Annotated in this window: 112 protein-coding genes, 4 pseudogenes and 1 riboswitch (1 of these 117 running past the window's edge); of the genes and pseudogenes, 63 read left to right on the top strand and 53 right to left on the bottom strand. The window is 53.7% G+C overall.

Annotated elements, in window-relative coordinates; translation table 11 throughout:
* On the top strand, window positions 1–389 hold the end of the coding sequence (locus AC6I8B_RS21445; RefSeq protein WP_198346859.1) for a LysR family transcriptional regulator. It extends 502 nt beyond the left edge of the window; 389 of the gene's 891 nt are visible here — the last part of the coding sequence; the start codon falls outside the window, past its left edge; its stop codon occupies window positions 387–389.
* Between the two features lie 196 nt (window positions 390–585).
* Here the strand turns inward: AC6I8B_RS21445 and AC6I8B_RS21440 are convergent, their stop codons facing one another.
* The 4 genes from AC6I8B_RS21440 to AC6I8B_RS21425 form a co-directional block, all read right to left on the bottom strand.
* Window positions 586–2103 carry a hypothetical protein gene (locus AC6I8B_RS21440; protein ID WP_332837905.1) on the bottom strand — a complete coding sequence of 506 codons (1518 nt, stop codon included), beginning with the start codon at window positions 2101–2103 and terminating at the stop codon, window positions 586–588.
* Between the two features lie 245 nt (window positions 2104–2348).
* Window positions 2349–3317, bottom strand: coding sequence for a YiiG family protein (locus AC6I8B_RS21435; protein WP_157353330.1), 969 nt, complete (start codon window positions 3315–3317; stop codon window positions 2349–2351).
* 135 nt (window positions 3318–3452) lie between these two features.
* Complete coding sequence (locus AC6I8B_RS21430; RefSeq protein ID WP_497817756.1) at window positions 3453–5330, bottom strand: M48 family metallopeptidase; 1878 nt, start codon at window positions 5328–5330, stop codon at window positions 3453–3455.
* A 358-nt stretch (window positions 5331–5688) separates the two neighbouring features.
* Window positions 5689–6126 carry a DUF2628 domain-containing protein gene (locus tag AC6I8B_RS21425; protein ID WP_497817755.1) on the bottom strand — a complete coding sequence of 146 codons (438 nt, stop codon included), beginning with the start codon at window positions 6124–6126 and terminating at the stop codon, window positions 5689–5691.
* 400 nt (window positions 6127–6526) lie between these two features.
* Here AC6I8B_RS21425 and AC6I8B_RS21420 point away from each other — a divergent pair, with 400 nt between their 5' ends.
* The gene (locus AC6I8B_RS21420; protein WP_010670649.1) at window positions 6527–6868 is read left to right on the top strand and encodes a hypothetical protein; all 342 of its coding nucleotides are present in this window, start codon (window positions 6527–6529) and stop codon (window positions 6866–6868) included.
* Window positions 6869–6898: 30 nt separating this feature from the next.
* Window positions 6899–7498 (top strand): hypothetical protein, encoded by a 600-nt coding sequence (locus AC6I8B_RS21415; RefSeq protein ID WP_157353332.1) that lies wholly within the window; start codon window positions 6899–6901, stop codon window positions 7496–7498.
* A gap of 244 nt (window positions 7499–7742) precedes the next feature.
* Here the strand turns inward: AC6I8B_RS21415 and AC6I8B_RS21410 are convergent, their stop codons facing one another.
* Window positions 7743–8861, bottom strand: coding sequence for an ABC transporter ATP-binding protein (locus AC6I8B_RS21410; RefSeq protein WP_033773728.1), 1119 nt, complete (start codon window positions 8859–8861; stop codon window positions 7743–7745).
* Window positions 8862–9186: 325 nt separating this feature from the next.
* On the opposite strand from AC6I8B_RS21410, the gene AC6I8B_RS21405 reads away from it, so the two are divergent.
* From AC6I8B_RS21405 to AC6I8B_RS21380, 6 genes are all read left to right on the top strand, one after another.
* Window positions 9187–10407 carry an extracellular solute-binding protein gene (locus tag AC6I8B_RS21405; RefSeq protein ID WP_033761001.1) on the top strand — a complete coding sequence of 407 codons (1221 nt, stop codon included), beginning with the start codon at window positions 9187–9189 and terminating at the stop codon, window positions 10405–10407.
* 41 nt (window positions 10408–10448) lie between these two features.
* Window positions 10449–11756 (top strand): carbohydrate ABC transporter permease, encoded by a 1308-nt coding sequence (locus tag AC6I8B_RS21400; RefSeq protein WP_031292502.1) that lies wholly within the window; start codon window positions 10449–10451, stop codon window positions 11754–11756.
* 10 nt (window positions 11757–11766) lie between these two features.
* Window positions 11767–12618 carry a sugar ABC transporter permease gene (locus AC6I8B_RS21395; RefSeq protein WP_010259151.1) on the top strand — a complete coding sequence of 284 codons (852 nt, stop codon included), beginning with the start codon at window positions 11767–11769 and terminating at the stop codon, window positions 12616–12618.
* 3 nt (window positions 12619–12621) lie between these two features.
* Window positions 12622–13815: a glycoside hydrolase family 53 protein gene (locus tag AC6I8B_RS21390; protein WP_497816550.1), complete on the top strand. Its 1194-nt coding sequence runs from the start codon at window positions 12622–12624 to the stop codon at window positions 13813–13815.
* Between the two features lie 41 nt (window positions 13816–13856).
* A complete protein-coding gene (locus AC6I8B_RS21385) occupies window positions 13857–15932 on the top strand; it encodes a beta-galactosidase (protein ID WP_157353335.1) in 2076 nt (691 codons plus the stop codon).
* Window positions 15933–16274: 342 nt separating this feature from the next.
* Window positions 16275–16598 (top strand): PTS sugar transporter subunit IIB, encoded by a 324-nt coding sequence (locus AC6I8B_RS21380; protein ID WP_010259145.1) that lies wholly within the window; start codon window positions 16275–16277, stop codon window positions 16596–16598.
* A gap of 82 nt (window positions 16599–16680) precedes the next feature.
* Here AC6I8B_RS21380 and AC6I8B_RS21375 read toward each other — a convergent pair whose 3' ends face one another.
* Window positions 16681–17943, bottom strand: coding sequence for a maltoporin (locus tag AC6I8B_RS21375; RefSeq protein ID WP_157353336.1), 1263 nt, complete (start codon window positions 17941–17943; stop codon window positions 16681–16683).
* A 265-nt stretch (window positions 17944–18208) separates the two neighbouring features.
* Between AC6I8B_RS21375 and AC6I8B_RS21370 the strand changes: the two genes are divergently transcribed.
* The gene (locus AC6I8B_RS21370) at window positions 18209–19279 is read left to right on the top strand and encodes a LacI family DNA-binding transcriptional regulator (RefSeq protein ID WP_010259142.1); all 1071 of its coding nucleotides are present in this window, start codon (window positions 18209–18211) and stop codon (window positions 19277–19279) included.
* Window positions 19280–19464: 185 nt separating this feature from the next.
* On the top strand, window positions 19465–19791 hold the full coding sequence (locus tag AC6I8B_RS21365; protein ID WP_157353337.1) for a hypothetical protein: 327 nt from the start codon (window positions 19465–19467) through the stop codon (window positions 19789–19791).
* Window positions 19792–19892: 101 nt separating this feature from the next.
* Here AC6I8B_RS21365 and AC6I8B_RS21360 read toward each other — a convergent pair whose 3' ends face one another.
* Window positions 19893–20666 (bottom strand): COG4705 family protein, encoded by a 774-nt coding sequence (locus AC6I8B_RS21360; protein WP_033773733.1) that lies wholly within the window; start codon window positions 20664–20666, stop codon window positions 19893–19895.
* Between the two features lie 357 nt (window positions 20667–21023).
* Window positions 21024–21173, bottom strand: coding sequence for a hypothetical protein (locus tag AC6I8B_RS21355; RefSeq protein ID WP_157353338.1), 150 nt, complete (start codon window positions 21171–21173; stop codon window positions 21024–21026).
* Window positions 21174–21479: 306 nt separating this feature from the next.
* Between AC6I8B_RS21355 and AC6I8B_RS21350 the strand changes: the two genes are divergently transcribed.
* Window positions 21480–22727 carry a sensor domain-containing diguanylate cyclase gene (locus tag AC6I8B_RS21350; RefSeq protein WP_157353339.1) on the top strand — a complete coding sequence of 416 codons (1248 nt, stop codon included), beginning with the start codon at window positions 21480–21482 and terminating at the stop codon, window positions 22725–22727.
* A gap of 358 nt (window positions 22728–23085) precedes the next feature.
* Here the strand turns inward: AC6I8B_RS21350 and AC6I8B_RS21345 are convergent, their stop codons facing one another.
* Entirely contained in the window at window positions 23086–23469 is a 384-nt protein-coding gene (locus AC6I8B_RS21345) for a winged helix-turn-helix transcriptional regulator (RefSeq protein WP_157353340.1), read from the bottom strand.
* A gap of 98 nt (window positions 23470–23567) precedes the next feature.
* Here AC6I8B_RS21345 and AC6I8B_RS21340 point away from each other — a divergent pair, with 98 nt between their 5' ends.
* A complete protein-coding gene (locus tag AC6I8B_RS21340) occupies window positions 23568–24296 on the top strand; it encodes an SDR family NAD(P)-dependent oxidoreductase (RefSeq protein WP_157353341.1) in 729 nt (242 codons plus the stop codon).
* A 252-nt stretch (window positions 24297–24548) separates the two neighbouring features.
* On the opposite strand, the gene AC6I8B_RS21335 is transcribed toward AC6I8B_RS21340, so the two are convergent.
* A complete protein-coding gene (locus AC6I8B_RS21335) occupies window positions 24549–24935 on the bottom strand; it encodes a hypothetical protein (RefSeq protein WP_157353342.1) in 387 nt (128 codons plus the stop codon).
* A 342-nt stretch (window positions 24936–25277) separates the two neighbouring features.
* Window positions 25278–25478: pseudogene (locus tag AC6I8B_RS21330) on the bottom strand (amidase); the annotation flags it as partial.
* A gap of 173 nt (window positions 25479–25651) precedes the next feature.
* Between AC6I8B_RS21330 and AC6I8B_RS21325 the strand changes: the two are divergent.
* Complete coding sequence (locus AC6I8B_RS21325; protein ID WP_033773736.1) at window positions 25652–26362, top strand: YnfC family lipoprotein; 711 nt, start codon at window positions 25652–25654, stop codon at window positions 26360–26362.
* Window positions 26363–26520: 158 nt separating this feature from the next.
* Here the strand turns inward: AC6I8B_RS21325 and AC6I8B_RS21320 are convergent, their stop codons facing one another.
* Both AC6I8B_RS21320 and AC6I8B_RS21315 read right to left on the bottom strand, forming a co-directional pair.
* Complete coding sequence (locus AC6I8B_RS21320) at window positions 26521–27252, bottom strand: aspartate/glutamate racemase family protein (RefSeq protein WP_157353343.1); 732 nt, start codon at window positions 27250–27252, stop codon at window positions 26521–26523.
* Between the two features lie 341 nt (window positions 27253–27593).
* The gene (locus tag AC6I8B_RS21315; RefSeq protein WP_157353344.1) at window positions 27594–28274 is read right to left on the bottom strand and encodes a DUF3313 domain-containing protein; all 681 of its coding nucleotides are present in this window, start codon (window positions 28272–28274) and stop codon (window positions 27594–27596) included.
* Window positions 28275–28395: 121 nt separating this feature from the next.
* On the opposite strand from AC6I8B_RS21315, the gene AC6I8B_RS21310 reads away from it, so the two are divergent.
* From AC6I8B_RS21310 to AC6I8B_RS21300, 3 genes are all read left to right on the top strand, one after another.
* On the top strand, window positions 28396–28881 hold the full coding sequence (locus AC6I8B_RS21310) for a hypothetical protein (protein WP_232526466.1): 486 nt from the start codon (window positions 28396–28398) through the stop codon (window positions 28879–28881).
* A gap of 82 nt (window positions 28882–28963) precedes the next feature.
* Complete coding sequence (locus tag AC6I8B_RS21305) at window positions 28964–29254, top strand: hypothetical protein (protein ID WP_033773740.1); 291 nt, start codon at window positions 28964–28966, stop codon at window positions 29252–29254.
* A 69-nt stretch (window positions 29255–29323) separates the two neighbouring features.
* Window positions 29324–29632 carry a hypothetical protein gene (locus AC6I8B_RS21300; RefSeq protein WP_232526467.1) on the top strand — a complete coding sequence of 103 codons (309 nt, stop codon included), beginning with the start codon at window positions 29324–29326 and terminating at the stop codon, window positions 29630–29632.
* Window positions 29633–29952: 320 nt separating this feature from the next.
* Here the strand turns inward: AC6I8B_RS21300 and AC6I8B_RS21295 are convergent, their stop codons facing one another.
* Window positions 29953–30570, bottom strand: coding sequence for a TetR/AcrR family transcriptional regulator (locus AC6I8B_RS21295; protein ID WP_157353345.1), 618 nt, complete (start codon window positions 30568–30570; stop codon window positions 29953–29955).
* 180 nt (window positions 30571–30750) lie between these two features.
* On the opposite strand from AC6I8B_RS21295, the pseudogene AC6I8B_RS21290 reads away from it, so the two are divergent.
* The 3 genes and pseudogenes from AC6I8B_RS21290 to hemH form a co-directional block, all read left to right on the top strand.
* Window positions 30751–30885: pseudogene (locus tag AC6I8B_RS21290) on the top strand (molecular chaperone DnaJ); the annotation flags it as partial.
* 200 nt (window positions 30886–31085) lie between these two features.
* A complete protein-coding gene (locus AC6I8B_RS21285; protein ID WP_010259114.1) occupies window positions 31086–31376 on the top strand; it encodes a Bor family protein in 291 nt (96 codons plus the stop codon).
* Between the two features lie 630 nt (window positions 31377–32006).
* Entirely contained in the window at window positions 32007–32978 is a 972-nt protein-coding gene (hemH, locus tag AC6I8B_RS21280; RefSeq protein WP_157353346.1) for a ferrochelatase, read from the top strand.
* A 257-nt stretch (window positions 32979–33235) separates the two neighbouring features.
* Here hemH and AC6I8B_RS21275 read toward each other — a convergent pair whose 3' ends face one another.
* Together AC6I8B_RS21275 and AC6I8B_RS21270 are read right to left on the bottom strand one after the other, a co-directional pair.
* Window positions 33236–33760, bottom strand: a complete 525-nt coding sequence (locus tag AC6I8B_RS21275; protein WP_010670676.1) for a VOC family protein — start codon at window positions 33758–33760, stop codon at window positions 33236–33238.
* Window positions 33761–33803: 43 nt separating this feature from the next.
* On the bottom strand, window positions 33804–34370 hold the full coding sequence (locus tag AC6I8B_RS21270; protein WP_033773748.1) for an NADPH-dependent FMN reductase: 567 nt from the start codon (window positions 34368–34370) through the stop codon (window positions 33804–33806).
* A gap of 127 nt (window positions 34371–34497) precedes the next feature.
* Between AC6I8B_RS21270 and AC6I8B_RS21265 the strand changes: the two genes are divergently transcribed.
* Window positions 34498–35427: a LysR family transcriptional regulator gene (locus AC6I8B_RS21265; RefSeq protein WP_157353347.1), complete on the top strand. Its 930-nt coding sequence runs from the start codon at window positions 34498–34500 to the stop codon at window positions 35425–35427.
* Window positions 35428–35599: 172 nt separating this feature from the next.
* A complete protein-coding gene (locus AC6I8B_RS21260) occupies window positions 35600–36787 on the top strand; it encodes an MFS transporter (RefSeq protein WP_157353348.1) in 1188 nt (395 codons plus the stop codon).
* 116 nt (window positions 36788–36903) lie between these two features.
* Here AC6I8B_RS21260 and AC6I8B_RS21255 read toward each other — a convergent pair whose 3' ends face one another.
* The 4 genes from AC6I8B_RS21255 to AC6I8B_RS21240 all read right to left on the bottom strand — a co-directional run bounded on the left by AC6I8B_RS21255 (window position 36904) and on the right by AC6I8B_RS21240 (window position 40712).
* Complete coding sequence (locus AC6I8B_RS21255) at window positions 36904–37380, bottom strand: glutathione peroxidase (protein ID WP_157353349.1); 477 nt, start codon at window positions 37378–37380, stop codon at window positions 36904–36906.
* 161 nt (window positions 37381–37541) lie between these two features.
* Window positions 37542–38564 carry an NADP-dependent oxidoreductase gene (locus tag AC6I8B_RS21250; protein ID WP_157353350.1) on the bottom strand — a complete coding sequence of 341 codons (1023 nt, stop codon included), beginning with the start codon at window positions 38562–38564 and terminating at the stop codon, window positions 37542–37544.
* A gap of 201 nt (window positions 38565–38765) precedes the next feature.
* Window positions 38766–39548: an SDR family NAD(P)-dependent oxidoreductase gene (locus AC6I8B_RS21245; protein ID WP_157353351.1), complete on the bottom strand. Its 783-nt coding sequence runs from the start codon at window positions 39546–39548 to the stop codon at window positions 38766–38768.
* A gap of 75 nt (window positions 39549–39623) precedes the next feature.
* On the bottom strand, window positions 39624–40712 hold the full coding sequence (locus tag AC6I8B_RS21240) for an alkene reductase (protein WP_157353352.1): 1089 nt from the start codon (window positions 40710–40712) through the stop codon (window positions 39624–39626).
* Between the two features lie 127 nt (window positions 40713–40839).
* Between AC6I8B_RS21240 and AC6I8B_RS21235 the strand changes: the two genes are divergently transcribed.
* Window positions 40840–41388 (top strand): TetR/AcrR family transcriptional regulator, encoded by a 549-nt coding sequence (locus tag AC6I8B_RS21235; RefSeq protein WP_157353353.1) that lies wholly within the window; start codon window positions 40840–40842, stop codon window positions 41386–41388.
* A gap of 180 nt (window positions 41389–41568) precedes the next feature.
* Here AC6I8B_RS21235 and AC6I8B_RS21230 read toward each other — a convergent pair whose 3' ends face one another.
* Together AC6I8B_RS21230 and AC6I8B_RS21225 are read right to left on the bottom strand one after the other, a co-directional pair.
* Complete coding sequence (locus tag AC6I8B_RS21230; protein ID WP_157353354.1) at window positions 41569–42369, bottom strand: SDR family oxidoreductase; 801 nt, start codon at window positions 42367–42369, stop codon at window positions 41569–41571.
* A 433-nt stretch (window positions 42370–42802) separates the two neighbouring features.
* Window positions 42803–43429, bottom strand: coding sequence for a LysE family translocator (locus AC6I8B_RS21225; RefSeq protein ID WP_157353355.1), 627 nt, complete (start codon window positions 43427–43429; stop codon window positions 42803–42805).
* Window positions 43430–43901: 472 nt separating this feature from the next.
* Between AC6I8B_RS21225 and AC6I8B_RS21220 the strand changes: the two genes are divergently transcribed.
* On the top strand, window positions 43902–44375 hold the full coding sequence (locus AC6I8B_RS21220; protein ID WP_157353356.1) for an Lrp/AsnC family transcriptional regulator: 474 nt from the start codon (window positions 43902–43904) through the stop codon (window positions 44373–44375).
* 491 nt (window positions 44376–44866) lie between these two features.
* On the opposite strand, the pseudogene AC6I8B_RS21215 reads toward AC6I8B_RS21220, so the two are convergent.
* Window positions 44867–45841, bottom strand: a pseudogene (locus tag AC6I8B_RS21215) (nitrilase family protein).
* A gap of 100 nt (window positions 45842–45941) precedes the next feature.
* Here AC6I8B_RS21215 and AC6I8B_RS21210 point away from each other — a divergent pair.
* Window positions 45942–46817, top strand: a complete 876-nt coding sequence (locus AC6I8B_RS21210) for a LysR family transcriptional regulator (RefSeq protein ID WP_497817754.1) — start codon at window positions 45942–45944, stop codon at window positions 46815–46817.
* A 153-nt stretch (window positions 46818–46970) separates the two neighbouring features.
* On the opposite strand, the pseudogene AC6I8B_RS21205 reads toward AC6I8B_RS21210, so the two are convergent.
* Window positions 46971–47437 (bottom strand): annotated as a pseudogene (locus tag AC6I8B_RS21205) (DUF1203 domain-containing protein).
* Window positions 47438–47914: 477 nt separating this feature from the next.
* Here AC6I8B_RS21205 and AC6I8B_RS21200 point away from each other — a divergent pair.
* Window positions 47915–49255, top strand: a complete 1341-nt coding sequence (locus tag AC6I8B_RS21200; RefSeq protein WP_033768614.1) for an MFS transporter — start codon at window positions 47915–47917, stop codon at window positions 49253–49255.
* Window positions 49256–49386: 131 nt separating this feature from the next.
* Here AC6I8B_RS21200 and AC6I8B_RS21195 read toward each other — a convergent pair whose 3' ends face one another.
* Window positions 49387–50337 (bottom strand): LysR family transcriptional regulator, encoded by a 951-nt coding sequence (locus tag AC6I8B_RS21195; RefSeq protein WP_157353408.1) that lies wholly within the window; start codon window positions 50335–50337, stop codon window positions 49387–49389.
* A gap of 89 nt (window positions 50338–50426) precedes the next feature.
* On the opposite strand from AC6I8B_RS21195, the gene AC6I8B_RS21190 reads away from it, so the two are divergent.
* Together AC6I8B_RS21190 and AC6I8B_RS21185 are read left to right on the top strand one after the other, a co-directional pair.
* Window positions 50427–51443 (top strand): NADP-dependent oxidoreductase, encoded by a 1017-nt coding sequence (locus AC6I8B_RS21190; RefSeq protein WP_157353359.1) that lies wholly within the window; start codon window positions 50427–50429, stop codon window positions 51441–51443.
* Window positions 51444–51506: 63 nt separating this feature from the next.
* On the top strand, window positions 51507–51809 hold the full coding sequence (locus AC6I8B_RS21185; protein WP_497817753.1) for a putative quinol monooxygenase: 303 nt from the start codon (window positions 51507–51509) through the stop codon (window positions 51807–51809).
* 197 nt (window positions 51810–52006) lie between these two features.
* Here the strand turns inward: AC6I8B_RS21185 and AC6I8B_RS21180 are convergent, their stop codons facing one another.
* The gene (locus AC6I8B_RS21180) at window positions 52007–52912 is read right to left on the bottom strand and encodes a LysR family transcriptional regulator (RefSeq protein ID WP_497817752.1); all 906 of its coding nucleotides are present in this window, start codon (window positions 52910–52912) and stop codon (window positions 52007–52009) included.
* 98 nt (window positions 52913–53010) lie between these two features.
* Between AC6I8B_RS21180 and AC6I8B_RS21175 the strand changes: the two genes are divergently transcribed.
* Both AC6I8B_RS21175 and AC6I8B_RS21170 read left to right on the top strand, forming a co-directional pair.
* A complete protein-coding gene (locus AC6I8B_RS21175) occupies window positions 53011–53538 on the top strand; it encodes a GNAT family N-acetyltransferase (protein ID WP_157353361.1) in 528 nt (175 codons plus the stop codon).
* Window positions 53535–54728 carry an MFS transporter gene (locus tag AC6I8B_RS21170; protein ID WP_157353362.1) on the top strand — a complete coding sequence of 398 codons (1194 nt, stop codon included), beginning with the start codon at window positions 53535–53537 and terminating at the stop codon, window positions 54726–54728. The genes AC6I8B_RS21175 and AC6I8B_RS21170 overlap by 4 nt, the downstream gene beginning before the upstream one ends.
* A gap of 253 nt (window positions 54729–54981) precedes the next feature.
* Here the strand turns inward: AC6I8B_RS21170 and AC6I8B_RS21165 are convergent, their stop codons facing one another.
* The 3 genes from AC6I8B_RS21165 to AC6I8B_RS21155 all read right to left on the bottom strand — a co-directional run bounded on the left by AC6I8B_RS21165 (window position 54982) and on the right by AC6I8B_RS21155 (window position 57399).
* Window positions 54982–55380 carry a TonB family protein gene (locus tag AC6I8B_RS21165; RefSeq protein ID WP_232526468.1) on the bottom strand — a complete coding sequence of 133 codons (399 nt, stop codon included), beginning with the start codon at window positions 55378–55380 and terminating at the stop codon, window positions 54982–54984.
* Between the two features lie 376 nt (window positions 55381–55756).
* Entirely contained in the window at window positions 55757–56707 is a 951-nt protein-coding gene (locus AC6I8B_RS21160; RefSeq protein ID WP_157353363.1) for a hydroxyacid dehydrogenase, read from the bottom strand.
* Window positions 56707–57399: an RraA family protein gene (locus AC6I8B_RS21155; protein WP_010247523.1), complete on the bottom strand. Its 693-nt coding sequence runs from the start codon at window positions 57397–57399 to the stop codon at window positions 56707–56709. The genes AC6I8B_RS21160 and AC6I8B_RS21155 overlap by 1 nt, the downstream gene beginning before the upstream one ends.
* Window positions 57400–57571: 172 nt before the next feature.
* Between AC6I8B_RS21155 and AC6I8B_RS21150 the strand changes: the two genes are divergently transcribed.
* From AC6I8B_RS21150 to AC6I8B_RS21140, 3 genes are all read left to right on the top strand, one after another.
* Window positions 57572–58282: an IclR family transcriptional regulator gene (locus tag AC6I8B_RS21150; protein WP_010247520.1), complete on the top strand. Its 711-nt coding sequence runs from the start codon at window positions 57572–57574 to the stop codon at window positions 58280–58282.
* 463 nt (window positions 58283–58745) lie between these two features.
* Window positions 58746–59726 (top strand): DUF1852 domain-containing protein, encoded by a 981-nt coding sequence (locus AC6I8B_RS21145; RefSeq protein ID WP_157353364.1) that lies wholly within the window; start codon window positions 58746–58748, stop codon window positions 59724–59726.
* A 27-nt stretch (window positions 59727–59753) separates the two neighbouring features.
* Window positions 59754–60785 carry a methionine synthase gene (locus AC6I8B_RS21140; protein ID WP_010670701.1) on the top strand — a complete coding sequence of 344 codons (1032 nt, stop codon included), beginning with the start codon at window positions 59754–59756 and terminating at the stop codon, window positions 60783–60785.
* Window positions 60786–60912: 127 nt separating this feature from the next.
* Here AC6I8B_RS21140 and AC6I8B_RS21135 read toward each other — a convergent pair whose 3' ends face one another.
* On the bottom strand, window positions 60913–61491 hold the full coding sequence (locus AC6I8B_RS21135; RefSeq protein WP_157353365.1) for an XRE family transcriptional regulator: 579 nt from the start codon (window positions 61489–61491) through the stop codon (window positions 60913–60915).
* A 63-nt stretch (window positions 61492–61554) separates the two neighbouring features.
* Between AC6I8B_RS21135 and AC6I8B_RS21130 the strand changes: the two genes are divergently transcribed.
* From AC6I8B_RS21130 to AC6I8B_RS21120, 3 genes are all read left to right on the top strand, one after another.
* Window positions 61555–62067 (top strand): GNAT family N-acetyltransferase, encoded by a 513-nt coding sequence (locus tag AC6I8B_RS21130; RefSeq protein WP_157353366.1) that lies wholly within the window; start codon window positions 61555–61557, stop codon window positions 62065–62067.
* A gap of 196 nt (window positions 62068–62263) precedes the next feature.
* Window positions 62264–62893, top strand: coding sequence for a LysE family translocator (locus AC6I8B_RS21125; protein ID WP_157353367.1), 630 nt, complete (start codon window positions 62264–62266; stop codon window positions 62891–62893).
* A 185-nt stretch (window positions 62894–63078) separates the two neighbouring features.
* A complete protein-coding gene (locus AC6I8B_RS21120) occupies window positions 63079–63507 on the top strand; it encodes a GFA family protein (RefSeq protein WP_157353368.1) in 429 nt (142 codons plus the stop codon).
* Window positions 63508–63598: 91 nt separating this feature from the next.
* Here AC6I8B_RS21120 and AC6I8B_RS21115 read toward each other — a convergent pair whose 3' ends face one another.
* A complete protein-coding gene (locus tag AC6I8B_RS21115; protein WP_332837921.1) occupies window positions 63599–64153 on the bottom strand; it encodes a P-loop NTPase family protein in 555 nt (184 codons plus the stop codon).
* Window positions 64154–64427: 274 nt separating this feature from the next.
* On the opposite strand from AC6I8B_RS21115, the gene AC6I8B_RS21110 reads away from it, so the two are divergent.
* The 8 genes from AC6I8B_RS21110 to AC6I8B_RS21075 all read left to right on the top strand — a co-directional run bounded on the left by AC6I8B_RS21110 (window position 64428) and on the right by AC6I8B_RS21075 (window position 71006).
* Window positions 64428–65315, top strand: a complete 888-nt coding sequence (locus tag AC6I8B_RS21110) for a hypothetical protein (protein ID WP_232526469.1) — start codon at window positions 64428–64430, stop codon at window positions 65313–65315.
* Window positions 65316–65583: 268 nt separating this feature from the next.
* Entirely contained in the window at window positions 65584–66702 is a 1119-nt protein-coding gene (locus AC6I8B_RS21105) for an alkene reductase (protein WP_033760155.1), read from the top strand.
* A gap of 16 nt (window positions 66703–66718) precedes the next feature.
* Complete coding sequence (locus tag AC6I8B_RS21100; RefSeq protein ID WP_033786852.1) at window positions 66719–67033, top strand: ArsR/SmtB family transcription factor; 315 nt, start codon at window positions 66719–66721, stop codon at window positions 67031–67033.
* Window positions 67034–67281: 248 nt separating this feature from the next.
* Window positions 67282–67827: a cysteine hydrolase family protein gene (locus AC6I8B_RS21095; protein ID WP_157353369.1), complete on the top strand. Its 546-nt coding sequence runs from the start codon at window positions 67282–67284 to the stop codon at window positions 67825–67827.
* Between the two features lie 63 nt (window positions 67828–67890).
* A riboswitch (TPP riboswitch) is annotated at window positions 67891–68010 on the top strand.
* 131 nt (window positions 68011–68141) lie between these two features.
* The gene (locus AC6I8B_RS21090; RefSeq protein ID WP_157353370.1) at window positions 68142–69080 is read left to right on the top strand and encodes an FAD-dependent oxidoreductase; all 939 of its coding nucleotides are present in this window, start codon (window positions 68142–68144) and stop codon (window positions 69078–69080) included.
* On the top strand, window positions 69070–69267 hold the full coding sequence (gene thiS, locus AC6I8B_RS21085) for a sulfur carrier protein ThiS (protein WP_033760164.1): 198 nt from the start codon (window positions 69070–69072) through the stop codon (window positions 69265–69267). The genes AC6I8B_RS21090 and thiS overlap by 11 nt, the downstream gene beginning before the upstream one ends.
* Window positions 69268–69269: 2 nt before the next feature.
* Window positions 69270–70028 carry a thiazole synthase gene (locus tag AC6I8B_RS21080; protein WP_010247482.1) on the top strand — a complete coding sequence of 253 codons (759 nt, stop codon included), beginning with the start codon at window positions 69270–69272 and terminating at the stop codon, window positions 70026–70028.
* 9 nt (window positions 70029–70037) lie between these two features.
* Window positions 70038–71006 carry a HesA/MoeB/ThiF family protein gene (locus AC6I8B_RS21075; RefSeq protein ID WP_061902250.1) on the top strand — a complete coding sequence of 323 codons (969 nt, stop codon included), beginning with the start codon at window positions 70038–70040 and terminating at the stop codon, window positions 71004–71006.
* A 9-nt stretch (window positions 71007–71015) separates the two neighbouring features.
* Here AC6I8B_RS21075 and AC6I8B_RS21070 read toward each other — a convergent pair whose 3' ends face one another.
* Window positions 71016–71429, bottom strand: a complete 414-nt coding sequence (locus AC6I8B_RS21070) for an ASCH domain-containing protein (protein ID WP_033768582.1) — start codon at window positions 71427–71429, stop codon at window positions 71016–71018.
* A 252-nt stretch (window positions 71430–71681) separates the two neighbouring features.
* The gene (locus tag AC6I8B_RS21065; RefSeq protein WP_033768581.1) at window positions 71682–72224 is read right to left on the bottom strand and encodes a DsbA family protein; all 543 of its coding nucleotides are present in this window, start codon (window positions 72222–72224) and stop codon (window positions 71682–71684) included.
* A gap of 317 nt (window positions 72225–72541) precedes the next feature.
* Between AC6I8B_RS21065 and AC6I8B_RS21060 the strand changes: the two genes are divergently transcribed.
* Together AC6I8B_RS21060 and AC6I8B_RS21055 are read left to right on the top strand one after the other, a co-directional pair.
* The gene (locus tag AC6I8B_RS21060) at window positions 72542–72811 is read left to right on the top strand and encodes a hypothetical protein (RefSeq protein ID WP_010247470.1); all 270 of its coding nucleotides are present in this window, start codon (window positions 72542–72544) and stop codon (window positions 72809–72811) included.
* 148 nt (window positions 72812–72959) lie between these two features.
* Window positions 72960–73487, top strand: coding sequence for a sterol desaturase family protein (locus tag AC6I8B_RS21055; RefSeq protein WP_010247467.1), 528 nt, complete (start codon window positions 72960–72962; stop codon window positions 73485–73487).
* On the opposite strand, the gene crtB is transcribed toward AC6I8B_RS21055, so the two are convergent.
* From crtB to AC6I8B_RS21025, 6 genes are all read right to left on the bottom strand, one after another.
* Window positions 73426–74355, bottom strand: coding sequence for a 15-cis-phytoene synthase CrtB (gene crtB, locus AC6I8B_RS21050; protein ID WP_157353371.1), 930 nt, complete (start codon window positions 74353–74355; stop codon window positions 73426–73428). The two genes, AC6I8B_RS21055 and crtB, sit on opposite strands and share 62 nt — an antisense overlap.
* Window positions 74352–75830, bottom strand: a complete 1479-nt coding sequence (locus tag AC6I8B_RS21045; protein WP_010670728.1) for a phytoene desaturase — start codon at window positions 75828–75830, stop codon at window positions 74352–74354. The genes crtB and AC6I8B_RS21045 overlap by 4 nt, the downstream gene beginning before the upstream one ends.
* Window positions 75827–76987 carry a lycopene beta-cyclase CrtY gene (crtY, locus tag AC6I8B_RS21040; protein ID WP_010670729.1) on the bottom strand — a complete coding sequence of 387 codons (1161 nt, stop codon included), beginning with the start codon at window positions 76985–76987 and terminating at the stop codon, window positions 75827–75829. Before crtY ends, AC6I8B_RS21045 begins: the two co-directional genes overlap by 4 nt.
* The gene (locus tag AC6I8B_RS21035) at window positions 76974–78269 is read right to left on the bottom strand and encodes a glycosyltransferase (protein ID WP_157352971.1); all 1296 of its coding nucleotides are present in this window, start codon (window positions 78267–78269) and stop codon (window positions 76974–76976) included. The genes crtY and AC6I8B_RS21035 overlap by 14 nt, the downstream gene beginning before the upstream one ends.
* 9 nt (window positions 78270–78278) lie before the next feature.
* A complete protein-coding gene (locus AC6I8B_RS21030) occupies window positions 78279–79187 on the bottom strand; it encodes a polyprenyl synthetase family protein (RefSeq protein ID WP_010670731.1) in 909 nt (302 codons plus the stop codon).
* Between the two features lie 218 nt (window positions 79188–79405).
* Window positions 79406–79936, bottom strand: coding sequence for a YtfJ family protein (locus AC6I8B_RS21025; RefSeq protein WP_010247442.1), 531 nt, complete (start codon window positions 79934–79936; stop codon window positions 79406–79408).
* Window positions 79937–80108: 172 nt separating this feature from the next.
* Between AC6I8B_RS21025 and AC6I8B_RS21020 the strand changes: the two genes are divergently transcribed.
* Entirely contained in the window at window positions 80109–80336 is a 228-nt protein-coding gene (locus AC6I8B_RS21020; RefSeq protein ID WP_010247439.1) for a hypothetical protein, read from the top strand.
* 45 nt (window positions 80337–80381) lie between these two features.
* Here AC6I8B_RS21020 and AC6I8B_RS21015 read toward each other — a convergent pair whose 3' ends face one another.
* The 3 genes from AC6I8B_RS21015 to AC6I8B_RS21005 all read right to left on the bottom strand — a co-directional run bounded on the left by AC6I8B_RS21015 (window position 80382) and on the right by AC6I8B_RS21005 (window position 83381).
* Window positions 80382–81059: a pirin family protein gene (locus AC6I8B_RS21015; protein WP_157352973.1), complete on the bottom strand. Its 678-nt coding sequence runs from the start codon at window positions 81057–81059 to the stop codon at window positions 80382–80384.
* Window positions 81060–81185: 126 nt separating this feature from the next.
* A complete protein-coding gene (locus AC6I8B_RS21010) occupies window positions 81186–82916 on the bottom strand; it encodes a DUF2534 family protein (RefSeq protein ID WP_157352975.1) in 1731 nt (576 codons plus the stop codon).
* Between the two features lie 45 nt (window positions 82917–82961).
* Window positions 82962–83381 (bottom strand): DUF2946 domain-containing protein, encoded by a 420-nt coding sequence (locus AC6I8B_RS21005; RefSeq protein ID WP_157352977.1) that lies wholly within the window; start codon window positions 83379–83381, stop codon window positions 82962–82964.
* Window positions 83382–83602: 221 nt separating this feature from the next.
* Here AC6I8B_RS21005 and AC6I8B_RS21000 point away from each other — a divergent pair, with 221 nt between their 5' ends.
* Together AC6I8B_RS21000 and AC6I8B_RS20995 are read left to right on the top strand one after the other, a co-directional pair.
* The gene (locus AC6I8B_RS21000; protein WP_157352979.1) at window positions 83603–84541 is read left to right on the top strand and encodes a D-2-hydroxyacid dehydrogenase; all 939 of its coding nucleotides are present in this window, start codon (window positions 83603–83605) and stop codon (window positions 84539–84541) included.
* Window positions 84542–84755: 214 nt separating this feature from the next.
* The gene (locus AC6I8B_RS20995; protein WP_332837860.1) at window positions 84756–85685 is read left to right on the top strand and encodes an Rpn family recombination-promoting nuclease/putative transposase; all 930 of its coding nucleotides are present in this window, start codon (window positions 84756–84758) and stop codon (window positions 85683–85685) included.
* Window positions 85686–85823: 138 nt separating this feature from the next.
* On the opposite strand, the gene glsB is transcribed toward AC6I8B_RS20995, so the two are convergent.
* The 5 genes from glsB to fucO form a co-directional block, all read right to left on the bottom strand.
* Window positions 85824–86750 carry a glutaminase B gene (gene glsB / locus AC6I8B_RS20990; protein WP_010247422.1) on the bottom strand — a complete coding sequence of 309 codons (927 nt, stop codon included), beginning with the start codon at window positions 86748–86750 and terminating at the stop codon, window positions 85824–85826.
* An 82-nt stretch (window positions 86751–86832) separates the two neighbouring features.
* Window positions 86833–88032 (bottom strand): CynX/NimT family MFS transporter, encoded by a 1200-nt coding sequence (locus tag AC6I8B_RS20985; RefSeq protein ID WP_157352982.1) that lies wholly within the window; start codon window positions 88030–88032, stop codon window positions 86833–86835.
* A gap of 175 nt (window positions 88033–88207) precedes the next feature.
* Complete coding sequence (locus AC6I8B_RS20980) at window positions 88208–88378, bottom strand: YdgH/BhsA/McbA family protein (RefSeq protein ID WP_010247418.1); 171 nt, start codon at window positions 88376–88378, stop codon at window positions 88208–88210.
* A gap of 104 nt (window positions 88379–88482) precedes the next feature.
* Complete coding sequence (locus AC6I8B_RS20975) at window positions 88483–88656, bottom strand: GhoT/OrtT family toxin (RefSeq protein WP_010247416.1); 174 nt, start codon at window positions 88654–88656, stop codon at window positions 88483–88485.
* A gap of 320 nt (window positions 88657–88976) precedes the next feature.
* On the bottom strand, window positions 88977–90125 hold the full coding sequence (gene fucO / locus AC6I8B_RS20970; protein ID WP_010247415.1) for a lactaldehyde reductase: 1149 nt from the start codon (window positions 90123–90125) through the stop codon (window positions 88977–88979).
* Between the two features lie 258 nt (window positions 90126–90383).
* Here fucO and AC6I8B_RS20965 point away from each other — a divergent pair, with 258 nt between their 5' ends.
* Window positions 90384–92021, top strand: a complete 1638-nt coding sequence (locus AC6I8B_RS20965) for a dihydroxyacetone kinase subunit DhaK (protein ID WP_052271618.1) — start codon at window positions 90384–90386, stop codon at window positions 92019–92021.
* Between the two features lie 5 nt (window positions 92022–92026).
* On the opposite strand, the gene AC6I8B_RS20960 is transcribed toward AC6I8B_RS20965, so the two are convergent.
* Window positions 92027–92905, bottom strand: a complete 879-nt coding sequence (locus AC6I8B_RS20960) for a LysR family transcriptional regulator (protein ID WP_157352987.1) — start codon at window positions 92903–92905, stop codon at window positions 92027–92029.
* A gap of 257 nt (window positions 92906–93162) precedes the next feature.
* Here AC6I8B_RS20960 and AC6I8B_RS20955 point away from each other — a divergent pair, with 257 nt between their 5' ends.
* Window positions 93163–93711 carry a YbhB/YbcL family Raf kinase inhibitor-like protein gene (locus AC6I8B_RS20955; RefSeq protein ID WP_010247409.1) on the top strand — a complete coding sequence of 183 codons (549 nt, stop codon included), beginning with the start codon at window positions 93163–93165 and terminating at the stop codon, window positions 93709–93711.
* Between the two features lie 52 nt (window positions 93712–93763).
* On the opposite strand, the gene AC6I8B_RS20950 is transcribed toward AC6I8B_RS20955, so the two are convergent.
* A complete protein-coding gene (locus AC6I8B_RS20950) occupies window positions 93764–94630 on the bottom strand; it encodes an alpha/beta fold hydrolase (RefSeq protein WP_157352989.1) in 867 nt (288 codons plus the stop codon).
* Window positions 94631–94806: 176 nt separating this feature from the next.
* On the opposite strand from AC6I8B_RS20950, the gene AC6I8B_RS20945 reads away from it, so the two are divergent.
* Window positions 94807–95394: a CGNR zinc finger domain-containing protein gene (locus tag AC6I8B_RS20945; RefSeq protein WP_157352991.1), complete on the top strand. Its 588-nt coding sequence runs from the start codon at window positions 94807–94809 to the stop codon at window positions 95392–95394.
* 53 nt (window positions 95395–95447) lie between these two features.
* On the opposite strand, the gene proP is transcribed toward AC6I8B_RS20945, so the two are convergent.
* Window positions 95448–96914 (bottom strand): glycine betaine/L-proline transporter ProP, encoded by a 1467-nt coding sequence (proP, locus tag AC6I8B_RS20940; protein ID WP_010670739.1) that lies wholly within the window; start codon window positions 96912–96914, stop codon window positions 95448–95450.
* A 309-nt stretch (window positions 96915–97223) separates the two neighbouring features.
* Window positions 97224–98402 (bottom strand): aminotransferase class I/II-fold pyridoxal phosphate-dependent enzyme, encoded by a 1179-nt coding sequence (locus AC6I8B_RS20935; protein WP_157352993.1) that lies wholly within the window; start codon window positions 98400–98402, stop codon window positions 97224–97226.
* A 219-nt stretch (window positions 98403–98621) separates the two neighbouring features.
* On the opposite strand from AC6I8B_RS20935, the gene AC6I8B_RS20930 reads away from it, so the two are divergent.
* From AC6I8B_RS20930 to AC6I8B_RS20880, 11 genes are all read left to right on the top strand, one after another.
* Window positions 98622–99434 carry a MetQ/NlpA family ABC transporter substrate-binding protein gene (locus tag AC6I8B_RS20930; protein WP_157352995.1) on the top strand — a complete coding sequence of 271 codons (813 nt, stop codon included), beginning with the start codon at window positions 98622–98624 and terminating at the stop codon, window positions 99432–99434.
* Window positions 99431–100465 (top strand): methionine ABC transporter ATP-binding protein, encoded by a 1035-nt coding sequence (locus tag AC6I8B_RS20925; RefSeq protein WP_157352997.1) that lies wholly within the window; start codon window positions 99431–99433, stop codon window positions 100463–100465. The genes AC6I8B_RS20930 and AC6I8B_RS20925 overlap by 4 nt, the downstream gene beginning before the upstream one ends.
* Window positions 100449–101117 carry a methionine ABC transporter permease gene (locus AC6I8B_RS20920; protein ID WP_010670743.1) on the top strand — a complete coding sequence of 223 codons (669 nt, stop codon included), beginning with the start codon at window positions 100449–100451 and terminating at the stop codon, window positions 101115–101117. Before AC6I8B_RS20925 ends, AC6I8B_RS20920 begins: the two co-directional genes overlap by 17 nt.
* Window positions 101118–101120: 3 nt before the next feature.
* Window positions 101121–103436: a molybdopterin-dependent oxidoreductase gene (locus tag AC6I8B_RS20915; protein WP_497817751.1), complete on the top strand. Its 2316-nt coding sequence runs from the start codon at window positions 101121–101123 to the stop codon at window positions 103434–103436.
* A 131-nt stretch (window positions 103437–103567) separates the two neighbouring features.
* Window positions 103568–104587, top strand: coding sequence for an isopenicillin N synthase family dioxygenase (locus AC6I8B_RS20910; RefSeq protein WP_157353002.1), 1020 nt, complete (start codon window positions 103568–103570; stop codon window positions 104585–104587).
* Between the two features lie 22 nt (window positions 104588–104609).
* On the top strand, window positions 104610–105413 hold the full coding sequence (locus AC6I8B_RS20905) for a MetQ/NlpA family ABC transporter substrate-binding protein (protein ID WP_010247386.1): 804 nt from the start codon (window positions 104610–104612) through the stop codon (window positions 105411–105413).
* Window positions 105406–106194 (top strand): methionine ABC transporter ATP-binding protein, encoded by a 789-nt coding sequence (locus AC6I8B_RS20900; protein ID WP_497817750.1) that lies wholly within the window; start codon window positions 105406–105408, stop codon window positions 106192–106194. Before AC6I8B_RS20905 ends, AC6I8B_RS20900 begins: the two co-directional genes overlap by 8 nt.
* Window positions 106182–106850 (top strand): methionine ABC transporter permease, encoded by a 669-nt coding sequence (locus tag AC6I8B_RS20895; RefSeq protein ID WP_022624728.1) that lies wholly within the window; start codon window positions 106182–106184, stop codon window positions 106848–106850. The genes AC6I8B_RS20900 and AC6I8B_RS20895 overlap by 13 nt, the downstream gene beginning before the upstream one ends.
* Before the next feature lie 9 nt (window positions 106851–106859).
* Complete coding sequence (locus tag AC6I8B_RS20890) at window positions 106860–107930, top strand: iron-containing alcohol dehydrogenase family protein (RefSeq protein ID WP_157353007.1); 1071 nt, start codon at window positions 106860–106862, stop codon at window positions 107928–107930.
* Between the two features lie 97 nt (window positions 107931–108027).
* Window positions 108028–108630, top strand: coding sequence for an NAD(P)H-dependent oxidoreductase (locus AC6I8B_RS20885; RefSeq protein ID WP_033780165.1), 603 nt, complete (start codon window positions 108028–108030; stop codon window positions 108628–108630).
* Window positions 108620–109228, top strand: a complete 609-nt coding sequence (locus AC6I8B_RS20880) for a TetR/AcrR family transcriptional regulator (protein WP_157353009.1) — start codon at window positions 108620–108622, stop codon at window positions 109226–109228. Before AC6I8B_RS20885 ends, AC6I8B_RS20880 begins: the two co-directional genes overlap by 11 nt.
* A gap of 86 nt (window positions 109229–109314) precedes the next feature.
* Here AC6I8B_RS20880 and malG read toward each other — a convergent pair whose 3' ends face one another.
* Both malG and malF read right to left on the bottom strand, forming a co-directional pair.
* Window positions 109315–110205, bottom strand: coding sequence for a maltose ABC transporter permease MalG (gene malG / locus AC6I8B_RS20875; protein ID WP_010247369.1), 891 nt, complete (start codon window positions 110203–110205; stop codon window positions 109315–109317).
* 150 nt (window positions 110206–110355) lie between these two features.
* Window positions 110356–111879: a maltose ABC transporter permease MalF gene (gene malF, locus AC6I8B_RS20870; protein ID WP_157353010.1), complete on the bottom strand. Its 1524-nt coding sequence runs from the start codon at window positions 111877–111879 to the stop codon at window positions 110356–110358.
* Window positions 111880–111896 lie beyond the last annotated feature (17 nt).

Raw genomic sequence — 111896 nt, 5'->3', positions numbered from 1 at the left:
TGCCAGCCAGCGCTCCGCACATCGGTCAGTCAGGCGCGAACGATATAACCCTGCAGGAACTGGCAGACCAGCCCTTTGTGCTTGCAACAGGCGGATGCGTCGTTAATGGCAAAAGCCTGATGGAACAGTCAGGATTCCACCTCTCTGACGTGCGCGTAAAAGTCCGCGACTGGATCAGCGCCTGCATGCTGGTACGTGAAGGCATGGGTGTCGCGCTGGTGCCGGAATCAGCCCTGCCAGCGGAACGGCGCGGCCTGTCAGTGATGCCGGTCATCCCGCCTCTGCACCGTGAATTCGGGCTGGTCTGTTCGCCTTCCGGAACAGCTTCTGGCGCGACGCAGGCACTCCTGAACGGACTGCGTAAAGGGCAGGGTAATATCTCCGGATAATCCCACTGCACAGCTGACTTTATCCGCCGTTACCCGATCATAAACAGCAGAATGGCTGGCCGGGAAAGAGAGATCGGCAGACTCTCCCGACCGCGATCCTTTCTCAACTCGCGTCTTAACGCTTTGCCGCATAGGGTGATCGGGGCGAATAACGGTTTTATGGCGTGGCGGAACACGCCTGAATCATCGGGATGGCTCAGAATTCGCGTAACTGGTCGAACAGCTGATACAACCGCGGCTGATCCACAAGCGTGGCGCCTTGCTCGCCCAGTTTCTGCTCCAGCGGGTTCAGAACATCGCACAGCACACTGTAGATCTCCTCACGCTCGACCGTCTCAATCGCCTTTGAACGCCGGTCGATGAGATTAAAGGCTTCGGTGTAGGCGGTTACGGCGGCGGTTAACAGGCTCGCCACATCCATGCTGCTATCGATGTTGATCGTGGCAGCCCGCAGGTTTTTGTAAGCCAGCGACGCTTTTTTGGCATAAGTGGCCGAAATATGTTCGCGTCCATCCCAGTCCCGGAACGGATTGTGCAGATTCTCAGCCAGCCATTCCGGCTTGCGTGCTTTACTCAGCGAGAGATCCAACCCCTGAGTTGTCGCCTTTTTATAAGCGGCTCTGACAGAGCTGACCACGTCAAGCGGGACGCTGGTCATCCACAGGCATGAGAGATTGGGCAACGCTTCTGGTGAGGGAAAGTCAGCCGCGCTGAAGCCAAACAGGTCGAAGAAGGTGAGCATCTGCAACTGTGGCAGTGCGGCAATACGATGCATATTGCTGGCTACGCCGGGATTTCCCCAGATGCGCAGCTCAGTTAAGCAGGTAAAGCGCTCAACGACTGGCGCCAGGTCAATCTCTTTAACGCCTGTCAGTGACAATGCCCTGAGCCGGTCAATACCCTGCAGCACAGGCAAAGTCTGCGAACATTGCAGGCACAGATTGCGTCCCTCCTGATCAGCCTCTACCTGAAAGCCTGAAGAAGGCGTTGCGGTGAGTGACAGCAGGGAGAGATCAGGATTCAGACGCACGCAGCTGACGCCTTCAGGGTTCAGAATTAAACGCGACAGACGGGTCGCCCCGACATCGATTTCGCTGACGACAGCGGATTGCCAGTGCAGCTCATTAATGAAGTCATGCTGCTGTATATAGGCCATCAGTTCCGGGGTGCCATGGCGGGTTTCGATGGTCATCAGGCAGGGCAGGCGATCCAGTTCAGAGAGATCGGTCAGGGTTTGCAGGAGGTGGTCATTGATACGGGTGGTGTCCTGGCGAAGTGTCTGGCCGCCGATAACCACGTTGGGCGCGCCTGAAGCAGCCTTGAACCGCGCACGGCTGGCCGGGTCGATCTTCTCCCAGTTTCGCTGACGAACAAGACTGTCTCCCACGTCCCAGCCGAACTTGTAGGCGTTTACTTCCTGATCTGCCAGCGGCGGCAGGTTGGTAATTAATACATGTCCCGGTGGGACATTGGCGGAGACATAACCGTGATCGAAGCTGTCTTTGACAAAATAGTAGCTACAGCGCAAAGGCTGCATACGGCTGGCTTCCGCCCTGTCAGGCAAATGATCACCTGCCCAGTCGAGCTGGAGTATGGCTGCAAGGACTTTACCTCTGGCATTAGCAGGCTGCTGGAGGTGTGTCACCTGACAGGCGACGTACTGCTGCAACTGCGGGGAAAACACGCTGTAGATATCGCCGACCTTTGCTTGCACTCTCGCTCCTCTCAGTCAAAAATTTTACAGTCAGAAAATCTGATATAGCGCGCATCCTGCTCAGGGGTGCGCTTTGCCACGGATCTCAGATCCATCCAGCACACTAGCCTGGCATAACGTTTTAACGAAATGCTGGCGCGTGAACATTTTTATTTTTTTCGCGGCAGGTGACAGCGTCAGTCGGGTTGCACGCAGCAGCCCGACTGACGAAGCCTGCCCGGAGGCATGCGGGGCAGGTATTCAGCTTACAGGCGGTTACCGGCCTCAACCAGTTCGTTATAGGATTTTAAAACACGCATCGGTGAACCCGATACCATCCAGCCTGAATTGCCGCTTCCTTTCAGCAGACTCTGCTCACCCGTGCTGTAAGGTGTTTTATCGCGAATCCGACGCATGCGATCCTTGCAGTCTTTCAGGAAGGTTCCGGCATTATCCTGGAAGATGGACCAGGTTAATGGCTTGCCCGCTTCGCTGGCCGTTGCCTTTTCTGCCTCACTCAGCAGCGTACTGTAAGCATCAATCGCTTTTGCCATCTCTGTCACGTCGGGAGCGGAAGAGGTAAACAGGGTCGCCAGCGGTTTGGCCTGTGTGACTAATGCCAGGCGGTAGTAGCGACTATGACGGCCCTCAGACTTTTCAATCTCAACGAGTTGCGCAGCAACAACCTCATTGTTCTCTTTTTCAACTTCGGCACCGAACTGGTCGCTGGATTTCATAAAGCTGTTAAACGCCTTCATGAGCGGCGGATGCATTTGTTTGGCTTTCGCGAAGCCATCATCCTTATAATCTTCCTGACTGTAGTAAAGATGAGCCTGCGAAACCAGCGGCTGCAATGTCGTTAAATCCGCCAGATACTGTGTTGCTGCAGCATCCAGCGCCGGTAACGTCGGTTTAGCCTTCGATGCCTGGTTGATGGCTTTAGTGCAGCTCTCCAGTTCATAAGGCGTGACCTCGCCCAGTACGTTGACGCTGCGCTCTTTGCCGGTTGGCCCCTTTTCAGCATTCGCCATCCAGCTCACATAGCGCAGGGCACTATCGCGAACCGATCCATCCGTAGTGTTAAAGCAACCCACATAGGCGTTTAATTTTGTGGTGAGTTGCGCAGCGCTATCCTCCGCAACAGCCTGGGGTTGACTCTGCGGGGCGGGTTTTGCATCCGCTTTGTCACTGTTGTCACATGCTGCCAGCGGCAGCACAAGGGCAGTCACCAGCATCCCGGGTATCATGGCCCTGCTTGCTCTTTTAAACACAATCGTTCCTTTATTTATGTGGTCAAAAATAGAGAATGAAAATAAATGTTCGCATTGGCTCCCTTTTCAGCTGCGAGGAGGGAGCCGATGACAAACGGGTTATGCGCTTTGCGTCGCTGCCGCCGTTTCTTCTTTCAGCAACGCCCTGACTGTCTGATGACGATGCCAGTAATAGCCGAGGGTGTTTTTAAAGGCTTCAATCTCCTTTTTCAGGCCCGGCAGAGGGATCTCACTGCGTTTTTTTCCCTGCGAGTTTGGCTGCACATGTTGCACGTAGAGCTTATCCCGGCCGAAGCTACGAATGACGTTGATGTTTTTAACGTTATCCCACTCCAGCACTTCGCCGGTTTTCGGCGACACAATGCCCTGCCAGGTGATGACGATCTGCGAGCCATCTTTCAGGGTATAAGGAACATTGGGGAAATGCTTCAGCACCAGCGCGGTTTCCATTTCACCGTCAGGCTGATAGCGCCAGGCCAGGCTCTCGTCATGCACAGAAGAGAAGTCGCGCTCATATTTCTGCCACAACTGCTGTTCAATCTCGTTGGCAACCGGCATCAGATCGACCCAGCTCTGGGCCGGGAAATCGGCGGCGATCGCTGCATAGTCAGCTTCGTTAATCTCATACCCTACGTTGCGCATCCTTTCCGCCAGCGGCGGGTGTGAATCAAACGGGTGCGGCACATTCTGCTCACGGATGACGCTGATAAAGTCCGGAGAGGCGACATGTTCAGGCAGACCGGCAGCAATAGCTTTACTGATCCCCAGTTCATTTTCGTGCAGCGTCTGATTATTAAAGAAGTTTCGTTCAACTTCATTCCGGTAGCTGGCATACGCAGATACTTTGATCAGTGATTCGATAATCGCGGCAGGGGAGACCAGCGTTGATGCATTGCGATCCGCGACAAACTCACGTTCACGGCTGTTACGCTGCCACGCCAGTTCAAACAGCATGCGATAAAGATAGAGCGGATAGAAGACGATCAGCGTGGCCACATTCTGACCCATCAGCTGCATATAGAGATCAAACCGATGCAGTTTCGGTCCCAGTAATGCGCCGGAGGCGGTGTCGCCTTCATGCAGGTGGGTCAGCTCATGGACCATCACGCCATCAGCCTGCGCAACGGTGAGCTGACGCAGGAGCGGAATACTGACATAGAGCTTACGGCCGGTGAGCGGATTCCCATTCACGTTCAGCGGAGCTTCGGTCACGTAGAAGTTGGTGTCGATACCCGCAACAATATGATCGGGTGGCGTGGTGCCCACTCTTGCGGCGAGCATATCAATCTGTGACCAGAGTGCCGGTGCCGCTTCGCGGGTCACGACTTCGCCTTCAATACTCTCTTCCGGTGGGAGTTTTTTGAAGATGCCTTTAATCATGTAATACATGCCGGCCAGCACCAGCAGTCCTACTGCCATCACCAGTTTTGGATAGTAGGTTTGTGTGAAGAAGGCGGTGCCCCAGAATGAGAGCCATACCAGCATGCCGCCCTGTACCATGACTTCCAGCGAACAGGCCAGCATCAGGAACTTGCGGGCCAGCGCCAGACTGATAACCTGTCCCTGGCGGCTTTTAAAGGCCAGCGCACTGAACAACAGCACCATCAGCAGGACAGCGCCGCTGCCGATCAGTGTCCAGAATGCCACTTTATCCATCATGTAGAACTGCCACAGTTCGGATTGCGGTTCGCAGACGGCGTTTTTGTAATCCTGCAGATTTTCATCTACCGGGCCGCAGACACTGGAAGGCGGGTTCTGCTGCAGAAACGCCTGTAGTTTGTCCGTATCCTGATGTTGTTCCCGCGCATCGTCCATGAAGAACTGCGTGTATTGCTGATCAAGTTGTTTGTTGCCATATTCAGCAAAAAACAGGGTAATGACAGGGACGAGAAACAGTGTGAACAGCAGCCAGAAAAATACCTTTAGATAACCCTTTTTCAATTCCGTTAATGTATTCAAAATAATAACTTCCTGCATGTCTATGAAAGGGAGAAGCTGCTGCTATCAGGAAATTCCGAAAAGAATATCCTGGCCCCGGTTAAACGGTGCGGAAATATTTATGCGAGCTTCACGATATTATAATTATTGCAGAGCGATTATAAGCCAGCCTGAACCCGTTTTGAAAAGGTATAGACGGATATTTTCGGCGATTTTTTCCTTTTCCGTCAGGTTATTTTTCTGGCGGCTTCCGGTGGTTCTGCCACGACAGCACTAATTTGAGTTAGTACTCATCACTTATTCTGTCCGATCTCCTGACCGAGGGCTAATCCCCGCCATCTGTCTGCATCCGATACACCATAATCCTATATTTTACCATCAGAGCGGTGCGAAAAAATTACCAGCGTATCCCTTTGAAGGGATTCCAGCCGTTATCGGCTTTTTTCTCTTTCAGGTAATAACTGTAATTGGTGCTCATGCCGTACAGGGCATTAAAACCATAGCCCAGGCCAACCTGAAGATACCGTGGAAATTCCATGCCCGCTATCGCTAAGGCGATGATCAAAATAGTATAAACAACTACCATAATTAAAATCAGCATGATGTTCTTCTCCCACAGGCCGAGTACGAACAGATAAATCGGGCCGAAAAGGAAGGCAATTAAATTCATGTTCACTTTTAATTTTTGCCTGAAAGGCAGTTGTTTCAATGCCTGTCTGAAGCCTGGTGTACTGGGAGCACCATGAAGGTCGAAAAAATCAAATCGGGTCTGCCATTTCGCACTGTACTCTTTAGTTGCATTTACTTTATTATGATTTTCAATAGGTTGATTCATGATTACCTCAATATCCTGCGCAGAAAACTACAGAGACCGACACTGTTTCAGACGGATGACAGCCGCATGAATGGTGCTTATCGACCGCCAGAACAGCGCATACGAATTTTAAAAACAGTGAAGCCGCGTTAATTCGCACCAAAATAATATCGGTACGGTACAAATAGCCATGCTACACCCTGGGTGCGCTATTATCTGCACGGGTGACGAATTCAGGTTAAACAACAATTTTTGAAAATAAATCCATCAGAATCAGTAATGTGAAACTTGCACAGGCCGGACATCTCCTGTGGTGGATGTAATTGATATTAGCACCAAAGAAAATATCGCCACAATGATAAAAATATGTTAATTTTCAAAAAAATATTCCTCGTTCCTCACACCTTAGAAGGATATAAAGATGATCGCATGGAGCGGAGTGGGTTTTTTCGTCGCAGTATTAATTTCTGCCGCCTACCTCCTGTGTAAATGGCTGTTAGATATTTATTACTACGACGGTTTCTTTGTCTCCCATCTATGGGCGACAGGGGCTACGCTGATCGTTTCTGCCCTTTTTTGTGCGGCCTTTGTCTGGGTGCTTCGGCAGGAAAAATGGCTGGACTCCCTTGCACAAGCAACGAAAAGCCAGCCAATGATGGCCCCTGAAAAAACCCACAACTTCTTTTTTATTCCCGTTCTCTACTGGCCGATTATTCTGTTTCTGCTCGGCTCAGGGATCTGTATTTACGACCTGACCCGATAACACCTCACATCACTGATACAGGCCATACTGATGCTGTATCAGCGAAATGGAAATATCATCAATACGAAGGAGTTCATGGTGAAATTAAGAAAATCATTAAACATTATGGGTGCGATCTGCCTGGCAACTGCCATCGGCGGTACTTCTCTGATGGCATCAGCAGCTGATACAGCACCAGCTGCAAACACGCAGACTCAGACGATCTCTTTGCTGGATGGCAAACAGACGTTCAAACTGCAGGGCTATGAAAAGCAGCCTGTGCCGGGCGGCGGACCAGGCACCATGTATGTGAACAAGCAGGAAAAACGCGTATTGATCATTGGCGAAGAAGAGATCCCATTGATTGCGCGCGGTGGCAGTGACGCTGATTTTCTTGAAGGCGGGAAGTCTATCAAAGACAAGCAGAAGCAGGCTTCACCTTCTTATACGGTGATCAGTGAGAAAACTGAAAATACCAACGGTTTGCCGGTCTATCATATTGAAGCCACCGACAAAATGGGTGGCAACGATGTGCAACAGGCGACGCTGCTGGCGGTCGCCAACAAGAAATTCACCGTTATTCAGGTGGTTTCAAACCACAAAGACAAGGCTGGCCACCTGAAAGCAGTAAACAATATCCTCGGTAAGTAAGGCCTCAGTCGCTAAGCCCGGTTAGCTGATCGACCCGGATAAGGGGTTGCCGGTGGGGTTCATGAGTTTACTCAGAACACACCTGCAATGCCTTGTCTGAACAATGCTCAGGCTGACGCGTCTGCGCGTCATCACGGCTTGCCCGCGAACCCCTTTCCTGACCTCTTTCTTCAGGCGTTATGCCAGGCCTGAAAACAGAAAAGGCCGTCTCCGGCCTCACGTTAACGCTCTGCAAACATCTACTTCAGGCTGCGCGAACCTGCGGCATCGCTATATCCGCGCTGATACGAGCACCTTCAGCATCAAACACCATGCAATGGTGCGGATGGAAGGTGGGGCGCAGCGTCTGATAAGGACGGAAATGCACATCGCCGGGCAGCAGCATCTTGAAGCCGTCGTGGCCGTGGCTCTGACCAAACAGATAGGTGTTGTTGCCAAGTCGCTCAACCACTTCGCAGTGGAAGTTGATATTCAGTGGCGCATCGCCGTTGATCTGCAACTGCTCCGGCCGGATACCTAGCGTGATCTCATCACCAGGCTGCAACTGGCGGATGGGCGAGGGGAGCTGCAGCCGATGTTCGCCGTCATTGATCAGGGCGACCAGGCCAGCAGGGCCGCACTGCTCCACGCGCGCAGGCAGGAAGTTCATCTTAGGTGAGCCGATAAAACCGGCGACAAAGCGGTTAATCGGGTTGTAATAGAGCTCCATCGGTGAACCCACCTGTTCAACCTTGCCGTAGTTCATGACCACAATCTTATCGGCCAGCGTCATTGCTTCCGTCTGATCGTGCGTCACATAGACCATGGTGGTTTTCAGCTCCTGGTGCAGCTTCGCAATGTGCAGCCGCATATCGACACGCAGCTCCGCATCCAGGTTCGATAAGGGCTCATCAAACATAAACACCCGGGGATTACGCACGATTGCGCGACCAATGGCGACACGCTGACGCTGACCGCCGGAAAGCTGCTTTGGTTTACGATCCAGCAGATGCGCAAGCTGTAGCGTCTTCGCCACCATCTCTACCTGATGCTGAATCTGCGCTTTCGGCACGCCGTTCACCTTCAGTCCGTAACCGATATTTTCCGCCACCGTCATATGCGGGTAAAGCGCATAAGACTGAAACACCATTGCCACTCCGCGGTGCGAGGGTGCGACATCATTCATGACCTCATCACCAATCAAAATCTCACCGTCACTGATCTCTTCCAGCCCGGCGATCAGCCGCAGCAGTGTGGATTTACCGCAGCCTGACGGACCGACGAAGACCGCAAACTCACCGGCCTCAATATCAAGCGCGATATTTTTCAGCGTTTCTGTTTTACCAAAGCGTTTGGTGACGTTTCTCAATCTGATGCTGGACATGCTGATCCTCATGGCAAGGGATTTGGCGGCTGAAATGTATGACGTATAACAGTTTGTCTTTTTACACGTCAGCCCTGATGGTGCCTGCGCTGACTATATCGCTCCGCCAGAGTGCGCCCTACCGCTGATTTTGATTTCTGTAATAGCGATCACACATTGATGCGAACGGGCTGGAGCACGGTACGCATTCCGCGTAGCGTATGGCTCAAATGCGATACGTTATTCACACTTCATATGCTCAATAATTCCTTGTTCAGCATGTGCCTGAAAAAAGAACATCAGCAAATGACAGCTTAAAATGTCATACCTTCACATGAGGCCAGTAATGAAAATCAAAATCAGCGTTACGCTACTTCTTTCCGCATTGATGCTTAATCAATCCGCCTGGGCCGCTCAGCAACTTACCGTCTGGGAAGACATTAAAAAATCAGACGGCATCAAAACGGCGATCGCCGATTTTCAGAAACAGTTCGGTGTTGAAGTGAAAGTTCAGGAGATGCCGTTTGCACAGCAGATTGAGAAGCTGCGTCTGGATGGCCCGGCGGGTATTGGCCCGGATGTCCTGGTGATCCCTAATGACCAGCTCGGCAGCGCGGTCGTACAGGGATTACTGGCACCGCTGAAAATAGATGCAGCAGAGCAGAGCGCTTACACCCCCTCAGCAATGGCGGCTTTCACACAGAACAGTGTGGTCTACGGCGTACCCAAAGCGGTGGAAACGCTGGTGCTGATCTACAACAAAGATCTGCTGCCGTCGCCACTGAAAACGCTGGAGGAATATCGTGCTTTCTCACAGAAGCAGCGCGAGACGAAGCAGTATGGCCTGCTCGCTAAGTTTGACCAGATTTATTACAGCTGGGGTGTGATGGCTCCGATGGGCTCTTACATCTTTGGCAAAGACGCCAAAGGCGCAATTAACACTCAGGATATCGGTCTGAACACCCCGGGCAGCGTGGAAGCGGTGACTTATCTCAAACGTTTCTTCAGTGAAGGATTGCTGCCAGGCGGCATCATGGGCGACAACGGCCTCAACGCCATCGACTCGCTGTTTACCGAGAAAAAAGCGGCGGCGGTGATCAATGGGCCGTGGGCATTCCAGCCTTATCAGGCTGCCGGAATCAACTATGGCGTGGCACCGCTGCCGCTGCTGCCTAACGGCAAGCCGATGAGCTCCTTCCTGGGCGTCAAAGGCTATGTGGTCTCTACCTGGAGTAAAGATCAGGCGCTGGCGCAGAAGTTCCTCACCTTCATCAACCAGCCGCAGTACGTGAAAGAGCGTTATCAGAAAACCCAGGAGATCCCACCGGTCACCGCGCTGATGAACGATCCGATTATCAAAGATGATGAGAAGGCCAACGCGGTCGCGGTGCAGGCGGCGCGTGCGTCAGCGATGCCTGGCGTGCCGGAAATGCAGGAAGTATGGGGACCAGCCAATGCTGCCCTGGAGCTGAGCGTATCCGGCAAGCAGGAGCCAAAAGCGGCACTGGATAATGCAGTGAAGCAGATCACCATGCAGATTGAAGCGATGCAGGCCAGTAACCAGTAATGCAGGTTCACGGGATAACCGTACAGGATAAGGATCAGGGTGTGGCTATATCTTCCGATGAAAATCTGGTGACGGCTAAGCGTCCGCGTCGTCATGCGACCACCGGTGCGCTGTTGGCACTGCTGCCTGGCTTCGGCCAGTTTTACCACCGCCAGTGGGCTAAAGGGCTCTGTTTTCTGATTTTGCTCAGCAGTTTTACCGGCGTCTTCCACGATTTTCTGCGTGAGGGATTCTGGGGGCTCTATACGCTGGGCGAATCGGTGCCGCGTGATAACTCCATTTTTCTGCTGGCAGAGGGCATTATCAGCGTACTGATTGCCGCCTTCGGCGTGGCGGTCTGGGGAGTGTCAATGCGCGACGCCTGGGTCAATGGCGTCAGGCGCGACAAGGGTCAGCAGCTGAACAGCGTGCGCCAGCAGTATCAGTTACTGCTGCGCGATGGCTTCCCCTATCTGATGATTTCGCCAGGCTTTATTCTGCTGGTGTTTGTAGTGGTGTTTCCGATTCTGTTCGGTTTCGCCATCGCCTTCACCAACTACAACCTCTATCACACGCCACCTGCGAAGCTGGTGGACTGGGTGGGGTTCAAAAACTTCATCAACATTTTTACCCTGTCGATCTGGCGCTCCACCTTCTTTGACGTGCTGCAATGGACGGTGGTCTGGACACTGCTCGCTACCACGCTGCAGTGCACCGTGGGCGTCATGCTGGCGATTCTGGTCAATCAGAAAGACCTGCGCTTTAAGCCGCTGATCCGCACCATCTTTATCCTGCCGTGGGCGGTGCCGGGCTTCGTCACCATTCTGGTCTTCGCCGGAATGTTCAACGACAGCTTTGGGGTGATCAACAACGCTATTCTCGACTTCTTTGGCATTGCACCTAAAGCGTGGATGACCGATCCATTCTGGACCAAAACCGCGCTGATTATGATGCAGACCTGGCTCGGTTTCCCGTTTGTGTTTGCGATGACTACCGGCGTCCTGCAGGCGATCCCTGACGATCTCTATGAGGCGGCGATCATGGACGGTGCCAGCGCCTGGACGCGGCTGAAAACCATCACGCTGCCGCTGGTGCTCTACGCCATTGCGCCGATCATCATCACGCAATACACCTTCAACTTTAATAATTTCAACATCATCTATCTGTTTAACAATGGCGGTCCGGCGGTGGCGGGGTCGAATGCCGGAGGAACCGATATCCTGGTGTCGTGGATCTACAAGCTCACCATGTCGTCGTCGCAATATGCTATCGCCGCCACTATCACCATTTTGCTGTCGATTTTCGTGGTAGGTCTGGCGCTGTGGCAGTTCCGCGCGACCCGGTCGTTTAAACAAGATGAGATGGCGTAAGGAAGCAGTTATGGCGAAGTCCGGCAGTATTAAACGCGAAAGGTGGATACGCCTGTCGCTGACCTGGCTGGTGGTGCTGGCCGTCTCGGCCATCATTATCTATCCGCTGGTCTGGACAGTAGGAGCATCCCTGAATGCAGGTAACAGCCTGCTCAGCAGTTCGATCATTCCTGAGAATGCGTCGCTGCAGCACTACCGCGACCTGTTCAATGGCACGGTGCCTTACCTGACGTGGTACTGGAATTCGATGAAAATCAGTTTCCTGACCATGGTGCTGACGTTGATCAGCGTCAGCTGTACCGCCTACGCTTTTTCCCGTTTTCGGTTCAAGGGGCGGCAGAACGGACTAATGCTGTTTCTGTTGTTACAGATGATCCCGCAGTTTTCGGCGCTGATCGCGATTTTCGTGCTGTCGCAGCTGCTGGGGTTGATCAACAGCCATCTGGCACTGGTGCTGATCTACGTTGGTGGGATGATCCCGATGAACACCTGGCTGATGAAGGGTTATCTCGACTCGATTCCCAAAGATCTGGATGAGTCGGCGCGCATGGACGGTGCGGGTAACTTCCGCATCTTTGTTGAGATCATCATGCCGCTGTCGAAGCCGATTCTGGCGGTAGTGGCGCTGTTCTCATTCACCGGGCCGCTGGGTGATTTCATCCTCTCCAGCACCATTCTGCGAACGCCAGAGCAGTTCACGCTGCCGATTGGCCTCTATAACCTGGTGTCGCAAAAAATGGGTGCCAGCTACACCACCTATGCCGCCGGTGCCGTGCTGATCGCCGTGCCGGTGGCGGTGTTCTATCTGGCCCTGCAGAAATACTTCGTTTCTGGCCTGGCCTCAGGCAGTACTAAAGGATAAATCATGACGCCAAAAACATTGATTCTCGCCCTGGCGCTGGCCTGGGCGACACCGCTGCTCGCCGCCGATCATCCTGTCATCGGCTCTGCCGGGCCGTGGCCAGCCGATTTTATCAAAGGTGCGGATATCTCATCGCTGGCTGAACTGGAGAAGCAGGGGGCGAAATTCTATAACGCAGATAACCAGCAGCAGGATGTTATCGCCATCCTGAAAGCCAGCGGCATCAACACCATCCGGCTGCGGCTATGGGTGGATCCCCGCGACGACAGCGGTCAGACCTACGGTGGTGGTGGCAACGATCTGGCGACCACGCTGGCGCTGGCGAAGCGCGTTAAAGCGGCGGGCCTGAAGCTGCTGCTGGATATCCACTACAGCGACTTCTGGACAGACCCAGGCAAGCAGTTCAAGCCCAAAGCCTGGCAGTCGCTGCCTTTTCCGCAGCTGGAAACCCAGGTTCATGACTACACCCGTGACACCATCGCTCGTTTCAAAGCGGACGGTGTGATGCCGGATATCGTGCAGATTGGCAATGAACTTAACGGTGGCATGCTCTGGCCGGAAGGCAAAAGCTGGGGCCAGAACGGCGGTGAGTTTGATCGGCTGGCCGGTCTGCTGAAAGCCGGGATCAGCGGGGTGCGTGAGAATCTCAGCGACCCGCATCAGGTGAAGATCATGCTGCACCTGGCTGAGGGCACAAAGAACGACATGTTCCGCTGGTGGTTCGACGAGATCGTTAAGCGTGATGTGCCATTCGATGTGATTGGCCTGTCGATGTACACCTACTGGAACGGCCCCATCAGCGCCCTGAAAGCCAACATGGATGATATCTCCCGGCGCTATGACAAAGACGTGATGGTGGTGGAAGCAGCCTACGGCTACACGCTGGAAAACTGCGATAGCGCGGAGAACAGTTTCCAGGCCAAAGAGGAGCAGGCGGGCGGCTATCCCGGCAGTGTAGCGGGCCAGGCGGCTTATCTGCATGACCTGATTAAAGCGGTGCTGGCGGTGCCGGACCATCGCGGCAAGGGTGTCGTCTACTGGGAACCGGCGTGGATCCCTGCGCCCGGCAATACCTGGGCGACACCCGCCGGCATGAAATATATCCACGACGAATGGAAACAGGGTAACGCCCGCGAAAACCAGGCGCTGTTTGACTGTCACGGCAAGGCGCTGCCTTCGCTGCAGGTTTTTCATTAACCATTAGCGCAAACGCTGATGTCTACCTCTGAGGAACAGGTATGAATAAATTTCCCCCGCTCAGCGCCCGGGTTAACCGGCTGCTGCATGGTGCTGACTACAATCCGGAACAGTGGGCGCACCAGCCGGGCATTATTGATGACGACGTCATGATGATGAAGCAGGCGAACTGTAACGTTATGTCGGTGGGTATTTTCAGCTGGGCGAAGCTGGAGCCGGAAGAGGGGCGCTATGAATTTGGCTGGCTGGATGAGGTGATTGATACGCTCTGGCTGCAGGGGATTTCTGTGTTTCTTGCTACACCAAGCGGGGCCAGGCCAGCCTGGATGTCGCAGGCGTATCCGGAGGTGCTGCGTGTGGGGCGCGATCGCGTGCCGGCTCTGCATGGTGGTCGTCATAACCACTGCATGACCTCGCCGGTGTATCGCCAGAAAGTGCAGGCGATGAACAGCCGGCTGGCGGCGCATTATGCGCATCATCCGGCGGTGCTCGGCTGGCATATTTCCAATGAGTATGGCGGAGAATGTCATTGTGATCGCTGTCAGCAGGCGTTTCGCAGCTGGTTGCAGCGCCGATATGAGACGCTGGAGAACCTGAATCTCGCCTGGTGGAGTGATTTCTGGAGTCATACCTACAGCGACTGGTCACAGATTGTGTCGCCAGCGCCACAGGGTGAGATGTCGATTCACGGTCTGAATCTGGACTGGCGGCGGTTTATGACCGATCAGGTTACTGACTTCTGTCGTGAGGAGATTAAACCGCTGAAGCAGGCCAATCCCGATCTGCCTGCGACCACCAATTTTATGGAATATTTCTACGACTACGATTACTGGAAGCTGGCACCGGTGCTCGATTTTATCTCCTGGGATAGCTACCCGATGTGGCATAACGAGAAGGATGAGACCACGCTCGCCTGTTATACCGCGATGTACCACGATTTGATGCGCACTCTGAAGCAGGGCAAGCCTTTCGTGTTGATGGAGTCGACGCCGAGCGCCACCAACTGGCAGCCGACCAGCAAGCTGAAGAAGCCTGGGATGCATATTCTGTCGTCACTGCAGGCGGTGGCCCATGGTGCGGACGCGGTGCAATATTTTCAGTGGCGCAAGAGCCGGGGTTCGGTCGAGAAGTTTCATGGCGCAGTAGTCGATCATGTGGGTCATCTTGATACGCGCACCGGTCGTGAAGTGAGTGAGCTGGGCCGGATGCTGGCCGCGATGACGCCGGTGATGGGCAGTCGGGTTGAGGCGCGGGTGGCGATTATTTTCGACTGGGAGAGTCGCTGGGCGATGGATAATGCGCAGGGGCCGCGCAATCTCGGCCTGCATTATGAGCGCACAGTGAACGAGCACTATCGTGCTTTCTGGGAGCAGGGCGTGGCGGTGGATGTGATTAACGGCGACTGCGATCTCAGTGGTTACGATCTGGTGATTGCGCCGATGCTGTATATGGTGCGGGATGGTTTTGCGGCGCGGGTGGAGCAGCATCTTGAGCGGGGCGGGCATTTCGTTGCCAGCTACTGGAGCGGCATCGTGAATGAGAGCGATCTGTGTTATCCCGGTGGCTTCCCGGGGCCGTTGCGGCCGTTGCTTGGCATCTGGTCAGAAGAGATCGATAGTCTGACTGATGAGGAATTCAATGGCGTACGCGGGGTGCGCGGCAATGAGCTGGGTCTGAGTGGGCCTTATCAGGCGCGAGAGCTTTGCGAGCATATTCATCTGGAAGGGGCAACGGCGCTGGCCAGTTATGAGAGCGATTTTTATGCCGGTACCCCGGCGGTGACGGTGAATCGCGTGGGTCAGGGCAAAGCCTGGTATATCGCGTCGCGTAATGATCTGTCGTTCCAGCGGGATTTTTATGGTGCGTTGATTAAGCAGCTGGCGTTGCCGCGCGCGCTGGCGATTGATCTGCCTCCGGGCGTGGTCGTTCAGCGGCGCACTGATGGCGAACAGGCGTTTCTTTTTGTGCAGAATTTTACCGGTCAGGTGCAGCAGCTGTCGTTGCCTGCTGGGCTCAGCGATTTGATCGATGGCTCGGTTGTGGGGGAATCGCTGGTGCTGGCGCCATGGGGATGTCGCGTTCTGAGTGTGCCGCTAACTGAAGGCGCAAGCCTTTGACGTTAGTTTAATGCCGTTTGCTGGCAGGTTTAGCATCGGCTCAGGGGGCCAGTACCTTCCGCAAAGACGCAAAAGATGGCATCCCTGCCAGCTCAACACGGGCCATCCATGGCCCGTGATGCTTTGCTACAGGTACTGGCCCCCATCGCTTTGCGCATGGGAGTTGTCTGTTGGAAGTTTTGGACCGGCTTTAATTGCGGACTTTGTGGCGGAGGAATAGGGTTTGAGGGCAGGAAGAGTGTATTTTCTGTGAGTGCCCTGAAGCTATTCCCCCTCGTTTTCGTTTATCAGTCGTGAGTGGCGGGCAGCAGCCCGCCTTTTTATTATCTGGAGGAGAACAACATGGTGAGTCTGAAATCGTTTAAGCAATATTTCAGTCGGCAGCCGCTGACGGCGGAAGAGGTTGAGATTGACAGTGCGCTGCTGGAGCGTCTTGTAGAGTGCTTCGGCGGGCGTGAAAATATTCAGCAGGTGGACGCCTGTTTAACCCGGCTGCGGGTGAAAGTGACATCGCTGAGGGCGGTGGATACGGCAGGATTACAGAAGGCGGGGGCGATTGGCGTGGTGATTCTGGGGCAGGAAGTTCATGCCATCTTTGGCACGCAATCCGATCAGCTGCGTCAGTTGCTGGAAGCCCGATTCTTTAAGCCGCTTCAGCCGGAGTAAAAAAATGGATAACCGTCGCCGGTTATCCAAATAAGCCCCTGCATAAGAGCTTAACAATGATCACAATGAGGAGACTGCTCGGTTACCACCAGGCTTCGACCTGTACGCCGAAGTTCCAGGTGTTGTTACTGGTGTTGTCCTGGAAACTGTGTCCGTCTTCTGAGTCATTCAGATAAGAGGCAAACAGACGCAGTTCCGGGCGTGACATAAATTCGGGACCGGCTGCGAGACCCAGCGCCAGCGTATATTTCTGACCCGCCTGTTTATAGTCACTGCCCACTTTGTTCTCATCTTTCTGCCAGAAACTACCCACTTCGCCGATGCCGCGGACATACTGCGTGAACTGATACTGACCACGACCCACCAGCGACAGCAGGGTGCTTTTGCTGGTCTGCGCGGTGACATCATCCGCTGAACCCCAGGTAAAGACCTGATTCAGGGAGAACTTGTCGGTGATTGGCAGCAGGCCGGTATTGATTACGCGGTAGCCGGTGGCATTGCGGGTATCGTTCCACATGTCATACCAGCCGCCGCCCTGTGAAATCATATTTTGTGCCAGGCCTTTATTGGCGTACTGAAATACCAGTTTCTGATAGCCGCCCCACATATCCTGACTGATTTCACTGGTGAGCATAACGCCGTTTTCCGCATCATACAGGCCACCATACTCTTCCTGCTTTTTGGTGGTGTTCGGCATGGCGTAATCAATACCAAACTCGGTCCAGGCACCGCTCCACGGTTTCCAGCCAGCATACCGAAGATCCAGGTAGTTAATGTTGACGTCGTTATCGCCATCGACCCGGTAATCGACGTCATTGGCATCGCCACGGATCCAGGCAAAGGAGATCGCGCCCGGGCCCAGAGTGTAATTTTCGATACCTGCACCGGAGCCGGAGATATTCCAGTATTTGGTATCAATGATGTGCAAATCGTGACGCTGGTAGTAACGTTTACCGCCCCAGATCACCGCATTCTTGTCACCCGGCACCAGCCCTTTAATCTGCAGATTAAGCTGACGCAAACCAAACTGCGCATCGTCACCGAAGGTGGTTTCGTTATCGTTAGAACCGTCGGAGAACATGCTGACCATGGTGTCGACGTAAAAACTGACGTCATCCTTTTTGTAGACTTCGCTGCCCAGCTCAACCTCGCCGTAGGTGTCGGCTTCATTGCCGAGACGGCCAATCTTGTTCTTTTGATACTCTTCAATACCGCCATCCTGCGATACGCCAACGCCACCACGCAGATAGCCATGGAAATCAATGTTGTCGATAGCAGCATAGAGCGTCGGGGAGGTCAGGGCCGCAGCGAGCGCCACAGCAGCAGTACGTAACCTTGTTTCCATGTTATCCTCAATTTTATTTGTAATACGTTCACATGACAGCGGCAGTTAACGCTTTTTGTCAGATGAGTGACAAACAAAATCGCGATAATGTGTGATGCAGTGCAAATAAAGTGGCGGTATTTGTAACGATTAGTGAATCAGATCACCAAACCTCGTGATGTGAAGGTATGACTTTTACTTTTTATTTGCGCAATGTGACTGCGGTAACCTGGCTTATTCGGCTGCTGTGATACCATTCCGCCATCGGTAATCAGGGATGCGAATTATGAAATCAAAAAATGCCACCTTAGAGGATGTCGCCCGCCATGCTGGCGTCTCTTATCAGACGGTTTCGCGGGTTTTGAATAAGTCGGCAAACGTCTCAGAATCAACGCGGCGCAAGGTGGAGCACTCTATTGAGACCCTGCGCTACGTGCCAAACAGACTGGCGCAACAGCTGGTGGGTAAGCAGAGCACAACGCTGGGTCTGGTGACCACATCGCTGGCGTTGCATGCTCCTTCGCAGGTGGCCGCTGCGGTTAAACGATATGCCAATGCCGCTGACTATCAGGTGCTGATCGCCATGATTGATGAGAACGTCAATCAAAGTCTGCAGAACTGTATCAATGAGCTGAAGTCGCAGCGCGTGGATAAGGTGATTATCAACGTTCCGCTGGAGAGCAGTGATGCGGAGCAGATCGTGCAGGAGAACGACGATATCCTGTGCCTGTTTCTTGATGTTGATCCCTACAGTGCGGTGTTTAACGTTTCGTTTAACCCGGCTGACGGCACCCGTGCCAGTGTCAAATATCTCTACGAGCAGGGGCATCGGGAATTTGCTCTGCTGGCCGGGCCAGAGGAGTCCGTTTCTGCCAATCTGCGGTTAAAGAGCTGGCTGGATACGCTGGAGAGCTATCGTCTGAAGCCGGTCAGCGTCAGCCACGGTAACTGGGATGCGCAAAGTGGTTACAACGGCGTGCTGCAACTGCTGCGTGAAGCGCCGGAGTTCAGCGCGCTGCTGGTGGGAAATGATCAGATGGCACTGGGTGTGCTGAGCGCGCTGCATCAGCGTGGTGTAGCGGTGCCGGGGCAGATTTCGGTGATTGGCTACGATGACACCTATGAAAGTGCCTTCTTCCATCCGGCGCTGACCACGGTGTCGCTCGATCTTGATTTACAGGGCAAAGAGGCGGTCGCGCGTCTGTTGTTAGCCAGTGAGCAGGATGAGCAGCGTTCCTCTTCAATCCTTCCGGCAAAACTGGTGGTACGCAGCTCGACGGGTATCGCCGGTCAGCAGCAGCGGGATTTGAAGCAGATTGCTGAGCAGCTGCGGCTGCTCGCCAGTCGCCTTGAGTAGCAGAACCCCGTAAGCAGATAAATAAAGCATAAGAACGCGCCGCTGCTATGCTCAGATCAGGATAACGATTCTGCACGTCGGAAAAATTATCCGATCACTAAATCGGTCAGTGAACGGGCATTCTGCTTCGCGGTAATGCAGCCGACACGTTCAGCCCGGTTTCTCTACCTTCAGGGAGTGACATTATGCTGTGGCTTGAACAGGGGCTTTACCTCAGGATTGAAGAGTTAGCGCATGGCCCCAGGCCACTGCCGCTTTCCAGCGGTTTTACCCCGCAGACGGCTTATCGCGCGCTGGGCTGTTTTAACCCCTCTGAAACATCAGATGCTTACTACATTCTTTCAAATGACCGCGATGAAATATGGTTCATCTGTAACCGTCATCTGAGAACCGTTTTCCTTGATGCCAACAACACGGCGTTTCGGGTGAAAATGCAGGAGCCAGCAGAGAGTCTGCCGGTACTCGCTGCTGCACCCGATGGTCAAATCGTCTCCTTTGAGCGCTCTGTCTGATGTAGCCTGTTACGCATCAGATAATAAAAAAGCCGCCATCGCTGGCGGCCCTGATTACGTTTAAGTCGATGCGTTATCTGTAAATCTGCCAGTAACGTTTTTTAACTCGCCGTGGCGGTCTTGATTGCCGGGCGCTGGGGCAGTATCACCAGAAGAGCGATGATGATTAGCGCCAGTGTCAGCGAGGCACCGTAGCGGCTTAGAGCGAGTCCGCCTGAGGCAAGGGGTTTGTCCAGAAAGTCGCCGACCACGGCACCCAGTGGTCGGGTCAGGATAAAGGCCGCCCAGAAGAGCCCCGTACGCGAAAGTGATGTAAAGCGACTGGCCGCCCAGATGATTGCCAGCGCGCCAACAAATAGCAGTATCCCGCCATCGTAGCCCAGCCCTTCAGTGTCTGCCGTCCAGTCACCTAAGGCCGTGCCCAGGGTTTGTGAAAACATAATAGTGACCCAGTAAAAACTCTCTGTGACGCCGTTGTTCACCGAACTGACCGCGACTGTACCGCAGGTGATTTTCCACAGGAAAAGCGAGAGGATAAGCAGGGTGCTCAGCAGCAAGGTGCCCCCTAAATATCCTATGCCCAGTGAGCGATCGGCAAAGTCTGCCATCGTCGTGCCGACGGTGGTTGTGGCCACCACGGTGAACCAGTAAATCCATTTGTTGAAACTGTGGCGATTTATCTGCACCACCACCGCGATCAGAAAGATGATGGCGAAAATCAATGTCCCGGTCAGGTAACCGAGATTCATCGACATGGTCACCGCATCGCCGCCGGTTTCACCCAGGGTAGTCGCAGCGATTTTGGTTAACCAGAAAGCCGCGGTAACGGCCGGAACTTTACTGAGAGCGTGAGAAGCTGTGTTGTTATTTTGCATAGGGTGATACTCCGGAACAGCCCAACATGGGCTAATACAGAGACGATGTTATAAGATTAATCTTAAGAAAAGGTTAAGCTAAAGAAAACTATGACAGGCATTTTGATCACAGCTTGTCACTCACTAAACCGGCATTTACCCTTTGATTTAATGTAATATTTGCTCTGTCGGAGTGCAGTGTTTGGGCTGTTTTCCCTGTTAACCTATAAGAATTAATTCTGAGTCACTCTGTTTTCTTCTTAATTTTCAGGCGATGCAAAGAGTGATAGCCCGGCGGCTTAATCAGGCGAAAATTGAAGGAAAATAGCATCAGGGCGTGCGAGCCATGCCGGGGCAGTATTGCCCTGATAATCAGCATCAGGACAGAGTGGATGGCGTGGCAACCCCGACAATCTGGCGTACCAGCTTATCGAGGCCGTTCTGATCCACTACTGCCGCTACAATATTCAAGCCATGGCGCGCAAGTTCCAGCGCGGTGGCCGCGCCAATCAACTGCGACAGAATCATACCCCAGCGCTTTTGGCAGAGGTGGCATCATTAAAGATTCTGGCCCGATCGGCCGATAAACACTGGCTCATACTTCTGACACTGAATCCCGGGTTCGCTCACTTTTGTGCGGGCAGGGCGGCACCTCAGCAGCTGCAGACGGACAAGCGCAGCGTCAGCCGCCGTCAATGGCGGGTATTCTCGCAATGGTGAACCTGTCTCCGGATCCTCCTTCAGCTACAGGCGGACATTAACGGTTATAATCAGGTCTGTAGCGACGAGTATTGAGCCTGTTTAATATCGTCAGCTACGTCGGAGTCGGCCGCCATGAACACAATGATCAAACCCTCTTTTACCGCTGTCTGGTCTACAGATGCCCAGGGTATCTGCGTCGCCAGTCAGGAAAGCCCTGCTGGTCTGATGCCTGAACTGAGGGGTGTGACGCTGAGTTCATGGCTGAGACTGGCACAGGCCGACGACGATGCAAAGATCGCGCTGCAACTGACCGCAGCGCTTGATTTCCTGACGCCTTTTCATATTGAAGTGCCGATCCATTGTCTGGATGGCAAGACGCGTCGGGTTATTGTATCTGGCCTGCCGGATCGCCAGCCTGGCACGTCCCGTCTGCAGTATAACGGCTTCATTCTTGATGTGACCGGACAGCGTAAAGCGCTGGAAGATGCGCTGCGCACGGCGGCAGAGTATCGTCTGTTAATTGAAAACAGCACCGATCTGATTGCCCATTGCGACGCGGATGGCCGGTACGTTTCAATCTCGCCCTCTTATAGCGAAATGATTGGCTGGACAGCCGAAGAAGTTGTCGGTCAGCTGGTGGTGGATTTCCTGCATCCCGATGACCGCGGCCCCGCCTCTGAAGCTCTGGCCTGCATCTTCAACGGGGGAGTGCTGCCGGATGTCGTTGAGGTGCGCAAGCTGCATCGTGACGGCCACTACATCATTCTGGGCACCAAAGCCTGTGGCGTCATCAATCCCTCTACCGGCAAAAATATCGGTGCAGTTCTGGTGTCGCGCGACATTACGCGAGACAAAGAGAGGATGCGCAATCTGGAGAAGCTGGCAACGCTGGATACGCTGACCGGGCTGCATAATCGTACCTGGATCAACGACCAGGTTGGGCGCATGCTGGCGAAGGTGGATGATGAGGCCTACACGACGGTGATGTTTATCGATCTTAATGGCTTTAAGGCGGTGAACGATTTGATGGGCCACGCGACAGGGGATGCCTTGCTGCAGCAGGTCAGTGAACGGTTGCAACGCTGTATGCGTCCGGGCGACTCACTGGCGCGATTGGGCGGAGATGAATTTGTTGTGGCGGCAAAGTGCAGAAATCGCGACACAGCCGCTGCCATTGCCCTGCGTATTATTGAAAGTCTGCACGCGCCATTCGCCATTGATAATATGGACGTACGCATTGGCGCGGCTATCGGTATCAGCCTTGCCCGCTTTGGGACGGCATCGGCCAAAATATTATTCGAAAACGCGGATAAAGCGATGTACCAGGCCAAAGCCCGACGTGATGGGTCGTATCAGTTTTTTGAGTCAGAAGAGCCTTAGTCGATGCATATGATTGCTGGTATGACCTTCCGGATTTAATGGTAATGGATCTTACGTTTAACGCTTTGCCGCCTGTTCCCGCAAGGATACATTTCCTGAACGCCTGATTAAACCGCCTAATATTCTGAAACCGCGCGCCACAGCAGAAAGATTTTCTGTTTCAAGCACAAAAAGAAGTCTGTTGCTGATGACCAAAATCTATGTGCGAGACAGGCACCTGAATTCACTAAAACGTCTGTGATGAACTGGCCTGAGTGACTTCGCGGAACTCCGCGTACGGCAATTCATTGTTCCTGCTGAACTCATCTTCTCATTAACCTGACGCTATCGACAGGCAGGAACGCCACCCTGGTGGAGTTCATACAGACTCATCGATATCCCGTCCATTATCATAAACCGTCTGCGCCTGTTCCATCGATCCCCCATGTTGCTTTGCCCAGCTCACCAGCGCGATAAAAGGATCCTGCAACGTTCGGCCCAGCGGCGTAATCGCATATTCCACCGCCACAGGGGAGGAAGCAATCACGTGGCGGCTCACTAATCCGTTGCGTTCCAGCCGTCGTAATGCCTCCGTCAGAGACTTATGTGTGATGGGGTCGAGCCTGCGCTTGATGGCGTTAAAACGTGAGGGCTGGGAGCACAACACGGTCAGGATCAGTACTGACCACTTGTTTGCCACCTGTTCCAGGATAGGGCGCGTGCTGTTTATCTCTGCCAGCACTACGGTGATATCAGTGGTCATTTGGTTTCCTTGAGGATATCTGGTGTACATCAGGTGCGTAATTGACACTAAATATAATAAATATACCATCAGGTGTCTAACCCCTATCCGGAGTGGTAATGATGAAACTAAGTGGAAAGATCGCCCTGGTCACCGGTGGTAGTAGCGGTATTGGCCTCGCTGTTGCTCGCCGTTTTGTTCAGGAAGGCGCACGGGTTTTTATAACGGGCCGACGTGAAGCACAGCTGGCTGAGGCTGTAGCGCTGATTGGCGGTGAGGTCGAGGCGATTGCGGGTGACATCACCCACACAAGCGACCTTGAGCGTCTGTTTGAAACCCTCAATGCCAGGGCTGGCAGACTTGATATCCTCGTCAACTCGTCTGGCGTGTCAGAACCTGCGAGCCTGGAAGAGACCACGGAGGAGCACCTTGATCGCATCTTTGATCTGAATGTGCGTGCCATGGTGTTGACGGTGCAGCACGCGGTACGGCTCATGGGGGAGGGCAGCAGCATCGTGCTGGTGGGGTCGATCGCGGGAAGCATTGCTAATCCTGGCTATGCTGCCTATTCCGCCAGCAAAGCAGCGGTGCGATCCTATGCCCGCACCTGGAACAGCGAGCTGGCACCGCGTGGCATCAGAGTTAATACACTCAGCCCTGGCCCAACTGATACGCCGATGTTTAGCCAGGCCAGCGATGAAGTAAGGCAGACACTCAGCGAACGGATCCCGGCAAAGCGGCTGGGTAATCCTGATGAAGTCGCGGCTGCGGCCCTGTTTCTGGCCTCCGATGAAAGCAGTTACGTCAGCGGCACCGAACTGGTGATTGATGGCGGGATGACTGCATAGGGGATTAGCGGCGGACGTTGCGGGGTTGCTCGATGGCATGGCGGGGAGGGTTTTGACTCATTGAGAAGCTCTCCCCATGCTATTCCAGCTAAGAACATTTCTAAGACTGGTATTTCATTCCTGGATTTGTTCTGGTCCCCCTTTATTGTTCAGATTCAGAAATAACTTCGCAGCGTAAAATCATATTGCGTCAGTTTATTATTTCTGTTGGATTTTCACTTTCGGGAGACCAAAATTTAGTACTCATTGTATTCATTGTGAGGCAGAACGCCGGTCCATGATTTCTTTCACGTAATGCTCTATAACAATGTGATGTTCATGGCTTATCTGAGAAATGAATGTTTGCAGGAAATCGGGTGTGGAGTGAAGGGTGTTCGTGACCAGTTTATCGAAGTCTTTCTGGGTGAAGTGGTCATAGCCTGTTAGCGTCGAACGCTGGAGCAAGGTATGCGCAGTAATTTCGAGCACGGCACGTCTGTAATCATCGGAAAGCAGAATATCCAGATCGTGCCGGCTAATCTCAAAGGCAAATTCATAGCTGATAAAAGCAGAATCGACAGGCAATGAGTAGGTCAGTTTACCTTCCTCCTGTGTCACATGAGGTTCGTATCCGTCACCCATGAGGCGAACTGATTGCATATTAATCTCCTGATCTTTCAGACCTGAGTTGTTACTTCAACAGTCTAAACCACCGATATCGATATTATTCCGCTTCTGACGACGAGCGCAAATACTCACAATATCAGATCGTTCGATAGCGGAAGTTCCCGGTTGTTCACCTGTTCGCCAACGGCAAAACTGACAAAGTGGTATGCCTGTTACGGAGAGTCATGTCAACCGTGAGCAGTGAGCTAAAGTTTTCCAGGTGACTTTATGAGCCGGTCGCCTCTCCCCGCTATTGTCGAGACAAAAATAGCAGAGAGGAAGTCGTCGCTTACACGTTCTGGAAAAAACCATCAGGCGATGCTTCTGAAAGGGTCTTTAGCGACCAGCCCACACCGCTGGTTTTCTTGTCTGCCACGGATAAGCGCTTTCAAGCTGACCCGCCAGTGCCAGCAATAAATTCTCCTGATTAAATCCTGCACAGAACTGCATGCCAATCGGCAGATTATGGGAGGAAAGGAAGCCCAGAGGAACAGACATCGCGGGGGGTCCGCACACGTTCGCCAGCGCAGTAAACGGTGACTGATTGAAAACGTGATGTTAGCGCATCGACTGGCTGCTTTGAGCGAAAAGCGGTCGCTTAAATTGTGACATGGAAGCATCTCGATTATTCGTGTCTTTACGCATAGAATTTGATAACTTGAGTTGCCCCACCACCTTAGAGTGCGATCCTACTAATAAAGGAATAAATAATGAAAGCAAGGTTGCTTTTAAGTCTATTACTTTTGGCAATGTCATTTAATGTCGCTGCATTTACTCAATTCAAACCAGCAGTCTTAAATGCTGCTCTTTTGTTCGAGCATGATGCAACTACCGGGAACGTAAAACATAGCCTCCAGTGGATCCGAGATATTTACGGTAAACTTCAGGCGATGACAGAAGTTAGATACGATCGTAACGGGTGCTTTACTAATATCAACATGGTTGATAAGGCAAATGGCCATGAATTCCATTTGGTAAACAAAGATGGTGTACTGACATCTTTTAAAGGTCAGAGTATTACCGGAAAAATCAATGAACGCTGCGAAATCACTGAGCTTGAGAATGAAAAAGGCAATTATGTACTCAGCTATAATGTGCGCGGATTGCTTGAAACAATCGCGGACAAAGACACGGGCGAAGTTGTAAAGCGATATGAATATCACAATAGCCAATTTCCTGTGCGTATAAGAAACTATAAAGATCGGAAGGACACGCGTATCTTTTATCCATCCGGAAGTGCGCAATTTGTTGACTCAGAGAGCGTATCAAAAACAGGGGACTTAATTGTCCGACTGAAGCAAAGCTGTGCTTACACCGCTGATGGTAATGCAGATAAATGCTCGCTGATCGCCTCCACTAAAGACGACTATCGTAGCTCAATCTTGATATGGATCTCTAATCACGAAACGGAATATTTCTGAATCTATTAAAAATATCAAAGCCAACGCAACCTCTCCCGAGAGATTGTCCTGCTTCCTAATTTTTAATGCCATTGAAATATTATCAATGTCCGCTCCTAGCACGAAGCGGACAAGCTAACTGAGCTAGAGGCCGCTATGAGCGAGGAGCGGACATCAGGTTAGCCGGTATTATGGGTGCCGCCTGTAATTTTCCCGGACATACGTCTGTAGTTTTTAATGGTCGCACTGGAAAGGCTTGCTGCCGTATCTACGATGACAAAGCTGAAAGTGTTTTCAGTTATCAGGGGACTAAGATCTGTACAGGCAATAAGAAGAGCCTCCACATTAAGATTTGCCACTACAGACATTAAATTCATCCACTCTGCCTGTACACCGGAGTCATGAAAACCTTTCGTTTTAATCCGTCTAATTAGCGATGTGGTCATCTCACGAAGCAGAGGTGGATCAATAATCTCTTTGCCAGAAGCTTCTATCCGCGCCTGATAAAAACCCGCTTCCAGTGTAGGTTCCGTAGCCAGTACAGCAATCCTGGTTGCCTCTGCAGGCAGTGACTCAAGTGCAATGTCTGCGATATGCAGAAGTGGGATACCGGAGCTCACCGCCTTCATTTCGGCAAAGTAGCAGTGCGCAAGATTACAGGGAACAGCTATCAGACTCACTTTGGCCCTGACGAGTTCGGTAATACCCTGCTGCAGGGTTGCGATCATCGCATTATCATCAACTTTCTTGCCAGGCCAGAAAGGTGTCGGCAACGAGATAATATGCATTTTAGGAAAATCCATATCATATTTCGCTCCGTACCCGATGTAACAGTCTGTTACCAGCATATCAACGAAGGGGGCTGTGGAGCGGGGTCCCATTCCTGCAAGCACACCTATAGAAAAAGTCATTGTCAGTGCCTCCTTTTAAGATCTTCTTTCCGCTTAACAAATTATCGCTAAGTTGCCTGCAAAATTACAGACGAACGGAATGAACATGCCGGAGGTCACTCAGAAAGGTGCAGGTGAACTGCCGCAATTGATCAACACATCATGATGCGGAGAGAGCAGGCTTCAGGCACAAAGCGGACCTACGCTCCGGGAGGTCCGCTATGAGCGAAAAGCGGGCATTCATAACACAGCCTTTTTTGACGCGAGAATAGCTTTTATGAACGATGCCTGAAACCATCTCCTCTTAGTGCAGAGATAGCTACACTGACAAAGCCATATGCCCATAAGCCGTCACGTTCTGTTTATTGCTTGTCCTGGCGCAGTTTTTCCAGTAACTGCTCTGCGCCTTTGTCCACTCCTGTTTCTGCCGCACTCATTGAGCCAAACGTTGCACCCACGTTCATAGCATTGGGGTACTGTTCCGCCACGTAGGCCAGCAGGAGTTCACCGGTTGCGGCATCTTTCACTTCTACGGCATAGTTGACGTAACCGCTCATCAGTCCGCGCCCGCCTCGAACAGACTGAACGATATTATAAGGGCCGCCTGCCAGGTCGAATTTCGTAAAGGTTCCCACAACCTGTGGCGTGGTGTCCGCGCCGGTCAGCGTCAGCTTAAGCCGGAGAGAAGGGGTGTTCCCGGCGCTGTTGATGACAGTAAACTTCTCCCGCAGCACGTCGGCAAACTTCTTCTGCATGTAATCTGCCAGATTGCGTCGGTCTTCCTGAGACAGGTCATTAAACTGTGCGTCGCTGCCGCCATAGATTTCAACGGGATCGATAGTGATGCTGCGGTATTTGCTCCAGTCAACCGGGGCGGTGTAGCGAAAGGGGATCCGGTCGCTGTCATCAGCTGTGTTGGGCGTCATCCGGGACGTGGCCTGAATGCCGGAATATTTTACCGGTGACGTGGACGAACATCCCGCGGCGGCAATGACGGCGATCAGGATAAGCGAGCGGGACAGCTGTTTAGTGAGGCGAATCATAAATATTCTCCGGTTACTTTTTGATATAATGAACTGTACGGTATAGTTAATATGGTTTATCCTGACACTGTCAAGAAAATGTTTCATCGCGTGTCGGTAACTTTCACATGAGGAGTGCGGAATGCTTTATTTAAACCCGGAAGTTTCGTCGTCAGGCATCACGTGCAGGCTCCGTTCTCGGCTGACCATCGCGCCGGTACTGAGGGAGGGCAGGCCGGAGGCGATGCGGGAAGTGGGTGCTGAGCGCTACTGTATTATCCTGAGCCTGCCGCTCCGCTATTCCGGTCTGCCAGTGCGGCGCAGGCTGATAAGAATGATGCTGACGCTGCAAAAATATGGCGAAGCCAGGATCAGCCCTGACAGCCCGGGACGAGACGCCTTTACACCGGCAGCGGACTATGCGCGGAGCGTTATTGATACGGCAATGCTGCGTGGAGAGTTGCGCTGCCGGCCCTCTGGCGAAATGGCTCATGCCTACCTGAAGCAGACGGAGGAGTTACGGAGCCTGATGGCTGGCCTTCAGCAGGATAAGCCGCTGCTCCGTAAAGAAGTGAGGCGCAGAACAACTGATTTTCTGCTGCTGTATGCGGCAGGTGCAGGAGCATGAAGGTGCTGCTTATCAGGACCGTTCTGGCGCTTGTGTTTATTGCCGGCGGCATTCTCACTGCATTTGACGCCCAGGTCAGCTGATGAATGGCTGGCTGATGGCCGGTGCGCTGGAAAACACGTCGGCGCGGCAATGGTTCGTATACGGGGTCATGTTACTGATCGTGGCAGGTACCCTCCTCAGAACCGCCGGTAATCTCTCTGAACTGGGCCGTCTACGCCGGTTCGGGCAGCGCCGGGCCGGATACTATGCCGTCAGGGTGTGGGGGGCCTCATCAGGGCCGGTGCAAATATTTCTGGTGGCTGAATGCCTCATTGTGAATGCGCTTTCTGTGCTGCTGCTACTGATGCTCAGCGATGTCACCCTCTGGTGAAAATCCTGCAGCATCTGTCCCGGCTCAAAGGGATTCGTGTTTTCAGAATCCCACAATGGAAGACTTTACATGAAAGAGAATACAATGATGAAGAAACTGTCAGTGATTAACGGCGGGGGTTCCTGGATGGACTGGAGCATCCTGATTTTATTTGGTGCTCTCGCGGTGACCGTCATAATTATGTGGTGGCACGTCATCATTAACGTAAAAGAAATCGTTCATATCCGGCGCCTGAAAGCCCGCCGCGGAAGAAAATATACAGAGGGGGCCTGGGGAGTCCACCAGAACTCGTTAATGACGCTGCTTGTTGCAGAAATTATGGTGGCTATGGCCATAAGCACCCTGATTGTGGTCATGCTGTCGGAGGTATCATTTTAGCCGTGCACAGGCGGTATCAGAAAATTGCCCGCCTGAAGGCGGGCTGGTAAAGTTCAGATGTGGCTGCCGATGGAAAGACACCCGGTGAGCATCAGTACGGTCATGCCGGTAATGAGGCTGTAAAAAAGACGCATATTAGCTCCTCAGAATAAAGAAACGCAGCCGCTCAGCAGAAGCGAACACACGGTCAGACCTGCCACCAAAATGAAACGATTAAGCATTGATATAACCTCTCTATAATTAAACTGTACCTATCAGTTTATATATACCCAGAGAGTAGTCAACTGCTTATGGTGAGTAATCCGTCTCTGCTCGTCAGGTCAGCGTGGTGATGCACCCGATATAAATATCTCTACAGCACTTTTCACCATCGCGATGATATCTTCACGCGTATAAACCGGCATCTTGTACCGGAGAAAGAGCTCATCAGCCTCGGCCTTTACCAGCGCAGAAAACTGTTTAGCCCTAAGGTCGGGGCGGGCGGGAACAAGGTCACCAGCCTCGATATGCTGTTTCATCAGCGCTGCCAGAGCGTTCATGCTTTCGCGGACACCGGACTCATAAAAAATATCGCCGATGCCGGAATGTCCGGCCTCTCCGATAACCATGCGATACAGCTGGAGCCCCTTCCAGTCCGATGTCATTGCACCCAGCATGCCCTCACCAAAGCGCTGCAGCCTTTCAGCCAGGGGCAGATGACGACTGTCCTGACTGTAAATATCGTCCGCCGCGCGCGTAAGAAAATTGGTTCCGTAGGCCCTGACGACGGCGTCAAGAAGGCTTTCCTTGGAGGAGAAATAGTTATAGAGCGTGGCTTTGGAGCACTCTGCTGCTCTGGCCACAGCATCCATGGATGCGCGTTCGTAACCCTGACCGAGAAAGACGGTCGTGGCGGCGTTAAGGATGTCAGTTCGTTTTTTTTCAGTCAGTGTTCGCATGTGGTTTCTCCCTGTAAACAGGCTCATGTTAACAGAACCACATGGTTCATTAAAGGCGTGCATTTTTAGTTTCAGTATCCAGATTGCTGACTCTGAACTGCTCCTCATAATTAATGGAATGCAGACTCAGCAACGTCCGCTTATGGCACAAAGCGGACTGACGGCAGCCCAGGGTCCACTATGAGCGACAAGCATAAGTCGCTGCTGCGTAAGCCTGAATAGAGCTTTGGTGGTGCGGCGGGCGAGAAGAACAGTCCGCATTCAAAAAGCTTTCTCGATGGCGTCAAAAAGTTCTTCGACGATTTGACTCGCTAAGCGGAAACGCTGCGGTAAACATAAAAAGCTCCTGCTGTGCAGGGGCTTTTTTTTATTGCTGTACTATTCAGCAAAACGTATCCGTTAGGGGGTACTTAAAAATTTTTCTCATGTTTCCGCTTTCGTTGTCGATAACCTGATTGCTGGTTGAGTGATGATTTCACTCAGCATTTTTTTCATTTCAGGCGATAAGGATATTTATGAACAAGCTTTGTGTTGCGGCGTTGTTGGCTCTGAGTTTAACCGGCTGTGCGCAGCAGACTTTCGTAATGAAACAGAATCAAGTTGGCGCGGCGACGAAAACCACCAGCCAGCCGTTCTTTGTTTCAGGTATCGGTCAGCGTAAGAGCATTGATGCGGCGCAGGTGTGCGGCGGCCAGGAAAAAGTTAACCGGGTTGAAGTGCAGCAGACGTTTGTTAATGGCTTACTGAGCGTGGTGACATTTGGTATCTACACGCCACGTGAAGCGCGCGTTTATTGCGCCATCTGATAATGCCTCAGGCCGGTTCGCCGGCCTAATCCTGCGCCTGTTATTAAATCGCATTAGTATATTGTAACTATTAAATTCTGCTCTCGCACCGCTGCGCGGCTCGCCTGCTGACGACATTACCCGAAACGAGTTCAGGCAATGTCGTCCAGCCTGGTAAAAGCAGTGGTAAGCTGTTGATGCGTGTCAGTCGGCTTTGAGCGAATAACGGACATTGCTAAAAGCGTTTTGTAAGGATTAACAGGGAGCAGGTCAGTCGCCTTCATCACTTATACGCATAAAAAGATCAAGCCTAAGGCATGCATCTGCGCGGGCATCCAGATGCGGTTTTTCGCACCTCCTCCAGCTAACTCCTCCACATGCCGACTTCAATGATGACGTCGCGTAGCCCCGCACCGGTTAAATCTGACGATAGAGAAAGTAATGTTTTCACTGATGATTTGTCCTAAAATCATGATCATTGAGTAAAAACGATGGCTGCAATCAGATTCATAGCATCATAAGCCGTGAAACAGTCAATCTGCATTTCAATTATTTCTACAAAATGAGGTCAAATTGAGGCCTTTAAGACAAGCTGCTACGGAGTGACTGGCATGAGTGAGTTAGTGACAATGGCTTTGAGGGTCCCACCTGATGACGAATAAACAGGGTGTTTTGATTGTTAACCTTGGAACACCAAAAGAACCAACGCCTGTTGCGGTAAAGAAATTTTTATCTAAATTTCTGCATGACTACAGAGTGGTCGACTTACCTAGAATCATTTGGTGTCCCATTCTACATGGCGTGATTATCCCATTACGTGCAAGGCGAGTGGCGAGATTATATTCTTCGATTTGGATGGAGGAAGGTTCCCCTCTCATGGTTTACAGCGTCAGGCAAGCCCGTGCGCTTGAAGAAGTGACAGGTATGCCCGTCGAGCTGGGGATGAGTTATGGCGAGCCGAGTATAGGTGGTGCAATTGACAGGCTACTGGAAAAAGGCGTCGATAAAATTATCGTCATTCCTTTGTATCCCCAGTTTTCATCTTCGACCGTTTCTTCTGTTTGGGATAGCGTGAGCCGTCACCTGCAGATAATGAAGAACCGGTATACACCCTCCATAAATTTCATCAATGACTATGCCGATCACCCTGCCTACATTGAAGCGTTAAGAGCATCCGTTCAGGCATCTTTCGAAGCTAACGGCGTTCCAGATGCATTGTTAATTTCATATCATGGTATACCGGTAAGGTTTGTCAAAGAGGGGGACCGATACCAGGAAAGATGTGAGTTAACGACAAAATTACTCATTGAAGCAATCAATATGCCGTCACTGAAAATATTGATGACGTTCCAGTCAAGATTCGGCAGAGAGCCATGGTTAACGCCTTTTACTGATGAGACAATTAAAAATCTACCGAATGAAGGAATAAAAAGCCTGCAGGTAATCAGCCCGGGGTTCGCATCAGACTGTTTAGAAACGCTTGAGGAGCTTGATGAGCAGAACAGGGAGATTTTTATGCATGCGGGTGGTACATCGTTTACTTACATACCGGCGCTTAATGATAAACCGATTCATATCGAGATGCTGCGACAACTTGTGAACCTTAATCGGTTTCAGGGATGATTTTCACACTCTTGGGAGCAGGATGTTGCAGGTGTCAACATTCATAGTGAAACCAGAAGTGGGCCCTCCCGGACATGTATGTGATACGTGCCGGGGCGGCGTTATAGGGGCCGCCTGGAAAACCAGCCACTCCAGCTGCAAGCAACTGCCTTGTACGTGGGTATGAGTCGGAGATTATTCGTGGGCAAGTCAGCTATGAGCGAGGAGCGGACGTTTAGTATTTACGGGTACGCCTGCGCTGGCGCACCCGGTTACACTCAGGGCTTCCAGCGGCGCAGAGAGGTATGGTCTTCATACGGCAGCTTTGAAGGTAAAGAAATTAGTTCAATGACGCTACCCCACGGCGTGCGGCCGTAACAGAAAAAGTTATTCTCTCCCACCTCAGTTGGAAACATCAGGGGCTGAGGAGAAGTAAACATTTTCCCGCCAGCCTGCTCGAACAGGCTGATAGCCTCGTTGATGTCATCAACGTAAACAGCAAAATGCTGCAGGCCATAATCGCTGGGTCGCACGGGCTGACTTTGCTCTGGCCCCTTCATTTCAAAAAGTTCCAGTCCCGGGCCGTGCTTCAGCTTCATCATTCTGACCGTGGTAATTTTCGTTCCCGGGAACAGGTTCAGAATATTTTCCGTTTCTTCGCCTTTTACGTCATCGTCTGAAGGCGAGACGGAGTCATAAATAACTTCTGCACCAAAGGCGTCAGAAAAGAAGCGGGTAGCCTCATCAATATCAGAAACGGTAATGCCGACATGGTCCATACCGCGAATAACGTTGGTAGACATAGTTTTCTCCCTGTGGTTGTTCAGATGTGAGTGATGTTATTAATCAGCCCTGGCGGGCCGCCATTGTCGCGAGCGCACTAAGCTGAGCCGAAATATGGTCACGGGTGTCCGCATCCGTTATGTGGCCGGATTTTGGATCAAGCCGGGATGAGGCCTGTCCAATCATGACCTCTGGCTTGTTAAGCACTCTGCCGTCGAGAAACACCAGAATCTGGCGCAGGTGATACTGCGCCCTTGCGCCACCTATGGCACCGGGTGACGCAGTGATTATGGCGACAGGCTTACCGGCGACAGGGGTATCCGGAAGACGTGAAAGCCAGTCCAGCGCATTTTTCAGGGCACCCGGCACAGAATAGTTATATTCAGGTGTGACAATAATCAGGCCGTCTGCTGCCGCTATCGCTTGTCCCATTTCCACAACCGATTCAGGAAACCCCTGAGCCTGCAGGTCAGCGTCGTAATGCGGTATTTCTCCGACAGAGCTGAGCGCGCTGACATCCACGCCTGCCGGCGCCAGCAGGCTAAGATTGCGGGCTACGACGGCGTTAAAAGATTCCGCGCGAAGACTGCCCAGCAGTGAGACAAATTTCAAAGGTCTTGTCTGTGACATGACTGCTCCCCGTGTTTTTAAGATGGATACGCCGACAGGTGCCGGCACTTTGTTTTCGGACTGACTTAAGCCTGGTATAGAATTACACATCGATAAACACGCTATGTGTCGCCAGAGAGTCAACTTTATGTCTACCGGTTTTACAGCGGAATCCTTGCGAGGAATCACGACTTTTGTCACAACGGCCAGGTCCAGCAGCTTTACTGAAGCTGCGGAGCAGTTGGGCATTACAAAATCTGCCGTCGGAAAAAGCGTGGCGCGGCTTGAGGAGAGGCTGGGAACGCGGCTGTTTCACCGCTCAACCCGTAAGCTAAGCCTGACCAGTGACGGAGAGGCCTATCTCACCAGTTGCCTCTCTGCGCTGGAAATTCTGGACTCGGCTGAAAATACGCTCAGCCGGCGGCAGGACAATCCTGCCGGAACGGTGCGTATAGACATGCCGGCATCATTAGGACGCAACCTGATGATGCCGGTGCTGCTTGAAGTGATGAATCTTTATCCAGCCCTGCGTCTGGTGTTGACCTTTAACGACCGTCTGATTGATCCGGTTGAGGAGGGCGTTGACCTGGTACTGCGCCTGGGCGAACTGCAGAGTACCGATGAGCTGATTGCGCGTCGTCTGAGCCGGCAGCGCCTCATGCTTTGCGCATCTCCCGCTTATGTTGAGCGGCATGGTCAGCCCTTTGATGTCGAAGCGCTAAAAAAACACTGCTGCATTATGGGGTACCGGCGGGGGGCGCCGCTTGCCTGGCGGCTGCGGCCAGCCGGGGAGCGGGAATTAAAGTTTATCTCGGCCTCGGCACACCAGATAAGCGACGGAGACGCCATGCTTCAGGCCTGCCTCGCAGGAGCAGGTATTGCCCAGTTTCCGGAATCGATGGTGAACAGCCATATTGATGAGGGCAGGCTTGTTGCTGTTATGCCCGATCATATGCCCGTACCCGTCGGGCTGAACGTTGTCTGGCCCCGGACAAGGCATCTGATCCCCAAGGTCAGGCTTATTGTCGATGAACTGCTGAGTAAAGCCGAAAATGGATACTTTGGCACTCTTAAGTAGAATTTTTGTCACCACTCAGGCGATTTCAGGGCTGTTTATCAACTCTAAGCAAGCTTATATCCTGTTTGTCCTGCTGCCATCACCGTGTCATGTGCCGGTTCTCTAAACGAAAGCCGGCACGTGTTATGCGCAGCTCAGACAAAAAAATAGGTTAACTGACAGGATATTTGTTATGCCACTTGCTCTCTGGGCGCTGGCGATTGGTGCATTCGGTATCGGTACGACTGAATTCATCATTGCCGGCCTGCTTCCCGTTATTGCCGCTGATTTCAACGTTACTATTCCCGTGGCCGGAAATCTGGCAACGGCTTATGCGCTGGGTGTTTTTGTCGGCGCGCCGGCCCTGATTATTCTGGGCTCAAAAGTGCCCCGAAAAGCCATGCTGGTTTTTCTGATGCTGCTGTTTGTGGCGGGTAACCTCGTTACGGCCTTTGCGCCCACGCTGGGCATTGCCATTCTGGGCAGGATCATCACGTCTCTGACTCACGGCGCCTTCTTTGGTATTGGTTCGATCATTGCTGCCGATATGGTTGCGCCGTCTAAGCGGGTAAGGGCGATTGCATTCATGTTCATGGGACTGACCGTAGCAAATCTTATTGGTGTTCCCGTCGGTACCTGGATCGGGCAGCATCTTTCCTGGCGGGATGCTTTTATGGTTATTGCCGCAATTGGAGTTGTTACGGTTATCAGCGTCGGTATGCTTATCCCGCATCAGCCCCGTCCGGAGAACCATAATTTCGCACACGAGTTTAATGCCTTCCGCAACGTCAATGTTCTGCTGGCGATGGGCATAACGGTCTTTGGGCCGGGTGCATTTTTTACCTCCATTACCTATATCGCACCCATGATGATCGAGCTGACCGGATACAGCGAAAGCAGCCTGGCATGGCTGATGCTGCTGTTCGGTCTGGGGCTATTTGTCGGTAATCAGTTGGGCGGCAGATATGCCGATCGCGCGCTGATGCCGATGCTTTACGTCACCCTGGCCGCTCAGGCCGTAGTCCTGCTGGTATTTAACTTTACTGCCCACAACCAGGTCATGTCAGCGGTCTGTATTTTTCTGATGGCTGCGTTTGGGTTTGCGACCGTGTCCCCCATCCAGAAACTGGTGATGGACAAAGCGCGAGCGGCAGGGGCTCCGACGCTGGCTGCAGCCGTTAACATAGGTCTCTTCAATCTCGGTAATGCCCTGGGTGCATGGCTAGGAGGGGCAGTTATAGCGGCGGGCTTTGGTCTTCAGTCGCCTGACTGGGCAGGCGCGATACTCTCGGTTATAGCGCTGATTCTGGCGGTTATATCCGGACTGACTGACAAAACCGGGCATAGCGCTGCTATGCGTTCTGCTTCTCACAGTGAGTAACGTCCGCTTCTGGCGCTGAACAGACGTCGATGAGTTACAGGCGCTGCCAGATGGAGCGGAAAGAAACAGTTTACTGGTAATCCCGTCATTGACAGTGAGATGGTAAAACACCTCACTTAAAGAGCAGCAAGAATGGCGGATTCCATTTTCTCCGGGGTGGTGGTCGGGGCAAAGCGTTTGATCGGTTTGCCGTCGCGTCCGATCAGGAACTTAGTGAAGTTCCACTTAATACGACCACCCAGCACGCCGGGTAATTCATCTTTCAGGTAACGGAAAATCGGGTGCGTTGAGGTGCCATTGACCTCAACTTTCCCGAACATCGGAAAACTCACACCATAGTTGATGTGGCATGTCTGCGCGATTTCTTCGGCACCGCCGGGTTCCTGCTTTCCGAACTGGTTGCAGGGAAAACCCAGCACCACCAGCCCCTGCGCGGCGTACTTTTTATAGAGCGATTCAAGACCTGCGTATTGTGGCGTGAATCCACAATAGCTGGCGGTATTAACCACCAGAACCACCTTGTCAGCGTAGTCGGCCATCGGGATAAGCTGGCCATTCAGACTGGTGGCAGTGAGTTGATAAAAGGGAGACATGTCGCAATCCTCAGAGCAAAAACCGTATGGCGTTAACATTACCACAGAGTGCATAACGACAGCGGGGTCTGGGAAGCAGATGCTTAGTTAGCAGGTCAGGCATCCTGGCTTCAGACGCTACCACAAGGCTTAATGATTATTTCTCACTTCAGATCTGGTTGTTATTCCTGATGAATTTCAACCACGACTTTACCCTTTGCATGTCCCTGTTCAAGGTAAGCCAGGGCATCTTTTGTGTCTGCAAATGGGAACACCCTGTCGATTACCGGTTTGATGTGTTCTGCTTCTATAAGTTTGCCGATTTGGGTGAGTTGATCGCCATCAGGACGCACAAAGAGAAATGAATAATCCAGACCGCGCTTTTTTGAAAGGCGCATAATTTTGCGACTCATCAGGGCAAAAATCATCCGCAGCAAGATATTCAGCTGCCGGGCTCGCGCGAAATTAACGTCTAATGGACCGACCAGCGAAACAATCTTTCCACCAGGTTTAAGAATCTGCATGGATTTTTCAATGGAATCCCCCCGCAGCGTGCCGAGTACAAGATCGTAGCCGCTCAGCACGGTTTCAAATTCCTGCTTTTTATAGTCAACCACTTCATCTGCGCCCAGCCGACTCACCCACTCTACGTTGGCTGAACTGGTCGTCGTCGCTACCCGGGCGCCAAGATGCTTTGCCAGCTGAATCGCAATAGTGCCAATCCCTCCCGAACCTGCCGGAATAAACACTTTTTGGCCTGGCCGCAGATGTGCTCTCTCTGTAAACGCCTGCCAGGCGGTGAGGCTAACCATCGGCAGTGAAGCAGCCTCAATGAAATCCATATTTTCAGGCTTAAAAGCCGCGAGACTTTCAGGAACGCATGCAAAATCGGCGAGTGAACCTGTTCCCGTGTCGAAAATGCTGGCGAAGACTTCATCGCCCGGCTTGAAACGTGTCACCCGACTTCCTGTTGCAATCACCACGCCTGACAAATCACTGCCCAGCGTCGCCGGAAGTTTAAAATGCAGAATCGGTTTGAAAATTCCGCCGGGGATCATGTTATCAATGGGATTCAGACCAACGGCATAGACTTTTACCAGGATTTCATCGGCAGCGGGGGAAGGGTAATCTACATTTTCAAATCCCAGCTCAGGTGATTTCCCGTAGCGCTTAAACGTAAAGGCTCGCATCGTCCTGGTTTTCATTTGGTGTTTATCCTCTGATGTTTAGCACTGACGTGCTTTCAGGTGCCTCTGTTGCTGAGCAAAAAAACGGCTCCGCGAGCAACGTAATAAATAATGGAATAAGGTTTTGCCGGTTAATATGCTCATGCCACCATTAAGAGATTCATGGTCGATTTACCGTTCAGCAGAACCCTGTAAAAGGTTCTGCTGAGCAGGGCTTAGCTAAAGGGTTTTGTATCGCTCTGCGGCCTCTTCCTGTCGGATGTCCGAGAGCAGACCCTGACGGGAGGCATCAAGAACATCCCAGCGATCAGCTTTATGTAATGGCGGAATCGTCACGTGCTCGCGGCGGTCAAAACCCGCCAGAGCGGCGTCAACCAGTTCGCCCACTTCCATCATTTTTGAGGCGTTACTGATGTCGATACCGGCACGATCCCAGATTTCGGTGTACGTACCTGCAGGGAGCACCGCCTGGATATAAATGCCTTTTGAAGAGAGCTCAACGTTCATTCCCTGAGAGAGGAAAAGAACAAAGGCTTTTGTTGCGCCGTAAACCGTCATTGCAAATTCCGGGGCGAGTCCGACTACGGAACTGATATTGACGATCGAACCTTCTCTGGCTTCTGCGAACCGGCGTGCTGCAGCAGTGGCCAGTCTCGTCAGGGCAGTGACGTTAAGCGCGATAAGGCGTTCAATGGAATCAGGCGTCTGCTCGGTAAACGTGCCGGACTGAGCGATACCTGCGTTATTGATAAGAGTGCCTATCCGCGTGTCTTCCCCGAGGCGTGCTTCAACAGCAGCTAAATCACTCGCCAGCGTGAGGTCGGCAGGCAGCACATCGACGGAAATATGATTTTCCTGTCGCAGCCGTTCAGCAAGCGCCTCTAATTTCAATTTGTCGCGAGCAACCAGAACCAGGTCATGTCCACGACGTGCAAAGCGCTCAGCGTAAACAGCACCAATACCCGTTGATGCGCCTGTAATGAGGACTGAAGTACGAGTCATAGTTTTATCTTCTTCATTTGTTTGATAAAAATCGCCGTTAGCGATATAGGGTTAACCGTGATACCTGAAGAGTAATTAACTGTTACCGCTAAGCGATGGATAGTCGGTGTAGCCCTCCGCACCTCCGCCATACAGTGTTTCAGGATTGAGCGGAGCCAGAGGTGCTCCCGACTTAAGTCTTTCGACGAAATCGGGGTTAGAAATGAAGGGGCGACCGAACGCGAACAAATCGGCTTTGTCCTGTGCAAGATGGTCAGACGCCAGCGCCAGGTCATAGCCATTGTTACCGATGTAAGTGTTTTTAAAGCGGCGACGCAGCGAAGTGTAATCGAACGGTGAGACATCACGGGGACCTCCCGTCGCGCCTTCAACAACATGCAGATAAACGATACCTGAAGCATCAAGTTGCTCTGCCAGGTAGTCATATTGTGGCTGCGGATCGCTGCATGAAATCGCATTAGCAGGTGAGACCGGTGAGATGCGAACGCCCGTCCGCGCTGCGCCGATCTCATCTTTCACGGCCTCCACGACCTCTAATAGCAGACGCGCACGATTCTCAACTGAACCGCCATATTCATCGGTGCGCTGATTGGCACCATCTTTCAGGAACTGCTCAAGCAGATAGCCATTTGCTCCGTGTATCTCTACGCCATCAAAACCTGCGGTAATCGCATTGGCCGAGGCCTTTCTGAAATCGGCAACAATGCCTTGTATTTCCTTCACCTCAAGCGATCTGGGTTCTGAAACATCAACAAAATGGTTGTTCACGAAGGTTTTGGTTTCAGCACGGATAGCTGACGGCGCGCCTGGTGCGGCACCTTCTGGCTGTAAATCGACATGTGAAATTCGACCTGTGTGCCACAACTGCACAAATATCCGTCCGCCTTTGTCATGTACCGCGTCTGTGACTTTACGCCAGCCCTCAATCTGGGCCTGCGTGTAGATCCCCGGCGTATCCTGATAGCCCTGCGCCTCTGCTGAAATCTGCGTAGCCTCGGTAATCAGTAACCCTGCTGTGGCACGCTGAGCGTAGTAAGTCGCTGCCAGTTCACCTGGCACCAGGCCTGCGCCTGCCCGGTTACGTGTCAGCGGAGCCATCACGATGCGATTCGCAAGCGTGACAGATCCCAGTTCATAGGGCTGAAATAAGGATTGATTCGTCATGGTTATTCCTTTGCGGATTAGCGGGTCAGTAAACTGATTTAATGATGATGATCGTAATCATTAAAGTCAACTGGTTTGATTATGATCATCATCAATGTATACTTAAGCTCAGTTTCAGGAGGAAAAGATGAAAGTGTCAAAAGAGCAGGTTCGCGAAAACAGGAACCGAATCGTTGAAACGGCGTCAGAACTTTTTCGTGAGCGGGGTTACGATGGGGTAGGCGTCGCTGAACTGATGTCAGCCGCAGGTTTAACGCATGGCGGGTTCTATAAGCACTTTGGGTCGAAAGCCGATTTGTTAGCCGAAGCGATGAGCTGCGGCTTCGCGCAATCGGCGGATAAAACTCAGGGTGTGAGTCGGGAAAAGTTCGTTGAATATTACCTTTCCCGGCAGCATCGCGATGATATGGCAAAGGGGTGTGTCATGTCGGCTTTGGGCACCGATGCAGCGCGCCAGTCTGAATCCATCCGCGAGACCTTTGCGGCCGGAATTGAACGACAGCTTGCCGTTTTAGAAACGGAACAGGTCACGCGTGCGGATCTGATCAATACGCTCGCGCATCTTGTGGGTGCCCTGATGCTTTCGCGTGCCTGCCCGGATAATTCCGGGCTTGCTGATGAAATTCTGGAGGTCTGCCGTACGCGTCTGATCAGCCCGGATGCCTGTAAAGATTGAATCGATGCTCTTGCCGTTCAACCTTACTGAAGCCGTTGCGGCATGGACTGAACGCACCAGCCCGCTGGCGTTTTATTATGAACGGCGGGAAAGCGTAATCCGGACTTCCCGTTCCGGATACCATTCCCATCAACGAGCTATCGATCAGTCGGCCATCCACCTGGCACAGTGACGCATCACTCAGCCGTTGTCGCGGAATCCGGGATAAAGGCTCATTCCACCATCGATAAAAAGCGTGGTGCCATGAACGTAATCAGAAAGATCACTGGCAAGCCAGACGACGGCGTTCGCCACATCTTCAGCCGCACCGATACGCCCGTAAGGGATGAGCTTTAACAGCGCTTTGCCAGCTTCACCCTGGGTGCTTTCCTCGTTGATGGCGGTAGCGATAGCGCCGGGTGCCACTGCATTGACACGAATACGTTCTTCACCCACTTCCTGAGCCAGACTTTTCATCAGCATGTCAACGCCGCCTTTTGATGCGGCATAGTTGACGTGTCCGGCCCAGGGAATGAGCTGATGAACCGAGCTCATATGAATAATCTTACCAACAGCTTTGCTGATGTCCTTGCGATGCTCCTGACGCTTGAACTGACGCAGCGCAGCACGCGCGCAGAGGAACTGGCCAGTCAGGTTCACGTCCAGAACGGTATTCCAGTCCTCTAGCGTCATCTCAATGGACGGGGCATCTTTCTGCAGTCCTGAGTTCGCCACCAGGATATCCAGCCTGCCAAATTCCTTGATCGTCTGGTCAAAAAGATTCTCTACATCCGCCTCTTTCGACACGTCACCTTTGACAGCAATTGCACGGCCTCCATCGGCGCGGATTTTCTCAGCCAGCTCCTCGGCCGGTTCCGCCTGGCTATGGTAGTTAATCACTACACAGGCACCTTCTTTAGCGAGTGCTTCTGCGCAGGCATAGCCGAGACCCGAGCTGGCACCGGTAACCAGCGCAACCTGATTTTTGAGAGAAAAGATCATGAGGCATCCTTATTTCTGTAAATGATGAGCGTCTTAAACCCGGCCGGCATCATCAGGGGAGTGAATATCGATGTATCGCTGACACTACGATGTCCAGCCACCCCCAAACTGATTAATCGGCTAGCCGGATCGGGCGCATGGGCCTGAGTCACTGAATTATAGATGTGAAGTACAGGGTTAGCCGCTAATGCGGTCCTGGTGGATAGTCAGGAAACGTTGAAGCAGGAACATAAGCAGTAAAAAATGGGATATCTGAAAGGCAAAAAAGCAGCTATCAGAAGATAGCTGCTTTTGACGCTCAGGCTTTTCTGGCTGGAATCACTTTTACTATTTATTGCTTATTGCCTGATAAACAGGCCAGAGCTTGATCATTTTCTATCAAGACCACGAGACCGGCCCCCTTTTCCTGAGGCAGAGGAGGTGGTAATGAACGCTAAAGAGTCTTTACCACCATTCCAGCCGCGGCCAGCATCATGATGGTACCGGCTGAACGGAAAAGGAGTCGTTGCGCTTTAGCGCTGGTCAGGAGATGGCGTATTCTGAGGGCTGCAAAAATAAAAACGGCTCCCACACTCAAAAGGACTAACACGGTAAGCGGAACCAGCAGTCCTCCCCACAACTGAAAAGATACATTATCGAGAGAGATAACCAGAGGCAGTATAGCCAGATAGAAAGCGATGGTTTTAGGGTTTCCCAGCGTTATGGTCAGCCCTGAAAACCAGACTGATGCCAGTTCTCGTTTTGTCGCTTTTTGATCGATATTTATTGCCTGAGGCTGGTGGCACCAGAACTGCCATGCCAGCAGGCATAAAAAGAGTGAGGCAGCCCAGTTAATCAGCGTAAAGAGAGAGGTATAGGTATGAGCGATCACCGCCAGACCAAATACCGCCACAGATAAATAAATCAAATCTCCGAGAATGAGACCGGCCAGCATCGTAAAGCCTGTTATTGCGCCCCCACTCACGCTGCGAGCGACTAATGCAGTCATCCCCGGACCCGGAATTGCAGCAGCTAAACCGAGTGCAGCAATATAAGATAGTATTTCAGTAGCTCCTGACATAGTTATTCCTGTTGAAATGCACTTCGGTAAAAGGCAACAGCGTTAGTTGTTTAAAAATGCCTGGTTATGAACGATGGTTGTCATATAAAAAGCTTAATTAAGGGTGAAAGATATGCATCCTTTTTATCAGTTGGTTTAACGTTGAAAGTGGATGTTCAATTATTGCATGGCGGATATTACTGCATTAATTTAACTACGCAGATGACAAGTTTAATTTTCATGTGCGCGCAGTGTTCTATCTGATCCTCTCTTCAAGAGATGATCGGCTCCCGGCATTCTTTAAATTAAATTGAATCATATGCATTAAATCAGGGTTCAGTTTTTCCTTATATTGTTTGTAATAACAGGCTGGAAAAGTAAAGATATTATGCAGCAGGAAAGCGGAAAATTGTTACCTATATTATTTACTTAACGCCTGTTTTTAGGTAAAAGTAACCCTAAACCGCCTCCATAAAGAAAGGAATTTCCCCTTATGACGCTCAGTTCGACAGATATTAAAATTCTCGAAATTTTACAGGACGATGCCCGGGTAACTAACCAGGTGCTGGCGGAGAAGATAAACATTTCAGCATCTCCCTGCTGGCGCAAAGTTCGTAAGCTCGAGGAAGATAAAGTTATTCAGGGCTATCGTGCTGTTCTTGACCGCAAGAAAATTGGGCTGGGAGTAATGGTTTTCATTCGGGTCGTCATTGACAGCCATAGCGAAGCGGAGGCCAGAAAATTTGAAGAGGAAGTGACTGCCCTGGAGGATGTGGTTGCCTGTTATAGCATCGGTGGGGATGCTGACTTTCTGCTACAGGTTGTGGCTTCAGATCTGGACTCCTATGCTGATTTTGCAATGTCAGTGGTACGCAGATTGCCAGGAATTAAAGAAATGCAGAGTATGTTTGTGCTTAAAGAGATCAAACCACTCGTTAGTTATCCTATTAAGAAAATCTCTGAGTAGTCTATTGCTGACGGGATGCCCAGTGACTGATTATCAATTCCGCATAGAGCGGATTTAATGATCAGGCACGCTACCTGCGTTATTCAGCGCACAAAACTGATATCCGGCATGATCTTACACAAGTTAATAGTGGCATAGCGTTAGCGAGCGTGCTGACTCTCCTCATTTTTCTGCTTTAACAACACGAGTATTTGTGATGACTTGATTGTTGATAACGGCCAATAGTGCCTTTCAAAACGGAGCAGCCAGCAGCTTAAACTTTAATTCATAGCCTCTCTTCAGCCAAAGTCAGCTTAAAAAGAGACGCTTATTTACATGAAATTATGCCATCAATCTTCCCCCAGCCATAAAGTCCATGCTTTACCGTGACGATAACCGTTGTACCGGGATTTGCCGGCGTAGTTTAAGCTTTAATGTCAGGGCGGGGTTTTCACGATGCCGCGCCCTGACAATCTTTCTTGCGACTGGATGATTTCAGTCGCCGAGCCTATTTAAGGCGTCTCATCAGAAAATCGGGCGCTAATCGCATCACGTTCGTAGCCCTGCGGTTGTGTCAGAATATGGTATAAATCAGGACGGCGACCATGGATCCAGCGACGTCCGGTACTCATTGCAAGCAGACTCAAATCAAGGTTAGCGCTCACCATAAAATCTTCCGCTGCCCAGGTTTCATTAATGATTCTTCCATAAGGATCCAGGATCATTGCATTACCTGTGCGCACCTCATCATCATCTGCACCTACGCCGTTACTGAAGAGAATAAATAAACCGTTGTCATGCGCACGAGCGGGCAGCCACCTCATCAGCCATTCCCGACCATTTGCCCCTTTGAATGCAGCAGTAATTTCTTCCCTTCGCGTTTCCCGTTCCGCCCAGAGCGTCAGCGGAATGGGTTTCATCGCATAAGGACTGCGGGAATCGGTACCGCCTGTCTGATGTGGCGCGAGAAGAATATCTGCACCCAGCAATGCCGTTGCACGCACATTTTCTACCAGATTATTGTCCCAGCAAATGAGGATACCTACTTTTACTCCCTAGGGCGTTTCAAAAACGGTAAAGCGGTCACCGCTGCTGATTGACGGATGTTCAAAAGCGTGGAGTTTGCGATGAGTATGCATTGAGCCGTCCGGCATACAGGCAACATACGCATTATAGAGGCGGCCATCATCGGCTCTTTCGATAAGCCCGGCGCCAATCAGCATTTGATGTTTCATCGCCAGGGAACGAATCAACGTAAGGGAAGGACTCCCCTCGATCGGCTCGGCGAGAGCAGTTACCTCAGCCGAGGTGAGTTTGGGTACATGCCAGTAGCCGGTAATACACATTTCCGGGAATGTGAGGATTTTCACCTGCTCAATCGCTGCCTGTTCAATAAATTTCTCCATTATCAGCAGATTATAATTTTTGTTATTTGCCAGATGCTGAAATTGCACGGTGGCAGCTTTTAAGGATGTATGGTTGCTCATGGTACTTCTCCGGTAATAATCGAAACTGAATTACATAACCATTGCTGATAACTGTATAATCAAAACATTTCCGGTTTCGATAACCTTTTGGAATGTAAAAATGAACATCCGCTTGCTTAAGGCCTTTTTGATGCTGGCTGAAAAAAGAAATTATGCCGACTCGGCACGGGCGTTGTTTATTTCGCAACCTGCATTGACCAAGCAGATTAATCTCCTTGAGTCCCTGGTGGAAACGTCACTGTTTACGCGGGGGCGACATGGAGCCACACTCACGGGCGGTGGCAGGCGTCTGCTGCCAGAGGCTGAAAAAGTGGTCAGGCAATCCCGATTATTTATGCATCATGCAGAGCGCGTTTCAAAAGGGATTGAAGGGCATTTAGCCGTGGGGTTCGGTCTCTCAAGTTTTTACCTTGCACCACGCTGTATGGCAGAATTTCGTCGGGAGTGTCCGGGGATAGAGATGTCATTGACGGATCTTCCTTCCTTCCAGCAGTACGAACTTTTGCAAAATGATGAGCTCCAGATCGGTTTTGTCAGAGTTCCGCCTCCTGTAGCGCTGGATTACCTGCCATTGTTTACCGATCGATTGGTTTTGATTGCGCCTGCAAGTTCACCGTCATTGCCTGTTGATGACTGGCTGAAGAAACGCCCTCTATTGCGACTTCATGCCGGGCGAGGACGGGGTTTAAATGCGCAAATTGATCGCTTTCTTCATGACAACGCGCTTTTCATATCATCCACTCAATTGAGTGATGATATACAAACTATTGTCGCGCTGGTCATCGCGGGCACGGGTGTTGCCCTTGTGCCATACAGTGTTATGCATATTGCACCGCCGGAGCTGGTTATTATTCCGTTAACAGGTGAGTCAATAAGCTGGAAAGTTGGCATTGCCTGGAACGCGAACCACGAGGATATAATCCGTGATAATTTTATTGCCAGTATTAAAAAGGGCATCGCGCTTCATGACGTCTGACCCTCCAGAAACAGGTACTCCTTTTGCCATATTGGATAGGGCAGGATTACTGACATAATTCTTAGTACCCTCTTCAGAAGAGGGTCATGATACGGAAGCGACCCTGGAGACGAATAATTTCCTGTTGCGGATAGGGCTTCTCAATACAAACCGTCATTCAAAACGTTCTGCACAGCAGGAATAGCATCCCCGTTTCGCATTATGTATCTGGATATAACTAATCTTCGGGCAAAAAAATGGCCGATGAGATCTTTAGCAACTTTACCCTCAGCTATATCCGCCTCTTTTAAAAAATGCTTTCCGTCATAGGCCCTTAATGACAGCGTTCTGCTTAGCAGGACTTCAGGTAATTCATTGATGTAAATGCCTTGCCGTGTGCATCCCTCCCATATATAGATTGCATGAGTACCAAAATAGGGCGTGTCGGCAGGCTGATAGATGTGATTAATCAGGAAGGCGCTTTCTCCAGCGGGGATATCGCACAATGAGATTCTGTCGGGATAACCCGGATAGCACTCTACCGTTTGTCGTACTGCATGGTGTTTTTTCAGATATTCATCGCTCTGTCCAAAAAGATGAGCAAATTGCCCGGCGTTCAGGCCAGAAATTTTATATTTTATAGCATCCCTCTCTTTTCATCATAACACCGCGAATAATGACGTTATCGAATACTGTGAGGAGAAACTCGCCGTTATCGGTCAGGGAATTTTATGATGTGGCCGTTCGACAGTGGCAGGCGAGTGCTTCATCAGCTGCGAACTTCTCAGACGCTGGCTGATACCTTCACACAAGCGCTAAGACCTCATAACCCGACCGCTGCACTCAAATTACTCTGTTCCCTCTCAATCCTTCCGGTTCTTCTGTCGTCACTTCATTAAAAAGATCGCTGAACTCCGCCCGGTAACGACATACTCGTCACATAAACTAAGGTTGACGAATACTTTTTTGTGACAAATAACACAACCTCATTACATCTTCCGGCGGGAAAGAATTTTTATCGTGATAATGGTTTTACTCAGTACATTGCAGTTTTACAGAGTAAAACAAAACGCTTTGCGGATTGCACGTAAAGCGATGACAAAATTGTGAGGATCATCATGTCTGAAAAACAGCACATCACGACTTTCTCTGCCGATATTGAGCAGCAGACCGTTAAGAAGGTGGTCTGGCGCATTTTGCCCTTCCTGATTGTTTGTTATCTGATTGCCATTATCGATCGCGGCAACATTGGGATGGCTTCGTTGCAGATGAACGAAGATTTAGGGTTGTCGAAAGCGGTATTTGGTTTTGCGAGTAGTCTGTTTTTTGTCGGTTACTTCCTGTTTGAAGTACCCAGCAATCTGGCCATGCAGAAAATTGGCGCAAAGATTTGGATCTCTCGCATCATGGTGTCGTGGGGTATCATCTCTGTCTGTACCGCCTTTGTTGAAAGTGCCAATACACTCTATATATTGCGCTTTTTACTGGGTGCCGCTGAGGCTGGATTTTTCCCTGGCGTCATTCTTTATCTGACTTACTGGATCCCCGGAAAGTACCGTGCACGCGTGATTGCTACCTTTATGGTGGCCATTCCTGCGGCGAACTTTATTGGATCGCCCATTTCTGGTCTGATTTTGTCACTGGATGGCTGGTACGGTATGCGTGGCTGGCACTGGTTATTTATCCTGGAGGGTATTCCGGCGGTCATTCTGGGAATTGCAGCCTTCTTTTTACTGAGCAATCGTCCCACTAATGCCAGCTGGTTAAATCAGGAACAAAAAGCGTGGCTGAACAGCACACTCGAAGCCGAAAATGCGAAGAAGAAGGCGATAGGTCATATCTCTTTGTGGCAGTTGCTGCGTCACAAACATATCTGGGTGATGGCGCTGATTTATGCAGGCGCGTCTGCGGCGGGCTCAACGCTGAGCGTCTGGTCTCCGCAACTGCTTAAATCGTTTGGACTGGATAACTTCACCACCGGTTTAGTCAATGCGATTCCCTACGGCCTGGCCTCCATTCTGATGATTATCTGGGGCAGAAGTTCTGACCGCAGCGGAGAGCGTCGCTGGCACACTGCGTTAACGCTGTTCTTAATTGCAGGTGGCCTGCTGTCAGCCTTTATCACCAATAGTCTGACCGGCAGTGTAGTAATCCTGTCGCTGGTATTAATCGGAGCCTACTCAATGAAAGGACCTTTCTGGGCGCTGGCATCGGGATGGATGTCATCGACTACCGCTGCAGCGGGTCTGGCGGCTATCGGTGCGATGGCGAACCTGATCGGCGGTGGGGTGATGGTCAATGTTTATGGCATTATCAATCAGGCGACCGGCAGTCATACGCTGGCCATGGTGCCACTGGCTATCCTCTGTGGCATCGGGGGCATTGCCGTGCTGGTCATGGGCCGCAAAAAAGAGTTAACCATCGACGTTGAAAATAGCGCTTCGTCAGTCAGTAAATAAAGTAATCTCGCCTGCAGACGCTTAGCAGCGCCTCTGCAGGCGGGTTCTTCCGGCTTTATCTCTGCCATATAAACATTCCACATCCTGTCATTACCTGAATCAGTCTGCTGGTTGTTGATGTCTGTTATGTGTCAGATGCGGAAAGAACTTACCTTTGGGGATTTACTGACAATACCCAGTTCAGAACTGTTAAGCATGAGATCAATAAAGGCGCGTACAGCAGGATTTGAACGCCTGCTCGCATGCCATACCGCAGAAATATTATGCCGCTCTACTGAAAAATCAGTGAGAAGGGGCACTAACTCCCCGCGCTTAACCCAGGAAGCAGCCATAAAACTCGACACCATGCCTATTCCGGCACCGGCAGCCACAGCCGCGATAACGGCCTCGCTTGCATCGACGATGACAGCATATGATGGCACAATTTCAATCTCCCGCTCGCCAACCCGGAACGGCCAGCGAAAAATCTGCCCCGTATTTTGATATCGCAAATTAACCGTTTTATGCCCGATAAGATCATTGGGGTGTTCGGGTTCCGGGCATCGGGTCAAATAATCTGGCGAAGCATAACAACCTATTTGATATGGCGACAGGCGACGCGACAGAAGATTTGAATCTGCGAGGTCGCCGATCCGGATGGCTATATCAATACTCTCGTCAACAATGCTAATTACGCGATCACTCAGCTTTAAGTCGATTGTCACTTTAGGATGAAGTGCACAGTATTGCGGAAGGAGAGGCGCGATCACATGAACACCAATCGGAAACGATGCCGCAATGCGTAATGTTCCCGCTGGCTCCTCTCGCGATCGCATGGCGACCTGCTCAAGCTCCTCAGCATCGCGTAATAACTGCAGCGTGCGCTCGTGCAGTTCACGACCCTCAGCAGTCAGCACCAGCGAACGGGTGGTTCGGGTGAACAATGTGATGCCAAGACGCTGCTCCAGTCTCTGAATACTTTTACTTATCGCGGAAGGGGAAACTGCCAGCGAGCGAGCGGCAGCGGTAAAGCTGCCGAGCGATCCCGCACGAGCGAATGCAATCAGACCTGTTAGTCTTTCAAAGATTATTTGTTCCTTCATGGCAATATTAAAGCGAAATCCAGCCCCATTATCAATCATCACAATTGGTCATATTCTGGCACCTGAATCTGTGTTGGAGTGAAATTGCCATGACTGAAATGATGAAAGCAGTACAGCTACATGCGTTTGGTGGCCCGGAGAATCTCAGGTATGAAGATGCACCCCGCCCAACTATCGGGGCTGACGAAGTCCTTGTGCGCGTGCATGCCGCAAGTCTGAACCCACCAGACTTGTATCTGCGTGATGGTTATCGGGCGCTTCCGCCTGAGTGGCGGCCCGAACCCCACTTTCCCTTAATCCTGGGAACGGATGTTTCAGGTGTTATAGAAGCCGTGGGCGAAAATGTTTCCGCATTCAGCACCGGAGATGAAGTCTATTCAATGGTGCGTTTTCCTGATGGGGTAATGGCCGGTAGTGGAGCTTATGCCGACTATGTAAGCGTTCCTGCATCAGAGGTGGCGTTAAAACCTCAGGGAATAGACCATATCCAGGCCGCGGGTGCCCCGATGTCACTGCTCACCGCGTGGCAATTTCTTGTCGACGTCGGCCATGATGCGCCCAATCCGTTTCAATCTTTCAACCATAAACCGGTTCTGCTTGAAGGCCAGACGGTGATGGTTAACGGTGCAGGAGGTGGCGTAGGGCACATTGCTGTTCAGATCGCGAAGTGGAAGGGTGCGAGAGTCATTGCCGTCGCTTCTTCCCGTCATGAAGTGCTTATGCGCGAACTGGGCGCAGATGATTTTATCGACTACACCAAAGTAGCCGCTGAGAATGTAGTGAAAGACGTCGATCTGGTTATTGATGCTGTTGGCGGAAAGCATATAGAGCGCTTTTTAAGCTGCATCAGACAGGGCGGAGCACTATTTCTGGTGAATCCTTTGAGTTTTACCGGGCAGACTGAGGCCGCTCAAAAAGGGATTACTGTGTCAACAACGCAAGTGCGTTCAAGTGGTCTGCAGCTATCTGAAGCGGGGCTTTTACTGGAAAAAGGCATTATCAACGTCGTGATTGACAGCACCTATCCGTTAGCCATGGCATCAGCCGCACATCAGCGCGCTTCGTCAGGAAGTATCCAGGGCAAAATTGTGCTGACTAACTTCTGATAACCCCATACCTGATCAGTCATTTTCTGAGGGCGAATAGTAGTCAGTTAAAGGAAAAATAAGATGCTTATCATTTCCGGTTATATGTACATTGATCCTTCTGTCCTGGAACAATTTATGGGAGAACTTAAGTTATTGGCGAATGCCGTTCGACAACGTGATGTAAACCTTTTGTATAACGCTGCCGTGGAGGACTATCAGACCGGAAGATTGCTTATATCAGAACGATGGGTGGATCAGGACGCGCTCAATGCCCATCTTATAAAAACCGACACGGTAGAGTTTATAAACCGATGGCAGGGAAAAATGAAGGGGGAACTCTTCAAATATGACGCCTGTAACGAGAGAGGGCTTATGGATGGGTAAATAAAAATCTTATTTAAATCGAGAGTACTTTATTATCAAGCCTCGGATCTGTGAGTAATCGCTCTTCGCTCATAGCAGGCATAAGCCTGGACGATGGTCTGCTTTGTGCCAGAAGCGGACATCAGAGGCTTAAGCAGCAAGGATATTTTTCGGAGCTGAGCAGGCCGGATCTGTCAGATAAATATATTGAGTGATATTTATCTGCTTTCATCTTTTGCAAAACTGGCGTTTAGTCTTTTCAGCACTTCACTTATGCCCCTGCTGACAATCCGATCCTCCCGCATTACTGTCCCCAGAGTCCGGTGAAGCGAGGGCGTCACAGAGTAAAGGCTGAGACCCTGACTTTCTTCCATACCAGCAACGGACATAAGGGGAACGATGCTGTAGCCCAGACCGGAACGTACCATTCTTTTGATTGCTTCAATACTGCCAAGTTCCATCACAGGGCTGGCAGTATGCCCGGCATACCGGAACCATTCGTCGATTAGGGCGCGTGTCCCGCTTCCGGGTTCAAAGATAATCAGCGGCAGTGACAAAAGGGCGTCGGGAGACAGCGGGTTGGCACTCTGCTCTGATGCATCCTTTTCCATGATAACAACAAACTCATCAGTACCCAGCGGGCTTACGCTCAGGCATTTGCCGGTTACTGGAAGCCTTACAAGTCCAATGTCTATACGATTCTCCCCTACGCTCCGAACAATATCGGAAGTATTGCCCGTGCGTACGTCTACTTTCAGCAGGGGATGTGCCTGTCGCAGCTGTTGCAGTAAGGGAGGCAGAAGATGAATACAGGCTGTTGCACCAGTGCCAACAGTAACGGTGCCGGTGATGTCGTCTGAATGCAGAGACACCGATTCAATGGCCGTATTTACCACTGAATCAATTTTCATACAGTGCTCAGAAAAAGTCAGTCCGGCAGGAGTGGGCCTTATCCCCCGGCTGGTTCTCTCAATAAGCCGGACATGGAGCGCCTGCTCCAGCTGTCTTATCTGCAGGCTGACAGCAGGCTGTGATAGTCCGAGAGCTTCTGCCGCTCCGGAGAAACTGCCCCGGCTGATGACCATCCTGAAAGTAGCAAGGTGATCAAGGTTCAGGTTTGCCATGCCAAAGTTTTCCTTATACCGCTGATAAGTCCCGCGGCCTGTCTGAAATTATTTACCCGGGTTAATCTTTGTTTCTGACCGGATAAAGAGCAATACCGATGGAAATAACCGAAGCAGATGAAAGACATATTACTGCTATCCAGCAGATTTATGCTTATCACGTATTACATGGCACCGCCACTTTTGAAACCGAACCGCCAGATGTACCTGAAATGGCAGCCCGCCTGCAAAAGGTGCGTTCAGCAGGACTGCCCTGGTTTGTGGCGGTTGATGATGGGCAAGTCCGGGGATACTGCTACCTGTCATTTTACAGGGAACGGCGCGCCTACCGGTTTACCCTGGAAGACTCAGTCTATATTGACGCCACTTGTCAGGGGCGGGGCTACGGCAAAATGCTGTTATCCCGTGCGATAGCCTGGGCAGAAGCCCGTGGCTTTCGCCAGCTCGTGGCCGTGGTAGGTAATAGCGAAAATACTGCCTCCCTTGCCCTGCACCGCGCCGCAGGCTTCAGCATCACTGGCACACTCAGTTCGGTAGGATTCAAGCACGGGCGCTGGCTCGATACGGTCATTCTGCAGCGCACGCTTGGACAGGGCGACTCCACGCTTGCGGAGAGCATAGTTTGACAGCCGGACATCTGACAGGCCGCAGCATTTTCTGTATCGGTATGACACAGCTTATTAACTGGGGTATTACGTTCTACATGCCGGGCGTTTTCGGAGCCGCCATCATGGCGGAGACGGGCTGGTCTCCCGTGGTGACATTCTCTGGTCTGACCGTTGCCATGCTGGTTATGGGGCTGGTTTCACCGCTGACCGGTTCCGTCATGGCCCGGACCGGAGGACGCATGATGATGATGGCGGGAACCTTCGCCATAACCATTGGGTGTTTTCTGATGGCGATTACCCATTCCACGGTGGCATGGATTGCGGTTTGGGTCCTGACGGGTGTCGGCATGCGCCTTGCCTTGTATGACGCTGCGTTTGCCCTGCTTGGGGAAACCGCAGGTGCCGGGGCCCGAAGAGCAGTCTCTCTGGTTACACTGCTGGGCGGCCTCGCGTCAGCTGTGTTCTGGACTGCTGGCGCGGCCCTGCTGCAAATTACCGACTGGCGGCATGCCTTACTCGTTTACGGGTGTGCGGGTCTGGTGGGCCTGCTTTTTCTGACCGCCGTTCCGGCAGGCCGTCGGGTAAAACCTCCTGCTGCTGGTCGCTCTGAGCTTCCGGCGGCAGGGACCGCAGAGAAACGAAAAGGATTTATCAGCGGCCTGTGGTATGCCGCCCTGATAGCGCTGCTCAGCTTTGTCTCCACCGGCGTGTCTACGCATTTCCCCCAGATACTGGCCGCTTATAGCATGCCTGCCCTGGCCGGCATGCTTTGGGGCGTGGGACAGGTGAGTGCCCGCCTGCTGGACGTGGCCTCCGGCGCACGAATCTCCGCACTACGCCTGAACCTTATTACCGGTATCCTGCTGCCACTCTGTTTTATGACCGGCCTTGCGGGGTACGTTACGCCTGTGGCAACAGCCCTCTTCGTCCTGGGTTATGGAGCCGTGAACGGACTGTGCACGGTCGTGAAGGCCTTACTTCCTCTCGTGCTGTTTGATCCGCAACATTACGCCCGCAAAACAGGCATGCTGTTATCACCAGGATTTTTTCTCGCGGCACTTGCCCCTTCTGCTTATGCCATGCTGCTGGAACGGGACGGCGTAGGCGGTACGCTGCTTATTTCAGCTTTCCTGACACTGTTCATTACGGCGATTTCCGTAGTGCTCTGGCGACGTCATTCCGGCTCAGGAGTACAGAGCCGTGATTAGAAAATACTACATCTGCCCGGGAAAAACGTTTGATACGGTTCGCGATACTATCAGGATTTGATCTGGATTAATCCGTATCTTGTGTTTTCGCTTTTCGCACATATCGGACTTTATCTGATGCAGATGTCCGCTTTGTGCCAGAAGCGGACATCGGATAATAATTTATATTAATATTTAGAAGAAGAACATTCAGCCATAATAACCTCCTGAATTACAGTCATTAATTTTCATTTATGCAGCCTTAAAATTAAATCTATTTTTGCACTTTTAATTTTACAGTCATGGGAAGATTCCTGGCAGGTTTGCCCTTTTCAAAACGCCATTTTGATACGGCTGTTATTACAGCATTATCGAACAAGTGGTCTGGTGTAGACTCGATAATTCTCATCTGACTTACCCTGCCTTCTGCATCAACGTCAAAGTTAAACTTAACCATACCTTCTATCCGGTTCTTAGCCGCATAGTATGGGTAAACGGGTCGATCTTGTCGAAGGGGCTTGGGTTGTTCAACTTTAACAGGTGAATAAGTGGTACATGCATTAAGTACAAGAACAGCCAGAATCATCATAAACCCATACATAACAATATCCTTTTGTTGATAAACATTATCATTATACTTAAACATCAACGGAAGGACATTTGCTGAACTCATCGAATATCGCGTTATAATCCAAAAAAACAGTGGATATAACCCCAATAAATCCTGCTCCCGTCTTGCTGCAAACTAGTCATCCGCTCCTTGCTCATAGCGGACATATCCTTCATAACACATGCCCTTCAATTGACACTTCAAAGAAACCGCTACAGGCAGCCACCTCATTCAATAGGCGGAATAGTCGTTAACGATTGAAGGGTAATAAACCCATTTATGTGGGCGAAGGCAAGTAAGCCAGGACGGCATAGAACAGAATAAGATTCGTGTTGTAAAACCTGACAGCTAAGCATTACGCTCTATTGCAGCAGATTAAACCTATTAATCAGCCGACCAGAAAGCGCTGTTACCTGTCTGGTCGGCTGGAGAGGGCGGTTCAGACTACCGGACTTTCGTTTTTCAGCGATTCTGCCAGCACGTTTAATATGTTACTGGCCGCGACGGTGCCCATCTTCACGTAGGAGTTATCGCTGACGCCGCCGATGTGTGGCGACAGAATCACATTTCCAACACTCTGCCAGATATGCGGCGCAGTCAGGGGTTCTGTGGCAAAACTGTCCAGTGCGGCCCAGTCGACAGTGCCATTATCCAGCGCCGCTAACAGCGCTTCTTCATCAATGAGACCACCGCGTGCCGTGTTCACCAGGATGGCGCCTTTTTTAAACAGAGCCAGTTTCTCAGCGTTAATCATCTGTTGCGTCTGTTCGGTTAACGGGCAGTGCAGCGAAATGACATCTGCCTGTTGCAGCAGGTCGTCAAGTGAGGACGATTCACACTCATCGGGAAAGGTTCGGGCAAAAGGATCATAAGCGAGCACCTTCATGCCAAAAGCACGGCCAATGCGGGCAACACGACCGCCTATGGCACCAAGCCCTACCAGACCCAGCGTTCTGCCCTCCAGCTCCACCGACTTATGGGTCGATTTGTCCCAGTGTCCCTGGCGCATGCGCTGATCAAGCGGTATCACCGATTTTGCACAGGCTAAAATTAACGCCCAGGTATGCTCGGCCACGGCCGCTGCGTTGGCCCCCGGGGCTGACTGAACACTGATATGACGTTCAGCCGCCGCCTTTTGGTCGATAACGTCAATGCCGCTGCCGTGTTTGGAAATAACCCGCAGGTCAGGCGCGGCATCCATAATGCGGGCGTTGATTTTTCCGTATCGGACGATAATCGCCACAGGATTATGCTGCTGGCAGAGCTGGAACAGGCTATCTTCGCTGGGCTGTTTGCCGGCATAAACAATGCTGAAGTCACTAAGCAGGTTTACTGCCTGCGGTGCCAGGTCATTACCCGTCACCAGGATCACGGGAGAAGAGGTTGTCATCAGAGCGTCTCCCCATCGTCCAGCATGCCAGCGGTTTGCAGGGCTTTCTCTAACCACGGCGCGCGAAGGTCGCCATCACGAATGGCTGCAATACGGCTGGTTTCGAAATCGAGTTTTTTCTGGGCCAGTTCGAGCAACGCAGGAACGTCTTCACGCGGCAGAACCACCACGCCATCAATATCCCCGATGACGAGATCGCCTGGCTGAATGGCTGCGCCCGCCACAGAAACAGGGTAGTTGACCCGTCCCGCAATGGACTTGGTCGGGCCGCAGGGATTCAGGCCCGCAGAGAAAACCGGGAAGCCGTTCGCGCTCAGTGCATCGGCGTCACGCACCGCACCATCAATAATAATTCCGGCGATGCCGGAGGCTTCTGCCTGGGTGGACATTATCTCACCGATTAATGCACAGCTGATATCGCCTTTGCCATCGACCACAATGACATCGCCCGGCTGGGCAATCGCCAGCGCGGCGTGGATCGCCAGGTTGTCGCCCGGTCTCACCTCGACAGTGATAGCCGGTCCGGCGACTTTCATTGTGGGGGACACAGGTTTTACGCGACCGTGCAGCGTTCCGCGTCGTCCGGCAACATCAGCAAGGATTGCCGCCTGAAACTGAGCAGCCTGTTTTACGCGCTCTGGTGCGATACGGATAATGTCGCGATTGATGAAGGTATTCTCTGCATGGGGCATAAATTAATCCTCTTTGTTTTACCAGGCACAACTAAGTTGTACAGTATAAAACTACTATATCGATGTTAATTGAGTTCGCACCAGTGTTAAGCATTCATTTGTGATGTAAATACGATGTGAATCACAAATTGCGCGGTAAACTGCCTGCCGTCGCAAACAGGAGGACGTACCGATGGGGAATGAAGGCGTAATTGCCGTAGAAAAAGCGCTGGCGCTGCTGGATTGTTTCAGGCCTGGTGAGGAATCACTGACGCTGACCGCGCTGGCGCAGCTTTCGGGGTACCATAAAACGACAGTTTATCGTCTGATGAACTCACTTGAGCGCATGAACTATGTCATTCGTCGCGACAATGGCGTTTATACCCTGGGGCCAAGACTGCTTTATCTGGGCAAGCTCTATGAACAATCCTTTCATCTGGCCAGTATCGTTCAGCCTGAACTTCACGCACTGGCGACTGCGACAGGCGAAAGCGCCACATGGTATGTGATTGAAAACGGTCAACGACTCTGTCTTTTCAGAGCGGAGCCCTCTGAAGGACTGCGTGAAACACGTCTGCCCGGCACTTATCTGCCGCTGGATAATTCGGCCATCGGGCAGGTGCTTCGTTACTGGGGGCTGAATGAACCTCTGTTTGACTCTGTACCTGAACTCCCGCTCTTCACGTCAGGTATCCGCGATCCGCATATCGCGGCATTCTCCGTACCGGTGTTTGGTGAAGGTAACAAACTGCTCGCGGCGCTGGCATTAACCGGTCCGGCTTCACGCCTGACGCAATCGATGCGCGACAGTGAGATGGGAAAACTGATGAAAGAGGCGGCCTGCAGGCTTTCGGTAAAATCAGGTGCACATAAAGTGATGTGTGATAACGTTTATAAAATTTAGTCGTCTTGCTTTGCTGCGACCGGAAGGTATTAGTTGCCCCAACTATGCTGCGTTTTAACGCTCTGCGGGTGGGAACCGATTGATTTCCGCTAAATGACCAACAGCACGCTGGCGTGCCTGATTATGGGATCATGAAAGCCTCCGCGCCATAAGTGGAGGCGAAAGATCACGCCACCTCTGACATCTCTTGCTAAGCCCTCTTTGTGCGAGGCTTTTTACACCCGGATTTTACATCAGGTGTTAAAAGACTCGCAGCCTCATGAAAATTTCCCCGCTTTACTGCCCCAACATGAATTTCCTTCATGTTCGTTGAAATTTAATCACTTTTTTTCAACCGGGTGTTGAGGCATAAAGTAAGAATTGTTAATAACTTTGAGTCATATGAATAGTTGTAAAGGGATAGCCACGCTGGATAACCCTTAAAAGCAACAACGCATATCAGCGACCAGGATACCCGATAGCGATGAACAACTTAGCCTTTACCCTCAAGCGCATTCGTTTCGACGAAAACTATAATCCTTCGAAAAATACGCGGGCGACGACTAACTTCGCTAATTTAGCGCGCGGCGAAAAACGTCAGGAAAACCTGCACAACGCCCTGGTGATGATCGACAATCGTTTCAACTCTCTGGCGCACTGGGACAATCCAAAGGGCGACCGCTACTCAGTTGAACTTGAGATTATTTCTGCTGAGCTGAATCTTCGTCCCGGAAGCAGCGACGAAACGTTCCCGGCGATTGAGATTTTAAAAACGCATATCGTGGATCATAAAACCGGTCAGCGCACCGAGGGGATTGTCGGCAATAACTTCTCTTCCTATGTGCGTGATTATGATTTCAGCGTTGTTCTGTCAGAACATAACAAAGGTCAGACTGAATTCAGCCTGCCGGATGATTTTGGTCAGCTGCATGGCAATATTTTCAAAAGTTTCGTGAACTCAGCGGTCTATAAAGAGAACTTCAGTAAATCGCCGGTTATCTGCCTGAGTGTATCGAGCAAAAACACCTACGTGCGCACCGGTAATCAGCATCCGGTATTGGGCATTGAATATCAGCAGGATGAACCTTCCCTGACTGACTTCTATTTCGGAAAAATGGGTCTGAAAGTGCGTTTCTTCATGCCGCAGGGCAGTGTTGCGCCGCTGGCTTTCTATTTCCACGGTGACCTGCTCAGCGATTACACCAATCTCGAGCTGATCAGCACCATCAGCACCATGGAAACTTTCCAGAAGATCTATCGCCCTGAAATTTACAACGCGAATTCTGCTGCGGGACAGTGCTATCAACCCACGCTGCAGCATCAGGATTATTCGTTAACCCGGATTGTTTACGATCGCGAAGAACGCAGCCGCCTTGCTGTCGAACAGGGTAAGTTTACTGAGACGCATTTTATTAAGCCGAATCAGACACTTCTCGCGCAATGGTCTGCTGAATCCGTTCTTTGATTAATTAAATATAGAAGGTCACCTGCTATGAAAACCTTATTACCGACATCAACTGCTGGCAGCTTGCCTAAACCCTCCTGGATTGCGCAGCCAGAGGTGCTCTGGTCACCCTGGAAACTGCAGGATGAAGAGTTAGTTGACGGCAAAAGAGATGCGTTGCGTCTGTGTCTGGACGATCAGGTTCGGGCCGGTATTGATATCGTCAGTGATGGCGAGCAGACCCGTCAGCACTTCGTGACGACGTTTATTGAACACCTCAGCGGTGTGGATTTTGAAAAGCGTGAAGTGGTTCGAATCCGTAATCGCTATGATGCGAGCGTCCCGACCGTGGTGGGTGAAGTCTCACGTCAGAAACCCGTATTTGTTGAAGATGCGAAAATCCTGCGTAAGTTGACCGATCGTCCTATTAAGTGGGCGTTGCCGGGTCCGATGACGATGATCGATACCCTTTATGACAATCACTATAAAAGTCGCGAAAAACTGGCCTGGGAATTCGCAAAGATTCTGAATCAGGAAGCCAAAGAATTAGAAGCCGCTGGCGTGGATATTATTCAGTTTGATGAGCCTGCGTTTAACGTCTTTTTCGATGAAGTGAACGACTGGGGCATCGCCGCGTTAGAGCGCGCTATCGAAGGTCTGAAGTGTGAAACCGCGGTTCATATCTGCTACGGCTACGGCATTAAAGCGAATACAGACTGGAAGAAAACTCTGGGCACGGAGTGGCGTCAGTACGAAGAGGTCTTCCCAAAATTACAGCGTTCGGCTATCGATATTGTCTCCCTGGAGTGTCAGAACTCGCGGGTTCCAATGGATCTGATCGAGCTGATTCGCGGTAAAAAAGTCATGGTCGGTGCCATCGACGTGGCAACCCATACCATTGAGACACCTGAAGAAGTGGCGAATACGCTGCGCAAAGCGCTGCAGTTTGTGGATGCTGAAAATCTCTATCCTTCAACCAACTGCGGCATGATTCCACTGCCGCGTCAGGTTGCCAATGGCAAGCTGCATGCGTTAAGTGCGGGCGCTGAGATTGTCCGCAGAGAGATTCTGGGGAAATAATCTTTCCCTGAGCAGATTCAGTCCGGCTGTCGATTTGATTTCTAAAAGGCGATCAATAGCCGGACTGAGTGACAATCATCCCTCTGCCAATGGTCGATTTACTCAGGGATTTATGCCGTCTGCCTGCTCAGGCAGGCCGGAGTGCGATAACGGCATATCGACAGCCCTGAGCCGTTTTATTTCTGAACACGCAATCAGCCGGATCGCCCAGTTCCAGACAGTCGCCAGCAGCCATCTCATAGGTGCTGGAACCTGCTTCAAAAGTCAGTGTCCCTTCAATTACCCATATCAGCTGGCGTCTTGAAACATAGGAGATTGCCGGCATCGGCACAGCGGTATTTGCCGGCAGTTCGACACTGACCAGATCGACCGGCATCTCGCCCGGTGAAACGTGGCGACGCAGATAGCCGGTTTCCGGATCCTGCCACACCGGCTGATTTTCATGCCTGACCAGCGTCCCGGTTTGCACTTCAGTCTGAGCAAGCAGCTGTGAGATAGTCATATCAAACGAGCCTGAGAGGCGCGCTAACAAAACCGCCGTCGGGCTGCTCTCCCCACGCTCAATCTTATGGATCATTGCCCGTGAAACGCCTGAGTTATCAGCCAGCTCGGTAAGTGACCAGCCGCGTTTTTCCCTTTCCTCTTTTACCTTCTGACCGATGCGGATGTTCAGGCTGTCTTCTTTGCTGGACTTTTTATCTAACATAATGGATAAGTATCATAGTGAACAATTCATCTACTTTAGTGAGTGAGCAAAGGGGTGTCCACCATGATTATCCGTGCGGCTGTAGAAAGCGATGCTGAAATCATCGCAGAGATTTATAACGATGCGGTGCTTAACACCACAGCCATCTGGAATGAAAATCGTATTGATGTGGCTAACCGCATCGCGTGGATAAACAGCCGCCAGCAGGCCGGTTTTCCTGTGATTGTGGCGACAGACGACAATGATGATACCGTGCTGGGATATGCCTCTTATGGTGACTGGCGTCCATGGGACGGATATCGTCATACGGTTGAGCATTCGGTTTATGTTCATAAAGATGCACGAGGTAAAGGCGCGGGTGCCGCCCTGATGCAGGGGCTTATCCAGCTTGCTCGCGAAGCCGGGAAGCACGTTATGGTGGCGGCGATTGAATCGGAAAATGCAGCATCCATAGCCCTGCATAAAAAACTGGGATTTATTGAGTCTGGCAGAATGACGGAGGTTGGAACTAAGTTTGGACGCTGGCTGGATTTGACATTTTTGCAGCTGCGTCTGGATGACCGTAAACGACCCTGAGTTTTCCCTTAAAGCGAATCCTTTGATGATACTTCCGGCAGGATGCCGATCCCCGCAGAAGAAAGCTATCTCTGGAAAACGTTTGATTGCTGCAGACCGTTTAAAGCGAGAAACGAAGCCGCAACGAACCAGGGGATAGCAAATTTGCACGTCAGCCGATATAACAGATTAATAACAATCCATCGCAGAGGACATCATGGCGCTTTCGCACGAATTAATCCTGATCTTCACCACCTACTTTGTCGCTACAGCCAGTCCCGGGCCAAGTAATATGGCGATAATGGGAACGGCAATGAAAAAGGGCAGGGGTGCCGCACTGGCGTTGGCTGCGGGTGTCGTGAGTGGTTCGATGCTCTGGGCGCTGCTGGCCGCCTGCGGTGTGCTGACCGTGCTGGCAACCTTCGCACAGTTGCTGATCGTGTTAAAAATTGGCGGAGGGTTATATCTGTTATGGCTGGCGTTTAAAGCCGGCAAATCTGCGTTACGCCGCACTGAGGCCAGCGATTTTAAAGCCAGCGATGAGCGTGTCGCGTATGGCAGACTGTTCCGTCAGGGGATACTGATGCATATCGGCAACCCCAAAGCGATTCTTACCTGGGTGGCCATTATGTCGTTTGCACTGAAGCCGGATGTGGTCGCCGCCACGCTGCCGATAATCATCTGCGGCTGTGCGGTGATTTGCGTGGTTGTGTTCGGCGGCTATGCTCTGCTGTTCTCAACCGCCGTGATGGGCGCATTTTACCGTCGCATTCGTCGTGGACTTGATGTGCTATTAGCCTGCTGCTTTACGCTGGCAGGGCTGAAACTGGTATTCAGCCGCAGTTAATACTGATGAAGGTGTACGAGGGGTTATCCGCTTCTGGCTCAAATCCGCAAAAGATCATGCAATGAGCCGGAGCGGCATTAAATTAACAAGGTTGCGGTAGCGCTACTGCAGCCCCTTACTTAAACACCACTATGATCAGGCAAGTAGTCAGACAAACCAGGAATCTGAGTGAACAGGATGATGAAATGAAAGGCGCATGTCTGTGTGAAACCGTTGTTTTCGAAATATCAGTAACCCCCACGCGCTATTACCGTTGTCACTGTTCTTTGTGCAGAAAACAGAGCGGAACCGGCTATAACCTGGCAACGATCGTAAAAGAGAGTGATTTTAGCTGGATTTCCGGTGAGAGCCAGATCGCGTCATGGCGCAAACCCACAGGTTATCGCAACGATTTTTGCGCCAGCTGTGGCTCCACAGTGCCTAACCGGTTGCTTGGCAGGCCTTATATCTGGCTTCCGGTTGGTTTACTCAATGAGCCTGCCGATATGCAGTGCACTGGTGATTATTGTACTGATGACGCCATGCCCTGGGACACAATCCGTTCCGAGACAAATCATGCCGGGCCGGTAGAATCGCTGGACTCTCTTCTGACAAGCTTAATGCTTTTTGATTGAGGGCAGTGGTGCTTCTTTGTTATTCAAAAAGGGTTACTGAGTCAGAGCGACCCTATTAACGGAAAACAGACGTTATTCCGGCAGCCTGTATTCATAGATCATTATTCGTTAGCTGTAATTCCCAGTAGTCAGAACAGGCTTTAACATCGCGGGGAGAAGGAAGCAGAAGTTTTGGCAGTCTGACCTGGTCGTAAAGCTTTTTATGGCGCTTTCGATTCTGCGGGGCAGTACGGAGAATATATTTCAACATCTCCAGGCTCATCGGCTCTCTGCCCATCCCCAGACCGCCAATACGCGGCGTGGATGAATAACATCTGCGAATGTACCGCAGCAGTGCCACTGTCACTTTTACATCCAGCAGAATTAAGCCTGTGGCACGCGCGAATCGTACTTCAATGCATTTGGTGTAATTACCCTCCATCACCCATCTTTCCTGGCTCACCGCTTCAGCATGCAAACGGAGAAATTCTGCCGGTGCTCTGGGCATCCATTGACTGTCCGGAATATGGTGAAGCTGATCCAGATGAACTGCTGGTAGATCTGTTTTGCGAGCAATGGCCTCAGCTAAGGACGATTTTCCGCTGTTCGAGGGACCCATAATACAAATGCGTGGCCCAAGCGCGTCCAATGGAAGTGCACTATTCACAACGTCTCCTCTGAATTAACCCTGTCTGAAATGGATAAATGCGTACTGCTCTGAAACTTTCCTGTGCACCCCGCAAAGTCTTAAACGCTGCCGGGAGCCGTTGGCTGGTCAGCCTGGGGATTCTGAACCTTTTCTGGATCAAAGTCAGGCCGCAGCGGCGATGATAGCCAGACTTGCCCTGAGACGTCTTAACCCAGGCAGCAATAAGATTTCGGTAAAGATTGGTTACATTTTGCCGATAAATTGTTCAACCAATCAAACCGTAGAGGGCATTATGGGGTTAATCAATGGCGTGACAACAGAGGTGGCAAGAGGATATTTAGCCACGCTCACCGTAACAAACAGATCTGAGAACACGACTAAAGAAACTATTACCGGAAAAGAATTACCTGCCAGTGTGGTGGTGATCTCGCCCGAGGCAAGAGCGCGCCTGGTGCAGGCTATCGCTGAGCCCATTACGGCAGAGCAGCAGGCCAAAAATTCAGAGGAACTGGCAAAGACAAAGTCATCCGGTCAGGGACCGTCCGTTAACCTCGGATATGCGTTATTCAACGATCCCTACACCAGCTGGGACGCCAGAACATTTACTCCGCTTCTGAGTATGACGGCTGCCAATACGCAGACCGCTATGGATGAGTTTGCCGCTGCACTCCATGAGGTGCTGGCTGAGGGCCAGGTGGGCCGTAATCAGTACGATAATTCGGATACCTCGGAAGCCATGGCGCTGACCCTGACGCAGTCTAAGCTCCATAAACTGATAGAAAAATATGTCTCCGGCGATAACCAGAAGCAGGCGAATGAGATTGCTGATGAGATGATAAGCGTCAAAGTTGCCATTCGTGAACGTCAGACGTTGCTGGGAGCACAGGATACGCTGGCGTTAGCCATACGTCATGGAACACGCGACATGCAGGAGAGCGCACGTGACTATCTAAGCCAGGTTAAGAGCGCAACCGCACGGCCACAGGCGGAGCTGGCCGGGATGATGGAAGCCATGAAGTCGGGCCGTGATATGGAATCTGTCTTCAGCACCTTTGCCGATTTGATTCGTGCCACGCCGAATCCTGACAACAAAGCACAGCCCTCCATTGATGGCGCACTCAGTCAACTGGAGGTTTATCGCCAGCAGTGGCAGGCGTTCACTGAAAAATACGCTTCTTAATGTTCTTATGATCCTGCAGGCAGCACCTCCGTCCCGGCGAAGCAATTTGCCTGAAAGCGGCGTCTGCAGAATCTCCTCCTGGCGTTACGCAGTCAGGCGCTGCGCTGAGAGACTGTTAATCCCACGCGCTGTCAGCACTCCACCCAGAAAGTGACCCTCTGCCAGAAACCGCAGATACCGCTCCGGACAAAAAGCACAGATTACACATTTACAAATTTAAATGTGTAAATATAATGTCGCCTCTTCACACATCAGAGGATTTTTTGTCATGCCGTCACTTTTTACCCCCTTGAGTCTGGGCGACCTTCAGCTTCGTAACCGCATTGTACTGCCGCCGCTGACGCGCTGCCGCAGTGAACAACCGGGCAACATTCCCGGCGAGATGATGGTGGAGTACTACCGCCAGCGTTCCAGCGCGGGACTGATGATCACCGAAGGCACCCAGATTGAGCCTCGCGGGCAGGGCTATGCATGGACGCCGGGGATCCACAGCGAAGCGCAGATCGCCGGCTGGAAAAAGGTTACAGAGGCAGTACATCAGCAAGGGGCCACGATTTTCTGCCAGCTCTGGCATGTTGGCCGCGTGTCGCATAATGAACTGCAGCCGGGCAAGCAGGCACCCGTTGCCCCTTCAGCCATTGCAGCCGATAACGTCCGGGTATTTATTGAAACCGGACCCGGCGCCGGCATATTGACCGCACCCAGCGAGCCACGCGCACTGACTACATCGGAAGTTAAAGAGATCGTAGAGCTTTACCGACGCGCGGCGGAGAATGCCAAAGCGGCCGGTTTCGACGGTGTGGAACTGCATTCCGCCAACGGTTATCTGATTAACCAGTTTATTTCTGAGCACACCAACTTCCGTACGGATGAATATGGCGGATCTGCTGAGAATCGTCTGCGCTTCCTGCGAGAAGTCGTTGAGGCGGTCAGCTCGGTATTTGGCAGCCACCGCGTTGGCGTCAGATTTGCGCCTCTGTTTACCAGTACCGACGAAGAGCGCGTCTATCTCGGTCTGGTTGAAAGTGATCCACACGCGACCTACATCCGCGCAGCAGCACTGCTGAACGAGCTGGAAGTTGGCTATCTCTCCATTGCTGAAGCCGACTGGGACAACAGCCCGGAGATGCCAGAGAGCTTCCGGGTCGCGCTGCGGGAAACATTCCGCTCTCCGATCATCTATTCGGGTCGCTACACGGCTGAAAAAGCACAGCATGTGCTGGAAAAAGGCTGGGGCGATCTGTTTGGTTTTGGCCGCTCATTTATCGCTAATCCCGATCTGCCCGCGCGGATTAAATCAGGATATCCGCTGAATGAGGTCGATCACGCCTCCCTGTATGGCGGCACTGAGAAAGGCTATACTGACTATCCATTTTATCCATCCTGATATTCTGTGAGGCGGCATGTCACCCGAAAATGCCCTGAAGTTACTGTCCAACCCGACCAGAGTGGCAGTGCTGAAGTGGCTTAAAGATCCTGACGAAGCGTTTGCGGGCTATACCCAGCTCTATCCCTTCGATCAGTATGGCGTCTGTGCCAGCCTCATACAGGACAAGGCGGGCTTATCACAGCCCGCCACCTCGTTATGCCTGAAAGCACTTCACAATGCGGGGCTGGTTGAAGCCAGCAAAGTCGGGAAATGGACTTACTATCGCCGCGCCGAACCGCGCATTCGTGAAATAACCGATGCGGTAACCCAATCGCTGCAGGCGCTTTAAAAGCGACGGCGTACAGGGTAATGTAGATGTCAGCGCCATCCTTCTGAGGGTGACTTCACCGAACGCATTAACTCAGGGTCAGAAAATGTTTATGTCAGTTCAGTCTTTCACCACCGTCACCACCACCACCGCCTCTGGCGGCGGCGTGAGCGACTCTGTGACTGGCACCTGACACAACAGATTCTCACTCCCCGCCGAACCGGACGGGGAGCTGTTCTCCGTTCTTAAAAACTGAATGGAGACAGGTCATGGTTACATCTGAAAGTGCACTTTTAATTATCGACATGCAGCAGGGCCTTTTTAATGGTCCGGAGGCTCCCTTCGCCGCAAATTCGATCTTGTCGAACATCTCACTTCTCATTACTAAAGCCCGGGCTTCTGCCGTCCCCCTCTTTTTCGCACGACATATCGGCCCGGATGATTCCCCTTTTAACGAGCAAAGCCCGCTGACGCGCCTGATCCCGGAATTGCAGGTTAACCCGCAGAGTGATGTCGTCTTCACCAAAAGATATCCCAGCTGTTTCAGGGATACTGGCCTGCAGCTTCAGCTGAAGCAAAAGGGCATTAAGCAACTGGTGATTGCGGGGATGAAAACGGAGTTCTGCGTTGATACTACCTGTCGGGCAGCCCCGGAGCTGGGTTTTAACGTCGTACTGATTTCCGATGCGCACACCACCGTCGATAATCCCCACCTCTCTGCGGAGAAGATTATTGCGCATCACAACCAGACGCTGGCGGGCCCCTTTTTGACGCTGGCAACCGCAACTGACTGGCATTTCGGTTCTGCCGGTTAAGTCCGATTTTCTGACCCGGTTCCATGCAGTCTGCTTGACGAAGCTGTCTGCTTAACTTACAACTAAACCCGTCAGGGGAGTCTCGCCAGAGAGACTGAGAGGCTAATAGCGCACCGCGCGGCTTAGCGACCCTTAGAACCTGACCCAGTTGATACTGGCGTAGGAAGACGGGTATCTCATCAGATACTTGCCGCAGGGGCGCATTCGCAACGTTCCTGCCTTTTCCCTCTGTATCATGGGTCTTCGTTAACTGATAACGAGGCCACATTGAAAAATCTCATCCTGAATCTTTCTTTTCCTGTCCGGTGGACACCATGAGCCGCTGGTCGGTGCTCGGCAGCGGCGTTGCCGGGCTTTGTGTCGCCACGCTGCTGCTGGAGCGGGGAGAAACGGTCGAAGTTATTACTCAGCCTGACTGCCGTGCGGCCTCGCACTGGGCGGGCGGCATGCTCGCGCCCTGGTGTGAAGCAGAAAGCGCACCGCCACAGGTGATCGAATGGGGCCAGCACGCGGCCAGCTGGTGGGCGAAACGCGTTGATGGCGTGGAACAGCAGGGTACGCTGGTGGTTGCTCCGCCGCGTGACAGCCGCGAACTGACGCGCTTCGCCAGCATGACGCAGCAGCATCAGTGGGTCTCTCCCGGTGACATTGAGCCCGCGCTGGAAAACCGCTTTGCCCGCGGCCTGTTTTTCGCCGCAGAGGCGCATCTCGAACCGCGCCGCGCCTTGCAGCAACTGCGCGACAAACTGCAACAGGCTGGCGTCCTCTTTCACAGCGGTAAACCCGGCGGCAAAATCATCGACTGCCGTGGCATCCACGCCACCGATCGGCAGCCCGCCCTGCGCGCCGTGCGGGGCGAAATGGTGATCCTGCACACATCCGACGTACAACTCTCCCGTCCTGTCCGGCTGCTGCACCCGCGCTTTCCCTGCTATCTGGTGCCGCGTGACGGGGGCCACTTCATGCTGGGTGCCACCATGGTGGAAAGCCACGACAGCAGCCCGATCAGCGCCCGGGCGATGATGGAACTGCTCAGCGCCGCTTACAGCCTGCACCCGGCGCTGGCTGAAGCGCGGATTGTGGAGAGTGGCACCGGTCTGCGTCCTGCTTATCGGCAGAACCTGCCGGAAGTCCGCTACGAAAATGGCCGTTTCTCACTTAACGGCCTCTACCGCCACGGCTTTTTGCTGGCCCCGATCATGGCTGAAAAACTTATGTTGCAACTGACTCAGGAGATGACTCATGCGCGTTGAACTGAATGGCCGCACGATTGAAACCAGCGCAACGACGCTGGCGGAACTTATGGCGGAGCAGCAGATCGATCCGCGGACCGTCGCCACCGCGCTGAACGGGGAGTTTGTACCGCGTAGCCGCTATGCCAGCCAGCAACTTGAGGCGGGCAACCAGCTCGAAATCCTGTCACCGATGCAGGGAGGTTAACCATGTTCTATCAATTTACTCCGCAATCCCGATTTCTGCTCGGCACGGCCGGTTATCCGTCACCGGACATTCTGCATCAGGCGATCAACGCGTCAGGCGCGGAGATTATTACCGTCAGCCTGCGACGGGAAGGCAGTGAAGGCGGCGCTTTCCGCACGCTGCTGCAACAGCTCAACAAACGTATTCTGCCGAATACGGCGGGTTGCCACACGGTGAAAGAGGCGGTGACGACGGCGCAGATGGCGCGTGAACTGTTCGACACACCGTGGATCAAGCTGGAGGTGATTGGCCATGCCGACACGCTGCAGCCCGATCCTTTTGCCCTGGTTGAGGCCGCACGGATTCTCTGCGCTGACGGATTCCAGGTGTTTCCCTACACTACGGAAGATCTGATTGTCGGCGAAAAATTGCTGGAAGCGGGCTGTGAAGTGCTGATGCCCTGGGGCGCGCCGATCGGCTCCGGCCAGGGGCTGCGTAATATCGAGGGGCTGCGCGCTATGCGTGCGTGGTTTAAAGATGTGCCGTTGATTATTGATGCGGGCATTGGCGCACCTGGCCAGGCGGCTCAGGCGATGGAGATGGGTTTTGATGGCGTGCTGCTCAACACGGCGGTGGCAAAAGCGCGCGATCCGGTGCGCATGGCCGGTGCCTTTGCTGCTGCGATCCACGGCGGACACGAGGCGTTTCAGGCGGGATTGATGGAGCAGCGCGACATGGCGTCTGCCTCTACGCCCATTTTTGGTCTGGCACAATTCAGTTAAGGAGCAGCGATGGAGCGTTATCAGCGACAGACGATGTTGCCAGAGATTGGTGAAGCGGGGCAGCAGCGGCTGAGAAGGGCAAAGGTGCTGGTGGTGGGCGCGGGCGGGCTTAGTGCAACGCTGCTGCCGTTACTGGCAGGCGCGGGTGTGGGATTTATCCGTCTTTACGATGGCGATCGGGTTGAACTGCACAACCTCCACCGGCAGACGCTGTTTGGCATCGACGATGTGGGTCAGCAGAAAGTATTTTGCGCTCAGCGTGCGCTGGCGCAGCGCAATCCTGACTGTCGCGTTGAGGCGCATCCACACGCGCTAAGCGCCAGTCAACTGCCGCAGGCGCTGGAGGGAATCGATCTGGTGGTGGATGCGGCGGATAACTTCGCTATTACTTATCAGCTCTCCGATGTCTGTTATCCGGCAGGCCTGCCGCTGATCTGCGCTTCGGTGCTGGGACGCAAAGGCTATGTTGGCGGATTCTGTGGCGGTGCGCCTGGCTATCGCGCGCTGTTCCCGCAACTGCCCACGGCCTCGGGTAACTGCAATACGGCAGGCGTAATGGGACCGGCGGTAGCGACGCTGGGCGCAATGCAGGCACAGATGGCGCTGAGCGTATTGTTAAAACTAACGCCATCGCCGCTCGGCTGCATGATCCACTGTGACTTTGTTGACTGGCATATCAGGCAGTTTCGTTTTGATGACGCACCTGAACCTGACGCGCCCGGCACGCCCTTTATCGATCGGGCCATGCTGATGGAGGATGATTGCATAGTGGAGTTGCGCAGCCTGGAAGAGGCACCGGTCAGTGTGGCCGAGCGGGTGGTGCGAATTCTGCCGCAGCAGATAGCGGCCTGGCAACCGCCGGTCAATCAGCGTGTGGTACTGGTGTGTGCCAGTGGCATGCGCGCAGCCCAGGCGGCTGATAACCTTGCCGCGCGGGGGATTGCGCGGCTTGCGCTGATGGCGGCAAACACGCTGTAACGTGCCGGTTTAGACTACCTCGACCAGCTGGAACGTCTCGAAGATCAGCTCCATTTCGCTGTGAAAATAGCCTTCACGCTCGAAGTAGCGCTGATGTTCCTGACGCCAGTGGTCGAGGCTCAGATCGCCTTCACCCTCCAGCATCGCCATCTCTGGCGTGACGCGATCAAAGCGCGTCAGAAACAATCCGGTGGTGCGGATCACGCAGACGGGCTGCTGTTCGCCGTTGAGAACAATGCTGTAACCGCCCGGTTGAGGCAATACTTCCTGATCCTGCCAGCTCCGCAACGACCCGCAGGTGGCCACTTTCTTACCGGCAATAATCAGCGTTGCGAGCTCGCTGGCTAATTCCGGGGAGTCACCAAATGCATCTGTGAAGGCACCCGGATATTTGTCCTGCAGTTGTTGCAGCGTCATCGTCATCAGCAAATCCTCAATGAATTAGGCGTGCGGGCCCGGCGTAACGTCAGGTTATCGCCATGCAGGCCAGCGGTGCCGTTAAGATGAACAACAGCAGCGGCTTTAATCCCACCGTCTGCTGCTGATAGCGGTACAGCTTAACCGGCCTCCACATGGGAAAACAGGCTTAATTATCAGGATATTGAGTTTGCGCGTGAGTGGGGTCGCAAAGGAGAGACTCAGTCTGGCGCGGCCAGGCACAGCCGCGCACTAAGATTAACGAATCAGAAAGCTTGCCCAGTGCGCTATATCGTCACCGCTGCTGATTTCGGGCTGTACCAGGCCGTTAACCATAAAGGTTGGTGAAACGTGAATGCCGTTCTGACGGGCATACTTGCAGTGCCATTTAATGGCGTTCTGCAGGTCGGGCTGATCAAACGCGGCGCTGGCATTCACGCCGCTGTAATCTTTCAGGCGGGCGAGGATCTGATTCGGCGTGGCATCGCGGTTCGGACCGGTACAGTGATCGGTGAACTCAAACTCTTCACGGTGATCGGCCACCGCCTGCATCACCTTTTTCGCGGCCTCTTTACTTTCGCAGGCGGCGGCAAGGATATAGCGCACTATCAGCCCGGAATAGAGGTGCCACGGCTGTGATTGCAGACGGATCTTCAGGGTGATGTTCTCTTCACCCGCGTGCGCCAGTAACGCGTCGAATTTATTGAAGGCGCGCACCGAAAAAGGACAGGTGGGTTCCAGAAAGACTTCAAATATCTCAGGGCCGTGGCCCCATACCAGTACATCAGCGTGCTGACTCATCGACAACTCCTTGAACATTAACGAGACGGGAAACCTGTTTACCCTGGCAAATCCCTCTGACATCAGCCAGTTAAGAATCAGCTGCAATTGTTACAAAAAACAGCAATCAGCTGATGAGTCGCGTGTAATACGCGACAGGCAGGTCCATTAGTCGTTAGAATTGCCAACTTTGGCATTTTCAACTGCTGGCACGGCGTAGCCGCCCACGAACAGCTATAGTTGTCAGCAGTGTGCAATCTTTTGCAGGATGCAGCCATTTAAGCTGCTTCACTGCTGTTTGTTTGCCCGGAGCTGATAAGCGTTAGAAGAGGTTAATTTTGCATACCGATCTCACCTGGAAAACTCTCCATCACGTCATCAATCAGACGATCTCTGACATGCTTGACGAGCAGCAGACCATTGATGTGTTATCACTGCGCGCCCGCCTGCATGAACTGGCTGAAAAAGAGGAGGATGAGGTCATGCTGCTCTGTTACTGGCAGGCCAGCAAAATTCTGATGCGATTACCCACGACCGTCACCGCCAGTCAGTTAATGACCGCGGCACGCCACGCTTTTCGCACCCCGCTGAATCACGATCTGCTTTAAAGGCTGCGTCCTACACAAATATCAGGATGGTGCTCATTCAAGCTTCAACGACGTGTTCCCTTATTTTTCTCCTGAACACTGTTTTCCCCAATCTCTGTTAAAATTGAACCTCTGCGCCACTTTGCAGGATGCATGTTCGGGAGAAACTATGTTGTGGATTTGGAATGCCCTGATTGTTCTGGTCACTGTTATCGGAATGGAGATAACGGCTGCACTGGCGCACAGATACATTATGCATGGCTGGGGTTGGGGCTGGCATCTGTCACATCATGAACCGCATAAAGGCTGGTTTGAGGTTAATGACCTCTATGCCGTAGTGTTCGCCGCTCTGTCGATTTTGCTCATTTATCTGGGCAGTACGGGTGTCTGGCCCTTGCAGTGGATCGGGGCGGGTATGACGCTCTACGGCCTGCTCTATTTTATTGTGCATGACGGCCTGGTGCATCAGCGCTGGCCATTCCGCTATGTTCCGCGCCGGGGTTATTTACGCAGGCTTTATATGGCGCACCGCATGCATCATGCGGTACGAGGCAAAGAGGGCTGTGTCTCGTTTGGCTTTCTTTACGCGCCGCCGCTGTCAAAACTGCAGGCGACGCTGCGAGAACGCCATGGCGTTAAACGGGGCGCTGCCAGAGATCAGCGGAGCGTGGAGCGTGACGCCCCACCCGGGAAGTAACCGCCTGACCCGATGCCGCCGCCAGCAGTGCCAGTTTCTCTGGCGTGCTGGTGGACTGGCGTTGCTCCCACGCCTGTGAACCCGCCTGAACCACCTTCATACCTATTTTACGATAGACCTGCTGCGCGGTAGCAATCGCCCACGCTGAACGCAGCGGTAAACCCGGCAGGCCAGCCGACGCCGATCGATAATAGGGCTCCGCCGTTTCCACCAGCCGACGGGCGACGCGACTTAATGCCTGGCGATTTTGCGGTTCGGCTAGATTCTCTCGGGTCAGCCCCTCTTCAGCCAGCCACGTAGCGGGCAGATAGCAGCGTCCCGCTTCAGCATCTTCAACGATATCGCGCGCAATATTGGTCAGCTGAAACGCCAGACCGAGATCGCAGGCGCGATCCAGCGTGGCGTTGTCGCGTACGCCCATAATCTGCGCCATCATCAGGCCAACCACGCCCGCAACGTGGTAACAGTAACGCAGCGTATCATCCAGCGTCTGATAGCGTGTCTCATGCACGTCCATCGCAAAGCCCGCCAGATGATCAAAAGCGTAAGCAGGCAGAATATCGTGTGCCATTGCCACCTCCTGAAAGGCCGCAAAGGCGGGCTCATGCATCTGGGATCCGGCATAGGCCTGACGCGTTTTCATCTCCAGCTGCGCCAGGCGCTGTTCGGCAGATTGCAGCGATGGCGTATCGTTGCTGAATCCCAGTACCTGATCGTCAATCACATCATCACAGTGACGGCACCAGGCGTAGAGCATCAGCACGCTGCGTCGGGTTTTGGCATCAAACAGTTTTGACGCGGTGGCAAAGCTTTTCGATCCCACCTCCATGGTGTCTACGGCATGATCAAGCAGTGACGGACTATTCAAGCCAGATCCTCCAGCATCAATCCTGCGGTAGCCTTGGCCGAGCCAATTACGCCTGGAATACCCGCGCCAGGATGCGTGCCTGCACCGACCAGATAGAGATTATTAATATTTTTATCGCGGTTGTGAGGCCGGAACCAGGCGCTTTGCGTCAGGATCGGCTCCACTGAGAAGGCCGAACCCTGATACGCATTCAGCTCATCGCGGAAATCAAACGGCGTGAAGATGCGATGCGTGACCAACTGGCTACGCAGGCCCGGCATGTAGTGCTGTTCCAGATAGTCGAAAATGCGATCACGCAGGCGCGGACCTTCAACGGCCCAGTCGATATCGGCGGTGCCGAGGTGCGGTACTGGTGCCAGCACGTAGTAGCTGCCGCAGCCCTCCGGCGCCAGTGAGGGATCGGTCACGCAGGGCGCATGCAGATAGAGCGAGAAGTCCTCTGCCAGGCCATCTTTGTTAAAGATCTCATCAATCAACTCACGATAGCGTGGACCAAAGCAGACCGTGTGGTGCGCCAGCTGATCGTGATGATGATTCAGGCCAAAATAGATCACAAACAGCGAGTTGCTCATGCGTTTGTTCTGCAGTGACCGTCCCTGCGCCTGCGAAGCGGGATGCTGGCTCAGCAGTTCGCGGTAGGTGTGAACCACATCTGCGTTGGAGGCAACCGCGCGGGTCGGGAAGACCCGGCCATCTTTCAGGTGCACCGCGGTAATCCTGTTTTCCTGGGTCTCCAGCCGGGCAACGCTGGCATTGAGCTCCACTTCGCCGCCCAGATCTTCAAACAGTTTCACCATGCCCTGCACCAGCGCGCCCGTGCCACCGCGCGGGAACCAGACGCCCCATTCACGTTCCAGCGCATGAATCAGGGTATAGATTGAGGAAGTGGCAAACGGATTTCCGCCCACCAGCAGTGAGTGGAAAGAGAAGGCCTGACGCAGATGCTCATCTTCAATGTAGCTCGCCACTTTGCTGTAAACGCTGCGCCACGCCTGAAGTTTTGCCAGCTGAGGCGCGGCCCGCAGCATATCGCGGAATGACAGAAACGGCACGGTGCCAAGTTTCAGATAGCCTTCAGCAAACACCGCTCGGGAATAGGCCAGAAAGCGACGATATCCTTCAACGTCACGCGGATTAAACGCGGCAATCTGCGCTTCCAGCGCGGGCTGATCGTTGTCATAACTGAACACCTTGCCGGACTCCCAGCAGAGGCGATAAAACGGCTTCACCGGCATCAGCTCGACATAGTCAGAGAGCTTTTTACCCGCCAGGGTGAACAGCTCTTCAATGGCGCTGGGATCGGTGATTACCGTGGGGCCGGCATCAAACGTGAAGCCCTGATCCTGATAGACGTAAGCCCGGCCGCCCGGCTTGTCACGCTGCTCCAGCAGTCGGGTGGGAACGCCTGACGCCTGAAGGCGAATGGCCAGGGCCAGACCACCAAAGCCTGCGCCAATTACTGTAGTTCTATTCATTGCATCGCCTGTTGACGGTGAGGAGTCATAATAGCCTGTAACGCCGCCAGAACGGGGACCGGGGGCTTGCCGCTTAAGATGCGCAGCCGATCAGGCAAAGTGAGTTTTCCCGCATAAAAACGGGCGATCAGACCTTCGGGAAGGCCGTAAAAACGTTGCATAACCTGCCAGCGCTGGTCAGCCGGACCCGCCAGAAACAGCATACGGTTCAGCATGCGGAAGAAGCGCTGTTGCTGCCATGCCTGACTGGCGAATTGCTGAATGGTGGCGTGCAGGGTCTCAGAGGTAAACGTCTGCATCTGCGCCAGCCGATCAGCCAGCGCGACCGCCAGCGGCAGAGAATAGCCGGTGGTGGGATGGAATAACCCGGCACGCAAACCGCTGCAGGGCAGATCGTGTTTCTGCCAGAAGGCGGCCACGTCGCCGGTCAGCGTAATGGGTAACGCGCCTTGCTCTTCGCGTAGCAGCCGGTCTAATCGCCATCCCTGCTGCGCGGCATAGTCGCGGATATTCTGACGGGCGCGATCGCCTTCCAGCGTGGCGTTATCTATGTAATGGGTATCTTCAATCAGCAGGGTGTCTGCAGAAAAGGGCAGGCTGTAGACAAAGCGATAGCCTGCCTGCTGATCTACCGTGGCATCCATTATGATCGGCGCGGTCAGGCCATGTGGCTCGCTGAGCTGCCACTCCTGTCCGACAAACGACTGGAAGCCCATGCGCAGCGCGGCATCGGGCTGGTAGCCACGGCCATCAATCACTGCGTCACTCTCCAGCACCCGGCCATCGTCCAGCGTAACCGCGCGTGAAGCGATGCTCGCAACCCGGGTATTCAGCAGCAGATCCGGCGCAAACCTGTCGCGGATGACCTGCGCGAAGCGCTCCGCAGTCACGCAAAAATAGCCACTGTTCAGACTGCGACTGCGTTGGGGAAAGCGGACCTCATAGCCAGGCCAGTGATGTACTACCAGCGGAGCGATCCAGCGATGCTGCGTTTCGGTGAGATCTTCCGCATGAAACGACCAGGTGTGATTGGCACCTGGTTCACGTTCAGCGTCAATCAGCAGAATGCGCAGGGAGGGCCGCTGCTGTCTCAGGCGCAGGGCGATCAGCCCGTTGGCCAGTCCCGCGCCCACCAGAATCAGATCATACCGCGGCATAGTCTCTCCTGGTGAGCACCGGCTGGCGGGTCAGCATCGCCTGTTCGACGATGTCCGCCGCCAGGGTGGTTCCGCCCGCCTGACGAAGTGCGCTACGCAGCGTTTTCATCTGCTGAACGTAGCTTTCATCAGCCAGTAAGGTCTGGAGCTGACGTGCCATGGAGTGGCTGGTGGTAAAGCGTGAGGCGCGACGTCCGATACCGTGCCAGACCACTCTGGCAGCCACACCCGGCTGATCAAAGGCCAGCGGGATCGTCAGCAGCGGCGTCAGGTGGTTAATCCCATCCAGCACCGTATTCATGCCGCCGTGCGTAATGGCAAGATCGGCTTGCGCCAGTGCAGCCGCCTGGTCGGCAAAATCGACCACCTGAACATGGCTGGCCTGCGCCAGTTTCTCCGCCTGGAAAGGTGACAACCGACCGCAATGCGCCAGCAATAACTGAGCATCGATCTCCTGGCAGGCGCGGACGATGGTTTTAAACAGGCCGTAGCGATGTCCCTGCAGCGTGCCGAGGGAAGCAAAAATGCGCGGTCTGTCACCATGCGGGAAGTAGCGAGGCTGCGACGCGGCGGGTGCCGGTTCAGTGGTACGCAGCGGGCCAACCGAATGGAAATGATCGGGCAGCGCCTGGCGGGGAAAATCCAGTTCCGGAATCAGCTGGCTGATCTGCGCCAGCGGTGAAAAACAGTGATGCAGTTTTTCCCGTGGCGCTAATCCCATCGCATGAGCGTTGCGGGCGATCACCCGATCGTGACGTCGCATCAGCCAGTCATAGATTTTTTCACTGGTGCGATAGCGTTCGCGCGCCTGATCGGTCCTGGCATAGTCAAACGGCATCACGGCCAGCGGGAAATCCGCTTCACGGTTAAGTGGCAGCGCACAGGCAACCGAAACATAAGGAAGGTTCAGCGCTTCTGCCGCCAGTGCACCGGCAGGCTCCATCTGATCGACGATCACGCCATCAATCGCCAGCGTGCTCAGCACCACGGGCAGTTCACGACAGAGCATATCGGTGCTGCGGGCCATCTCATTGATCAGTTTCAGCATTGAGGGGCCGAGAGGATGCGCCGCCAGTTGCAGGGTGTGTGCCAGACTGCCCGCCGGATGCGAGGCTAAACCCAGCGGGAAAAAGCCGATCCGGCTATCGGTGAGTAGCGCGCTAACGTCCGTCTGCTGGATGAAAGTGATCTGGTGTCCGCGTGCGATTAAGGCCTGGCTAAGGTGCTGAAGCGCCTGCACATGGCTATAGAAAGGCGGTGCAATGACCGCAAAGTGGCTCATGCAGCATCCTTAACTGACGGCAGCGAGTTTTTTCTCAAACCAGGCCTGAACAAAATGGTGTGTGGCATAACCGTCCTGGCAGGCCGATAACAGATGCTCGCTGGCGCAGCGCAGATGATCGCGCAGTCGCGTTTCAACCGCCTGTGGTCCCAGCAGATTCACCAGCGTTGATTTCCCCTCATCCTGATGGGCATCTTTACCGGTGTCGGCCATGCCGTCAGTGAGATCGTCTAATAACTGGAAAGCCTGACCAAGATTAAGCGAAAAACGATGCAGCTGTTCGCGGGCTTCACCTGAGGCTTCAGCCACGATAGAGGCCATCTGCATGGAGGCGCAGAACAGGGTGCTGGTTTTATAGTGATTGGTCATCAGAATGGCGTCAGCACTGCGTGGCTTGTCACCTTCGGAGAGATCCTTAAACTGCCCCTGTACCAGCCCCTGCATGCCGACTGCGTGGGATAATTCTGCCACAGCGTCGGCTCTGGCGGTTGCCGTTAAGCCTTCTGCCGCAGCAACCACGCCGAATGCCTTACTCAGCAGGGCCACCGCGGCCAGAATCGCGACATGTTCACCATACTGGCAATGAATGGTCGGACGTCCGCGACGCAGTTGCGCATCATCCATGCAGGGCATGTCATCCAGAATCAGTGATGCGGCATGCACCATCTCTACCGCGCAGGCGAGATCGAGCAGGCCGGCAGGCGTGGCGTTGCAGCCCAGATCGCGCGCTGCCAGCAACAACAGCAGTGGACGGATACGCTTTCCTGGTGCCAGCGCACCGTCGCGCATGGCAGCGCCCACTAAGTCACGTTCGCTTTCAACCGGTAAAAGCTGATCAAGCCGTTGCTCAATGTCGTTCAACAGGCTGGCTGCATCGCTGTGTATGAAATTGACGTGTTGTTCTGCACAGACCGTCATCATGGCTGTCCTTATCTACAGAGGAAGTCACAGCAGGTCGAATGATTCGATGCCATCTTCAATAATCGTCCCCGACTGCCATAGCATAGTTGGCAGGTTTTCAAAGAACGGCGGGTTAATACATTACAACTAAGAGTAGTTCACGATAATAAAAATGTCGGAGAATTCAGCAGCATTCCGCGTTTTGCGGCGATAGCCGGACGGGCATTATGCGTGAATTAACCCAGTAATGCGCGCAGCTGTTTCATCACGCTGGCGACATCCTCCGCAGATAATGCGCCATCTTTAGCAAAGCGCACAATGCCTGCCGGATCAATCACCACCACGGACGCGCTTTCCGGCTTTAGATGCCAGCTGTGCGCGGTTACGCCACTGCTGTCGATAATGAATTGCTGCCACGGTGCCGCTTTTTTACTGGAAGCGATGCTGCGCACCACAAAAATGGCACTGCCAGGCAGCGCATCGTCAGTATTCACGATGGTGGTGGTCTGAAAACGGTCACGCGGCAGGCTGGCCTGCTGAATGGCTTCGATTAATCGTGCACTCTGATCCTTCGCTGAGAGACGACCCGCCACATGAATCACCAGACGCACTTTTCCGGTCAGCGTCTGACTGTTCCAGCGCTGATAATTTATGTCGCCCTGATTCAGCACCATTTCGCCTTTATCGGCAACGAAGACAGGTGGTACAGGCTGACCAGGGGTCAGGGTGTGAGCGGTGGCAAAGCCGGAAAACAGCAGGGCAATCATCAATCCATAATGGCGCACGGGTTCCTCACTTCTTTCTCGGTTTACGTCAGACGCGGTGAACGCTCTCATTAGCAGGCAGAAGATTAGTACCACATCTATGTTTCAGATCAATAAAAGCATTCAGGATTTGGCCTGAAAATGCAGGGGAGATTGTGTTTACAGGAGGTGGGAAATGAGTACAGCATTGATGACATTACCTGAATTTGCCCGTTATATCGGCATTGCCACCCCAACGCTGGCGCGCGCCTTTTGCTGCCGGGGATCGCTGGCGGGTGTGCCGCTGCCGCAGGCGCTGGATGATGCTCCGCTGACGCAACGCCACTGGCTGCGCGATGATGTACGTCAGTTCGATCATGCCTATAAACGGGTTCAGGCGATGCAGCAACGGAGCACGCTTTAATCTGCGTTAAACAAGACGTGAGCGCGGGAAAGTTCCCGCGCTTTGTTATGCAAAATTATCGGGCTTTACCAGGAAGCAGACCAGATTGGCATCCCGCTCGCCCACGATCTCAATGCTGGAATCCAGCCCGCTGACGGCATCACCGCGACTCAGTCGCTGATCGCCGACGCGAATAATCCCTTCAAGTACGGTAAGATAAGCGACAAAGCCCGGCATCGACGGCACGTCCAGCGTATGGTTGCGCTCCAGCAGCGTGTCGAAGATGTAGACTTCCTGGCGCAGTTCCAGCGGCGCATCAGACTCTTCCGGCCCGGCCAGTTCGGTCCAGCCATTGGTCATAATGCCCTGATCGCGCTCCAGCACCTGGGTCATCGCTTCACCGCCCTGCTGTGCAGGCCGGATAACCGCCTGCAACAGCTCCGCTTCATACAACGGCACCGACTCTTCATATTGAACGCCATCACCCGCGTTCACCACCATCACGCGTTTTGCAGAGAGCTGGGTACGTTCGCCATTACTGTCCTGATGCTGCATCGAACCACGCCACAGGTAGGTGAAAACTTCTTCATCCTGATGCTGCTGCATCGGAATCCGGGCATCGAGTTTTAGCGACATCAGATCAACACTGACCAGCGGGCTTAACGCCTCGCCAGGACGCTGGCGCCGGACGGTAAAAGGACCGTACTCAAACAGTTGTTCAGGATTAGCTCGCACAATGTTCATGATTTGCTCTCAAATAAAGTGACTCATAACAACGATCATAGACCTCAGGCGGAGAATGAGAAGCCGGGAGTTTTGCCCGGCTTCGTCAGTTATTTTGAATAATAGAGTGTTCGGCGTCTTGCCAGCTTACTTGCCCTGTTCGTCGCTCTCACCGAGGAAGAAATACCAGAGTGGAATCGACAACAGCCCGGTAAAGACCGTGGAGTAGAGCAGAATCATCATCGCCTGGGTTATATACATGGTCAGCGACCAGTGACTGAAGGGGATCTGATACTGATCAATCACTCCGCCAATCATCGCATTCGCCATCACCGTAATGACAATCAGCGCCAGCACCGTCACGCTGCGCAGAAAATAGCGCATCTCTTTGCGCTTCCCGGCAAAACGCGACTGGACGATGGCCAGCGGTGACTGCTTGTCCGGAGCGACATCCACGCGGACGACCGCGGCGCGCTGTGCGCTGCGCCAGCGCTGAATATCCAGCAGCACCAGTACCACCAGGCTGATTCCCATAACGGGCAGGGCATATCCCAGCGCCAGCATCACTATCAGGCTGGTGCCCTGCGCATAGCGCGGCAGCGCCAGCCAGGCGGATAACAGCGTCTGTGAGGGGTTGAGCTGCGGAACAGCCGGGCGACGAATCCACCACATGCGGTAGCCCAGCACAATCATTGTGCAGAGTCCAAAGCCAGACAGCGCCAGAATCAGCTGATTAGGCAGGCCAAACAGCACGCCCATATGCGCATCCACGCCCCAGCGGGTCAGTTTCGCCACCAGCGGGAAGCTGGCAAACTCAACGCGGTCGACCACGCTAAAATCAGTCGGGTTAATTGAAACCGCATCGACCTGGCTTGGCCAACTGCGGTCAATCTCCGAAACCGTCCACGCCTGTTCAGCGTTCTTAGGCTGGCGTAGTTCCAGTTTCGCTGCGTGCAGTCCGGCCTGACGCGCCGCTGCCAGCGCCTGATCCCAGCTGGCATCCGGCTGATTGAGAATCACCGGCGCAGCGGTTTTCGCTGGCATGGTCATTCCGGACATCGTCATCCCTTCCATCGCACCGCGATGGTCAGCATGGGGATCGGCGGCTTCAGCGGGCGCGTTACCGTTTAGCGCGGTATTAACCTGCGGCGTTTTCCAGCCAAAGTCGCTGCGCATCTTTTCAATATTATTGCCCGCCCACTGTGACCAGGTCAGCCCGGTTACTGAAAAGAACACCAGTCCGATTGCCAGCAGCAGCCCCAGCGTGACATGCCAGTGACGGGTTGCCGCGAAGCCGCTCCGTGCTTTACTGCGGGTGCGCGGCGGCCGGGTGCCGGACCATAAGACAATCCCACCCAGCGCAGCGACCCACAGCCAGGAGGCTGCCAGTTCACTGTAGTTTCGGCCAAAATCACCCAGCAACAGGCCGCGATGCAGCTGATCCAGCCACATGCGCAGCGGCAGCACACCGCTGGTGCCATACACCGTCATATCGCCTTTCACCTGCAGGGTGTAGGGATCAATAAACAGCGATCGTGATTCCGATGGGCCAAGCTGTGGCTCGGCAAACTGCACGCGGGTCGTATCCTGCGGGCCGGGTGCCGGACGCACAGCGTAAATGCGAGCTGATTCACCGGCACTGGCTCGCGCAGCGGCAATCTGGGCGGACAGCGGTTGTGCAACACCCTGCGCATCGGTGGTCAGGGCATCATGGTAGATAGCCTGTTCCAGTTGCGGTGTCAGAACGTAGAGCGTGCCGGTGAGTGCCGCGACAAAAATAAACGGCGCAATAAACAGGCCGATATAAAAATGCAGGCGGCGAAAGAGATTAAACACCGTGCCGCACGGTGAAGGGGACATTTCCTGAGAAGAGGACATAGCATTCCACACTTTTCAAAAGACAAAGACGATCAGGTGACGTTGTCACGCAATCGGATTAGTAAGCAGTGAGTGTGACGCGATAAAGGGTGGCGCGCGCGGTCGATGAAGACGCAACAGCCGTTGCCATTGGGGTGGATTGATAGCCGCTGGCGGCGGGGCGCGGCTGATCAGGCACATCCACCAGATAAACGGGATAAAAACCCAGAGCATCAGCGGAACATGCACCAGCAGATCGCAGTAGCCACAGGCAAAGCCCGGGCCCATCATCATCCCGTGATCCGCCATCGGCATCTCGCTGTGATGATCCATCATCGGCATCTCTGCGCTCATGATCGAAGCGCCTTGCATCCTGGCATGATGTTCAGCGAGATTCTTTGAGATCATCGGTGCAACAAACAACAGCAGCACGGCCAGTATCGCAATACCGGCGGTGAGTCGTTGTCTGAGTGAAGATCCCGGCATGATTTCAACGGTCGTATGAGGTCAGAATTCAGGGCGGCAGTGTAACGCGAAGGGAATAAAAGGGTTAAATAAAGTGGCATCTGTTCCGAAAAAATTCGCACTCTTTGAACATTTTCACTTTAATTTCAGCATCATTTAACTTACTTGTTACTCGCGGTGCACATACAAATAACATTAATCATTCGCCTGCGGTTTAACCATACCCAATGAAGGAATAAAAAATGAAAATTGTAATGCTGGATGGCGACACGCTGCCGGTACCCCTGCCGACCGGTCAACAGCAGGCTGACTGGGAGATGCGCGCGCAGACTTCGGCTGAAGACATTGTGTCTTCGCTGGCGGGTGCAACGGTCGCTATAACCAATAAGGTGCCGTTGCGGGCTGACACACTGCAACAACTGCCTGAACTGCGTTTTATCTGTGTCGCAGCGACGGGCTATGACTGTATCGATCTTGATGCTTGTAGCGCACGCGGCATCGTGGTCAGTAATGTTCCAGGCTATTCGACTCAGAGCGTTTCAGAGGCGGTGATAGCCGCGATTTTTGCCCTGCGCCGTCAACTGATGGCTTATGCCAGCAATACCCGCATCGACTGGCCCCAGGCTAAGCACTTCTGTGTGCATCATCAGCCGATAGGGGATATTGGCGGGGCCACGCTGGGCATCGCGGGCAAAGGCGACATCGGCCAGGCGGTCGGCAGGCTGGCCCAGGCGCTGGGAATGCAGGTGCAGTACGCCGAGCGCAAAGGCAGTGAAAGGGTGCGTGACGGTTATGTCAGCTTTGAGCAGATGCTGGCGACCAGCGATATCATTTCGCTGCACTGCCCGCTGAGTGACAGCACCCGCCAGATGATTGATCGCGAGGCGCTGGATAAAATGAAGCCACAGGCGCTGCTGATAAACACGGCTCGTGGCGGACTGATTAACGAAGCCGATCTTGCTGCCGCGTTAAAGCAGGGGCAGATTGGTGGTGCGGCGCTGGATGTGCTGAGCAGCGAGCCGCCCGCTCCGGATAATCCGCTGCTGGCGGATCTGCCAACGCTGCTGCTGACACCGCACATCGCCTGGGCAAGTCGCAGCGGCGTGGAGAATCTGGTGGCTGGCGTGATGGCCAATATCGCGGCCTTTATTCAGGGCGAGCCAATTAATGTGGTGAGCTGAGTCAGATGGAATAGTTTTTAATGCCCGACAGGGGTTGATATTCAGAGCAACCTCGTAGATTTCAGGAAAAGCCTTTTACGCGGTTTAGTCATCAGGGTATTAATTTCGTTATTTCCATCAGGACTTTAAACGTTCGTGCGCTACAGGAATTAGCGCCTTTTACTGGCTGAATCAGCCGATGTAAGCGCTTCAGGAACAGAAAGGATTCTGGCCAGTGAAAAAGAAGAACAGTACGCCTGTGCCTCATGATGCCACATTCCGGCAATTTCTGACTCAGCCGGATATTGCCCGGGATTTCATGGAGCTGCATTTGCCGCCAGAGCTGCGCATATGCTGTGATCTCAGCACGCTGAAACTGGAGTCGGGGTCATTTGTCGAGGATGACCTTCGGCAGTACTTTAGCGACGTGCTTTACAGTCTTAAAACAACCGCTGGCGATGGATATATCCATGTACTCATTGAGCATCAGTCAGTGCCAGACAAACATATGGCATTTCGGCTGATGCGCTATGCAGTGGCTGCCATGCAACGCCATCTTGAAGCAGGGCATAAGCGGTTGCCGCTGGTGATTCCCGTCCTGTTTTACACTGGCAGACGCACTCCCTATCCCTATTCGACCCGGTGGCTGGATGAGTTCGACGACCCGGCGCTGGCGGACAGGCTATACAGCCGCAGTTTTCCGCTGGTCGATGTCACGGTGATTCCTGACGATGAGATCATGCAACATCGCAGCATGGCGGCTCTGACCCTGTTGCAGAAGCATATCCGGCAGCGTGATCTGGCTGAAATGATGGACCGGCTGGTGACCATTTTGCAGGCTGGCTATCACTCTTCATCACAGGTGATAACGCTGGTACACTACATTGTACAGGCGGGTGAAACATCGGACGCCAAAGCCTTTGTACGGGAGCTGGCACAGCGTGTGCCCCAACACGAGAACGCACTTATGACTATCGCACAACAGCTTGAGCAGATAGGGCTTGAAAAAGGTATTGAGCAGGGTATTGAACAGGGACGGACAGAAGGTAGTCGTGGAGCAAGCCTCAGAATTGCCCACACCATGCTGAAGAGTGGCATGGATCGCAATACCGTTATGCGGATGACTGGTCTGAATGAAGACGATCTGGCGCAGATTTCGCACTAATTAGTTTTTTGAGTTCTGATTATCGCTGACGACTCAAATCGCCAGCGGACTACACGGAAAATGCAAAATCAGCTTCCCGAAATCATGGGAATCCCGCCGCATTTCACCACAGCGAGCCTGTGACTTGCGCGCTCAGACTCAGAATATCGATCGCCCCAGCTTCTCGGTTAGCAATTCCAGCACAGCGGTACCGGCCAGAGAATTGCCCGCGCTATCCAGCCCAGGCGACCAGACGGCAATGCTCATCTCACCTGGGATAATGGCAATAATCCCGCCACCCACGCCCGATTTTGCGGGCATCCCGACCCGCCACGCGAATTCGCCAGCGCCGTCGTACATCCCGCTGGTGATCATCAGTGCGTTAATCTGCCGCGCCTGACGTGGAGTAATCATCTGGCTGCCATCCAGCGTTTTGCCCTGATTCGCCAGATAGATAAACGTGCGGGCCAGCTCAACGCAGTTCATCGACAGCGAACAGTAGTGGAAATAGGTCTGCATCACGCTGGTGACATCGTTATCGAAATTTCCAAACGACTTCATCAGCCAGGCGATCGCTGCATTGCGGGCCGAATGTTCGAACTCAGAGCGGGCAACGTGGCGATCATAATTGATATCGGACTGCTGACTCAGCTGGCGCACAATTTCCAGCATTCGCTGACGCGGGGCGGTCAGTCGGGTTTCCAGCAGATCGCAAATCACCAGCGCACCGGCATTAATAAACGGATTACGCGGCTTGCCCTGTTCCAGCTCCAGCTGAACCAATGAATTAAATGGCTGGCCAGAAGGCTCTTTGCCGACCCGCTGCCATATTTCGCTGTCCTCATAGCGTGTCAGTGCTACGGTCAGAGAGAGCGCCTTGGAGATCGACTGAATCGAAAAGCGCGTCTCAGCATCGCCCGCCTGAAAGAGGGTGCCATCACGCAGGCAAACCGCTATTGCCAGATGATCGGCAGCCACATCCGCCAGCGCAGGGATATAGTCAGCCACCTTTCCCTGATGGATCAGCGGACGCACCTGATCCAGGATCTCCTGCAGCAGAGCATTATTCAGTTCAGACACGCACATTCTCCCGTCGATTCCCGCCGACCGGTGATGCCAGGCATCCGCGATCCGCGAGTCATTTATTGTTAACGGCTCCGCCGCATTTTCAGCTAATGGGTTTTGACTGCGCTGCCAGCGGAGCCAGCAGCATCTGTAACAGGCTCAGCATTGCCAGCACGCTGAAGGGCAGCGTCCAGTTACCGCTCTGCTCATGGAGCACGCCAAAGAACAAAGGGCCGAGTGCCGCCAGCGCATATCCGACACACTGTGCCATGCCCGACAGCTGTGAAGCCTGACGGTGATGAGTGGCTCGCAGATTAAACAGTGAGAGGCAGAGCACCAGTGATGCGCCTGCGCCCAGTCCGGCCAGTGTCAGCCAGATGACGGCCCACTGCGGATTGAGCAATAGGCCCAGCATGCCGAGGAAAATGCCTGATGAAGCAATAAACGCGGTAAGCCGGGCATCTTTTACCCGCTTCAGCGCCACCATGCAGCCCAGGTTAGCGACGATCGCAATTGCCTGATACCAGAACAGCAGCCAGCCTGCGTGGGCCTGACTGAAGCCGTTATCCTGGGCAAACAGCGTAAACCAGTCAATCAGGGTATAAAACGCCAGCGATTGCAGCGCCATAAACAGTGCAATTTGCCAGCCGCCTGCCGTTCGCCACGGATGGCGATATGCAACGGGCGCATCTGCGGGCGCTACGGTTGAACGCCGTTGACGTAACAGCGGCAGCCAGACGAGTAGCGCAATCAGTCCCGGTAGCGCCCAGACAACCAGCGAGAGTCGCCAGCCTGCCGCTGAAAGCTGGCTCAGCGGAACGGCAATGCCAGATGCCAGGCTGGCAGTAATCGACATGGTGGCGGCATAAAGGCCAATATATTTAGCGGTGTGGGCGGTGAAATCGCGTTTAATCAGTGGCGGCAGCAGCACGTTGGCGGCGGCAATGCCTGCGCTGAGTAACAGCGTTCCGCTCCACAACGCCGCTTCAGTAGGCAGCCAGCGCAACAGCGAACCGGCAGTGATCAGGCATAGCGCCCCCCATAAACTGCGCTCAAGCCCGACGCGATTTCCCAGCCAGGCGGCCAGTGGGGCGAGCAGGGCAAACAGCATCAGTGGAATAAAGTTAAACAGACCTGCTTCACCGACACTAAGGCCAAAGGTCTGGCGGATATCCTGTAGTACCGGGCCGATGACAGTAATGGGCGCACGAAGATTAGCCGCGGTCAGCAGCAGGACGAACAAAAAAAATGTGGCGCTGGAATACGCAGCGAGAGGTTTAGCTGGGTGTTGTACAGGCATCATGGCAGAGATCATCACATGCAGCAGTGCTGCGGGGGCGTTGGTTGACGTTAACGCTTACGCATCAGAATTGATGTCTGGGCGCTACTTTACTGACCGGTTAGCAGCGTGTAAAGCCTTGTTATGCGATGAAATAGCGTAATTGAGATCTCACAGCAGCGATCGCCTTGTGACAGGATCAATGGAATTCAGGTTCAGGGAAATGACCGCAGTCGTTCTGGCTGGGATTGGAGCCTGGCTGGCAGGTCTGCTGGCGGGTTTCGGCCGCCGGAACCGGTTTTTCAGCGTGCCATGGGGCACTACAGGCACTGAGAAGAGAAACCAGAATCATCACACTGATAACGCGCATATCCGCTCCTTATTAACCGTCATGAACAAGGCCACGTCGGTGATCGGCGGTTTGCAGGTCAGGGACGTCTTACCTGAGTGTGGTATCTAAGGGGATAATGTCAATTAAAACAGAGCAAACATCAGCGCGACAGGAAAACTCATCGGCCAGGTGGCCCCCACCAGAAAGGCGCTCAGCAGTTTGATGCTCAGCTTATCTTTGGCGATGAAGAACGTGATCAGCGTAGCGATCAATGCAACAACGGCATAGAAAATTAGCATACCCTGGTACAGTGTCATTGATATCTCCGCAGCGTCATTAAGGTTTTCGCTGCGCATGATGCGGATTTTTGTGATCCAGATCAAGTGAATCAGGGTTTAGCATCTAAAGAAATCATGGGTAGGGGCAGTTGGTTCGCTCGCTGAACTTCACCGTAACAGCGGGCGATTTCAGGCTGAAACCAGGCAGGATAAACGCGGCTAAAACCCTGGCTGATGCCGTCAGCCAGACTCAACAACCTCTGGCGAAGGCTCCCGGATTAAGCGTTGCCATGACGTAAAAAAGCCCGCCAGCGAGGACGGGCCTGTTATCGGCACTGCATCACTACAGGGTATGCGCTTTAACTCTGGCGGTATAACGCCATCACGTCCTCCAGGTCCGGCGTACGTGGGTTGCCGCCGGTACAGACATCATCCAGCGCGGCCTGTGCCAGTGCAGGGATATCCGCTTCTTTTAAGCCCACTTCACGCAGTGAGCGGGGAATACCCACATCGCGACAGAGCTGACGCACCGCGGCGACCGCCGCTTCCCGCGCCTGATCCAGCGACAATGACTCAACCTGTTTCACACCCATTGCGCGGGCAATGTCGCGATATTTTTCGCCAGTGCCTGAGGCATTCCACGCCATCACCTGCGGCAGCAAAATGGCATTGGCTACGCCGTGCGGGACATTGTAAAAGGCGCCCAGCGGGTGTGCCATGCCATGCACCAGACCAAGGCCGACATTAGAGAAACCCATACCGGCCACATATTGTCCCAGCGCCATCTGCTCAACCGCCTCAATATTTCCTGCCACCGATTCGCGCAGTGACTGGCTGATAATCTCAATGGCTTTGAGGTGTAGCATATCGGTCAGGGTCCAGGCTCCGCGCGTGATGTAGCCTTCAATGGCATGAGTAAGGGCATCAATACCGGTCGCAGCCTTCAGCGACGCTGGCATGCTCGCCATCATCTCCGCATCAATGATCGCCACTTTCGGTATGTCATGGGGATCGACACAGACAAACTTACGGCGATTCTCTTCATCGGTAATGACGTAATTAATCGTCACTTCTGCGGCGGTGCCTGCCGTGGTCGGGATAGCGATGATCGGCACGCACGGATGACGGGTGGGGCTGACGCCTTCCAGGCTGCGGACATCTTCAAACTCAGGGTTATTAATAATAATGCCGATCGCCTTGCTGGTATCCTGTGGTGAGCCCCCGCCAATGGCGATCAGGTAGTCGGCACCTGACTCTCTGAACACCGCAACACCCTGCTGCACAACCCGAATGGTAGGATTCGGCACCACCTCATCATACACCGCCCAGTCAAGCTGATGTTGCGCCAGCAGATCGGTCACCCGCTTCAGCGCACCCGCCGCGACCAGCGCTTTGTCAGTGACGATCAGTGCTTTTCGCATCCCGCGACGTTGTACCTCTTCCGGCAAATGGCGCAAAGCACCAGCACCAAACCAGGCGGTTTCATTGAGAATCATACGTTGGGTCATTAAAACATCCTCTGTTAACAAATGAATTTTTACCATCCGTGATCCCCGGTTCATGTTCTGCGCAGAACCTCTCACTTTCAGGTAAAGACATTTGATAAAAATCAATCAATTAGTAAAAATCACTGCGCCTGTGTCAGCTGGTTTTCGTGCGGTATGTCTGAAATCAGGCTACAGACCTGTTGATGGATTTCTCACTGTCGTCAGTGATATGTAACACTGGGTCATCAGCAAACCCGCATGCCTATGAGGAAAGAAGACATGACCCGATTCGTAATGAATAAAAAGGATGATCTCGTCGACAGCGCGTTAGATGGCATGATTTACGCCAGCCCGTGGCGCAATCTGGTCCGGTTGCAGGTCGATCCGCGCATTCGCATCGTGATGCGTAATGACTGGCAAAAACAGCAGGTCGCGCTGATTTCCGGTGGCGGTTCAGGCCATGAACCGGCCCATGTCGGCTTTATCGGCAAAGGGATGCTGACGGCTGCCGTCTGTGGCGATGTTTTTGCTTCCCCCAGCGTTGACGCGGTTTACAACGCCATCATCAATATTACCGGTGAGGCGGGGTGTCTGCTGATTGTGAAAAACTACACCGGAGATCGACTCAACTTCGGTCTGGCGGCAGAAAAAGCGCGCAAAGCGGGATTCAGCGTCAATATGGTGATTGTCGGTGATGATGTTGCGTTGCCCGATAACCCTCAGCCACGCGGCGTCGCGGGCACGTTGCTGGTGCATAAAGTGGCGGGCTTCGTCGCAGAGCGGGGTGATGACCTGACGGCGGTGACCGAGGCAGCAGAGGCAGCCAGTCGTGCTATCGCCACCATGGGCGTTGCGCTCTCAAGCTGCCATCTGCCGGATGAACAGACCGGCCAGCGAGTGCCAGACGGCAGCGTTGAAATGGGGCTGGGGATTCACGGCGAACCGGGTGTTGACGTCATGCAGACGCAAAACAGTCAGCAGATTGTGCAGCATCTGCTGGAGAAAGTGATGCCGGACAACGATCAGCCACGCGCGCTGTTAGTCAATAATCTTGGCGGCATGTCCGCGCTGGAGATGAGTCTGGTCACGCGGGATCTGATTGAGTCGCCGCTCAGCCGGGGTAGTGATTATCTGATTGGTCCGGCTCCGCTAATGACCGCGCTGGACATGAAGGGCTTTTCCGTCACCTCCATGACGCTGACGCCGTTGTTCGAAGAGGCGATCTGCGCGCCGGTTGAGGTCACCGGCTGGGTTCAGGCGGTTAAAATCGCGCCGCTGCAGCCGGTAAACGCGACAAAAGAGGCAACATCGCATCCGGCGCAACCCTCAGATAACCCGACCGTCGCTGCGTTTGTTAACAGCATCTGTGAAACCCTGATCGCCAGCGAAAGCGAGCTGAACAAACTGGATGCGCAGGTCGGTGATGGCGATACCGGTTCGACCTTTGCTGCTGGCGCACGCCAGATCCAGCGCGAATGTGCAGATAATCAGCTGCCGTTAAATGCCTTGCCCGATCTGCTCGCGGTGACGGGTGAGCGACTGGCGACCGTGATGGGCGGCTCCAGCGGCGTATTGATGGCGATCTTTTTCACCGCTGCTGCGCAGCAGCTGGCCGAAGGGGATGCGCTGCCCGCGGCCCTGCAGCAGGGTCTGGAGAAGATGAAGCAGTATGGCGGGGCACAACCAGGAGATCGCACGCTGATTGATGCGCTGCAACCGGCAATCGAGGCGCTGGTGGCGGGTAAATCGCTGGCAGAGGCGGCTGATGCGGCACAGCAGGGCAGTGATGCAACCGCCAGCATGGGGAAAGCAAAAGCGGGCCGATCATCTTATCTCAACAGTGCTAACCTCAACGGCGTGTCTGATCCGGGTGCCGTTGCTGTCGCCAGGGTCTTTGCGGCATTAAAAAAACTTTAGTGCTGTCACGACGCTAAACGCGCCTGGAGAAAGGCCAGTAACTGGCGGTTTACTTCGCTGCGCTGACGGTGCTGCGGGTAAACCGCATTCAGGGAGAGCGGGGGCGGCAGATAGTCGTCCAGCACGCTCACCAGCTCACCGCGTTGCAGGGCTGCCTCAACGATAAAGGCGGGTAACAATACCAGTCCTAAGCCTGCCAGTGCGGCATCACGCAGGACCTCGCCATTGTTACTCACCATCGGTCCCTGAACCGCCAGCCACTTGGGTTTACCATTGACCTGCAGTTCCCAGCCATTCTGACCTTCACGTCCGTAGCGCAGACAGGCATGTTGCAGCAAGGCTTCTGGCTGCTGCGGCACGCCTGCCCGTTCCAGATAGCGGGGGCTGCAGCAGATAACCCGCTTCAGCTCGCCGAGCGGACGGGCAATCAGCGTGGAATCAGCCAGCGTACCGATGCGAATCGCCATATCAACGCCTTCGCCAATCACATCGGCATAGCGGTCAGCCAGCTCAATATGAAACTGCAATGACGGATGGTGGCTTAGAAACTCGGCAATCAGGGGGGAGAGGTGGCTCATGCCAAAGGACATCGGCAGATTGATTCGGAAGGTGCCGCGCAGCGCCTGCTGCTGCTCTGACACTGCCAGTTGCGCTTCCTGAATCTCATCCAGAATGCGCTGAGCATGTTGCGCGAACAGTAAACCTGCATCCGTTACAGACAGCTTACGGGTGTTACGGATCAACAGTCGTACCCCTAATGATGCCTCCAGCGCAGCCATACGGCGGCTGACATACTGTTTCGATAGCATCAGATGCTCAGCTGCTGCAGTAAAGTTGCCAGCATGCATTACCGCAACGTAAATCCGGAGATCTTCAATCTGCATAGTGTCCACTTATCGGTGACAGTGACGATGATTCAGGCGAAACTTCAGCCAGATGCGTTAACTTATATCGGGTAATGCGTCACAGGGCAACGCGTCAGCTCTCTCAGCCAGCGCGACGGAGATCATAGATTTGCCGTTTCCTTACCCCTGAACAGGCGGTCAGTCGGGTCAATCGCGTTAAAGCCGTTATAGTAATCAGGCAGTGACGCAATCCATACGGAACATAATCTCTTGAGTAATCTGATAAGGAGTGGCTGGTGAAAAAATTACTCTGCGCGACGGTGCTGGCCGTTTTGCCAATGACCACGCTGGCAGCGTCGGTATTTACGCTGCAATCACAGGACTTCAGCGATAATGCGCTACTGGATAAAAAGTTTGCCGGTGCGAATAAAAGTAATCCTTCCTGTACCGGTGAGAATATCTCTCCCGAATTGAACTGGTCTGCGATTCCGGCGGGCACCCGCAGTCTGGCTCTTCTGATGACCGATCCGGTCGGGGCCAAAGGGCTCGGCGTTACCCACATGGTGGCCTATAACATTCCCGCCAGCCGCTCGTCATTTGCGCAGGGGGCTCTGACAAAGGGCAAGGACTACACCGGCGGAAAAAATACCCCTGGGACGCTGCACTATTATGGCCCTTGTCCGCCTGCAGGCAGTGGGCTGCATCACTATAACTTTGTGCTGATCGCCACCGATTTGCCGGTGGGTCAGTTGAAAGCGGGGTTAACCCAGGCAGAGCTGGTTGCACAGCTGAAAGGCCATGCGCTGGGCGCGGCCAGCACCGTTGGCCGCTTTAGCAATGAGTGACCTGCACGCTTGCAGAGGCAGCGCTGAACAGCCTGCCTCTGCGCGCAGCGGATTAGTCGCCACTGAACATCTCGCGGATGCGCGACGCAATGTGATGCGTGTGTGTCTCCAGCGCGAAGTGGCCGCTATCCAGCATCTCGACCACCGCCTGTGGATTATCCCGCTGCCAGGCCACTGCGCCCGGTGGAATAAAGAACGGATCGTGCTTGCCCCAGATCACCAGCGTTGGCACCTGCTGCTGGCGAAAGAACGCCTGAAATTCCGGATAACGTTTCAGATTACTGGCGTAATTGAGAAACAGGGCCTGCTGAATATCTTTGTTACCGGGGCGCTCCATCAGCAGAGTATCCAGGGTATAGGTTTCCGGGGCGATCTGCTGCGGATCGCTCACCCCATGCACATACTGCCACTTCACCCCTTCCAGCGTCAGGATGGCGTCACGGATCACCTGACCATTTGCTTCGCTGGGATCGTCCCAGTAGGCGCGGACCGGCGCCCAGGCCTCTCCTAATCCCTCCAGATAGGCGTTACCGTTTTGTGATATCAGTCCACTGACGCGATCGGGGTAAGCCAGTGCCAGTCGCAGACCGGCAGGTGCGCCATAGTCGAAAACATACATCGCATAACGTTCCAGCCCCAGTGCATCGACAAAGGCGGTCAGCGTCTGGCCCAGCGCGTCGAAGGTCCAGGAATAGTTGCGCTCAGCAGGCACTTCAGTGAAGCCAAAGCCCGGCATATCGGGTGCGATGAGATGAAATTTATCGGCCAGAAGCGGGATCAGATTGCGGAACTGATGTGAAGAGGTGGGAAAGCCATGCAACAGCAGCAGTACCGGCAGGGAAGGATCGCCCGCTTCGCGATAGAAAATATTGACGCCATCGGCCTGCTGGTAACGATACGAAATGGATTGATCACGCATGCTGAACTCCTGTAACTGGTTAAATGATATTTATGGGGTTACCAAGACTCATTATGCAGCCAGAATGTAACCTGTCAAATCAATTTATAACGGTTACAAAAGATGCGGTGTAACTATTCAAATAGTACTTTGTCGGTTACAGTGGCATCAGCAGAGTTAACAAGGGAGGCAATATCATGGCGGAAACGCAATCACACACCGCCCAGGGACCGTGGTTTCTGGCTGATCATCCGGCGCTGGATTTCATCAATACCGTGGCCATCGTGGAAGGTCAGCCGCACGACTTCTGGCAAACCGATCAGGATGTTGAAGCCTGGCTACACCAGGCCGGACTGGCACCAGATGCCCCGGCTCCGCAGCATGAACCGGGTGCGCTGTTGGAAGCAGCGCGTCACTTACGTCAGATCATTCGTGATAACGTGCAGCAGCACAAAGCGGGAGAGGGCGTTGATATTCAGGCGCTGAACGCCTGGCTGGGTGAAGCGACCAGCCATCTGCAAATGACCGGGGAGCCGGGTGCCTTAAAAATCAGGCGGGTCTATGCGGGCCAGAGTGTGATGCAGCGGCTGGGACAGGTTGCGGAACAGGCTGCGATGTTGCTGGCGCAGGAGGATTTCAGCAGAGTCCGTGGCTGTGAACATCCCGCCTGTACACTGTGGTTTTACGATCGCACCAAAGCGCATCGCCGCCGCTGGTGCAGCATGGCGCTGTGTGGCAATCGGGCGAAAGTGGCGCGTTTCAGGGCAGTTAAATCAGCTGGGTAAACAGATCGGATGGCAGTTAAAAAAACACCCTGCAGAGCAGGGTGTCAGAACAGTTATTTCGCAGTGGTCGCTGATGGCTTGTGCCGCTTGCGCAGCTTGTCGATCAGGCGATGCGCTTCCGCTTTGGTCGCTACCGCAGGGGATGAACCGGTCAGCGGTTGACGGGCTGTTTCACGTACCGTCAGAATGGTGAGCAGGCCAATCACGCCCGCGCCCATCATGTAGTAAGCTGGCATCATATTGTTTTTAGTGGTATCCACCAGCCACGCGGTAATCAGCGGTGTCGTACCCCCAAACAGCGATACCGACAGGTTGAAGCCGATGGCCAGCGCACTGTAACGGATATCGGTAGTAAACAGCGCAGGCAGCGTCGAAGGCATAGTGCCGCTGAAGCAGGTGTGCAGTACACCCAGAATCATCAGGCCGCCAAATACCGCCCACATATTACCGGACCCGATCAGCATAAAGCTCGGGATGGCGAGCAGGATCAGACCCACCGCACCAAAGGCAATCACCGGACGACGACCGATGCGGTCAGTCCAGCGACCCCACAGCAGCGTCAGCGGCATCATCACGAACATCGCCACCATCACCAGCAGCAGGCCACTTAACTCTGGCAGACCCAGCACGCCGGTCAGATAGCTCGGCATGTACGAGGTCAGCATGTAGTTAGAGACGTTAAACAGCAGCACCAGACCGATACATTTCATCATCGGTGCGCGGTATTTGCTCAGCATCTGCATCAGCGTCAGACGCGGCTTGCTTTGCTCCAGTGCTTCCTGTTTTTCCATGTGCTGCTGGAAAGCCGGAGTCTCTTCCAGCTTCAGTCGCACATAGAGACCAAACAGCCCCAGCGGCGCGGCGATAAAGAACGGCACGCGCCAGCCCCAGGACATCATCGCCTCATTCGACATCACGGTGGTCATCACCGTGACCAGGCTGGCACCCAGCAGGTAACCACCGATGGTGCCGAATTCCAGGAAGCTGCCCATAAAGCCCCGGCGTTTATCGGTAGAGTACTCCGCGATAAAGGTCGCTGCGCCACCATATTCACCACCGGTTGAGAAGCCCTGGATCAGACGTGCCACCAGCAGCAGAATCGGTGCCATGATGCCTATTGAAGAGTAAGCCGGGATCAGACCGATACAGAACGTACCAATCGACATCATGATCATCGTCATCGCCAGCACTTTCTGCCGTCCGATGCGGTCACCCAGCGGGCCAAATACCAGGCCGCCAATCGGACGTACCAGGAAGGCCGCGGCAAACGTACCAAAGGTGGCGATCAGCTGCACCGCGTTGTTGGCATCCGGGAAGAAGACTTTGCCGATGATCACGGCGAGATAGCTGTATACGCCAAAGTCGAACCATTCCATCGCATTACCTAACGCAGCTGCGCCAACTGCACGCTTCAGCATGTCGTTGTCGATTACGGTAATGTCGTCAACAGTCAGCTCTTTTGGCTTCCTGTTCCAGAAATGTTTCTTTGGGTGTTCAGACGATGAGTTTCTGGTGTCCATATTCTCCTCAGGTGCATCAATGAAGGAGTCTTATAGCTTTCGCAGCCGCAAACAATGTTCAGAAGAAACCGTGGAAATGAAAGCTATAAGAAGCCGAATAATTTTTAAGTGAAGCGGCAGAAACCGCAGCCGGTAAACTCTAGACTACGATTGTAAGTTTTTGCAAGTTTTCAGCTGAAATAACTGCATTTACTGACAAACCCAGCATAGTGAACTTATTCACGCCTGCTTACGGGTCTGAACATTTGGTAATAACTTGCGGCTGGTGCTCTGGTTATATCTGGAACTGGTTTTCCCGGTGCTGATGCGCTACTTAAACAGTTTCAGTTCGTCGATGCGATCCAGCGCCTGCAGTAATTGCTCCGTCCCGGTTGTCAGGCTGATGCGAATATAATCACGACCCGCTGCGCCAAACCCGTTACCCGGTGCCACCAGCAGATGACACTGGGCCAGTAGCAGGGCGGCGAATTGCTCCCCGGTGAAACCAGCTGGCGCTGCCAGCCAGAGGAAAAAGGTGCCCTGACGGGCGCGAACCGGCCAGTGCATTGCTGCCAGCCTGGCTAAAATCACTCTGCGCCGCTGATGGTAATGCTCTGCCAGCAAGCTGAGTTGTTCAGCGGGCAGCGACAACGCGGTGATGGCGGCATCCTGCACCGCGCCATACACCGTGCTGTAGCTATGAGAATGAAGTTTTTTAAATGCCGCAATCATCGAGGCGTTTCCCACCGCAAATCCCACCCGCCAGCCTGCCATGAGTGCGCTTTTTGACAGCGTGTAGATTTCCACGCCCCAGGCTTTGCCATCGGGCTGTGCCAGCAGACTCAGCGGCTGTTCGCCCGACTCACTGCCCAGCGTGGCATAGGCGAAGTCATGAATCAGCGGAACATGATGCTGGCGGGCGAAGGCCAGCGCGTCGGCGAACAGCGCGGCTGTCGCCAGTGCGCCGGTGGGGTTATGGGGATAATTGAGCAGCAGCAGACCGGCACGCGCCGCGATCTCGTCTGGCACCTGGGTGAAATCGGGCAGGAAATCATTGCGCGCCTCCAGCGGAATGCCATAAAAATCGGCACCTGCCTGACGGGCCGCTGAGCGGTAGAGCGGATAGCAGGGATTGGTAGAGATCAACACCTGACCCGGATTGAGCAGGGCGCGGGGAAAACCATTGACGCCAATGTGTGCGCCCTGGAACAGCGCCACTTCAGTTTCAGGATCAAGCGTAACGCCGTAGTGACGCTGGTAGAAGGCTGCGATAGCACGTCGCAGCGCGGGTTTGCCCCAGAACGAGGGATACTCATGGTTCTCTGGTTTCGCTGCCGCAGCCTGTAATGAAGCGATTACCGCGGGCGGCGTTGGCTGACGTGGACTGCCGGAGGAGAGATCGATCAGCGGTAACAGCGCATCATCCAGTTGTGCTGCCTGCTTTTCCAGCATGCTGAAGAGGTTCTCTTCGAGCCCTGCGACCATCTCTGAAGCTGCAAACTCCGCCATATCTCTCCCGCAATAAACAGTGTTAAGCGGGGAAGAATGACACAGCTGACATTAAAATCTTTAGCAGAAATAACGCTGTTCTTTGCAAGGATTCGAATATCCAGCGTGTGACTATCGTTAGCATAAATAAGCCAAAGTCGGGGCTGGGTTTTGCCTGTTCCTCTCCGCGATGGCTGTGATTAAATCGATCGCTCTCACAATAATGAATCAGGGCAAACAATGCAGATCACATCCCGGGGAATTATTCTGGCGCTGACCACCGCCAGCCTTTTTATTTCTGCCGCTCAGGCAGCCGACCAGAAGAAAATACGGATTGGATTTAATCCAGGGCCTTATAAAGAGCAGTTTGAAAAAGGCGTCGCGCCCTTATTAATCAGGCAGGGGTACACCCTGGAGTATAAAGATTTCAGTGATGGGATTCAGGTTAATGATGCTGTTCATCGCGGGACGATTGACGCCAATATCATGCAGCATCCCGTCTATCTGAAGTCGGTTAATGACCGGCTTGGCATTGATAACGTTGGGATTGTGCAGGTGCCGACTCCGCCAATGGGGCTCTACTCTGAGCGCGTGAAGACGCTGACTCAACCCGCGCCGGGCAGCACGGTCTCTGTGCCCAACCAGCCCTCAAATGAGTATCGGGCGGCGCTGTTACTCCAGAGCATCGGCTGGCTCAAAATCAGCCCCGATAGCGATGCTGCCACTTTTTCGCAGAAAAATATCACGGAAAACCGCTACAAAATCGTGCTCAAAGAGATGGATAATGCCCAGCAGGTGCGTGCACTCCCCGACGTTGACTATGGTGTCATTCAGGGCAACTTCGCGGTATCCAGTGGCATGAAACTTAATTCGGCACTGAAACTGGAAGCGGCAACCAGCCAGTTTATTAACGTGGTGACGGTAGCCGGTAAAAATAAGCAGGCTCAGTTTGCCCGTGACATTATTGCCGGCTACCACTCAGCAGAATTTAAAAGCTATATCACCGGTAATGCGCAGTATGCGGGCTATCTGCTGCCAGATTATTTCAAATGAGTCAGGTAGCCATTGCGTTTCGCCATGTCAGCAAAACATTTGCGCGTAACGGTGCAGAAGTGCAGGCGCTGAAGGAGATTAATCTGCGCATCAACCAGGGTGACATCTTTGGCGTCATCGGCACCAGTGGAGCCGGAAAAAGTACGCTGCTGCGCCTGATTAATCATCTGGAGACCCCCACAACCGGCTCGGTTGAGGTGCAGGGTGAAGCGTTACAAGGGATCAGCAAAAAGCGCTTAATTCAGGTCAAAAAGCAGATTGGCATGATCTTCCAGCACTTCAATTTGCTCAATGCCCGAACGGTGTTTCACAACGTCGCCATCCCACTGATTTTGCAGGGCCGGGATAAAGATTTTATCGCCACCCGGGTGGCGGAGCTGCTGGCGTTTGTTAACCTCAGCGACAAAGCCCACAGCTATCCGGATGAACTTTCTGGCGGTCAAAAACAGCGCGTCGGAATTGCCCGCGCGCTGGCAACCAATCCCGCGATTCTGTTGTGTGATGAGGCGACCTCCGCGCTGGATCCCCAGACCACGGTACAGATTCTGCTGCTGTTACAGGAGATTAATCAGCATTACGGCATCACCATTGTCCTGATCACCCATGAGATGTCGGTGGTACAGAAGATCTGCAACCGGATGGCGGTGATGGAGCAGGGCCGTATCGTTGAACAGGGCGATGTCCTGTCGCTGTTTGCTGAACCGCAACAGTCGGTGAGCGCCAGCTTTGTGCAGTCCGTCATCCACGATCGTCTGCCACAGCAGACACTGGCGCTGTTAAGCCAGCATCCGGCAGTCGACATGTTGCGGCTGGAGTTTGTCGGCAGCACGGCACAACAGCCGATCATCAATCGCCTGATCCGTGAACATGAGGTTGAAGTGAATATCCTGTTCGCCAGCATGACGGAAGTACAGCGTACCATTCTGGGTTTCATGATTGTGCAGATCAAAGGCGAGCCCGCCCGGCGCGAGGCGGCCATCCAGTTTCTCATCGCGACCGGAGTGAAAATCAGTGATGTCAGAACTCTTTGAAACCGCCGTTACCGGCGATCAGTTCCTGACGGCGATGCAGGACACGCTGATCATGGTGGCGCTGTCGCTGGGCTTTGGTTCGCTGCTGGGCCTGCCGCTTGGCATTGTGCTGGTGATCTGTCGTCCGGGTGGTATACAGCCAAATCGGCTGGTACATCAGTTGCTGAACCCGATCGTGAATATCATCCGTTCACTGCCGTTTATTATTCTGCTGATCACTATTCTGCCGCTGACGCGCCTGCTGGTGAACACCACCATCGGTACGGCGGGGGCCATTGTGCCGCTGGTGATATTTATCGCGCCCTATATTTCACGGCTGGTGGAGAATGCGCTGCTGGAGGTAGATGAGGGCATTCTGGAGTCAGCCAATGCGATGGGTGCCACCACGCTGCAGACCATCTGGTATTTCATGATACCGGAAGCCGCCTCGTCGCTGGTGTTAGCCCTGACCACCGCCACTATCGGCCTGCTGGGTGCGACGGCAATGGCGGGCACGGTGGGCGGCGGCGGCATTGGCGACCTCGCCATCACTTATGGCTATCAGCGCTTTGATGCCTTTGCCACGATTTCGACTGCGCTGGTGCTGATTGTCATTGTCCAGCTACTGCAAACCCTGGGTACGCGTCTCTCGCGCCGTATCCGACGCGAGTGAGCCATGAAAAAGAATGATTTAGCCGTTATGCACTGGGGCACGTATCACGTCACCACCGATGGGGACACGCTGACGTCGGTCAGGCCGGTGGCGTGGGACCGTAATCCCTCTGCGATCGGGCAGTCGTTACCGGGCGCGGTGCAAAGCGAAACCCGGGTCAAAAATCCGGCCGTCAGGCTCGGTTATCTTCAGAACAGAAGCGCATCCCGCAGCGGGCGCGGCAAAGAGCCGTTTGTGGAAGTGAGCTGGGATGTTGCGTTGCAGCTGGTGGCGGAGGAGCTGGGGCGTGTCAAAACAGAGCACGGCAATCAGGCGATCTACGCCGGCTCTTACGGCTGGTCGAGTGCCGGACGTTTCCATCATGCCCAGAGCCAGCTTCATCGATTCTTTAACCACTATGGCGGCTACACCGCCAGCACCAACACCTACAGCATTGCGGCAGGTGAACGCACGCTGCCGCACATCATCGGTAACCTCGATGAGTTACAACGTCACCATACCCACTGGCCGGTTCTTGCAGAGCATTGCGAACTGTTTGTGGCTATCGGGGGTTTGCCGCTTCGCAATGCGCAGGTCAATGGCGGCGGGGCTAACGACCATGCGCTTTCCCATTGGTTAACCACGCTACGGCAGAATGGCACCCGGTTTATCAACATCAGTCCGGTCAGAAACGATCTTGCTGGGGTGGCCGATGCGGAGTGGCTGGCGATACAGCCCGGCTCCGATACGGCGCTGTTACTGGCAATCGGGCAGGTGTTAATTACTGAATCTCTCTATGACGCGCCATTCACAGAACGTTACACGGTGGGCTTTGACCACTATGCAGCCTACCTGCTGGGTGAACACGACGGGATAGCTAAAACGCCAGAATGGGCCGCACCGCTGACCGGGCTGGCGGCCGCGGAGATCCGTGCGTTGGCACGGCAGATGGCGGCGCATAAAACGATGGTGAATATTGCCTGGTCAGTGCAGCGGGCGCGGCAGGGCGAGCAGGCTTTCTGGGCCACCGTTGCGACCACCGCTTTGCTGGGTCAGATTGGCACACCCGGCGGCGGGCTGGGCTTTGGTTACGCCTCAACCAATCTGGCCGGTGCCGCCCGGCGACAGTTTTCCGGGCCTCGTCTGCCCGCCGGTCATAATCCTGTTCAGGAGACGATTCCGGTGGCACGCATCGCCGACATGTTGCTCAATCCCGGAGGGCACTATGAGTTTGATGGGCAACAGCGGGTCTATCCCGACATCCGGCTGGTCTACTGGGCGGGCGGCAATGTCTTTCATCATCATCAGGATATCAACAAGCTGATACGCGCCTGGCAGCGGCCGGACACCGTAATTGTGCATGAGCAGTTCTGGACGGCGCAGGCAAAATTTGCCGACATCGTGCTGCCTGCGACCACGTCGCTGGAGCGTGAGGATATCGGCAGCGCCAGCAACGACGGTTTTATCATCGCCATGCCGCAGCATCTGCCGCCGTTTGGCGAGGCAAAATCGGATTACGCAATTTTTGCCGCCCTGGCGCAGCGGCTCGGTTTTGCTGACGCCTTTACGCAGGGACGGGATGAGCGCCAGTGGCTTCAGTCACTCTATGAAGATTCCCGGCCACGCGCGGCAGCGCAGGGCATCGAACTGCCGCCCTTTGAGGCGTTCTGGTCACAGGGAGTGGTGGAGTATCCCGCGCCGGATACGCCGCAGATCCTGCTAAAAGCGTTTCGCGATAACCCGGAGTCAGCCCCGCTCAGCACGCCGTCGGGGAAAATCGAGCTTTTTTCTCAGCAGGTGGCCGATTTCGGGTATGACGAAGCGCCCGGATTTGCCTGCTGGTATGCGCCGGAATACCAGGCGCAACAGCAGGAAAAGCAGCAGTGGCCGTTGCATCTGCTCTCCAGCCAGCCACGGACCCGGTTGCATAGTCAGTACGATCATGGACGGGTCAGCCGGGCCACCAAAATTGCCGGGCGTGAGCCACTCTGGATGCATCCTGAAGATGCTGCTGCGCGCGGTATTGAGGAGAACAGCATCGTAAAAGTCTTTAACGGACGCGGCGCGCTGCTGGCGGGTGTGCATCTGACGCAGGATATCCTGCCGGGTGTCGTACAGATGTCGACCGGCGCCTGGTATGACCCGCTCGATCAGCAGGAGGGCCAGCCGCTGGATAAACACGGCAATCCCAATGTGCTGACCCAGGATAGCGGCAGTTCACGACTCGGCCAGGGGTGCAGTGCGCAGACCTGTTTTGTCGAGATTGCGCTTTATCAACAGCCTCTGCCTGAGATTACGGCATGGTTACCGCCGGCATTCGTGGCGTGGAGCGCAGAGTAATCTGCGGGTTTAAAGCCCGCGGCGTGGTGGGATATTCCCATCCGTCGCATATACATAGCAGGATTAGTTGGTAGTTAACGCATAAATGAAATGGCAGTGTAAAGCGATTCCATGCCAACAGAGTGTCAATCATGAGCGCGTTAACCACAGCAGAATTGCCGGTAATTGATTTCGCATTATTGTCAGGTAATCAACAGCAGCAGCAACAGGTCCTGGAAAAATTAAGCCAGGCCGCGCGTGATGTCGGTTTCTTCTATTTAATCAATCACGGCATCGACCGTGAATTGTTAGATGAGGTTCAGCACGTCGCGCGGAAATTTTTTGCCCTGCCACAGGCGGATAAATCCGCAGTGGCGATGGCGAACTCGCCGCATTTTCGCGGCTATAACCTGGCGGGGGTTGAAATAACCCGCAGCCAGCCTGACTATCGCGAGCAGTTTGATATTGGTGCGGAACGGGAAGCGCTGCCCGTTACCGCCGATTCACCCACCTGGCAACGGATGCAGGGGCCGAATCAGTGGCCTGAAGCTTTACCTGAACTGCAAACGGTGGTCACCCGCTGGCAGCAGCAGATGACAGCGGTGGCGCTGGAGCTGCTGCGCGCCTTTGCCGGGGCACTGAATCTGCCGCGCAACGCCTTCGATAACCTCTATGGCGACTATCCCAACGAACATATCAAACTGATCCGTTATCCGGGCCGCACGGAGGGCGAATCACGCCAGGGTGTTGGCGCGCACAAAGATTCAGGCTTCCTGACGATGTTACTGCAGGACGATCAGCCGGGCTTACAGGTGGAAGTGACGCCGGACAACTGGATCGATGCCTCACCACTGCCGGGCGCGTTTGTGGTGAACATTGGCGAGCTGCTGGAGCTGGCGACCAACGGTTATCTTCGCGCAACGGTGCACCGTGTGGTGTCGCCACCGCAGAGCAGCGAGCGCTTATCCATCGCCTTTTTCCTTGGCGCGCAACTCGACGCCGTGGTGCCGATCTATCAACTGCCTCCTCAGCTGGCTGAACTGGCACAGGGACCGAGCAGCGATCCGCTTAATCCGCTGCTGCGCGAAGTGGGCTGGAACTACCTTAAAGGCCGGCTGCGTTCGCATCCGGAAGTTGCCCTGCGTTTCTATCCCGAACACAACACCCACTGATAACGATAAGAGATAAATGATGATGATTAAAAAGCGCTTTCTGGCCCTGGCCGGTCTTTCACTGCTGATTGCCCAGAGTTTACAGGCCGCGCCGCTGCGCGTAGCGGCCGATCCGCTGCCCCATGCGGAAATCCTGGAGTATGTCAAAACCCTGGATCCGAAACTGGATCTCAAAATTGTTGAGCTGAGCGGGGGCGTGAATGCCAATGAGCTGCTGGCCGCCGGGGATGTGGATGCCAACTACTTCCAGCATCTGCCTTACCTGAAAGATCAGGAGAAGGCGCTGGGGAAAACCTTTGCCGTGGCCGCCAGTGTTCACATCGAGCCGCTGGGTATCTATTCGCGGAAAGTGAAAAGTTTAGCGGCGCTACCTGAAGGGGCCAGCATTGCGGTACCGAACAATACCACTAACCTGAGCCGCGCACTCTGGCTGTTGCAGGACAAAGGGGTGATCAAACTCAACGCGCAGGGTGAAACGGGTTCGACGCTGGTGACGCCAAAAGATATCAGTGATAACCCGAAGAAAATTAAGATCGTTGAGATTGAGTCGCCGCAGCTGCCACGCTCGCTGGATGATGTGGATGCCGCAATTATCAACGGCAACTACGCGCTGGAAGCAGGTCTGACCCCGGCGAAAGATGCGCTGGGACTGGAGTCTGCAGCACATAACCCCTACGCCAACCTGCTGGTAACGACGCCAGAACTGGCGAAAGATCCCCGCGTGTTACAGCTGGCGAAAGATCTGCGCTCGCCGCAGGTAGCGGAGTTTATCCGTAAAAATTATCAGGGCTCAGTGATTCCGGTTGCGGACCAGCAGCATGATTAAACTCAGTCATCTCATCAAACAGTATCCTGGCGCATCTGAGCCAGCGTTAGACGACATCTCACTCACCATCGAAGAAGGGACCATCTTTGGCATCCTCGGTCGGAGCGGAGCGGGAAAAAGTACACTATTGCGCTGCCTCAATCGGCTGGAGAGTCCCACCAGCGGCCTGATTGAAATTGACGGGCAGGATCTCGCTGCGATGAGCCTGGCGCAACTGCGTCAGCAGCGACAGCAGATGGGGATGATCTTCCAGCACTTCAATCTGCTGCATTCGCGCAACGTGCAGGACAACGTCGATCTGGCGCTGGAGATTGCCGGTGTGCCTGCGGCTGAACGTCGCGAGCGGGTCACATCGCTGCTGAAACTGGTGGGGCTGGCCTCCTTTGCGGCGGCCTGGCCGTCGCAGCTCTCCGGTGGACAGAAACAGCGCGTCGGCATCGCCCGCGCGCTGGCCGCCCGACCCCGTTATCTGTTGTGCGATGAGGCGACCAGCGCGCTGGATCCCGAAACCACCACTTCGATTCTCGATCTGCTGGCCGATATTCAGCAGCAGCTCAATATCACCATTGTATTGATCACCCATGAAATGGCGGTGGTGAAGCGGATTTGTGACGGGGCGGCGCTACTTGAGAATGGCCAGCTGGTTGAGAGCGGCAGCCTGAGCCAGATCATGGGACGTGAAGAGGGACGTCTGCGCAAAATGCTGCTGAAGGATGGCGAAGCAGACCGGGCGTTTATCGAAAAATATCAGCATGAGGCGTTAACCCGATGCGTAGCATGAGTAGTGAGCGGTTTCAGGAACTGCTGCTGAACGCCACTGGCGAAACACTGTATATGGTGTTGCTGGCGGCCCTTTTCACGGTCGCGATAGGGCTGCCGGTAGGCGTGCTGCTGTTTCTGACCCGGCCAAAAGGCATTCTGCCCAATCGCGCAATTTCACTGCTGCTGAATACGCTGGTAAATACCGGACGCGCCTTGCCGTTTGTGGTGCTGCTGATTGCGCTGATCCCCTTTACCCGTCTGCTGGTCGGCACCACGCTGGGCAGCACTGCCGCCATTGTGCCGATTACGCTGGGGGCATTTCCCTTTTTCGCCCGCATCGTGGAGAACGCGCTGGATGAGGTCGACCGCGGCCGCATAGAAGCGGTGGTATCAATGGGCGGTACCCTGTGGCATATCGTCAGCCGTGTGCTGCTGCCGGAAGCGCTTCCCGCGCTGGTGGCGGGCGTTACCCTGACGATTGTGATGTTGATTGGCTTCTCGGCAATGGCGGGCGTGGTTGGCGGTGGCGGGCTGGGCGATCTGGCGATTCGCTACGGTTATCAGCGTTTCGATAACCAAATCATGGCGGCCACCATTGTGGTGCTGCTGGCGCTGGTGATGCTGATTCAGAAACTCGGCGACCGGCTGGTGCGCTCGCTGGCTTATCGTCGATAAGGGGGAACCATGCTTCGCGTGATGTCGCCGAAAGGCTATCTGCAACGGCCAGGGCTGCGGGCCGGGGTGGGAGAAATTATCCGGCCGCTTGCCTCGCATATTCACATCTTCACCTCGCCGCGGGCCTGGCAGGCGGTGAATCCTGACATGAGCATAAGTCTGGAACAGGCGGGGATCCACTGGCAGCTCGATACGCTGACCGGTGAGTGTACCGATGCGGCGATTGCTGCCCTGCAACAGCAGGTGCAGACGCACGGCGCTACCCTGATTCTGGCAGTCGGCGGCGGGCGGGTTCTGGACTGCGCCAAAGCGGTCAATGATGCGCTGCCGGATATCCGGCTGGTTAACTTCGCCACGCTGGCCGCCACCTGTGCCGCCTGGTCTCCGCTGGCGATTATCTATGATGAGCGCGGCGGCCATCTGCGCAGCCAGCCGCTTAATGCCATGCCGGAGCGGATTCTGGTGGACAGCGAGGTTATCGCCCGCAGCGAGGTACGTTATCTGCGGGCCGGGATCGTGGATGCGCTGGCCAAATGGTTTGAATTTGAGCCTTATCAGCGACAGACGCCGCACCAGCTGGCGCTGGATCTTAAAGTCGCAGCCGCCTGGCAGGCGGTAACGGTGCTGAAACGCTGGGGCGACACGGCGGTGGCCGATAACATCAGGCAGCAGGTCACCCCGGCGCTGGAGAAAGTGATTGAAGCCAACATTGTGCTGGCGGGGCTGGCTAACAGTATTCAGGATGCGATGGCGACTCCCGGCTTTGCCCATATCATCCACGATCGCCTGACTCACCAGCCGGAGCTGCATCACTGGCTGCATGGTGAAAAGGTCGGCTTCAGCTTGCTGATTCAATCCTGGATTGAACAGCAGGGTAAGCAGGTGGAGCCTGAACTGCTGGCGCTGCTGCGCCGTTTCCACTCGCCCCTGACGCTGCCTGCGGCGATTAACGCGGACAGGATGAGACAGATTGCGCAGCAGATCCATTTCCCCTCCGCCAGCCTGGCGCACCTTCCCTTTACGTTCGATCACCCTCTGCTGGAGCAGGCCTTGCTGGCGACTTCTGCGTTTAAACAGTAAGTGCGGTCAGCGAATCGATCAACGGTCGCCGCTTGCTAACCTACCAATAGTAACTTACCTTTAGTAGCTTAATGGCTAATCAGGTAAGGTGACGACGATGAATGCATTAATAGTGACTTCCCATCCCAATCAGGACGCTCACACCCATCGCGTGGCGGACCAGCTGGCGCAGGGCATTATCGCGACAGGCCACCATACGGCTGAAAAGGCCGATCTGGCGGCAGAAGGGTTTGATCCACGTTTTACGCTCAGCGATCACAGACATTTCAACGGTCTGGCACCGACGCCGCCCGATGTGCTGGCAGAACAGCAGCGGCTGGATCGTGCCGATGCGCTGGTGCTGGTCTATCCGGTCTACTGGTGGTCATTTCCGGCACAGCTTAAAGGCTGGATAGACCGCGTTTTCATCGCGGGCTGGGCCTTTGATGAGCAGGATGGCCATATCGTAAAACGCCTCGGCCATCTTCCCGTGCATCTGCTTGCGATTGGCGCGGCTGACAACCGAACCTTTCTGCGGCGCGGCTATTTCGCCAGCATGCGGAATCAGATTGATCACGGCATCTTTGACTATTGCGGTGCGCCGGTGGTGACCAGTGAACTGTTGCTTAGCGGCGATGAAGGTTATCCTGAGTCACACTATCAGCTGGCGCATCAACTGGGCCAGCGTCTGTTCGCCCATCAGGAAAAGCATGACCGTTGAAAAAACACCCCGTAAGCGTCTGTCACGCGAAGCACGACGCAGGCAGTTGTCAGACGTCGCGTGGCAGATATTGCAAACCGAAGGCAGCGAGGCACTGACGCTGGCCAGAGTCGGCGACGCGGCGGGGGTCAGTAAACCGGTGGTTTATGACCACTTCACCACCCGTCATGGATTGCTGGCGGCATTGTATGACGATTTTGATCGCCGCCAGACCGAAAAGATGGAAGCGGCGATGAATGCCGCGCCGATGGTGATGCAACAAAAAGCGGAAGTGCTTGCGGCCTGTTATGTGGATTGTGTGATGACGGAGGGGCGTGAGATTCCGGAGTTGCTGTCAGCGCTCAGCACCTCACCGGAACTGGCTGCCGTCAAACGCCACTATCAGCTCGACTTTATTGCCCGCTGTCAGCGCTGGTTTGCCCCTCTGGCAGGCAGCAGCGGTATTCCGGAAGCAGGCATGTGGGGCTTGCTGGGGGGCGCGGATGCCATCGCAGGCGCGGTGGCACGCGGCGATGTCAGCAAACCGGAAGGAGAGCAGGCGATCACTGCCATGGTCGTGGCGCTGGTGGCAGGCAGCCGTGCGTCGGAATCGGATTAGCATAAAAAAGGCGGCCCGCAGGCCGCCGAATCCTTCAACCACAACAGGCGTTGTGTAAGTAGTGGCAACGTACAATGATGATCGTTTTAGCCTTTCACCCCGCCCGCGGTTAAACCGCTCACCAGCCAGCGCTGCGCCAGCAGGAAAACCAGGGTGATCGGAATCGCGGAGAGCACCGCCGCAGCGGCGAAATCGCCCCACAGATAGTTCTGCGGATTGAGGTACTGCTGCATCCCGACCGCCAGGGTGTAGCTGTTTACATCTCGCAGCAGCAGCGAGGCGACCGGCACTTCAGTCACCGCGGCGATAAACGCCAGAATAAACACCACCGCCAGAATCGGCACCGACAGCGGCAGCAGCACCAGCCGGAACGCCTGCCACGGCGTTGCGCCATCCAGCGCGGCCGCCTCTTCCAGTGACCCGTCGATGGTTTCGAAATAGCCTTTGATGGTCCAGACATGCAGCGCGATACCGCCCAGATAGGCGAAGATCACCCCACCGTGGGTATTCAGCCCGATAAAGGGCAGATACTGACCGAGACGATCAAACAGGGCATAGAGCGCCACCAGCGACAGCACCGCCGGGAACATCTGGAAAATCAGCATTCCTTTTAGCAGGCTGGCACGGCCGGTAAAGCGCATACGGGCAAAGGCATAGGCGCAGGTGGTAGAGAGCGCCACGATGCCCAGCGCACTGATTGCCGCAATCTTGATCGAGTTCCATAACCAGAGCAGCACCGGGAAGGGCGGCGGTGTCACCCGGCCATCCGCATGTTCCACGCTGAAACCCAGCGCCAGCCGCCAGTGCTCCCATGAGATCTGCTCCGGGATCAGGCTGCCGGTGGCGAAGTTCCCGGCACGCAGCGAAATCGCAATCACCATCAGCAGGGGAAAGAGAATCGCCGCGATAAATAACAGCAGCAGCAGATGCGTGGTGAACAGACGCAGCCGTTGCGATTTCGGTTGTACCATAGCCATAACAACTCCTCAGAGCCTGGTCCATCAGGCTATTTTATTTGTCAGTCTGAACCCGGGCAGTGCTCACAATCCTCACCTCCCAGGTTCCGGTTGTTCCACGCTCTTCGCGTCCGGACTGCCTGCAACCATGACGCCAGTCGGGCCAGGCGCTTAGTCGAATTTCATCCGCGAGGCTTTCAGGTTAATCACCGCCAGCGCACCCACCAGCAGGAAGATCAGCGTGGCGATAGCGGCGGCCAGCCCAAAGTCCTGCCCGCCGCCGCCTTCAAAGGCGATACGCCAGGTGTAGTTCACCAGCAAATCGGTGTAACCGGCTGGCGTGGTGGTGCCGAGGCGATCCGGCCCGCCGTTGGTGAGTAACTGCACCAGCACAAAGTTATTAAAGTTAAAGGCAAAGCTGGCGATCATCAGCGGCATCAGTGGTTTCAGCAGCAGCGGCAGAGTAATCAGGAAGAAGTTCTGCAGCGGTCCCGCACCGTCCATCGCCGAGGCTTCATAGAGATCGTCCGGAATCGCCTTCAGCAGGCCCATGCAGAGGATCATCATGTAGGGGTAGCCGAGCCAGGTATTGACGATAATCAGCATGGTGCGCGCCAGCGTCGGGTCACTGAACCAGGCGGGCTTCACGCCAAACAGCGCGCTGAGCATCACGTTGATTTCACCAAAGCTCTGGTTGAACAACCCCTTGAAAATCAGGATCGAGATAAACGCCGGCACGGCATAGGGCAGAATCAGCATCACCCGATAGACCGCTTTGCCGCGCAACGCCTCCCACTGCACCAGACACGCCAGCACCATGCCCACCGCGACGGTCAGCACCACGGTGATCAGCGAGAAGAGTAGCGTCCAGCCAAATATCGCCAGGAACGGCTTCTGAATCCCTTCGTCAGTAAACACCCGCACGAAGTTTTTCCAGCCGGTATTCACGGTAAAGCCGGGACTCAGGGTTTCGTTCGCCCAACTGCCGTCGGCGTTAATCGCCTGATAGAAACCGGTCTGCGGATTAGCACGATAGCGCGCGTTACTCTGCTGGTTGATCAGCTCATCCTGCACACCCACCCGATAGAGCGGCTGGGTGCCGGAGAACTGGCGCAGCGAACTCATCCGCAACTGACGACCATCCGGCAGTTCAGCCCGGATCTGGCTCAGTGCCTGACGATGGGTCGTGATCGCTCTGAAGTTCGCCCGTTCACCTGACGGTGGTGCGGCAGGGGCCATTTTCAGCGTCTGTTCAGCGCCAAACTGAAACGGCGGCGAAACATAGTCTTTGCCATCATTCAGCACCAGCTGCCAGCGATCGCCGGCCGGGAACAGAGAAAAACTGACTGCTTCACCCGACTGGAAGGTGCGGCCCAGCAAAACCTGCTGCGCCCGTTCAAAGGTGAGCTGGTTGCTACTGCTGTAGTTGGTAAAGGCAATGGCAATCGTGCAGGCAAGGGGAAACAGTACAAACAGCGCCATTCCCGCCACGCCGGGATAGACATAACGCCACGCATAGGCGCGACGGTTAGCAAAAATCCACAGTCCGGTCGCACTGAGGATCAGCGTCAGCAGCGCAAACAGATATTCGCCCTGCGCGTACATCAGCACCAGCAGATAGCCGACCAGCAGACAGCAGATCCCGATGAGCACGCTTTTCAACAGCACACTGCGCGTTTTCGGTTTTCCTGACATGATGCGGTTTTCCTTAA

This window comes from Pantoea sp. X-Soil-ISGK-285, assembly GCF_059730815.1.
The sequence above is the reverse complement of the archived record's forward strand: the minus strand, read 5'-3'. Positions and strand labels throughout refer to the sequence as shown.

Excerpts from the sequence above, each read along its gene's own strand:
- AC6I8B_RS21435 (WP_157353330.1), bottom strand. The coding sequence starts at position 3,317 with ATGCTGGTGACTGCCCTTGTGCTGCCGCTGGCAGCATGTGACAACAGT.
- AC6I8B_RS21430 (WP_497817756.1), bottom strand. The coding sequence starts at position 5,330 with ATGCAGGAAGTTATTATTTTGAATACATTAACGGAATTGAAAAAGGGT.
- AC6I8B_RS21425 (WP_497817755.1), bottom strand. The coding sequence starts at position 6,126 with ATGAATCAACCTATTGAAAATCATAATAAAGTAAATGCAACTAAAGAG.
- AC6I8B_RS21420 (WP_010670649.1), top strand. The coding sequence starts at position 6,527 with ATGATCGCATGGAGCGGAGTGGGTTTTTTCGTCGCAGTATTAATTTCT.
- AC6I8B_RS21415 (WP_157353332.1), top strand. The coding sequence starts at position 6,899 with ATGCTGTATCAGCGAAATGGAAATATCATCAATACGAAGGAGTTCATG.
- AC6I8B_RS21410 (WP_033773728.1), bottom strand. The coding sequence starts at position 8,861 with ATGTCCAGCATCAGATTGAGAAACGTCACCAAACGCTTTGGTAAAACA.
- AC6I8B_RS21405 (WP_033761001.1), top strand. The coding sequence starts at position 9,187 with ATGAAAATCAAAATCAGCGTTACGCTACTTCTTTCCGCATTGATGCTT.
- AC6I8B_RS21395 (WP_010259151.1), top strand. The coding sequence starts at position 11,767 with ATGGCGAAGTCCGGCAGTATTAAACGCGAAAGGTGGATACGCCTGTCG.
- AC6I8B_RS21390 (WP_497816550.1), top strand. The coding sequence starts at position 12,622 with ATGACGCCAAAAACATTGATTCTCGCCCTGGCGCTGGCCTGGGCGACA.
- AC6I8B_RS21385 (WP_157353335.1), top strand. The coding sequence starts at position 13,857 with ATGAATAAATTTCCCCCGCTCAGCGCCCGGGTTAACCGGCTGCTGCAT.
- AC6I8B_RS21380 (WP_010259145.1), top strand. The coding sequence starts at position 16,275 with ATGGTGAGTCTGAAATCGTTTAAGCAATATTTCAGTCGGCAGCCGCTG.
- AC6I8B_RS21375 (WP_157353336.1), bottom strand. The coding sequence starts at position 17,943 with ATGGAAACAAGGTTACGTACTGCTGCTGTGGCGCTCGCTGCGGCCCTG.
- AC6I8B_RS21370 (WP_010259142.1), top strand. The coding sequence starts at position 18,209 with ATGAAATCAAAAAATGCCACCTTAGAGGATGTCGCCCGCCATGCTGGC.
- AC6I8B_RS21365 (WP_157353337.1), top strand. The coding sequence starts at position 19,465 with ATGCTGTGGCTTGAACAGGGGCTTTACCTCAGGATTGAAGAGTTAGCG.
- AC6I8B_RS21360 (WP_033773733.1), bottom strand. The coding sequence starts at position 20,666 with ATGCAAAATAACAACACAGCTTCTCACGCTCTCAGTAAAGTTCCGGCC.
- AC6I8B_RS21355 (WP_157353338.1), bottom strand. The coding sequence starts at position 21,173 with ATGATTCTGTCGCAGTTGATTGGCGCGGCCACCGCGCTGGAACTTGCG.
- AC6I8B_RS21350 (WP_157353339.1), top strand. The coding sequence starts at position 21,480 with ATGAACACAATGATCAAACCCTCTTTTACCGCTGTCTGGTCTACAGAT.
- AC6I8B_RS21345 (WP_157353340.1), bottom strand. The coding sequence starts at position 23,469 with ATGACCACTGATATCACCGTAGTGCTGGCAGAGATAAACAGCACGCGC.
- AC6I8B_RS21340 (WP_157353341.1), top strand. The coding sequence starts at position 23,568 with ATGATGAAACTAAGTGGAAAGATCGCCCTGGTCACCGGTGGTAGTAGC.
- AC6I8B_RS21335 (WP_157353342.1), bottom strand. The coding sequence starts at position 24,935 with ATGCAATCAGTTCGCCTCATGGGTGACGGATACGAACCTCATGTGACA.
- AC6I8B_RS21325 (WP_033773736.1), top strand. The coding sequence starts at position 25,652 with ATGAAAGCAAGGTTGCTTTTAAGTCTATTACTTTTGGCAATGTCATTT.
- AC6I8B_RS21320 (WP_157353343.1), bottom strand. The coding sequence starts at position 27,252 with ATGACTTTTTCTATAGGTGTGCTTGCAGGAATGGGACCCCGCTCCACA.
- AC6I8B_RS21315 (WP_157353344.1), bottom strand. The coding sequence starts at position 28,274 with ATGATTCGCCTCACTAAACAGCTGTCCCGCTCGCTTATCCTGATCGCC.
- AC6I8B_RS21310 (WP_232526466.1), top strand. The coding sequence starts at position 28,396 with ATGCTTTATTTAAACCCGGAAGTTTCGTCGTCAGGCATCACGTGCAGG.
- AC6I8B_RS21305 (WP_033773740.1), top strand. The coding sequence starts at position 28,964 with ATGAATGGCTGGCTGATGGCCGGTGCGCTGGAAAACACGTCGGCGCGG.
- AC6I8B_RS21300 (WP_232526467.1), top strand. The coding sequence starts at position 29,324 with ATGAAAGAGAATACAATGATGAAGAAACTGTCAGTGATTAACGGCGGG.
- AC6I8B_RS21295 (WP_157353345.1), bottom strand. The coding sequence starts at position 30,570 with ATGCGAACACTGACTGAAAAAAAACGAACTGACATCCTTAACGCCGCC.
- AC6I8B_RS21285 (WP_010259114.1), top strand. The coding sequence starts at position 31,086 with ATGAACAAGCTTTGTGTTGCGGCGTTGTTGGCTCTGAGTTTAACCGGC.
- hemH (WP_157353346.1), top strand. The coding sequence starts at position 32,007 with ATGACGAATAAACAGGGTGTTTTGATTGTTAACCTTGGAACACCAAAA.
- AC6I8B_RS21275 (WP_010670676.1), bottom strand. The coding sequence starts at position 33,760 with ATGTCTACCAACGTTATTCGCGGTATGGACCATGTCGGCATTACCGTT.
- AC6I8B_RS21270 (WP_033773748.1), bottom strand. The coding sequence starts at position 34,370 with ATGTCACAGACAAGACCTTTGAAATTTGTCTCACTGCTGGGCAGTCTT.
- AC6I8B_RS21265 (WP_157353347.1), top strand. The coding sequence starts at position 34,498 with ATGTCTACCGGTTTTACAGCGGAATCCTTGCGAGGAATCACGACTTTT.
- AC6I8B_RS21260 (WP_157353348.1), top strand. The coding sequence starts at position 35,600 with ATGCCACTTGCTCTCTGGGCGCTGGCGATTGGTGCATTCGGTATCGGT.
- AC6I8B_RS21255 (WP_157353349.1), bottom strand. The coding sequence starts at position 37,380 with ATGTCTCCCTTTTATCAACTCACTGCCACCAGTCTGAATGGCCAGCTT.
- AC6I8B_RS21250 (WP_157353350.1), bottom strand. The coding sequence starts at position 38,564 with ATGAAAACCAGGACGATGCGAGCCTTTACGTTTAAGCGCTACGGGAAA.
- AC6I8B_RS21245 (WP_157353351.1), bottom strand. The coding sequence starts at position 39,548 with ATGACTCGTACTTCAGTCCTCATTACAGGCGCATCAACGGGTATTGGT.
- AC6I8B_RS21240 (WP_157353352.1), bottom strand. The coding sequence starts at position 40,712 with ATGACGAATCAATCCTTATTTCAGCCCTATGAACTGGGATCTGTCACG.
- AC6I8B_RS21235 (WP_157353353.1), top strand. The coding sequence starts at position 40,840 with ATGAAAGTGTCAAAAGAGCAGGTTCGCGAAAACAGGAACCGAATCGTT.
- AC6I8B_RS21230 (WP_157353354.1), bottom strand. The coding sequence starts at position 42,369 with ATGATCTTTTCTCTCAAAAATCAGGTTGCGCTGGTTACCGGTGCCAGC.
- AC6I8B_RS21225 (WP_157353355.1), bottom strand. The coding sequence starts at position 43,429 with ATGTCAGGAGCTACTGAAATACTATCTTATATTGCTGCACTCGGTTTA.
- AC6I8B_RS21220 (WP_157353356.1), top strand. The coding sequence starts at position 43,902 with ATGACGCTCAGTTCGACAGATATTAAAATTCTCGAAATTTTACAGGAC.
- AC6I8B_RS21210 (WP_497817754.1), top strand. The coding sequence starts at position 45,942 with ATGAACATCCGCTTGCTTAAGGCCTTTTTGATGCTGGCTGAAAAAAGA.
- AC6I8B_RS21200 (WP_033768614.1), top strand. The coding sequence starts at position 47,915 with ATGTCTGAAAAACAGCACATCACGACTTTCTCTGCCGATATTGAGCAG.
- AC6I8B_RS21195 (WP_157353408.1), bottom strand. The coding sequence starts at position 50,337 with ATGAAGGAACAAATAATCTTTGAAAGACTAACAGGTCTGATTGCATTC.
- AC6I8B_RS21190 (WP_157353359.1), top strand. The coding sequence starts at position 50,427 with ATGACTGAAATGATGAAAGCAGTACAGCTACATGCGTTTGGTGGCCCG.
- AC6I8B_RS21185 (WP_497817753.1), top strand. The coding sequence starts at position 51,507 with ATGCTTATCATTTCCGGTTATATGTACATTGATCCTTCTGTCCTGGAA.
- AC6I8B_RS21180 (WP_497817752.1), bottom strand. The coding sequence starts at position 52,912 with ATGGCAAACCTGAACCTTGATCACCTTGCTACTTTCAGGATGGTCATC.
- AC6I8B_RS21175 (WP_157353361.1), top strand. The coding sequence starts at position 53,011 with ATGGAAATAACCGAAGCAGATGAAAGACATATTACTGCTATCCAGCAG.
- AC6I8B_RS21165 (WP_232526468.1), bottom strand. The coding sequence starts at position 55,380 with ATGAGTTCAGCAAATGTCCTTCCGTTGATGTTTAAGTATAATGATAAT.
- AC6I8B_RS21160 (WP_157353363.1), bottom strand. The coding sequence starts at position 56,707 with ATGACAACCTCTTCTCCCGTGATCCTGGTGACGGGTAATGACCTGGCA.
- AC6I8B_RS21155 (WP_010247523.1), bottom strand. The coding sequence starts at position 57,399 with ATGCCCCATGCAGAGAATACCTTCATCAATCGCGACATTATCCGTATC.
- AC6I8B_RS21150 (WP_010247520.1), top strand. The coding sequence starts at position 57,572 with ATGGGGAATGAAGGCGTAATTGCCGTAGAAAAAGCGCTGGCGCTGCTG.
- AC6I8B_RS21145 (WP_157353364.1), top strand. The coding sequence starts at position 58,746 with ATGAACAACTTAGCCTTTACCCTCAAGCGCATTCGTTTCGACGAAAAC.
- AC6I8B_RS21140 (WP_010670701.1), top strand. The coding sequence starts at position 59,754 with ATGAAAACCTTATTACCGACATCAACTGCTGGCAGCTTGCCTAAACCC.
- AC6I8B_RS21135 (WP_157353365.1), bottom strand. The coding sequence starts at position 61,491 with ATGTTAGATAAAAAGTCCAGCAAAGAAGACAGCCTGAACATCCGCATC.
- AC6I8B_RS21130 (WP_157353366.1), top strand. The coding sequence starts at position 61,555 with ATGATTATCCGTGCGGCTGTAGAAAGCGATGCTGAAATCATCGCAGAG.
- AC6I8B_RS21125 (WP_157353367.1), top strand. The coding sequence starts at position 62,264 with ATGGCGCTTTCGCACGAATTAATCCTGATCTTCACCACCTACTTTGTC.
- AC6I8B_RS21120 (WP_157353368.1), top strand. The coding sequence starts at position 63,079 with ATGAAAGGCGCATGTCTGTGTGAAACCGTTGTTTTCGAAATATCAGTA.
- AC6I8B_RS21110 (WP_232526469.1), top strand. The coding sequence starts at position 64,428 with ATGGGGTTAATCAATGGCGTGACAACAGAGGTGGCAAGAGGATATTTA.
- AC6I8B_RS21105 (WP_033760155.1), top strand. The coding sequence starts at position 65,584 with ATGCCGTCACTTTTTACCCCCTTGAGTCTGGGCGACCTTCAGCTTCGT.
- AC6I8B_RS21100 (WP_033786852.1), top strand. The coding sequence starts at position 66,719 with ATGTCACCCGAAAATGCCCTGAAGTTACTGTCCAACCCGACCAGAGTG.
- AC6I8B_RS21095 (WP_157353369.1), top strand. The coding sequence starts at position 67,282 with ATGGTTACATCTGAAAGTGCACTTTTAATTATCGACATGCAGCAGGGC.
- AC6I8B_RS21090 (WP_157353370.1), top strand. The coding sequence starts at position 68,142 with ATGAGCCGCTGGTCGGTGCTCGGCAGCGGCGTTGCCGGGCTTTGTGTC.
- thiS (WP_033760164.1), top strand. The coding sequence starts at position 69,070 with ATGCGCGTTGAACTGAATGGCCGCACGATTGAAACCAGCGCAACGACG.
- AC6I8B_RS21080 (WP_010247482.1), top strand. The coding sequence starts at position 69,270 with ATGTTCTATCAATTTACTCCGCAATCCCGATTTCTGCTCGGCACGGCC.
- AC6I8B_RS21075 (WP_061902250.1), top strand. The coding sequence starts at position 70,038 with ATGGAGCGTTATCAGCGACAGACGATGTTGCCAGAGATTGGTGAAGCG.
- AC6I8B_RS21070 (WP_033768582.1), bottom strand. The coding sequence starts at position 71,429 with ATGACGATGACGCTGCAACAACTGCAGGACAAATATCCGGGTGCCTTC.
- AC6I8B_RS21065 (WP_033768581.1), bottom strand. The coding sequence starts at position 72,224 with ATGAGTCAGCACGCTGATGTACTGGTATGGGGCCACGGCCCTGAGATA.
- AC6I8B_RS21055 (WP_010247467.1), top strand. The coding sequence starts at position 72,960 with ATGTTGTGGATTTGGAATGCCCTGATTGTTCTGGTCACTGTTATCGGA.
- AC6I8B_RS21045 (WP_010670728.1), bottom strand. The coding sequence starts at position 75,830 with ATGAATAGAACTACAGTAATTGGCGCAGGCTTTGGTGGTCTGGCCCTG.
- crtY (WP_010670729.1), bottom strand. The coding sequence starts at position 76,987 with ATGCCGCGGTATGATCTGATTCTGGTGGGCGCGGGACTGGCCAACGGG.
- AC6I8B_RS21035 (WP_157352971.1), bottom strand. The coding sequence starts at position 78,269 with ATGAGCCACTTTGCGGTCATTGCACCGCCTTTCTATAGCCATGTGCAG.
- AC6I8B_RS21030 (WP_010670731.1), bottom strand. The coding sequence starts at position 79,187 with ATGACGGTCTGTGCAGAACAACACGTCAATTTCATACACAGCGATGCA.
- AC6I8B_RS21025 (WP_010247442.1), bottom strand. The coding sequence starts at position 79,936 with ATGATTGCCCTGCTGTTTTCCGGCTTTGCCACCGCTCACACCCTGACC.
- AC6I8B_RS21020 (WP_010247439.1), top strand. The coding sequence starts at position 80,109 with ATGAGTACAGCATTGATGACATTACCTGAATTTGCCCGTTATATCGGC.
- AC6I8B_RS21015 (WP_157352973.1), bottom strand. The coding sequence starts at position 81,059 with ATGAACATTGTGCGAGCTAATCCTGAACAACTGTTTGAGTACGGTCCT.
- AC6I8B_RS21010 (WP_157352975.1), bottom strand. The coding sequence starts at position 82,916 with ATGTCCTCTTCTCAGGAAATGTCCCCTTCACCGTGCGGCACGGTGTTT.
- AC6I8B_RS21005 (WP_157352977.1), bottom strand. The coding sequence starts at position 83,381 with ATGCCGGGATCTTCACTCAGACAACGACTCACCGCCGGTATTGCGATA.
- AC6I8B_RS21000 (WP_157352979.1), top strand. The coding sequence starts at position 83,603 with ATGAAAATTGTAATGCTGGATGGCGACACGCTGCCGGTACCCCTGCCG.
- glsB (WP_010247422.1), bottom strand. The coding sequence starts at position 86,750 with ATGTGCGTGTCTGAACTGAATAATGCTCTGCTGCAGGAGATCCTGGAT.
- AC6I8B_RS20985 (WP_157352982.1), bottom strand. The coding sequence starts at position 88,032 with ATGATGCCTGTACAACACCCAGCTAAACCTCTCGCTGCGTATTCCAGC.
- AC6I8B_RS20980 (WP_010247418.1), bottom strand. The coding sequence starts at position 88,378 with ATGCGCGTTATCAGTGTGATGATTCTGGTTTCTCTTCTCAGTGCCTGT.
- AC6I8B_RS20975 (WP_010247416.1), bottom strand. The coding sequence starts at position 88,656 with ATGACACTGTACCAGGGTATGCTAATTTTCTATGCCGTTGTTGCATTG.
- fucO (WP_010247415.1), bottom strand. The coding sequence starts at position 90,125 with ATGACCCAACGTATGATTCTCAATGAAACCGCCTGGTTTGGTGCTGGT.
- AC6I8B_RS20965 (WP_052271618.1), top strand. The coding sequence starts at position 90,384 with ATGACCCGATTCGTAATGAATAAAAAGGATGATCTCGTCGACAGCGCG.
- AC6I8B_RS20960 (WP_157352987.1), bottom strand. The coding sequence starts at position 92,905 with ATGCAGATTGAAGATCTCCGGATTTACGTTGCGGTAATGCATGCTGGC.
- AC6I8B_RS20950 (WP_157352989.1), bottom strand. The coding sequence starts at position 94,630 with ATGCGTGATCAATCCATTTCGTATCGTTACCAGCAGGCCGATGGCGTC.
- AC6I8B_RS20945 (WP_157352991.1), top strand. The coding sequence starts at position 94,807 with ATGGCGGAAACGCAATCACACACCGCCCAGGGACCGTGGTTTCTGGCT.
- proP (WP_010670739.1), bottom strand. The coding sequence starts at position 96,914 with ATGGACACCAGAAACTCATCGTCTGAACACCCAAAGAAACATTTCTGG.
- AC6I8B_RS20935 (WP_157352993.1), bottom strand. The coding sequence starts at position 98,402 with ATGGCGGAGTTTGCAGCTTCAGAGATGGTCGCAGGGCTCGAAGAGAAC.
- AC6I8B_RS20930 (WP_157352995.1), top strand. The coding sequence starts at position 98,622 with ATGCAGATCACATCCCGGGGAATTATTCTGGCGCTGACCACCGCCAGC.
- AC6I8B_RS20925 (WP_157352997.1), top strand. The coding sequence starts at position 99,431 with ATGAGTCAGGTAGCCATTGCGTTTCGCCATGTCAGCAAAACATTTGCG.
- AC6I8B_RS20920 (WP_010670743.1), top strand. The coding sequence starts at position 100,449 with ATGTCAGAACTCTTTGAAACCGCCGTTACCGGCGATCAGTTCCTGACG.
- AC6I8B_RS20915 (WP_497817751.1), top strand. The coding sequence starts at position 101,121 with ATGAAAAAGAATGATTTAGCCGTTATGCACTGGGGCACGTATCACGTC.
- AC6I8B_RS20910 (WP_157353002.1), top strand. The coding sequence starts at position 103,568 with ATGAGCGCGTTAACCACAGCAGAATTGCCGGTAATTGATTTCGCATTA.
- AC6I8B_RS20905 (WP_010247386.1), top strand. The coding sequence starts at position 104,610 with ATGATTAAAAAGCGCTTTCTGGCCCTGGCCGGTCTTTCACTGCTGATT.
- AC6I8B_RS20900 (WP_497817750.1), top strand. The coding sequence starts at position 105,406 with ATGATTAAACTCAGTCATCTCATCAAACAGTATCCTGGCGCATCTGAG.
- AC6I8B_RS20895 (WP_022624728.1), top strand. The coding sequence starts at position 106,182 with ATGCGTAGCATGAGTAGTGAGCGGTTTCAGGAACTGCTGCTGAACGCC.
- AC6I8B_RS20890 (WP_157353007.1), top strand. The coding sequence starts at position 106,860 with ATGCTTCGCGTGATGTCGCCGAAAGGCTATCTGCAACGGCCAGGGCTG.
- AC6I8B_RS20885 (WP_033780165.1), top strand. The coding sequence starts at position 108,028 with ATGAATGCATTAATAGTGACTTCCCATCCCAATCAGGACGCTCACACC.
- AC6I8B_RS20880 (WP_157353009.1), top strand. The coding sequence starts at position 108,620 with ATGACCGTTGAAAAAACACCCCGTAAGCGTCTGTCACGCGAAGCACGA.
- malG (WP_010247369.1), bottom strand. The coding sequence starts at position 110,205 with ATGGCTATGGTACAACCGAAATCGCAACGGCTGCGTCTGTTCACCACG.
- malF (WP_157353010.1), bottom strand. The coding sequence starts at position 111,879 with ATGTCAGGAAAACCGAAAACGCGCAGTGTGCTGTTGAAAAGCGTGCTC.